This window comes from Halomonas sp. DP3Y7-2, from assembly GCF_019800795.1.
Lineage (GTDB): Bacteria > Pseudomonadota > Gammaproteobacteria > Pseudomonadales > Halomonadaceae > Halomonas > Halomonas litopenaei_A.
The window spans coordinates 57672-172712 of record NZ_JAHVKJ010000010.1; the positions used below are offsets into that span (position 1 = coordinate 57672).

The 115041-nt window shown below is 62.1% G+C and carries 101 protein-coding genes (2 of these 101 running past the window's edge); 55 read left to right on the forward strand and 46 right to left on the reverse strand.

Annotated elements, in window-relative coordinates:
• From KUV45_RS12625 to KUV45_RS12635, 3 genes are all read right to left on the reverse strand, one after another.
• Positions 1-157, reverse strand: the 5' portion of a protein-coding gene (locus KUV45_RS12625; protein ID WP_224851830.1) for a type II toxin-antitoxin system VapC family toxin. 266 nt of this gene lie to the left of the window's left edge; the window shows 157 of its 423 coding nt (coding positions 1-157); it begins with the start codon at positions 155-157; its stop codon lies off the left edge, out of view.
• A complete protein-coding gene (gene vapB, locus KUV45_RS12630) occupies positions 157-387 on the reverse strand; it encodes a type II toxin-antitoxin system VapB family antitoxin (protein ID WP_206939942.1) in 231 nt (76 codons plus the stop codon). Before vapB ends, KUV45_RS12625 begins: the two co-directional genes overlap by 1 nt.
• Positions 388-482: 95 nt before the next feature.
• Complete coding sequence (locus KUV45_RS12635) at positions 483-2789, reverse strand: cation-translocating P-type ATPase (RefSeq protein WP_222161693.1); 2307 nt, start codon at positions 2787-2789, stop codon at positions 483-485.
• A gap of 200 nt (positions 2790-2989) precedes the next feature.
• Between KUV45_RS12635 and cadR the strand changes: the two genes are divergently transcribed.
• Positions 2990-3445 (forward strand): Cd(II)/Pb(II)-responsive transcriptional regulator, encoded by a 456-nt coding sequence (gene cadR, locus KUV45_RS12640; protein ID WP_206939940.1) that lies wholly within the window; start codon positions 2990-2992, stop codon positions 3443-3445.
• 109 nt (positions 3446-3554) lie between these two features.
• Here the strand turns inward: cadR and msrA are convergent, their stop codons facing one another.
• From msrA to KUV45_RS12695, 11 genes are all read right to left on the reverse strand, one after another.
• Positions 3555-4064 (reverse strand): peptide-methionine (S)-S-oxide reductase MsrA, encoded by a 510-nt coding sequence (msrA, locus tag KUV45_RS12645; protein ID WP_206939938.1) that lies wholly within the window; start codon positions 4062-4064, stop codon positions 3555-3557.
• 2 nt (positions 4065-4066) lie between these two features.
• Positions 4067-4513 carry a peptide-methionine (R)-S-oxide reductase MsrB gene (gene msrB, locus KUV45_RS12650; protein ID WP_206939936.1) on the reverse strand — a complete coding sequence of 149 codons (447 nt, stop codon included), beginning with the start codon at positions 4511-4513 and terminating at the stop codon, positions 4067-4069.
• A 143-nt stretch (positions 4514-4656) separates the two neighbouring features.
• Positions 4657-5814, reverse strand: coding sequence for a beta-aspartyl-peptidase (gene iadA, locus KUV45_RS12655; protein ID WP_222161694.1), 1158 nt, complete (start codon positions 5812-5814; stop codon positions 4657-4659).
• Between the two features lie 110 nt (positions 5815-5924).
• On the reverse strand, positions 5925-6707 hold the full coding sequence (locus tag KUV45_RS12660; RefSeq protein WP_374107034.1) for a transporter substrate-binding domain-containing protein: 783 nt from the start codon (positions 6705-6707) through the stop codon (positions 5925-5927).
• 388 nt (positions 6708-7095) lie between these two features.
• Entirely contained in the window at positions 7096-7863 is a 768-nt protein-coding gene (locus KUV45_RS12665; RefSeq protein WP_374107035.1) for a transporter substrate-binding domain-containing protein, read from the reverse strand.
• A 196-nt stretch (positions 7864-8059) separates the two neighbouring features.
• Positions 8060-8791, reverse strand: a complete 732-nt coding sequence (locus KUV45_RS12670; RefSeq protein ID WP_222161695.1) for an ABC transporter permease — start codon at positions 8789-8791, stop codon at positions 8060-8062.
• A complete protein-coding gene (locus KUV45_RS12675) occupies positions 8791-9495 on the reverse strand; it encodes an ABC transporter permease (RefSeq protein ID WP_206939930.1) in 705 nt (234 codons plus the stop codon). Before KUV45_RS12675 ends, KUV45_RS12670 begins: the two co-directional genes overlap by 1 nt.
• An 18-nt stretch (positions 9496-9513) precedes the next feature.
• Positions 9514-10284 (reverse strand): ABC transporter ATP-binding protein, encoded by a 771-nt coding sequence (locus tag KUV45_RS12680; RefSeq protein ID WP_206939928.1) that lies wholly within the window; start codon positions 10282-10284, stop codon positions 9514-9516.
• Positions 10285-10506: 222 nt separating this feature from the next.
• Positions 10507-11499, reverse strand: a complete 993-nt coding sequence (locus tag KUV45_RS12685) for a succinylglutamate desuccinylase (RefSeq protein WP_222161696.1) — start codon at positions 11497-11499, stop codon at positions 10507-10509.
• A 697-nt stretch (positions 11500-12196) separates the two neighbouring features.
• A complete protein-coding gene (locus KUV45_RS12690) occupies positions 12197-13216 on the reverse strand; it encodes an SMP-30/gluconolactonase/LRE family protein (RefSeq protein ID WP_206939926.1) in 1020 nt (339 codons plus the stop codon).
• Positions 13217-13334: 118 nt separating this feature from the next.
• Positions 13335-13904, reverse strand: coding sequence for a lipocalin family protein (locus KUV45_RS12695; protein ID WP_222161697.1), 570 nt, complete (start codon positions 13902-13904; stop codon positions 13335-13337).
• Between the two features lie 202 nt (positions 13905-14106).
• Here KUV45_RS12695 and KUV45_RS12700 point away from each other — a divergent pair, with 202 nt between their 5' ends.
• On the forward strand, positions 14107-15039 hold the full coding sequence (locus KUV45_RS12700) for a class I SAM-dependent methyltransferase (RefSeq protein WP_222161698.1): 933 nt from the start codon (positions 14107-14109) through the stop codon (positions 15037-15039).
• Positions 15040-15068: 29 nt separating this feature from the next.
• Here KUV45_RS12700 and KUV45_RS12705 read toward each other — a convergent pair whose 3' ends face one another.
• Positions 15069-16145, reverse strand: coding sequence for a tartrate dehydrogenase (locus KUV45_RS12705; RefSeq protein WP_222161699.1), 1077 nt, complete (start codon positions 16143-16145; stop codon positions 15069-15071).
• A gap of 208 nt (positions 16146-16353) precedes the next feature.
• Between KUV45_RS12705 and KUV45_RS12710 the strand changes: the two genes are divergently transcribed.
• Positions 16354-17259, forward strand: a complete 906-nt coding sequence (locus KUV45_RS12710; RefSeq protein ID WP_222161700.1) for a LysR family transcriptional regulator — start codon at positions 16354-16356, stop codon at positions 17257-17259.
• A gap of 29 nt (positions 17260-17288) precedes the next feature.
• Here KUV45_RS12710 and KUV45_RS12715 read toward each other — a convergent pair whose 3' ends face one another.
• The gene (locus KUV45_RS12715) at positions 17289-18485 is read right to left on the reverse strand and encodes a TauD/TfdA family dioxygenase (RefSeq protein WP_224851829.1); all 1197 of its coding nucleotides are present in this window, start codon (positions 18483-18485) and stop codon (positions 17289-17291) included.
• Between the two features lie 165 nt (positions 18486-18650).
• On the opposite strand from KUV45_RS12715, the gene KUV45_RS12720 reads away from it, so the two are divergent.
• The 3 genes from KUV45_RS12720 to KUV45_RS12730 all read left to right on the forward strand — a co-directional run bounded on the left by KUV45_RS12720 (position 18651) and on the right by KUV45_RS12730 (position 22268).
• A complete protein-coding gene (locus KUV45_RS12720) occupies positions 18651-19520 on the forward strand; it encodes a LysR substrate-binding domain-containing protein (RefSeq protein WP_222161701.1) in 870 nt (289 codons plus the stop codon).
• A 206-nt stretch (positions 19521-19726) separates the two neighbouring features.
• Positions 19727-21064 carry a glycosyltransferase gene (locus KUV45_RS12725; RefSeq protein ID WP_222161702.1) on the forward strand — a complete coding sequence of 446 codons (1338 nt, stop codon included), beginning with the start codon at positions 19727-19729 and terminating at the stop codon, positions 21062-21064.
• A gap of 106 nt (positions 21065-21170) precedes the next feature.
• Positions 21171-22268, forward strand: a complete 1098-nt coding sequence (locus tag KUV45_RS12730) for a sensor domain-containing diguanylate cyclase (RefSeq protein WP_206939910.1) — start codon at positions 21171-21173, stop codon at positions 22266-22268.
• Positions 22269-22487: 219 nt separating this feature from the next.
• On the opposite strand, the gene KUV45_RS12735 is transcribed toward KUV45_RS12730, so the two are convergent.
• The 11 genes from KUV45_RS12735 to glcD all read right to left on the reverse strand — a co-directional run bounded on the left by KUV45_RS12735 (position 22488) and on the right by glcD (position 33239).
• Positions 22488-23183 (reverse strand): TVP38/TMEM64 family protein, encoded by a 696-nt coding sequence (locus KUV45_RS12735; RefSeq protein ID WP_222161703.1) that lies wholly within the window; start codon positions 23181-23183, stop codon positions 22488-22490.
• Positions 23180-24022, reverse strand: a complete 843-nt coding sequence (locus KUV45_RS12740; protein ID WP_222161704.1) for a zinc-dependent peptidase — start codon at positions 24020-24022, stop codon at positions 23180-23182. Before KUV45_RS12740 ends, KUV45_RS12735 begins: the two co-directional genes overlap by 4 nt.
• Positions 24022-25596, reverse strand: a complete 1575-nt coding sequence (locus tag KUV45_RS12745; protein WP_222161705.1) for a bifunctional GNAT family N-acetyltransferase/carbon-nitrogen hydrolase family protein — start codon at positions 25594-25596, stop codon at positions 24022-24024. Before KUV45_RS12745 ends, KUV45_RS12740 begins: the two co-directional genes overlap by 1 nt.
• A 476-nt stretch (positions 25597-26072) precedes the next feature.
• Positions 26073-26435, reverse strand: coding sequence for a hypothetical protein (locus KUV45_RS12750; protein ID WP_206939904.1), 363 nt, complete (start codon positions 26433-26435; stop codon positions 26073-26075).
• A gap of 482 nt (positions 26436-26917) precedes the next feature.
• Positions 26918-27232, reverse strand: a complete 315-nt coding sequence (locus KUV45_RS12755; protein WP_222161706.1) for a hypothetical protein — start codon at positions 27230-27232, stop codon at positions 26918-26920.
• Between the two features lie 157 nt (positions 27233-27389).
• Positions 27390-28286, reverse strand: coding sequence for a DMT family transporter (locus KUV45_RS12760; RefSeq protein ID WP_222161707.1), 897 nt, complete (start codon positions 28284-28286; stop codon positions 27390-27392).
• Positions 28287-28378: 92 nt separating this feature from the next.
• Complete coding sequence (locus tag KUV45_RS12765) at positions 28379-28780, reverse strand: heme-binding protein (RefSeq protein WP_206939898.1); 402 nt, start codon at positions 28778-28780, stop codon at positions 28379-28381.
• 56 nt (positions 28781-28836) lie between these two features.
• A complete protein-coding gene (locus tag KUV45_RS12770) occupies positions 28837-28974 on the reverse strand; it encodes a hypothetical protein (RefSeq protein WP_222161708.1) in 138 nt (45 codons plus the stop codon).
• A gap of 20 nt (positions 28975-28994) precedes the next feature.
• Positions 28995-30224 (reverse strand): glycolate oxidase subunit GlcF, encoded by a 1230-nt coding sequence (gene glcF, locus KUV45_RS12775; protein ID WP_222161709.1) that lies wholly within the window; start codon positions 30222-30224, stop codon positions 28995-28997.
• Between the two features lie 98 nt (positions 30225-30322).
• Positions 30323-31408, reverse strand: coding sequence for a glycolate oxidase subunit GlcE (gene glcE / locus KUV45_RS12780; protein ID WP_222161710.1), 1086 nt, complete (start codon positions 31406-31408; stop codon positions 30323-30325).
• A gap of 331 nt (positions 31409-31739) precedes the next feature.
• Positions 31740-33239, reverse strand: coding sequence for a glycolate oxidase subunit GlcD (glcD, locus tag KUV45_RS12785; RefSeq protein WP_222161711.1), 1500 nt, complete (start codon positions 33237-33239; stop codon positions 31740-31742).
• A gap of 212 nt (positions 33240-33451) precedes the next feature.
• On the opposite strand from glcD, the gene glcC reads away from it, so the two are divergent.
• The gene (gene glcC / locus KUV45_RS12790; RefSeq protein WP_206939891.1) at positions 33452-34225 is read left to right on the forward strand and encodes a transcriptional regulator GlcC; all 774 of its coding nucleotides are present in this window, start codon (positions 33452-33454) and stop codon (positions 34223-34225) included.
• Positions 34226-34564: 339 nt separating this feature from the next.
• On the opposite strand, the gene KUV45_RS12795 is transcribed toward glcC, so the two are convergent.
• On the reverse strand, positions 34565-35224 hold the full coding sequence (locus tag KUV45_RS12795; RefSeq protein WP_206939889.1) for a GntR family transcriptional regulator: 660 nt from the start codon (positions 35222-35224) through the stop codon (positions 34565-34567).
• Positions 35225-35417: 193 nt separating this feature from the next.
• Between KUV45_RS12795 and KUV45_RS12800 the strand changes: the two genes are divergently transcribed.
• From KUV45_RS12800 to KUV45_RS12850, 11 genes are all read left to right on the forward strand, one after another.
• Positions 35418-35894 carry a heme-binding protein gene (locus KUV45_RS12800; protein WP_222161712.1) on the forward strand — a complete coding sequence of 159 codons (477 nt, stop codon included), beginning with the start codon at positions 35418-35420 and terminating at the stop codon, positions 35892-35894.
• A gap of 39 nt (positions 35895-35933) precedes the next feature.
• Positions 35934-36164, forward strand: a complete 231-nt coding sequence (locus tag KUV45_RS12805; protein WP_222161713.1) for a hypothetical protein — start codon at positions 35934-35936, stop codon at positions 36162-36164.
• Positions 36165-36419: 255 nt separating this feature from the next.
• Complete coding sequence (locus KUV45_RS12810; protein WP_206939885.1) at positions 36420-37394, forward strand: TRAP transporter substrate-binding protein; 975 nt, start codon at positions 36420-36422, stop codon at positions 37392-37394.
• A 63-nt stretch (positions 37395-37457) separates the two neighbouring features.
• On the forward strand, positions 37458-38039 hold the full coding sequence (locus KUV45_RS12815; protein ID WP_206939883.1) for a TRAP transporter small permease: 582 nt from the start codon (positions 37458-37460) through the stop codon (positions 38037-38039).
• Positions 38036-39322 carry a TRAP transporter large permease gene (locus KUV45_RS12820; protein ID WP_206939881.1) on the forward strand — a complete coding sequence of 429 codons (1287 nt, stop codon included), beginning with the start codon at positions 38036-38038 and terminating at the stop codon, positions 39320-39322. Before KUV45_RS12815 ends, KUV45_RS12820 begins: the two co-directional genes overlap by 4 nt.
• 28 nt (positions 39323-39350) lie before the next feature.
• Positions 39351-40145, forward strand: a complete 795-nt coding sequence (locus KUV45_RS12825; RefSeq protein ID WP_222161714.1) for an enoyl-CoA hydratase/isomerase family protein — start codon at positions 39351-39353, stop codon at positions 40143-40145.
• A gap of 24 nt (positions 40146-40169) precedes the next feature.
• On the forward strand, positions 40170-41357 hold the full coding sequence (locus KUV45_RS12830; protein ID WP_222161715.1) for a CaiB/BaiF CoA-transferase family protein: 1188 nt from the start codon (positions 40170-40172) through the stop codon (positions 41355-41357).
• 178 nt (positions 41358-41535) lie between these two features.
• Positions 41536-42759 (forward strand): alanine--glyoxylate aminotransferase family protein, encoded by a 1224-nt coding sequence (locus KUV45_RS12835; protein ID WP_222161716.1) that lies wholly within the window; start codon positions 41536-41538, stop codon positions 42757-42759.
• A 65-nt stretch (positions 42760-42824) separates the two neighbouring features.
• Positions 42825-45839, forward strand: a complete 3015-nt coding sequence (locus KUV45_RS12840) for an FAD-binding and (Fe-S)-binding domain-containing protein (RefSeq protein WP_222161717.1) — start codon at positions 42825-42827, stop codon at positions 45837-45839.
• 87 nt (positions 45840-45926) lie between these two features.
• The gene (ltaE, locus tag KUV45_RS12845; RefSeq protein ID WP_206939871.1) at positions 45927-46955 is read left to right on the forward strand and encodes a low-specificity L-threonine aldolase; all 1029 of its coding nucleotides are present in this window, start codon (positions 45927-45929) and stop codon (positions 46953-46955) included.
• 88 nt (positions 46956-47043) lie between these two features.
• The gene (locus KUV45_RS12850; RefSeq protein WP_206939869.1) at positions 47044-47568 is read left to right on the forward strand and encodes a gamma carbonic anhydrase family protein; all 525 of its coding nucleotides are present in this window, start codon (positions 47044-47046) and stop codon (positions 47566-47568) included.
• Between the two features lie 155 nt (positions 47569-47723).
• On the opposite strand, the gene KUV45_RS12855 is transcribed toward KUV45_RS12850, so the two are convergent.
• Both KUV45_RS12855 and KUV45_RS12860 read right to left on the reverse strand, forming a co-directional pair.
• Positions 47724-47876: a hypothetical protein gene (locus tag KUV45_RS12855; RefSeq protein WP_206939867.1), complete on the reverse strand. Its 153-nt coding sequence runs from the start codon at positions 47874-47876 to the stop codon at positions 47724-47726.
• 500 nt (positions 47877-48376) lie between these two features.
• Positions 48377-50080 (reverse strand): L-lactate permease, encoded by a 1704-nt coding sequence (locus tag KUV45_RS12860; RefSeq protein ID WP_206939865.1) that lies wholly within the window; start codon positions 50078-50080, stop codon positions 48377-48379.
• A 356-nt stretch (positions 50081-50436) separates the two neighbouring features.
• Between KUV45_RS12860 and KUV45_RS12865 the strand changes: the two genes are divergently transcribed.
• The 3 genes from KUV45_RS12865 (at position 50437) to KUV45_RS20325 (ending at position 52271) form a co-directional block, all read left to right on the forward strand.
• Positions 50437-51150, forward strand: a complete 714-nt coding sequence (locus KUV45_RS12865; RefSeq protein WP_206939863.1) for a glutathione S-transferase N-terminal domain-containing protein — start codon at positions 50437-50439, stop codon at positions 51148-51150.
• A gap of 633 nt (positions 51151-51783) precedes the next feature.
• Positions 51784-52146, forward strand: a complete 363-nt coding sequence (locus KUV45_RS12870; protein WP_206939861.1) for a hypothetical protein — start codon at positions 51784-51786, stop codon at positions 52144-52146.
• Entirely contained in the window at positions 52143-52271 is a 129-nt protein-coding gene (locus KUV45_RS20325; protein WP_261315947.1) for a hypothetical protein, read from the forward strand. Before KUV45_RS12870 ends, KUV45_RS20325 begins: the two co-directional genes overlap by 4 nt.
• 284 nt (positions 52272-52555) lie before the next feature.
• Here KUV45_RS20325 and uraD read toward each other — a convergent pair whose 3' ends face one another.
• The gene (gene uraD, locus KUV45_RS12875; protein ID WP_222161718.1) at positions 52556-53074 is read right to left on the reverse strand and encodes a 2-oxo-4-hydroxy-4-carboxy-5-ureidoimidazoline decarboxylase; all 519 of its coding nucleotides are present in this window, start codon (positions 53072-53074) and stop codon (positions 52556-52558) included.
• Between the two features lie 291 nt (positions 53075-53365).
• Between uraD and uraH the strand changes: the two genes are divergently transcribed.
• From uraH to KUV45_RS12890, 3 genes are all read left to right on the forward strand, one after another.
• The gene (gene uraH, locus KUV45_RS12880) at positions 53366-53719 is read left to right on the forward strand and encodes a hydroxyisourate hydrolase (RefSeq protein ID WP_222162089.1); all 354 of its coding nucleotides are present in this window, start codon (positions 53366-53368) and stop codon (positions 53717-53719) included.
• A gap of 212 nt (positions 53720-53931) precedes the next feature.
• Complete coding sequence (locus KUV45_RS12885) at positions 53932-55170, forward strand: urate hydroxylase PuuD (RefSeq protein ID WP_222161719.1); 1239 nt, start codon at positions 53932-53934, stop codon at positions 55168-55170.
• Between the two features lie 103 nt (positions 55171-55273).
• Positions 55274-56008 carry a GntR family transcriptional regulator gene (locus KUV45_RS12890; RefSeq protein ID WP_206939854.1) on the forward strand — a complete coding sequence of 245 codons (735 nt, stop codon included), beginning with the start codon at positions 55274-55276 and terminating at the stop codon, positions 56006-56008.
• A 192-nt stretch (positions 56009-56200) separates the two neighbouring features.
• Here the strand turns inward: KUV45_RS12890 and KUV45_RS12895 are convergent, their stop codons facing one another.
• The 4 genes from KUV45_RS12895 to KUV45_RS12910 form a co-directional block, all read right to left on the reverse strand.
• Complete coding sequence (locus KUV45_RS12895) at positions 56201-57808, reverse strand: inorganic phosphate transporter (protein ID WP_222161720.1); 1608 nt, start codon at positions 57806-57808, stop codon at positions 56201-56203.
• Positions 57809-58061: 253 nt separating this feature from the next.
• Entirely contained in the window at positions 58062-59516 is a 1455-nt protein-coding gene (locus tag KUV45_RS12900; RefSeq protein WP_206939850.1) for an NCS1 family nucleobase:cation symporter-1, read from the reverse strand.
• 104 nt (positions 59517-59620) lie between these two features.
• On the reverse strand, positions 59621-60982 hold the full coding sequence (locus KUV45_RS12905) for an NCS1 family transporter (protein ID WP_206939848.1): 1362 nt from the start codon (positions 60980-60982) through the stop codon (positions 59621-59623).
• A gap of 91 nt (positions 60983-61073) precedes the next feature.
• Positions 61074-61826, reverse strand: coding sequence for an aspartate/glutamate racemase family protein (locus tag KUV45_RS12910; RefSeq protein WP_222161721.1), 753 nt, complete (start codon positions 61824-61826; stop codon positions 61074-61076).
• A 728-nt stretch (positions 61827-62554) separates the two neighbouring features.
• Between KUV45_RS12910 and puuE the strand changes: the two genes are divergently transcribed.
• From puuE to KUV45_RS12925, 3 genes are all read left to right on the forward strand, one after another.
• Complete coding sequence (puuE, locus tag KUV45_RS12915) at positions 62555-63496, forward strand: allantoinase PuuE (RefSeq protein ID WP_206939844.1); 942 nt, start codon at positions 62555-62557, stop codon at positions 63494-63496.
• A 62-nt stretch (positions 63497-63558) separates the two neighbouring features.
• Positions 63559-64047 carry an ureidoglycolate lyase gene (locus KUV45_RS12920; RefSeq protein WP_206939842.1) on the forward strand — a complete coding sequence of 163 codons (489 nt, stop codon included), beginning with the start codon at positions 63559-63561 and terminating at the stop codon, positions 64045-64047.
• Between the two features lie 13 nt (positions 64048-64060).
• On the forward strand, positions 64061-64903 hold the full coding sequence (locus KUV45_RS12925) for a bifunctional allantoicase/(S)-ureidoglycine aminohydrolase (RefSeq protein ID WP_206939840.1): 843 nt from the start codon (positions 64061-64063) through the stop codon (positions 64901-64903).
• A gap of 49 nt (positions 64904-64952) precedes the next feature.
• On the opposite strand, the gene KUV45_RS12930 is transcribed toward KUV45_RS12925, so the two are convergent.
• Complete coding sequence (locus tag KUV45_RS12930; protein ID WP_222161722.1) at positions 64953-67010, reverse strand: EAL domain-containing protein; 2058 nt, start codon at positions 67008-67010, stop codon at positions 64953-64955.
• A 523-nt stretch (positions 67011-67533) separates the two neighbouring features.
• Here KUV45_RS12930 and gcl point away from each other — a divergent pair.
• The 9 genes from gcl (at position 67534) to KUV45_RS12975 (ending at position 77641) form a co-directional block, all read left to right on the forward strand.
• On the forward strand, positions 67534-69309 hold the full coding sequence (gene gcl / locus KUV45_RS12935; protein WP_222161723.1) for a glyoxylate carboligase: 1776 nt from the start codon (positions 67534-67536) through the stop codon (positions 69307-69309).
• Between the two features lie 105 nt (positions 69310-69414).
• Positions 69415-70206, forward strand: coding sequence for a hydroxypyruvate isomerase (hyi, locus tag KUV45_RS12940; protein WP_222161724.1), 792 nt, complete (start codon positions 69415-69417; stop codon positions 70204-70206).
• 60 nt (positions 70207-70266) lie between these two features.
• Positions 70267-71190 (forward strand): 2-hydroxy-3-oxopropionate reductase, encoded by a 924-nt coding sequence (locus KUV45_RS12945; protein WP_308126718.1) that lies wholly within the window; start codon positions 70267-70269, stop codon positions 71188-71190.
• An 869-nt stretch (positions 71191-72059) separates the two neighbouring features.
• Positions 72060-73535 carry a pyruvate kinase gene (pyk, locus tag KUV45_RS12950; protein WP_206939830.1) on the forward strand — a complete coding sequence of 492 codons (1476 nt, stop codon included), beginning with the start codon at positions 72060-72062 and terminating at the stop codon, positions 73533-73535.
• 179 nt (positions 73536-73714) lie between these two features.
• Positions 73715-74437 (forward strand): GntR family transcriptional regulator, encoded by a 723-nt coding sequence (locus KUV45_RS12955; RefSeq protein WP_206939828.1) that lies wholly within the window; start codon positions 73715-73717, stop codon positions 74435-74437.
• Positions 74438-74477: 40 nt separating this feature from the next.
• Positions 74478-75284, forward strand: coding sequence for a molybdate ABC transporter substrate-binding protein (gene modA, locus KUV45_RS12960; protein ID WP_206939827.1), 807 nt, complete (start codon positions 74478-74480; stop codon positions 75282-75284).
• Positions 75285-75290: 6 nt separating this feature from the next.
• Positions 75291-75962 carry a molybdate ABC transporter permease subunit gene (modB, locus tag KUV45_RS12965; protein WP_222161725.1) on the forward strand — a complete coding sequence of 224 codons (672 nt, stop codon included), beginning with the start codon at positions 75291-75293 and terminating at the stop codon, positions 75960-75962.
• Positions 75959-77116: an ABC transporter ATP-binding protein gene (locus tag KUV45_RS12970; RefSeq protein ID WP_222161726.1), complete on the forward strand. Its 1158-nt coding sequence runs from the start codon at positions 75959-75961 to the stop codon at positions 77114-77116. Before modB ends, KUV45_RS12970 begins: the two co-directional genes overlap by 4 nt.
• A gap of 12 nt (positions 77117-77128) precedes the next feature.
• The gene (locus KUV45_RS12975; protein ID WP_222161727.1) at positions 77129-77641 is read left to right on the forward strand and encodes a DUF192 domain-containing protein; all 513 of its coding nucleotides are present in this window, start codon (positions 77129-77131) and stop codon (positions 77639-77641) included.
• Here KUV45_RS12975 and KUV45_RS12980 read toward each other — a convergent pair.
• Together KUV45_RS12980 and KUV45_RS12985 are read right to left on the reverse strand one after the other, a co-directional pair.
• Positions 77638-78516 (reverse strand): DMT family transporter, encoded by an 879-nt coding sequence (locus KUV45_RS12980; protein WP_222161728.1) that lies wholly within the window; start codon positions 78514-78516, stop codon positions 77638-77640. The genes KUV45_RS12975 and KUV45_RS12980 overlap by 4 nt on opposite strands.
• An 87-nt stretch (positions 78517-78603) precedes the next feature.
• Positions 78604-79362, reverse strand: a complete 759-nt coding sequence (locus tag KUV45_RS12985) for an outer membrane protein OmpK (RefSeq protein ID WP_222161729.1) — start codon at positions 79360-79362, stop codon at positions 78604-78606.
• A 360-nt stretch (positions 79363-79722) separates the two neighbouring features.
• Between KUV45_RS12985 and KUV45_RS12990 the strand changes: the two genes are divergently transcribed.
• The 3 genes from KUV45_RS12990 (at position 79723) to KUV45_RS13000 (ending at position 82628) form a co-directional block, all read left to right on the forward strand.
• The gene (locus KUV45_RS12990) at positions 79723-80754 is read left to right on the forward strand and encodes a DctP family TRAP transporter solute-binding subunit (protein ID WP_374107036.1); all 1032 of its coding nucleotides are present in this window, start codon (positions 79723-79725) and stop codon (positions 80752-80754) included.
• Between the two features lie 112 nt (positions 80755-80866).
• Positions 80867-81343 (forward strand): TRAP transporter small permease, encoded by a 477-nt coding sequence (locus KUV45_RS12995; RefSeq protein WP_206939811.1) that lies wholly within the window; start codon positions 80867-80869, stop codon positions 81341-81343.
• A complete protein-coding gene (locus KUV45_RS13000) occupies positions 81333-82628 on the forward strand; it encodes a TRAP transporter large permease (protein WP_222161730.1) in 1296 nt (431 codons plus the stop codon). Before KUV45_RS12995 ends, KUV45_RS13000 begins: the two co-directional genes overlap by 11 nt.
• A gap of 67 nt (positions 82629-82695) precedes the next feature.
• Here the strand turns inward: KUV45_RS13000 and KUV45_RS13005 are convergent, their stop codons facing one another.
• Both KUV45_RS13005 and KUV45_RS13010 read right to left on the reverse strand, forming a co-directional pair.
• Positions 82696-83223: a macro domain-containing protein gene (locus KUV45_RS13005; protein WP_206939809.1), complete on the reverse strand. Its 528-nt coding sequence runs from the start codon at positions 83221-83223 to the stop codon at positions 82696-82698.
• 96 nt (positions 83224-83319) lie between these two features.
• A complete protein-coding gene (locus KUV45_RS13010; RefSeq protein ID WP_222161731.1) occupies positions 83320-84159 on the reverse strand; it encodes a carbon-nitrogen hydrolase family protein in 840 nt (279 codons plus the stop codon).
• Positions 84160-84547: 388 nt separating this feature from the next.
• On the opposite strand from KUV45_RS13010, the gene KUV45_RS13015 reads away from it, so the two are divergent.
• The 6 genes from KUV45_RS13015 (at position 84548) to KUV45_RS13040 (ending at position 93101) form a co-directional block, all read left to right on the forward strand.
• Positions 84548-85531, forward strand: coding sequence for a TAXI family TRAP transporter solute-binding subunit (locus tag KUV45_RS13015; RefSeq protein ID WP_206939807.1), 984 nt, complete (start codon positions 84548-84550; stop codon positions 85529-85531).
• A gap of 201 nt (positions 85532-85732) precedes the next feature.
• Positions 85733-88327 carry a TRAP transporter permease gene (locus KUV45_RS13020; RefSeq protein WP_206939806.1) on the forward strand — a complete coding sequence of 865 codons (2595 nt, stop codon included), beginning with the start codon at positions 85733-85735 and terminating at the stop codon, positions 88325-88327.
• Between the two features lie 11 nt (positions 88328-88338).
• Positions 88339-88767: a universal stress protein gene (locus KUV45_RS13025; protein WP_206939805.1), complete on the forward strand. Its 429-nt coding sequence runs from the start codon at positions 88339-88341 to the stop codon at positions 88765-88767.
• Between the two features lie 348 nt (positions 88768-89115).
• Positions 89116-89934: a DUF2189 domain-containing protein gene (locus KUV45_RS13030; RefSeq protein WP_222161732.1), complete on the forward strand. Its 819-nt coding sequence runs from the start codon at positions 89116-89118 to the stop codon at positions 89932-89934.
• A 219-nt stretch (positions 89935-90153) separates the two neighbouring features.
• Positions 90154-90669: a molybdopterin-dependent oxidoreductase gene (locus KUV45_RS13035; RefSeq protein WP_222161733.1), complete on the forward strand. Its 516-nt coding sequence runs from the start codon at positions 90154-90156 to the stop codon at positions 90667-90669.
• A 251-nt stretch (positions 90670-90920) separates the two neighbouring features.
• Positions 90921-93101 (forward strand): ATP-binding protein, encoded by a 2181-nt coding sequence (locus tag KUV45_RS13040; RefSeq protein ID WP_222161734.1) that lies wholly within the window; start codon positions 90921-90923, stop codon positions 93099-93101.
• Positions 93102-93246: 145 nt separating this feature from the next.
• Here KUV45_RS13040 and cra read toward each other — a convergent pair whose 3' ends face one another.
• Positions 93247-94251, reverse strand: coding sequence for a catabolite repressor/activator (cra, locus tag KUV45_RS13045; protein WP_222161735.1), 1005 nt, complete (start codon positions 94249-94251; stop codon positions 93247-93249).
• Positions 94252-94632: 381 nt separating this feature from the next.
• Here cra and ptsP point away from each other — a divergent pair, with 381 nt between their 5' ends.
• The 6 genes from ptsP (at position 94633) to KUV45_RS13075 (ending at position 103907) form a co-directional block, all read left to right on the forward strand.
• Complete coding sequence (gene ptsP, locus KUV45_RS13050; RefSeq protein WP_222161736.1) at positions 94633-97524, forward strand: phosphoenolpyruvate--protein phosphotransferase; 2892 nt, start codon at positions 94633-94635, stop codon at positions 97522-97524.
• Positions 97521-98522 (forward strand): 1-phosphofructokinase family hexose kinase, encoded by a 1002-nt coding sequence (locus tag KUV45_RS13055; RefSeq protein ID WP_222161737.1) that lies wholly within the window; start codon positions 97521-97523, stop codon positions 98520-98522. The genes ptsP and KUV45_RS13055 overlap by 4 nt, the downstream gene beginning before the upstream one ends.
• Positions 98519-100276: a PTS fructose-like transporter subunit IIB gene (locus KUV45_RS13060; protein WP_222161738.1), complete on the forward strand. Its 1758-nt coding sequence runs from the start codon at positions 98519-98521 to the stop codon at positions 100274-100276. Before KUV45_RS13055 ends, KUV45_RS13060 begins: the two co-directional genes overlap by 4 nt.
• A gap of 356 nt (positions 100277-100632) precedes the next feature.
• On the forward strand, positions 100633-101199 hold the full coding sequence (locus tag KUV45_RS13065) for an antibiotic biosynthesis monooxygenase (RefSeq protein WP_206939784.1): 567 nt from the start codon (positions 100633-100635) through the stop codon (positions 101197-101199).
• A 112-nt stretch (positions 101200-101311) separates the two neighbouring features.
• The gene (gene nosP, locus KUV45_RS13070; protein WP_222161739.1) at positions 101312-102520 is read left to right on the forward strand and encodes a nitric oxide-sensing protein NosP; all 1209 of its coding nucleotides are present in this window, start codon (positions 101312-101314) and stop codon (positions 102518-102520) included.
• On the forward strand, positions 102504-103907 hold the full coding sequence (locus tag KUV45_RS13075; RefSeq protein WP_308126713.1) for a hybrid sensor histidine kinase/response regulator: 1404 nt from the start codon (positions 102504-102506) through the stop codon (positions 103905-103907). Before nosP ends, KUV45_RS13075 begins: the two co-directional genes overlap by 17 nt.
• 186 nt (positions 103908-104093) lie before the next feature.
• Here KUV45_RS13075 and KUV45_RS13080 read toward each other — a convergent pair whose 3' ends face one another.
• Positions 104094-104783 carry a response regulator transcription factor gene (locus KUV45_RS13080; protein ID WP_222161741.1) on the reverse strand — a complete coding sequence of 230 codons (690 nt, stop codon included), beginning with the start codon at positions 104781-104783 and terminating at the stop codon, positions 104094-104096.
• Between the two features lie 142 nt (positions 104784-104925).
• Here KUV45_RS13080 and KUV45_RS13085 point away from each other — a divergent pair, with 142 nt between their 5' ends.
• Both KUV45_RS13085 and adhP read left to right on the forward strand, forming a co-directional pair.
• A complete protein-coding gene (locus KUV45_RS13085) occupies positions 104926-106446 on the forward strand; it encodes an aldehyde dehydrogenase family protein (protein ID WP_222161742.1) in 1521 nt (506 codons plus the stop codon).
• A gap of 211 nt (positions 106447-106657) precedes the next feature.
• Positions 106658-107686, forward strand: a complete 1029-nt coding sequence (adhP, locus tag KUV45_RS13090; RefSeq protein ID WP_222161743.1) for an alcohol dehydrogenase AdhP — start codon at positions 106658-106660, stop codon at positions 107684-107686.
• A gap of 87 nt (positions 107687-107773) precedes the next feature.
• On the opposite strand, the gene KUV45_RS13095 is transcribed toward adhP, so the two are convergent.
• The 3 genes from KUV45_RS13095 to KUV45_RS13105 form a co-directional block, all read right to left on the reverse strand.
• Complete coding sequence (locus KUV45_RS13095) at positions 107774-108121, reverse strand: DOPA 4,5-dioxygenase family protein (protein ID WP_224851827.1); 348 nt, start codon at positions 108119-108121, stop codon at positions 107774-107776.
• Between the two features lie 234 nt (positions 108122-108355).
• On the reverse strand, positions 108356-110401 hold the full coding sequence (betT, locus tag KUV45_RS13100; protein ID WP_206939767.1) for a choline BCCT transporter BetT: 2046 nt from the start codon (positions 110399-110401) through the stop codon (positions 108356-108358).
• Positions 110402-111200: 799 nt separating this feature from the next.
• Entirely contained in the window at positions 111201-111824 is a 624-nt protein-coding gene (locus tag KUV45_RS13105) for a hypothetical protein (protein ID WP_222161744.1), read from the reverse strand.
• 350 nt (positions 111825-112174) lie between these two features.
• Between KUV45_RS13105 and KUV45_RS13110 the strand changes: the two genes are divergently transcribed.
• Positions 112175-112774 carry a LysE family translocator gene (locus KUV45_RS13110; RefSeq protein WP_222161745.1) on the forward strand — a complete coding sequence of 200 codons (600 nt, stop codon included), beginning with the start codon at positions 112175-112177 and terminating at the stop codon, positions 112772-112774.
• Between the two features lie 102 nt (positions 112775-112876).
• On the opposite strand, the gene KUV45_RS13115 is transcribed toward KUV45_RS13110, so the two are convergent.
• Positions 112877-113707 carry an AraC family transcriptional regulator gene (locus KUV45_RS13115; RefSeq protein WP_222161746.1) on the reverse strand — a complete coding sequence of 277 codons (831 nt, stop codon included), beginning with the start codon at positions 113705-113707 and terminating at the stop codon, positions 112877-112879.
• A gap of 341 nt (positions 113708-114048) precedes the next feature.
• Between KUV45_RS13115 and KUV45_RS13120 the strand changes: the two genes are divergently transcribed.
• Positions 114049-115041, forward strand: partial view of a DUF3360 family protein gene (locus KUV45_RS13120; RefSeq protein WP_222161747.1) — the 5' portion only. The gene runs 531 nt beyond the window's last position; only the first 993 of its 1524 coding nucleotides appear in the window; it begins with the start codon at positions 114049-114051; its stop codon lies beyond the right edge, outside the window.

Sequence of the window (115041 nt, forward strand, 5' to 3'; positions counted from 1 at the left end):
TTTTGCCGACCTGGCCGTAGCGCATTTCAGCGTAGGTGATGGCCGATACGACGATCCGGTTTCCCGATTCGACCTCTTTGCTCAAACGCTGGATAACCCTCACCGGATGTTCTCGCATAATGAACAAGCAAGTGCAGGTTTCGAGCATATAGGTCATCACAAGGGGAACCTGTTCTCGTTGTTCACGACGGAGGGGCGCTCCTGCAGGAAGTCGTCGTCTGCCTTGGGTAAATCCTTGAATGACTCCCAGGACGGGCGAGCAGGACGAAGGGTAATCACATCGCCGTCTCGGGTGATTTCCAGCTCTCTTATGCCTTCATAGGCCATGTCAGCGGGCAGTTGAACGGTCTGGCTCTTGCCATTCTTGAAAATCGACACGGTTCGCATGTCGCGCTCCTCCTTAGGCTTCGCTCTCCGCATAGCGTAGTTGCGTCGATAGGCAGATGTAGAGCATATGCCCGACTCCCTCGAGCCCACCGCGCTTATGACTCGGTCCGATACGTCAGAATCCTCAGCCCATTGCCTACCACCAGAAGGCTCGATCCCAGGTCGGCGAAGACGGCCATCCACAGGGTGGCGTTGCCGGTCAGGGCGAGGGCCAGAAACACGGCCTTGATCCCCAGCGCCAGCGCAATGTTCTGCACCAGCAGTCGCCGAGTGGTGCGGGCCAGGTCGATCAGCCTCGGCAGGCTGGCCGGGTCATCGTTCATCAACGCGATATCGGCGGTCTCGATGGCCACGTCGCTGCCCGCCGCGCCCATGGCGATGCCGACATCGGCTCGGGCCAGCGCCGGCGCATCGTTGATGCCATCGCCGACCATGCCGGTGGTGCCGCGCTTGGTCAGGGCATCGAGATGTTCGAGCTTGTCTTCCGGCAGCAACTCGCCGAAGGCCTCGTCGATGCCGGCTTCCAGGGCGATGGCATCGACCCGAGACTGAGTATCGCCGCTGAGCACGCTGACCTTGACGCCTTGGCGGTGCAGGCGCTTGATCGCCGCCTTGCTGCTTGGACGCAGGGCATCCCGTACCTTGAAGCTACCCAGCACGGTCGCGTCGCGGCCAAGCCAGACGACGCCAGCAGCATCATCCGTTGGTCCATGACTCAGCAGTACCGTGTCGTCGACGCCCATGTCGCGGGCCAGACGGCCATTGCCGAGCCATAACCGAGCAGCCATATCGGTGTCGCTTGTCGCCTCCCTGGCCACTAGACCACGACCACTGCGCTCCTCGACCTGCTCGAGAGAGACATCGGGCTGCGCGCCCAACCCCACCACCAGAGCGCGGGACACCGGATGGTTGGAGCGCTCGGCCAGGGCCACGGCCAGGCGGTGGCAGTCCTTGTCGGACGTGTCGCCGATGGCACTGGCGCTGACCAGATGTGGCTTGCCCTCGGTCAGGGTACCGGTCTTGTCCATGGCCAGGTGGGTCAGGCGGGTGGCCTGCTCCAGAAAGGCGCCTCCCTTGATCAGAATTCCCTGGCGAGCGGCGGCGCCGAGCCCGCTGACCACGGTGACCGGGGTCGAGATGACCAGGGCGCAGGGGCAGGCAATGACCAGCAGGACCAGGGCGCGATAGACGCCGTCGAGCCACGGACCGAGGCCCAGTAAAGGCCAGCCGACTGCCACGATCAGCGCCAGGACGAAGACCACCGGCGTATAGACGGCGGCGAAGCGATCGATGGTGCGCTGGGTCGGCGCACGCCGTGACTGGGCGTCCTCTACGGCGTGAATGATGCGGGCCAGGGTGGTGTCACTGGCGTCACGTGTCACGCGATAGTCGAGATCGCCGGATAGATTGATCGAGCCTGCGTAAACAGTGTCGCCTGGACCGCGTTCGCGAGGCAGGCTTTCGCCCGTGATAGGGGCTTCATCCAGGCTCGCTTCACCGCGCACGATCTCACCATCCAGCGCCAGGCGTTCACCGGCGAACACCCTGACCAAAGTCCCAGGCCTGACCTCTTCTGCCTTGATCTCGCGCCAACGATTTGCCTCGGCTGCGCTCTCGTCGCGCACTCTTGCCATGGGCGGCGCCAGGTCAAGCAAGCCTGAGATGGCCCGGCGGGCGCGCTCCAGCGAGCGCGCTTCCAGATGTTCCGCCAGGGTGAACAGCACAATCACCATGGCCGCCTCGGACCAGTGCCCAATCAGCATCGCGCCGGTGACGGCAACGCTCATCAGGGCATTGATGTTGAGGGTGCCCTGGCGTAGCGCCAGCAAGCCTTTCTTCCAGGTGGGCAGCCCCACCATGGCGATGGCGATAATGGCCAGCAGCGCCGCCAACCAGGGCACGCCCAGGCCAAGCCAGCCGGTGACCTCTGCCCCCAGAGCCAGTGCGCCGGCGACGGCCAGGCGAGCCCAGGGCAGAGAAGCGCTATCGCGGGGGGGCTCCTGCTTGGCCTGGTCAAGGAAGCGAGCCGTCATTCCCGCCTCCTGAATACGCGACGCGACCGCCCGGCGGTCCACATTTCGGTGATGGATGGTGAGCCGACGCTGCATGGTGTCAAAGGTCAGCTGCTCGACGCCTGGCAGGCTGTTCAGTGCCTTGCGCAGGACGCGCTCTTCAGTCGGACAGCACATTTCGTCAACGATCACGTCCAGGCGCTGAGTGCCTTCCGGCGTAGCCGCAGAGGTACTGTCGGTCGGTGCACTCTGGGTCGACGCACTCTGGGTCGACGAACAGTGCGCACTCGACGTTCCCCTCGGGTCGTTGCCGCAGGGCGCTTTCGTGTGCCCGACACTGCAGCAGGATGAGGGGGCGTCTGACGGTGTCTGGCGCTCAAGATCAGCCATGCCTGGAACTCCAAAGAGGATTCTGGTATCCAAGTTGACACCCTGTAGTGACTACAGAGTCAAGCATCCGAGTGAGCCACGAGATCACCTGCCGCGAGAAGACGTCCAGCATGGGCGGCGAAGGCATGACGCAAGCTTCGGTGACATGCCAAGAGCGTTGGTGACATGCCAAGAACGTCGAGAGAATGGGGAGGCAGTAGATGAAGATAGGAGAACTGGCCCGTCGTAGTGGGGTGAAGGTAGAAACGCTGCGCTACTACGAGCGCGAAGGGTTGCTGCCCGAGCCCGAGCGCAGTGACGGCAACTATCGCGTGTATCGTGATGCCCACGCCGAGCGGCTGGATTTCATTCGCCACTGCCGCGCGCTGGACATGACCCTGGACGAAATCCGCGCGCTGCTGGTCTGCCAGGATCACCCGGAGCATCCCTGTGAAGATGCCGATGCGCTGATCGAGGCACACCTGGGCCATGTGGAGCAGAGAATTGCCCAGCTGTCCCGATTGAAGGCGGAGCTCGAGGGGCTCAGGCAGCGCTGCGCGGGGCATGGCACGGCGGGAGAGTGCGGCATTCTCAACGAACTGGCGCAGCCGGTAGGGGACGTGAGTCGTGGAGGAGACGCCGGGGTTCATGTGGGCGGTGCGCATCCCCGGCGTTGAACCCCGTGAGAAACGACGACACCGCCCAGAAGGGCGGTGTCGCAGTTCGCATACCAACGGCAGGATATCGCGTGCTTAGCGCGCGATTGCCGCCTGCCTGGAGGCAACCTCAGGCCTCTTCCGTGCGCTTGGGCAGGACCCAATCCGGGCGCGGGAAGTGGCAGGTATAGCCGTTGGGAAGACGTTCCAGGTAATCCTGGTGCTCCGGCTCGGCTTCCCAGAAGTCGCCTACAGGCTCCACTTCGGTCACCACCTTGCCCGGCCACAGTCCCGAGGCGTCGACATCGGCAATGGTGTTCAGCGCCTCTGCCTTCTGGTCCTCGTCCACGTAGTAGATGGCGGACCGGTAGGACATGCCACGATCGTTACCCTGACGGTTGACCGTCGTCGGATCATGAATCTGGAAGAAGTACTCCAGCAGTCGACGATAGCTGATCACCGCCGGGTCAAACATGATCTCGATGCCCTCGGCATGGGTGCCATGGTGGCGATAGGTGGCGTTTTCCACGTCGCCACCGGTGTAGCCGACACGTGTACTTTCGACGCCTGGCAGCTTGCGGATCAGATCCTGCATACCCCAGAAGCAACCTCCTGCCAGAACTGCGCGTTGTAGTGCCATGTTCAGATCTCCTCCACTTGATCCAGGTACTCGCCGTAGCCTTCGGCTTCCATGTCATCGCGGTGGATGAACCTGAGCGACGCCGAGTTGATGCAATAACGCATGCCACCCTTGTCTCTAGGGCCGTCTGGAAAGACATGACCCAGGTGGCTGTCGCCATGGCTGGAGCGCACCTCGGTACGGATCATGCCATGGGACGAGTCCACCAGTTCATTGACGTAGGCAGGCGCAATGGGCTTGGTGAAACTTGGCCATCCGCAGCCGGACTCATACTTGTCCGACGACGCGAACAGGGGTTCGCCGGAGACAATGTCCACGTAGATGCCCGGTTCATGATGATGCAGATACTCGCCGGTGCCAGGACGCTCGGTACCGCTCTCCTGAGTGACCCGGTACTGTTCACGATTGAGACGGGCAATGGCCTCGGGTGACTTGTCGTAGGTTTTCATAGGCTCTCCTCGTGGATGGGGGAGACACGGGCTTGGCACATCGATTTGTCAGCCATCGCACGCTCACTCAACGGTCGTTGCGCTGGCCGTCCAAGCTCGTGGGACAGCCTTCAGTCTGTGATCCGCCAATAATCCTTACACGACTAACGATCTGTGTCACGTCGATGCACGCATCGACCCAGCGCCCAGACCTCGTCAATCGCCCAGGCGTCGTCAGCAAGGACCAGCAGGTCCGCATCCTGCCCCACCGCGAGGCGCCCCTTGCGGGCAAGGCCCAGGGCGTCTGCACTGTGGCTGCTGGCGAAGCCTAGTGCGTTCTCCAGCGCGATGCCGTGGTCGTTGACACATTCGCCCACGACCTCGAACAGGCTGTCGAGGCGTCCCGCCTTGAGGCCAATGAAGCGGCCATGGTCATCGAAGCGCGGCAGAGAAGCGTTGGCGTCTGACGAGAGCGTCACGCGCGAGGGCTCGACACGCGCCTTGAGCGCCCGCGCGACCGCTTCCGAGGCGGGGACTTCGCCCTCGGCGAGCAGCTCCGGGGTGGTACTGGTCGTGAGGTCGATGCGGCCGCCGTCCCGGGCGAAACGCAGCCCGTCTTCGAACAGGGTCGCGGTGCGGTTGATATGGGTGGGCATGAACTGAGCGATAGGCAGCGCCGTGGTGCGTGCCACCTCGCGCAGGATCTCGAGTCCCCCTGCGGCGTCGCCGGTGTGGATGAAAACCATGCCGGACTTGCCCGCCAGCATACCCGCAGTGCGGCTATCCGATGCCAGCCGGGCCAGCTCCTGAACGGACGGTTGGGAACCGCGGTGGTCGCTGATGGCAACCTCTCCCACACCGATGTATTCAGGAATATACAGAATGTCCTGAGCGACGGAGCCGGTCAGGGTGACCGGGGGCAGCTGGTAGGACCCGGTATAGGCGTAGCAACTCAGTCCCCCGGCGGCGAGCTCGCGCACCTTGCCGAGCAGGTTGGCCGGGGTGCGGGTCAGGGCGTCGGTCCCCAGGGCGCCGATCAGGGTGGTGACGCCGGAGCTCACGGCGTCCTCGAGACGCAGCTCCGGGGTGCGGGTGCCAAAGCCGCCCTCGCCGCCGCCGCCGGTCATATGGACCAGCGGATCCACCAGGCCAGGAATCACTCGCCGCCCCTCCAGGTCCTGGACCGAGAGACCGGGCAAGTGAATGTCCGGGCTATCCTGCGGGTCGAGTATGGCGGCGATGCGTTGGTCGGCGATCAGCAGATGCTTGAGGCCAAGCGGAGCTGGGGCATACAGCCGCGCATTCTTGAGAAGGGTCAGCATGGCGGTTCCTGCGGGTCGGTCGAGGCTGGGATGTGGCTGGCGCAACGCCAGCCAGTGTTCGGCACTCCAGGCCGGGCGGCGTTCACCGCCCGGATCTGGTAGGGGCATGGCTACAGTTTAATGTCGTAGCTGAAGTACTCGCTCATGATCTCGTCGTAGGTCCCATTGGCCTTGAGCTCTGCCAGCGCTTGATTGAAGCGCTCGGCGAGGTCGCGATCACGCTTGCGGAAGGCAACGCCGACGCCTTGTCCGAAGTAGGTGTCGGGCTCCTTGATGAAGTCGCTGATGCGCACAAAATCGCTTGCCTCGGTATCGATCTCGATCATCGCCTCGGCGATGGGGTAGTCCATGAAGGTCAGGTCAAGACGGCCGGCACGCAGGTCGGCGACCACATCGTCGGCGCTGGCATAGCGGCGTACCTCGAGCACATCGCCGTACAGGTCGGTCACATAGCGATCCTGCAGGGTAGCGCGCTGGACGCCAGCCGTGAGCCCTTCAAGGCTTGCCTTGTCGGAGATGTCGATGTCCCGGCCACGTGGCGTGATCCAGGCGCTCGGCGTGGTGTAGTAGGGCTCGGAGAACAGTACCTGGCGGCTGCGTTCCTCGGTGATCGCCATGGACGACATGATGGCGTCGAACTTGCGCGCCATCAGCGCCGGAATCATGCCGTCCCAGGGTTGCTCCACCCAGGTGCACTGGATCTCAAGGTGCGCGCAGACGGCATTGCCCAGGTCCACTTCAAAGCCGGTCAGAGTGCCATCTGCGGTCTTGTACTCGAACGGTTCGTAGGGCACGTCAACGGCCAGGCGCAGGGGGTCGTCGGCCAGGACGGGAGGGGTGGCAAGCATCAGAGCTGCCAGGGTTGAGGCAAACAGCATGGGAGAGCGTGGCATGGGGAAATCCTCAAATAACGGAAAAGTGTTGTGTGGTCGAGACACAAGCTCACCGCCCACATTAATAAGGCGGAAAGACACCGGGGGGATGTCGTACGGGAGATAGCCAGGCGCCGATGACGCCAGCGATTATTCGTCGAACCACTCGCTCAGGGCGAAGCCATCCAGCCAGGGCGACTGGGGCAGGCATAGTGGGCGAGACAGGGGGCGAGATAGGGGCATCGCGCCGTGGAGGAGCAAGGGCGAAGGCACGTCAGGTCAGCTCAGGTCCAGATCGGTAGTGGTTGACGCCGACCCCAGGGGGTCGACGTCATGCAGAGCCAGGGTGAGGTGACTCAGCAACGCACTGTGTATCCAGCAAAGTACGATTTATTCAGCAAAGTACGATTTATTCAGCAAAGTACTTGGCATGGATCTCGTCATAGGTGCCATTGCCCTTGAGGGTGGCCAGGGCGTCATTGAAGGCCTTGGCCAGGTCTTCGTCGCGCTGGCGGAAGGCGATGCCGAAGCCGTCACCGAAGTATTCCTTCGGTTCGGTGATCTGCTCACCGACCACCTTGTAGTCACCGGCATCGCTGTCCAGCAGCGTGGACTTGCCCACCGGATAGTCGAGGAAGCCGATATCCACGCGACCAGAGTCCATGTCCAGGACCAGGTCGTCGGCGGTGGCGTAGCGGCTGACATCAGCGACATCGCCGTACAGGTCGGTGACGTAGTTGTCCTGCAGGGTGCCGCGCTGCACACCGATGGTCATGCCCTCGAGGGCCTCGGCATCGGGGTTGCCCATCTCCAGGTCGGCTGGGGCAAACCAGGCTGACGGCGGAGTGAAGTAGGGGTCAGAGAACAGCACCTGCTCGCGACGCTCGTCGTTGATCGTCATGGACGACATGATGGCGTCGTATTTGCGTGCCATCAGGCCAGGAATGATGCCGTCCCATCCCTGCACCACCCACTCGCACTGGATACCGACCTCGGCACACAGGGCATTGCCCAGGTCGATGTCAAAGCCGGTCAGCTCGCCGTCAGGGGTGCGGTACTCCATGGGCTCGTAGGGAACGTCGACGCCGATGCGAATATCACGAACCTCAGCCTGGGCGGTGGAGGCAAGCACCGCCGTGCCGATGAGACTCGCGGTAAAAAGGTTGCGCAGTGTCATGTGGAGTGACCCTTATTGTTGATGAGAGATGGTTGATAGGAGGGTAATGGCAGGCGTCTCGTGGACGCATGATGCCACCTTAGCGAATCACGCCCCCGTCAGGAAGGAAAAAAAGGGGGCAGTGAAACGGTAGTTCCCAACGCTCGTTTGACGATCGTCAAGGGACGCCGGAGGGACTGGCCTCCGGCGTTGGTCTCTAGCCTGAAGCCGGCTTAAGGTGCGCCAGCAAGCGCTTCTCGAGATAGCGGAACAGGTAGAGGATAGCGAAGGTCAGGCACAGGTAGATGGCCGCGACGAACAGGAAGGCATCGAAGGGCGCATAGAAACGTGCGTAGACGAAGCGGGCGGCGCCGGTCAGGTCCATGATGGTCACCACGCTGGCAATGGCGCTGGCGTGGAGCATGAAGATGACCTCGTTGCCGTAGGCCGGAAGCGCCCGACGAAAGGCGCTGGGCAGCACGATACGACGCATCATCAGGGAGTAGCGCATGCCGTAGGCCCTGGCCGCTTCGATCTCTCCACGGGGAGTTGCCTTGATGGCGCCATGGAAGATCTCGGTGGTGTAGGCCGCCGTATTGAGGGAGAACGCCACCAGCGCCGGGAAGAACGGCTTCTCCAGCAGCACCCAGAGCCAGGTGTCCTGGATGCCCTCGACGAAGACGACGCCATAGTAGATAAGATACAGCTGCACCAGCAGCGGCGTGCCGCGGAAGACGTAGGTGTAGAAGAAGATGGGCATCTTGATCCACCGGCGCTTGGAACCGCGGCCAATGGACAGGGGGACCGCAGCAACCAGGCCAACGATCAGCGACAGGAAGACCAGTTGGACCGTTGTTGTCAGTCCTTCACCGTAGTAGGACAGGGTGTCCAGGGTGAAGATGCTGTTGTCGGCCAGCATTGTCTCCAGTGAGGCGAGCACAGATTCCATCAGTCATGGCCTCCAAAACCGACGTCATAGCGCTTTTGCAGCTTGGCGAAGAACCACTCCGAGACGCTGGCGATCAGCAGGTAGATGATCGCGACGATAATCATGAACAGGAAGGGTTCCCGGGTGGCCTTGGACGCTTCGGCGGCCACCCGAACCATGTCCGACAGGCCGATCACCGAGACCAGTGCGGTGGTCTTGAGCAATACCATCCAGTTGTTGGAAAGGCCGGGCAGGGCGTGGCGCATCATCTGGGGAAAGCGGATGCGCCTGAACACCAGCGCATGGCTCATGCCGTAGGCGCGTCCGGCCTCGATCTGGCCGCTGTCGACGGCCAGAAAGGCGCCGCGGAAGGTTTCTCCCATATAGGCGCCGAAGATCAGACCGATGGTCAGGACGCCTGCCACGAACTCGTTGACGTTGATGAAGATATCGATGTCGAAGCGGTCATACAGCCAGTCGGTGACCATATTGATGCCAATCTGGCCGCCAAAGAACAGCAGCATCATCAGCACCAGGTCGGGGACGCCGCGGATGATGGTGGTATAGAGGGTTCCCAGACGATGGGCGACCCAGTTGCGTGACATCTTTGCGCTGGCGGTAATCAGTCCCAGCACAATGGCCAGGATCAATGACAGTACTGCCAGCTCGATGGTGACCAGCGCTCCCTCGAGAAGGCGCGGCCCGTAACCGTGAAGGTCAATCATGGGTCTCTCCTGGCCGTCTCAGCGCTTGGGTGCAAGAAACTGCTTGAGTCGCTCGGAACGGGGATTGCCCAGCACCTCATCGGGAGGACCGGCTTCTTCTACCTGCCCCTGGTGCAGGTAGATCACCTGGCTGGACACGTCCCGGGCAAAGGCCATCTCGTGGGTGACCACGATCATGGTGCGGCCCTCTTCGGCCAGGTCGCGCATGACCTTGAGCACGTCGCCGACCAGCTCTGGGTCAAGCGCTGACGTCGGCTCGTCGAACAGCATCACCTCCGGGTCCATGGCCAGGGCGCGGGCGATGGCGCCGCGCTGCTGTTGGCCTCCGGAAAGCTGGGCGGGATAGTAGTCGGCGCGCTCCGCCAGGCCAACGCGCTCAAGCAGCGCCCTGGCATGCTGGATGGCTTCCTTCCTGGGCTTCTTCAGCACATGCACGGGCGCTTCGATGACGTTTTCCAGCAGGGTCATGTGGGCCCACAGGTTGAAGCTCTGGAACACCATCGACAGTTTGGCGCGCATCTGCACCACCTGGTTCCAGTCGGCGGGTTCCCGCCCGTGCTTGGTTTCCTTGAAACGGATCTGCTCGCCATGAACGATCAGTTCGCCTTCATTGGGCTGCTCGAGCAGGTTCATGCAACGCAGGAAGGTACTCTTGCCGGAGCCGGAAGCTCCGATCAGGGTAATGACGTCACCCTTGCGGGCCTCCAGGGACAGCCCCTTGAGCACTTCGGTGTTGCCGAAGCGCTTCTTGATGTTGCGCACTTCCAGCGGAATCGGTGTATCAGCCATGGATCGGGCTCCAGAGAAAAACGGCCGTGCCTGGTAAGCCGGCCGAATGGCGCGGGCTGGCGCGAAAAAACGGGGGATTCTAACAGGCTTGGGTCGGCGCAGCAGACGAAGCGAAATACAGAAGCATTATACCTTCGTCTAATCTGGAGGGGCGGGTAATCATAATGTTATCTCCAAGTTGTTGTTATCTCGATAATATCGGGGAGATCGCAGCGTACAGGGTCAGTCCATGTCGAGAGCAACAGGGGCGACCAGAAGCGCTGCACGGGCGCCGAGTTCCACCTTGGCGTTGGGAAAAACCACGCTCAGTGGTGTTGCGCCGATGCGCGTTTCACCGGCCTTGGCGTCGCGGGCGACGACCTCGCCCGGCGCGAACTCGGTGAAGTTCGGGGTGTTGTCGGCAAAGCACAGCGTGAAGTCCTCGCTTTCGCGAAAGACCTCCATTTCCACCGCGAAGCCCTGTAAATCCGCGATCTGCCCCTCTCGCGGAGACAGTCCGCTCAGCAAGGCCCACAGCAAATCACCCATGGCAGCAAGGGGCGCAAGATCATTGTGACCGAAGGGCAGTGCCTTGCCGAGTTCCAGCGTAAACGCCTGGGCCTGATGGTAGTGCTTGCTGTAGTGGGAAAAGGTCCAGCTATGCTGATGCTGCTTCAGCGCCGCCTGAATGCCAGCACCGGCCATCCATCGCCACTGCTGTGGTTCGGTAAGCGTGTCAGCGAAGGGGGCCACCACGAAGCGCGGATAATGGCTGTCGCGAATGGCGGTATGCAGGTCGTAGTGCAAGCGTGGCAGCTGGGGGTGGTCAGCAAAGAAGGTATCTACCGCTGCCATCAGTTCACGCGCACGGTCGGCCTCATCACCGGGTTGGTCCAGGCCTTGGCGGAACAGCCGATTGAGGTTGGTCTCGACGAAGCGCGTGTTGCGTCGAATGGCTTCCAGGTTGCCCAGGATCACCAGCACAGGAGCCCCCAGCTCGATGAAGCCGGCCTCAAGGCGTGCCAGGCAGTCTCCGAGCAGCTCAATGGGGGCCGTCTCATTGCCGTGGATACCGGCTGACAGCACGCAGGCGCGTGCGTGGGGAGATACGTGGTCTGGGGTAAGGCGCAACACCCCTGGCGCTTCGATGCGGTAGTGTCCGCCGTGAATCCTGCCGTCTGACGGGAGCGAGGCGGAAGCAGCGTCGAGGCTTTTCGACAGCCAATCAGAAAGCATGTCGAGCTTCCTCTGTGGTGCTACACAACATACGGGTATGGCGAGGTAGAGCAAGCAACATGGGTAGCGTTCTTTGTTGTCGTATGCGGTGGTGGTGTGTGACGCCTACCGCTGGGCGTCGCCAACTCGGCACGCTAACGCGACGCCAGTCCGGCGAACCGGCGCCGAGGAGCGCACTGCCCTCACGGTGATCACGGCATCATGTGGATCCAGTGGCGCTGGCCCGGAGCACATTCTGACGCCAGTTCCTGTGCACGTTCCGATGCAAGTTCCGGTGCAGGTTCCGATGAGAGCTGAGCCAGCTTCGGCACGCTTCACGCTAGCTGCAAGGGCGGGCGTCGATCTGGTGTAAACCCGGGGTGCGAAGATGAAAGGTCGTGTAGCGTCGCCGGTGAGCACCGGTAAAGGGTGGCTGCAAGGACGTCACGGCGTAGTGATGGCGTCTCACGGCCTTGCCGCTACATTCGCCCAGGCTCGCCGATGCCTTCGCCCCGGCTCGCCGATTCGCTTCGGCGAGCCGGGGCTAGGCTCAGGAGGTCTAGGGTTTGTACGAAAAGTCGACGAGCGAAGGTTAGACAAGGCAAAAATCGGTGAGAAAGCGCAGTTTACAGGGTGTAAATGAGCATTTTGACCGGGCTGGCGTACCAGCCGATTTTTAACGCCGTATGACCTAGCGCAGGCACTTTTCAGGCAAGCCCTAGATTCCCCGTGCACCGGTGTACAGGGTGTAGATCGACTGACTGGCAGCCATCAGCAGGCGGTTGCGTTTCTCACCCACAAAGCAGACGTTGGCGCACACCTCTGGTAGCAGAATACGGCCGATGAGGGTGCCGTCACTGGCGAAGACGCTGACACCATCGATGCCCTCTCCTCCAGACGTACCTACCCACAGGTTGCCGTCCTCGTCGCAGCACATGCCGTCGTAGCCCTCGGTCTTGCTCTCGACCAGCCGCGTTGCTTCGCCTAGCGTTTTCTGGTCGCTGTCCAGGGTGAAGCGGGTAATGGTCGCAGGTTGGTCGGGATGGTGAGAGGGGGCCGTGTCAGTGACGTATAGGGACGTGCCGTCCGGGCCCAGAGCGATGCCGTTGGGCTTGAACAGCTCGGTAGTCAGCCGTCGAGGCTCGTCCAGGCCTTCTTCCCAATAGTAGATCGCAGTGTCCAGCTCCAGCTCACGCTTTTGCCCCTCGTAGTCGGAGTGAGCGCCGTAACCCGGGTCGGTAAAGATGATCGCGCCCCCCGGAAGCGTTACCAGATCATTCGGGGCATTCAGGGGTTTGCCTTCGTAGGTGCTCGCCAGCACGCTGAGGCTGCCGTCCCACTCATAGCGTACTACCCGTGCAGGGGAGTGTTCGCAGGCCACCAGCCGACCGCGATCATCGAACGCGTTGCCGTTGGAGTGCCCCACGTGGTCACGCAGCACACTGACCTGACCACTGGCCTCGTCCCAGCGCATCTGTCGCGCTCTTGGGATATCGCTGAACACCGCGTAGCGGCCGACCGCGTTCCAGGCAGGCCCTTCCAGCCACAGCCCGCCTGTCCATTCGCGCTCCAGCGGAGCGTTGAACAGCTTGTACGATGCGAATCGGTCGTCTACCACCTGCCATGCATCGACCGGGTAACGTTGGGGGGCGGGGGCCTGAGCGAACAGCGACGGTGCAAAGCTGCTGGCGCCGATGGCTGCCGTGGCAGCAAGAAACTCTCGTCTTCCAAGTGACATTGGGGAAACCTCCATGCAGTGAAAAGGCAGCCACCATGGCCGCCCCTTCAGCGTATGAGGTAATCATGCATCTGTATGTTATACATTTTGACGAGAGCTGGAGGACCTGATCGGCGACTTACGCCCCTTGTCGATACGCGGTGCAGGCTTCGCCCTGGTCGACGTTGATCAACTCGTCAACCGGGTAGTCGAGGCGTTCGGCGCGCTCGACCAGCGATTGGTAGGTCGCCTGGTTCAGTTGAGGACTCCGCGCCAGAACCCAGAGATAGTCGCGGTCTGGTCCGGTGACCAGCGACCATTGTCCTGCGTCGTCCAGCGCCAGAATGTTGTAGCTTGAGTAGAAGGGGCCGAAGAAACTCACTTTCAGGCGGCCCACATTGTCTTCCTCAAGCAGGTAGGCCTTGCCTTCTGCCACATCCACGTTGCCCTCGGCGAGGTTGACGCCGCGGTTGATCACTCGCACGCCACCGTCGTCGCGCAGGGAGTAGTCTGCGGTCACGCAGTCCAGCCCCTCTTCAAAGCTGTGATCGAAGCGAGCGATCTCGTACCAGCGCCCCAGGTAGTCATCAAGGGCAAAGTCATTGATGGGTTGGGTACCCGAAGGCAGCCCGGTGCAGCCGGCCAGCGCCAGCATGCTGAGGGGAAACAGGGTGTTCAGAGAGCGAAGACGGCGTCCGTGCGAAGACATGGTGACTCCAGAGAAACGTTCATGATGTAAAGCTAGTGTATGTCTCTGGTATCAATGTTGTCCAAGGATGGGGCGGCTTCTGCCAATAGCCACTCCGGTGCTGATACCGGCGTGGTCAGATGGCTAGTGGGGGACAGGGAATCAGGGCGTGGCCGTGAAGGACAGTACGACAGGGAATCAGAAAACAATAGGGAGCCTGGGGATGAAGGACACGAGGTCACGTAGTGAGGCGGTATTGGCAAGAGTCGATGAGCACTATGCTGGCAAACCCGCTGGCAAACCTGCTGGCCGCCTTGATGCCGGTTTGACCGACCGGCTGAGAGATGCCTTTCAGACGGCAGGCTGCGATGTGGAGCGGCTGAGCCTGGACGAGATAGCGGGTGTCGACCAGCTTCATCTTGGCGGCCGCGCGGCGAGTCGACGGCTGAGTCGGTTGGCTCAACTGCCCCCTGGCAGCCGCGTGCTGGATATCGGCTGTGGCACCGGGGGTGCCAGTCGCCTGCTTGCCGCTGAAGGCGACTGGCAGGTGGTGGGGATTGACGTCACGGCGGAGTTTATCGATGTGGCCAGATGGCTCAGTCGTGCCACCGGGCTGTCGTCCAGGACCCGGTTCATCTGTGCCGATGCTGCCGAACTGCCGCTGCCCAGCGCAAGTGTTGACGCGGTCTGGTGTCAGCATGCGCTGCTTAACATGCCGACCCCCGATGCGGTGATCGGCGAATGGTGTCGAGTCCTTGCCGGTCAGGGCAAGCTGCTATTGCATGAGGTGGTCAGCGGTGACAACCCCTCACCGCTGGTGCTGCCGGTGCCCTGGGCAAGTCGCCGAGAGCATAGCCAGCTCGAGTCACTGGCTCAGCTTGAGCGGCGCCTGGAAAGCGCTGGCTTTGAGTGCCTGACGCTTGAGGACGTGACGGCCGATGCCCTGGCATGGCGGGGCAAGCATGCACGCCACGAACAACCGCCACAGGCTGACACGACGCAGGGGACGCCCGCAAAGACGGAGGGCAGCCGTCACACGCTGCCCGGCGCGGCGGCCATCTTCGGTGAGTCGTTTGTCGACATGGGGCGTAACCTGCTCGACAACCTTCAGCACGACCGGGTGAGGGTGGTACAGGGCGTGTGGCAGCGGGGCTGACCTGTTCGATCAGGCCTGCCCCGCCGGCCTCAGCCGTGAGCAATCCGCTCGCTGATGGCACCACCCAGTCGCTCGGTGGTACCAGTGCCACCAAGGTCCGGCGTCAGGACCGCCTTGTCGCCGTCTTCCAGTACGGCTTCGATCGCCGCGAGGATGGCGTCGCCGGCGTCCTTGTGTCCCAGGTGTTCGAGCATCATGGCTCCGGACCAGATCTGGCCGATGGGATTGGCGATGCCCTTGCCGGCGATATCCGGTGCGCTGCCGTGAACTGGCTCGAACAGGCTGGGGAAGGTGCCCTCAGGGTTGATGTTGGCAGAGGGGGCGACGCCAATGGTGCCGGTGCAGGCAGGCCCCAGGTCAGACAGGATGTCGCCGAACAGATTCGAGGCGACCACCACATCGAACCAGTCCGGGTGCATCACGAAGTTGGCGGTCAGGATGTCGATATGAAACTTGTCGACCTCGACATCGCTGTAGTGCTTGGCCATCTCGGCCACGCGACTGTCCCACCAGGGCATGGTGATGGCGATGCCGTTGGACTTGGTGGCGGACGTCAGTTTCTTGCGAGGCCGGCTCTGGGCCAGGTCAAAGGCGTACTTGAGGACTCGGTCGACGCCGTGGCGGGTCATCACGGTTTCCTGAATGACGACTTCCCGATCAGTGCCCTCGAACATGGTGCCGCCAACGCTCGAATACTCGCCCTCGGTGTTCTCGCGAACCACATAGAAGTCGATGTCCCCGGGCACGCGTCCTGCCAGAGGACTCTTGATCCCCGGTAGCAGGCGGCAGGGGCGCAGGTTGACGTACTGGTCAAACTCGCGTCGAAACTTGAGCAGCGATCCCCACAGCGAGATGTGATCGGGCACTTTGTCGGGCCAGCCGATGGCACCATAGAAGATGGCATCAAAGCCGATCAGCGTCTCACGCCAGTCGTCCGGCAGCATCTTGCCGTGCTCGAGGTAATAGTCACAGCAGGCGAAGTCAAAGGTCTGGGTGTCGAGCGCAATATCGAAACGCTTGGCGGCGGCCTCCAGGGCGCGCACGCCCTCTGGCATGACTTCGGTACCGATGCCGTCTCCGGCGATGATCGCAATGCGATGAGACATGGGGCGAGCTCCTGTCAGCGTTGATGTTGATCTGTTGTTAGTGGAGAGACTGCCAGCCGAGTGGTTGCGGGTTGAACGGCCATCTGTCGTCAGGTCGGCGGTCCTGACGTTGGCCAGGTCGCCGTCGCTGGAGCCAGTGTAGCCCTTTACGTGAATGGGATAATGGGGCTTTATGGCAATTCATTGTTGAATCTTGGTGGAGAGTGGCGTGGCGTCACTGGATGATCTTGCGTTCTTTCGCCAGCTGGCGCTGGCAGGCAACTTGACGGCTACGGCGCGGGAGCTTGGGCTGTCGCTGTCGGCGGTGAGCAAACGGCTCAAGCAGATCGAGGCACGGCTGGGGGTTGAGCTGGCCACGCGTACCACCCGCCGGTGGACCCTGACCGCCGAGGGAGAGCGGTATCTGGCCCGTGGCATGGCCCTGCTGGAAGAGCTGGCAGAGCTGGAAGAGAGCCTGGGGGAGGACCGCCGCGCCCTGGCGGGGCCGATTCGCATCAATGCCACCTTTGGCTTCGGTCGCCGCCACGTGGCTCCACTGCTATCCGATTTCTGTGCCCAGCATCCCGGGATCGAGGCGTCGCTTGAACTGTCGAACTTTCCTGCGCCGCTGGTGGAGGGGGGCGATCTGGGGATCCGTATCGGCGAGCCACCGGACTCGCGCCTGGTCGCGCGTCGGCTGGTCATCAACCGTCGAGTGCCCTGTGCCTCACCTGACTACCTGACCAGGCACGGACGGCCCGTCGCCGTCTCCGACCTTCAACGCCATGCCTGTCTGGTGCTTCGCGAGAACGATAGTGACTTTGCTCAGTGGCGCTTTGAAGATGCCCAGGGCAAGGAGGCATCGGTGAAGGTCGGTGGCCGCCTTGCCAGCAATGACGGGGAAGTCATCAAGCGACTGGCGCTAGACGGCCACGGGATCATGCTGCGCTCCTGGTGGGATGTCTGTGATGACCTGGCGGCGGGAAGACTGGTTCAGCTGCTGCCGGGGTGGCAGGGAGTCAGGGCCGACTTCTTCGCGGTCTATGCCCAGCGCCGTCACGTGCCGGCTCGACTGCGGGCGCTGGTCGACTTTCTCGCGAAGGGACTGGAAGACCGCATTGCTGTCCCGGCTTGAGCGACGGGCTGGCGCACTAGGGCGCTGGCTCAGCCCTGTCTGGCCAGCACGCGCAAGCGTGACTCCAGCATGTCGCGGTCCAGGTAGGTGCCCTGCAGGTGGCGCTCGCCGGTGCTGGGGTCGAACGCTTCGCGACCGTGGAGAACCCGGCGATTGTCAAAGGCGACCATCTGCCCTGGCTTGAGCTCAAGGGATATTCGGTGCTCCGGGGCGTTCAGCAACGCCCAGAAATGGGCGTAGGCCTCGTACCAGGGGGCGATCAACGCCTCCGGCAGGTGGAGGGTGTCACGAATCCAGTTATTGAAGCGAATCTCGCGAATGCGCCCATCCGGCGCCACGTCTATGACCGGTTCGCGCACGCCAATATCCTGCTCGTCATCCTGAAAGCGAAAGTCGATGGGCGTTGTCGCCAACAGGGTGAAGTGGGCGGGATGTTCGGCCCGCAATGCCTCAGCGACCTGAACGCCGTCGGCAAAGATCGAGCCGCCTCCTTCGGCATCGTTCTTGAGGCAGTAAAGCAGCTGTATGTCCGGCGGCTGGCGCCAGTTGGGCAGGTCCGTATGCAGCGCCAGGCCGATGGCCGTATAGGCTGCGTTGTTGGGGTTGGGCTTTGAGACTACGTCGAAACGTGCACCGAAGTTGGTCGCTCTGAGCGGTCCGATACGCTGCGCCAGTCGGCTGACTTCGTCCAGGGCCAGCGGGCCGTCATCCAGCAGCACCAGGCCATCGCGCAGCAGTGCGGTGAGCCACCGTTGTTCGCCCTCACCGCCGGCGACGAGGTCTGAGTGGCGTACACGCTCGGCAGCGAAACCATGGGGCCACGCCACCGTGTTGGGCAGCGGCGACGGGCTTGAATACCCTGGCCGGCGCTGATGCAGCCAGCCGCTGGCGAACCGGCTGATATGCTCATCCTGCCAGGACAGCTGCAGTTGCCCTTGTACGACCCGTGCACCAGACAGCCGTGGCGTTTCCTCAAGGGGCATCACCAGCCGCTCCCGGGTCTGCGGGTGTCGGCATCGCTCGCAGGCACAATGATCACGAAGCCAGATCAGCGGGTAGCTGCCCTCGTCACCGTTTTCCCAGGTCAGCCTGACGTGGGATTCGCTGGTGCTGACGGTGGCAAGCCATGGCCGGTCGGGGTAGGGGGCGAGTTCATGCATGTCGATTAGCGCGTCAGCGTGTAGGGAGACGTCAGTCGCTTGGGGCGGCACGGCATCGCTTTGCATGGAAACTCTCCTGAAGCGGCATGTTGAAGGTGAGGGAGGGGAAACATGGTGGCGGCTCGAGCCCGCGTCGACAAACGACTAATATGGGGTCTTAGGCCAAGCTCTGCTTATGGCACCTTTTTGCTTGGTGCCAAGTAAACCAACCACTACGCGGATGGATACGAGATGAGCGCTCTTCCTCCTCTCCACTGGCTGCAGGCCTTCGAGGCCTCGGCGCGCACGCTGAGCTTCACCGCAGCAGGACAGGAACTGTCGGTGACTCAGGCGGCCATCAGTCAGCGCATCAGGTTGCTGGAGGATCGTCTGGGGCAAGCCCTGTTCGTACGACACCCTCGCAGCCTGTCGTTGACCCCGGCAGGCCAAGCCTGGCTTCCGAGCGTGCAGGAAGCCTTCGCGCGCCTGGAAGAGGGAACGCTTGAGGTGTTCGGTACCACCTCGGAAGGCCAGGTCACCCTGCGCACCACGCCCGCCCTGCAGCATTATTGGTTGGCGCCTCGGCTGGCGCGTTTTCACGCCACTCATCGCGATATCTCGGTCAGGGTGGTCAGTGCCATCTGGAGCGCCGACTTTGGCGCCCAGGGGGCGGATATGGAAATCCGCTACGGCCGAGGGGACTGGGGGAATGTGGAGAGCATCAGCCTGGGCAAGGAGTCGCTGATCCCCGTATGCTCACCGTCGCTGGCCGAGCGTCTGGCCTCACCGGGGGATCTGGCTGGACAGACGCTGTTGCACGCTGCAGGATTCGCCTCAGGCTGGCCGGCGTGGCTGTCTCTGGTGGACCAGGCAGCGCTGTCGCGCCAATGCCATAGCCTGGTATGCGACAACCTCAGCATGGTCATCAGCCTTGCCGAGCAGGGCGTCGGAGTGGCATTGGTTCATCAGCGCCTGCTGACTGGTAGGCACTCCCTGGTGGCCCCTTTCGCGACGGCATTGCCCGTGGATGAAGGGTTCTGGCTGTGCCGGCCAAAACGGCAGCAGGGTCAGGCCGCACACGGTCTGTGGAAGTGGCTGCTGGCCGATCGGGAGGATGCCTAACGTTCTGTCATCACCCCTGCCTCCACCTGAGTCACCTGAGTGCTCGTATCCATGATGGCCAGGCGGGGCGAACCATACACGCGTAAACTTGTCCTCATAGGGTTTGTTGCCAGCGCCGTTGCCGTCGTTTACGCCACTCGAGTGACGACCGTTTCACGCAGGCGTTATACGCTTTTTTTACCTGCTTTCGGGAGCGAATAGCCACCGTGAATGTGCTGATGTTCACCAACACCTATGCACCCATTGTGGGCGGGGTGAGCGAATCCGTGCAGCGTCTCAAGTCCCAGCTCCAGGACGCCGGCCATGCTGTGCTGGTGGTGGCACCTCGGCTTGAGGGACAGCCGGACAACGAGCCGGATGTGGTCAGGGTGGCGGCGGTCCAGCAGTTCAATGGCAGTGACTTTTCCCTCCCCGTACCGATTCCCGGGCAATTGTTCGATGCCATCGAGTCCTTCGAGCCAGACATCGTGCATTCCCATCATCCTTTCCTGCTGGGGGATACCGCGGCTCGAGCAGCGGAAACGTACGGACTGCCTTTGGTGTTCACCCACCACACACTGTATGAACACTACACCCACTATGTGCCCGGGCATTCGCCCCGGATGCAGCGCTTCGCCATCGCCCTGGCGACCCAGTACACCTGGCTGTGTGACGAGGTCATCGCGCCGAGCGAGAGCATCAAGGCGCTGTTGGCGGAACGTGCCGGCAATCCGCAGACCACGGTGGTACCAAGCGGTGTCGATACCCGTCGGTTTGCCGGTGGCCAGCGTGACCGTTGGCGTAAGCACTTCGGTATCGGTGACGATGCGCTGGTGTTGGGACATCTTGGTCGCCTTGCCAAGGAGAAGAATCTGGCCTTCCTGGCCCGTGCTGTGTGCCTGGCGTTGACGGCCCGAACGGACGCCTTGTGGCTGGTGGTGGGTGACGGCAATGCGCGGCAGGTGGTCGAGAGCATCGCCCAGGAACAGGGGGTGTTGGATCGCGTCTGCTTTACCGGGTGCCTGCATGGTCAGGAGCTGATCGATGCCTACCATGGGATGGATGTGTTTGCCTTTGCTTCGTTTAGCGAGACGCAAGGCATGGTCGTCGCCGAGGCGATGGCGGCGGGCTTGCCGGTGGTGGCCCTGGACGCGCCAGGCGTGCGCGAGGTGGTGCGTGACGGTGCCAACGGCCGCCTGCTGCAGAGCGAGGACGAGAGTGCCTTTGCCGAGGCGCTGCTGGAGTGCGGTGAGCCCGAGTGCTGGCAGGACAGGCATCAGGCCGCGCTGACAACCGCAAAAGACTACGATGAGTCGCGCTGTGCCGAGCGTTGCCTGCGCGTCTATCGCCTGGCCATCGCCCATGGCGGCCCCTTTACACACGCAGACGACGGCGGCTGGGAGCGGGTGCGTAGCCGTCTTGGCGCTGAATGGCAGATGCTGTGCTACCGAGGACGAGTCCTGCGTCACGTGGTGCAAGACGAATGGCGGGAAGAGCGTCCTTCCTGGTGGCCTGGGCACCACCATGGTGAACCGAAGACACCGGCTCGCCGAGAAGAGTCGTAGGCGTACCCTGGCCTAAGACATGTCGAAGGCTTGCTGTCGTCAGTATGCCGTTGCGGTGCGTCGCTTGGCGGTTGTTCCCTCTCCCTAGCTGGTGCACGATAGTGTCATGACAATGCAGCAGGATGGCATGAATGCCTGGCGTGGAGGTGGCAGGGTGTCCAAGGCAAGCGAACCAGGGGAAATGACGTCTCTCGACGTCGACTTGACCATCGAATTGCCGGTGCGCTTCGTGCACGAGCTGTCTGCTGCCGAGTCGTTACAGGACGTGCTGGACACGGTGGCCAGGTGGTCGCATACCGTGTTTGGCGCCAATCGGGCGTCCATCACCCTGGCCAAGTCCGAGACCGAACTGGCATTGATTGCCATGCAGGGTAACAACGCCATTCCCGTAGACGCTCCCATGCCCATCGAAGGGACGATGGTGGGGCGGGTCTATCGCACCCGTCAGGCGGAGTACGCCGCCAGCTTCGAAGGTAGCAGCGATCTGGATTGCCAGATGCTGCGTAGTAAGGGACTAAGGTGTTGTCTCGATGTGCCGATGATCAGCAGCGGTCGCTGCATGGGCACAATGAATATTGCCCATGAGACGCCTGACGCCTTCAGCGACCTCGATCGGCAGCGCCTGCAGGCCATGGCGCACTGGGTGGCGGCCAGCATTCGTATTCATCACCAGATGGAAGAAATGGCGCTGCTGTCCGGTACCGACCCCCTGACCGGGGTATGCAATAGACGGGCCTTCGCCACCCGCTTTGGTGCACTGACCAAGCGCTGGCAGTGCCATAGCGCGGCTCTGGGAATCGCGCTCATCGATCTCGATCACTTCAAGTCCATCAACGACACTTACGGCCATGACGTGGGCGACCAGGTTCTGGTCGCCGTGGCGAAAGCGCTCACGTCCAGCTTTCGCAAGTCTGACCTGATCGCGCGAATGGGAGGCGAGGAATTTTGCGTGGTCATGGCCGATGTGGACAAGCCGGCGCTGATGGTGGCGCTGGAGCGTTTCAATCAGGCGCTGGCCAGTCTCGATGTGTCGGCCGCAGGAGCGCCGATTGCGGTCACGGCCAGTATTGGCGCCCTGTTGATCGATCAGGGGCACGAGGACCTGAGCCAGCTGGTCAGCCATGCTGACAAGGCCATGTACCGTGCCAAGACCGGCGGGCGTAACCGCATCGAGTTTGTTCACCTTAAGGAAAGTGCCACCTAGGGCTTGTACGAAAAGTGCCTGCGCTTGGTGATACGGCGTTAAAAATCGGGTCAAAATGCTCATTTACACTTCGTAAACTGCGCTTTCTCACCGATTTTTGCCTTGTCTAACCTTCGCTCGTCGACTTTTCGGACTAAGCCTCGCCCGCACCTGGGGGGCGCTCACTTCACGCCCCGCACTTCACGCCCTGCACTCGAGACGCGCTGTTCAAGAGAGGGCTTACCGCGTTATCTCGCGCCGGGAGCGTTTGCGCCGGTCCGCCCAGCGCTTGAGCGCCACCAGCACGGCAACGCCGATGGCCAGTCCCATCACGGAGTAGATCACCTCGCTGCGGCTGTCTGCCGTTACCAGCTCACCCAGCTGGCTGCCCAGCAGGGTAACGCCGGCAAGCCCAGGGGCGATCCCGATGACGGAGCCGATCAGGTAATCCCTGAAACGCAGGTGAAAGGCACCTGCCAGCATATTGGTCAGGGTGAAGGGGGCCAATGGCAGCAGATTGACGATGGTCATGGTGCGTATGCCGCGGCCGGAAAGGTAGCGCGATACGCCGTGGAGTCGCTTGCCGCCATAGCGCAGCAGTGCGTCCCGACCGAGTTGCCGGCCGACCCACCAGGTCAGGCATGACGCGGCCAAGGTGCCAATCAGGGCATAACCAAATCCCCACCAGGGCCCGAACAGCAGGCCCGTGGCCGCTACCAGCAGGCTCAGCGGGAACATCACCAGCGACAGGCCGGCGTAGACGCTGGCCACCGCCACCATCGCCCATGGGCTATCGCGCCATGCCGCGGCGCCCTGTGCCAGCGTCAACAAGGTGTCGACCGTCAGCAGGTCATGCATCGCCAGCCATTGCCAGGTCAGACCGCAGGCGAGGAGAAGCGTCAGCGCCAGAGTAGGGAGAAGCCAGCGACGGGTCATGACGAGCGAGCCTGTGAGTCGGATGACGGAGCGTCAAGGGCAGCGGTGGGTAGGTGCCATTGATGCGGCTGCTGCTTGAAGTAGCGACAGAGCAGTTCGTACAGGCCGGGATAGGCCTGCGATAGGAGGTCGGGTGCGCTGAAGAAGGTCTCGCAGCAGACCGCGAAACACTCTCCAGGGTGAGTGGCCGCGTAGTCATCGATAGGCGTCGGCTCGCCGCTGGCAACACGTTCCTGAAGGTCGTTCCAGACCGCGGAGAATTCGCGATGCCACTGCGCCGAGGCAATGGTCACAGGAAGCGGGGGGAAGCCGTCGACGTCCTGAGAATTGCCCATGTCGAGCTTATGGGCGAACTCGTGGATGACCACGTTGAAGCCCTCCAGACCACCGCTCTCCAGCAGGTCGGGCAGGGCAATGACCACAGGCCCCTGATAGAACGTCTCGCCGGCACGCTCGTCCTCGTAGACGTGCATCACGCCGGCCTCGTCCATCTCTTCGACCTGGCGACGGAAGGCGTCGGGCAACACCAGTACTTCGTGCACGTTGGCGAAGGCGTCCTGGTGCTCGTGCTCGCTCCAGCCGAGGGTCAGCAGGCAGGCCTGGGCCGCCAGGGCCAGGCGTTCCTCGCTATCCAGTGCCGCAGGGTCCAGGTCCGGGTGCAGGCTCAGACGCTTGTCGTGAAGAAAGCGCCAGGCGCGCTGCCCCAGGCGCTGGGCCGACGCCTCGGGCACCCGGGCCAGCAAGGGCAGCCGCGCTCGCGCGGCTGCCCAGGTGTCGGCGGGAAAGGGATGACGAGCATCGAAACGCGCCGCTCGCCATCGCCTGAGGCGGGACAACATCAGCTGTCGTCCTGATCCCTGGCGCCGGACTTCCAGGACCAGTCGCGCAGGCGCAGGTCGAACAGGTCCTTGCGGCGGTCCTTGAGGTTGGTCACCGAGCCCTCGGCGCGCACCACGGTCAAACGCGACAGGTCGAGATCCGAGAACATGATCATTTCGGTGTTGGGGGTGGTCTCTGCCATGACCGCATCGTGGGGAAAGGCAAAGTCCGACGGTGAGAACACCGATGACTGGGCGTACTGGATATCCAGGTTCTCGATGGACGGCACGTTGCCCACGCTGCCACACAGGACGACATAGCACTCGTTCTCGATGGCGCGAGCCTGGGCACAATGGCGCACCCGCAGGTAGCCATTCTTGGTATCGGTCCAGAACGGCACGAACAGCATGTCCATGTCTTGATCCGCGAGCAGTCGGCCCAGCTCCGGGAATTCCACGTCGTAGCAGATCAGGATGCCGATGCGCCCAGCATCGGTCTGGAACACGCAGAGGTCGTCGCCGCCCTCAATGACCCAATCACGCCGCTCTTGCGGGGTGATGTGCAGTTTTGCCTGGCGCTCTACGCTGCCGTCACGATGGCACAGGTACGCCACATTGTAGAGGCGACCCTCGGGCCCTTCCTCGATCATCGACCCTGCGATGATGTTGATGTTATAGGCGACCGCCATGCGTGACATTTCGGTCTTGAAGCGCTCGCTGAATCCGGCCAGGAAGCGAATGGCCGCCATCTGGTCCTGCTGTGCGGCGCGATCCTGCAGCCCCATCAGCGGGGCATTGAACAATTCGGGAAAGACGGCAAAGTCGCTCTGGTAGTCCGACAGCGCATCGACAAAGTACTCGACCTGCTGCAGTACCGCCTCGACCGATGCAAATTCGCGCATCTGCCACTGCACCGCGCCAACCCGAACCTGGGTGGGACGACTTTCCAGCATGCGCTCGGCCGGCTCGAACAGGATGTTGTTCCACTCGAGCAGGGTCGCATATCCCTGGGACTTCTCGTCCTCGGGCAAGTATTTGCGCAGCAGTCGCTTGACCTGGAAATCGTTGGACAGCTGAAACGACAGGATGGGGTCGTGCAGCTCCTTGCGCGATACCTTGTCGATGTACTCACTGGGAGACATCTGCTCGGCAACCCGGTGATACTCCGGGATGCGGCCCCCGGCCAGGATGGCCTTGAGGTTGAGCTGGCGACAGACTTCCTTGCGCGCTTCGTACAGGCGTCGGCCCAGGCGATAGCCGCGGTAGGCGGGGTCGATCAGTACATCGATGCCGTACATGGCATCGCCATCCTTGTCGTTCTGGATGGTCTCGCGCTTACCGATGAGATCGTCGTAGCGATGAGGGTTGGAGAACTCTTCGTAGTCCACCAGGGCGGTCAATGCAACGCCCACCAGGCGGCCATCGTCCTCGATGACGATCTGGCCGTCAGGAAATTCTGCCACCAGCTTGTCGATGGTGTTCCTGGGCCAGGCTCCGCCAATATCGTGATAGACCTTGTCCATCAGCCCCTTGAGCTGGGGATAGTCGTCGCAGGTCAGGTTGCGGAGATTCAGCTGTAGATCATCGAGGGACATGCAACGTTCCTCCGGAAATGAGTCGCTAAGGCTAACATGCCGCTTGCGGCAGGTGGAAAAGCCGGAATAGGTGGGGATCAGCGTTGGTTGACAGGAAAACGCGGTAAAAAGGTGCTGTACAAGATCGCTCACATAAGACCATCGGGATAACAGCAGCGGCACAAGAGCATCGCTGGAAAAGCATCTGTACAGCAGCCACGAGCCCTGTATCAACGACCCATGTAAGGTGTTCCGCTACACAGTGGCGGTAGTGTCAGGACTTCGAAAAACAGGTGGTCACGAGTATACCTTAGGCACGTCTGTGACGTGAGCCAGCGCCTGTCCCATCGTCAGGGTGGCAGGAGACACAACACACGCAAGACAACTAAGGCAACCGATAGCCCCAGGACATAAAAAGGCCCCGCCTAATGAGGGGCGGAGCCAGACGAGTCACTTTGCGGGCAGGTGCAGCGGCGCGCGCCGCCGTGCTAAAGGTCTCAGACCTCGTTTTCCGGCTTGTTGGCTGAGTCGACGCCGCTATCCTCGACCAGCTTGCCCTCGTCGAGAGCAGACGGGTTATCGCTGTCAGAGGCCTTGTCAGAAGGCATGTGGCTGGAATCGACGCCACCATCCTTGACGATTTCTCCACCGGGGATGGCGCCATCGGCATGGTCGGCCATGGACGGGTCATTGGCCGAATCGACTCCGCTGTTGTCCGGCGTGACCTCCTCCTGCTGCATATCACCCTGGGCGTGCGCATGGTCGTCGCCGTGGTGGTCTGCCAGTGCGGCGCCGGAGGCGAGTCCAAGCAGTCCAGCAAGGGCCAGGCGCTTGAGCAACGTGGTTGAGAAAGTGTTCATTGCAGTACCTCCAGATGTTCACTGGTCATGGTCTGTACAGGGTCAGTCGATGCCTGTGCGCTGGCTCATCAGTGAGAGCGCATACGTCTCAGTTCAGGGCAAAGAAGGTCGCTGTGGGTGGGGGCTAACAACCAAGAAACGTTAGCCGGACGAGGGCGTGGGAGGCGTGAACCCTTCCTTGGGCTCGGGTGGCATCCTTTTCACTGTCCGGCGCGAGCCGATCCTTGTGCTCAATGTGGGCATCCAAGCCCATCAGTTCCGTCTTGGAACTGTCGGCAGCCTTCCTGGCAGCCGTGCTGATCTGGCCTGGGCCCTTCCATGGGCCCGTCAATCTTCCGTGTCGCTGTCGGGCGTGAGCGAATCCGTCTGCTCGTCGTGGAGCCTCCTGCTCCTGCGGTTCCGTCCTGGAACCACTGGCGGCCTTCCTGGCCGCCGACCCGCGGCATATCCGTGCCGCTAGTGCCGTCCTTGGCAGGGCGCGTTTATTCGGTTTCGTTGGCAGAGTCGACGCCACTGTCTTCGGCCAGGTCACCGGTCGGCTGGGTCTGAGTCATGCCGTCGTCAGCACCTTCGGTGCTGTTGGCAGAGTCGACGCCACCGTCCTCGACAATCGGCTCATCAGTGTTCATGGCATCGCTGCCATGCTGGCCGCTTGCATCGTGCTGCTCGGTGACATTATTGGAAGAATCGACGCCACTTTCCTGTGCATCGCTTTCCTCATGATGGTTTGCCAGGGCCATGCTGGAAAACAACGCCATGGCGCTCATCAGTGCTGCTGCCTTGACGATATGTTTCATGGTGAACCTCTCGTCGCTGGTGGGTGCAGTGGACCGCCGGCGTCCTGTGCTCAGCGGTTGTACTAAAGCTATACAACCTGATCTGAAAATGCAAATAAGCCTGATAACTAAGTCTAAGTATTGTTCACTGTTATGGCGACAATGGCTGGCATGTTCCCTAGGCAACAGGGGGTTTTAGGCCGATGGGGCGACGCAAGGTCTGCGCCAAGAGAACCCCGGAAAGCACTAGCGCGCCACCGCTAAGGTGGTGCCACGAAAGAGTTTCACTAAGGAAGGACATGGCGATAAGGGCGCTGAACAGCGGCATCAGGTTGATGAATATGCTGGCTCTGCTGGCGCCAATTTGTCGAATGGCCAGCATCCACAGGTAGGTGGTGACGATGGACGCAGGGATGCCTGCGTACAGGATCAGTCCTATATTTTTTGAATCAATGGGGGTCATGGGTCCCATCAGGTAAAAAGGCAACAGCGCGATCACCGCGAACAGCGCCTGGCCGTAGAGCATGACCCAGGGGGAGATGGGGAGCGGCCAACGCTTGAGCATGACGCCATACAGCGCGTAGCAGATGGCGGCCACCACCATCAGGGCATCGCCTGGAGCGACCTCCAGCGCTGCCAGGGTAGCGAGGCGGCCTTGGCTCAAGAGCCAGAGCACCCCGATCAATGCCAGCAGGCCACCGATGCATCCACCCCAGGTAGGCGCCTCTCGCAGCACCAGCGCACTGAGCAGAATGGTCAGCAGCGGCACCATGGCGGCTAGAATGCCCATGTTGGTGGCACTGGTGGTGGCCGCTGCCACGTAGGCAAGGCCCTGCCAGAGTGCCATGCCAAGCAGACCGAGCAGCGCGAGCCTTGGCCAATGCTGGATGACCTGCCGTCGCTCTGACCACAGTCGTGGCCAGACAAAGGGGGTCATCACGAGTACGGCCAGCACCCAGCGTAGAAAGGCGATGCTGCTGGGAGAGATGGTGCCTACGGTCAGCTGGTTGATGGTCATGTTGCCGGACCAGATCAGCACGGCACCCAGCGGCGCGAGAAAGGGCAGAAGTGGCATGGGACCTTCCGTGTCAGCACTTCGGTGAGTCACAAGCACCACCGCCGCCAGAAGCGGCGGCGGTGGTGGATCCAGCTGTCGGGGACGGCGTGTTACGCGATGGCAGCGGCGCCAGCCTTGGCCACCTGGATGTCCTGATCGGGCTTGACCCCGGAGATGCCCACGGCACCTGCCACCTGGCCATCGATCATGACGGGGACACCGCCTGACATCAGGCCCTGCATGGGCGCCGACAGGAAGGCATTGCGGCCACCGTTGATCATGTCCTCGAAAATCTGGGTGTCCTTGCGGCCGATGGCGGCGGAGCGTGCCTTGGCCATGGCAACGTCAGCGCTGAAGGGCGCTGCACCATCGAGGCGGCGTAGGCCCAGCGGATAACCGCCGTCGTCGCTGACCACAATGGTGACGGCGAAGCCGTTGGCGTCGGCTTCCTGTTGCGCGGCATCAAGAATGGCATTGACCTGAGACTGGTCGAGGTAAGGCTTGGTCGGCATGGTGGCTCCTGTTGTTACAGTTAGTACAAAATGTGGAAAATATTTTCGTTTTCAGTCTAGGCGCTCTGGGACTGTCTGACCAGAGCCTCATCAACGATCTCGACCCAGTGGCGCACCGGGGTGCGGTTGGTGGAGGCAAGATGGGTCTGGCAACTGAAGATGTCAGCGCGGTGACGATTCGCTTTTTGGACCATGACACTCCGGGACTGAACACCTAGCCCAGCGCCTCATCGACGATTTCGACCCAGTGGCGCACCGGGGTGCGGTTGGTGGAGGCAAGATGGGTCTGGCAACCAATGTTCGCCGTGACGACCACATCCGGCTTGCCTTCCTCCAGCGCGTCCATCTTGTTGTCGCGCAACTGGCGCGACAGTTCGGGCTGGGTGATCGAGTAGGTCCCGGCGGAGCCGCAGCAAAGGTGGCCATCTCGCACCGGTGTCAGGGTGAAGCCCATCCTGGTCAGTACCGTTTCCACCGCGCCGTTGAGCTTCTGGGCATGCTGCAGGGTGCAGGGGCAATGGAAGGCCAGGCGCTGGTCGGCGCGCACGTCGAGAGTGGTCAGGTCTTCCTGTCCCAGCACCTCGACCAGGTCCTTGGCGGCCTCGCTGACCCGACGTGCCTTCTCGGCATAGTCAGGGTCGTCGGCGAGCACTTCGACATATTCCTTGACGAAGGCGCCGCAGCCGCTGGCGGTCTGGATGATGGCCTCGCAACCGGCGTCAAGGTGAGGCAGCCAGGCGTCGATATTGCGTCTGGCTCGCTCGCGTCCGGCTTCTTGGGCGTTCAGGTGAAAGTCGATGGCGCCGCAGCAGCCTGCCTCCGGTGCCGGGGTCAGCGCGATGCCTAGCCGGTCCAGCACGCGGGAAGTAGCGGCATTGGTGTTGGGCGACAGGCCCGGCTGAACGCAGCCTTCCAGGATCAGCATCTGCCGCTCATGTCGCCGGGTGGGGCGGACGCCTGCATCGACCGGACGAGGCGGCATCTTGCTCTTGAGCGCGCCCGGGACCAGTGGCTTGAAGGTCTGGCCCAGCGACAGCAGCGCCTTGAAGCGAGCAGGCTCGACCAATGCCTTGCGCAGACCGAAGCGCAACGCCTTGTCGGCGGTGGAGCGCGGCACCCGGCGTTCGATCTCGGCGCGGCCGATATCCAGAAGCTTGTGGTACTCGACGCCTGACGGACAGGTCGTCTCGCAGTTGCGGCAGGTCAGGCAACGGTCCAGGTGAAGCCGCGTCTCTTCGGTGATGCGCTGGTCGTCAGCTGGGCTCTCGAGCATCTCCTTCATCAGGTAGATACGCCCGCGAGGGCCATCGCGCTCATCGCCGAGCAATTGGTAGGTGGGGCAGGTCGCGTTGCAGAAGCCGCAGTGTACGCAGCTTCTCAGTACCCTGTCCGCCTCACGCAGGTGAGGCTTCTCGAGATCTTGTTCGGTGAAATGCGTCTGCATGTTGTTATCCGCTAGTCGTGGTCAAGGCTTGCAGCGTCACTGCAGTCTTGCGGTGAAACGGGTCGCCTGTGGCAATCGCTTGGCGCGCCAGGGGCGCATTACCAGTCCGGATACAGCCGACGCGGATTGAAGATGGCGTCGGGGTCGAGTTGGCGCTTTACCTGCTCGTGGTACTTGGCGACCACTGGGGAGAGCGGGGTAAAGGGCTCGGCAGCGCCCGGTGTGAAACAGCTGGCATGCCCTCCAGCGCGCTGGACAACGGCGCGTAGTTCATGGGCATCGACCGCGCCTTTCAGCCAGCGTTGGTTGCCGCCCCAGTCGAGCAGCAGGGTATCCGGGGCAACCCCGTCGAGCTTGAGCATGGCGCTGTTGGTCGGCAGACTGATCCGCCATAGCGGCGCGTCCGAGGCCGCAAAAAAGGGCAGTGACAGCTCCTTGAGTTCGCTCCAGAAGCCTGGCTCCAGCGTGTCGCCACCGATCATGCTGGCGGTCGCCTTCACCGAACTCTCACCGCCCTCCAGGCGCACGTGCAGGGCGCCAGCGTGCCAGGCGGCTGCACTCAGCGGCAGTGGCTTGCGGCCCCACTCTGCCAGGCGCTGCAGCGCATCTTGCTGGCTCATCTCAAGACGCAGGCTGGCGCTGGCGGTGGCCTTCGGCAGCACCTTGAGCGTCACTTCGGTAATCAGCCCCAACGTGCCCTGGGCGCCGACCATCAGGCGTGACAGGTCGTAGCCGGCCACGTTCTTCATGACTTCACCGCCGAAGCGCTGCTCACGCCCCTGGTGGTCGAGCACCCGCAGGCCCAGCACAAAATCGCGCACCGAGCCTGCCCAGGGACGGCGTGGGCCGGACAGCCCGGTGGCGATGGTGCCACCCACGGTGGCGTTGCTGCCGAAGTGAGGTGGCTCGAAGGGCAGCATCTGGCCCTGGTCGGCAAGTGCATCTTCCAGTTCGGCGATCGGGGTGCCGGCGCGCACCGAGACAATCAGTTCGACCGGATCGTAGCTGGTGATGCCGCGGTGTTCGCGGGTGGATACCGGCGTACCTTCCACGGGGCGGCCATAGAAGGACTTGGTGCCGCCACCTTCGATACGGATGGGATGAGCGCTGCTGGCCGCTGCAACGGCCTCAGACAGGGCGGGAAGGCCGTCGGCAGCAGAACAGAAAACATCGTTGTTGGACATGCGGGTACCTGCATTCCGGCAAAAGAGAAACAAACATCCGTGCAGTCGCGCTATACGGCGATGACCGGTTCACGAGAACCGAGGCAGCTCTGGATGCGGTAGCATGGCTAGAACCTGGGCAGCTCTGGATGCGGTAGCTCGTTGTTGTGCACGTGCATCGCTCTGAACCTTGATCGGGCACAGCGGGCCAGCGCCGTGACGGTCGCGTAGCTGTCATGGCTAGAACCTGGGCAGCTCTGGATGCGGTAGCTCGTTGTTGTGTACGTGCATCGCTCTGAACCTTGATCGGGCACAGCGGGCCAGCGCCGTGACGGTCGTGTAGCTGTCATGGCTAGAACCTGGGCAGCTCTGGATGCGGTAGCTCGTTGTTGTGCACGTGCATCGCTCCGAACTCGGCACAACGCGCCAGGGTCGGGATGTTCTTGCCAGGGTTGAGCAGACCGTCGGGGTCGAAGGCTGCCTTGACCGCATGGAAGGTAGAGATTTCCAGGCTGTCGAACTGGGCGCACATCTGGTTGATCTTCTCGCGGCCTACCCCATGCTCGCCGGTGATCGATCCGCCCGCTTCCACGCACAGCTCAAGAATCTTGCCGCCCAGTGCCTCGGCGGTGGCCAGCTCTCCTTCACGATTGGCGTCGAACAGAATCAGCGGATGCATATTGCCGTCGCCGGCATGAAACACGTTGGCCACCTTCAGGCCATATTGCTGCGACAGGTCGCTGATGCCCTTGAGCACTCGCGGAAGCTCACGCCTGGGGATGGTGCCATCCATGCAGTAGTAGTCCGGCGACATGCGCCCGACGGCGGGAAACGCGTTCTTGCGACCTGCCCAGAACTTGGCTCGCTCGGTTTCGTCGCGGGCCAGCTGGACATCACTGGCACCCGCCTTGGCGAGAACACCGCGCACGGTCTCGATATCGTCGTCGACGTCGGCCTCGACGCCGTCGAGCTCGCACAGCAGGATCGCCTCGGCATCCACCGGGTAGCCGGCTCGGATGAAGTCCTCGGCGGCGCGTATGGCCAGGTTGTCCATCATCTCTAGGCCGCCAGGGATGATGCCGGCAGCGATGATATCGCCCACGGCGGCACCCGCCTTTTCGACGTCGTCGAAACTGGCCATCAGCACCTTGGCGGTTTCGGGTTTCGGCAGCAGCTTGACCGTGATCTCGGTGACCACGCCGAGCATGCCCTCGGAGCCCATCATCAGCGCCAGCAGGTCGAAGCCTGGGCTGTCGAGCGCCTCGGAACCGATCGTCATGCGCTCGCCTTCGATGGTCATCACCTCGAGCTTCAGCACATTGTGTACCGTGAGGCCGTACTTGAGGCAGTGCACACCGCCCGCGTTCTCGGCGACATTGCCGCCAATGGAGCAGGCAATCTGGGAGGAGGGGTCCGGCGCGTAGTAAAGCCCAAAGGGCGAGGCCGCTTCCGAGATGGCCAGGTTGCGCACCCCCGGTTGCACACGCGCGACGCGAGCGTCGGCATCGATGTCGAGGATGCGGTTGAAGCGTGACATGACCAGCAGCACCCCTTGCTCCAGCGGCAGGGCGCCGCCGGACAGGCCTGTGCCAGCGCCGCGGGTCACCACCGGTACGCCGAGCGCGCGGCATTGCTTGAGCAGGGCCTCGACCTGGTCCAGGCGCTCGGGCAGGGCCACCAGCATGGGCAGGACGCGGTAGGCCGAAAGGCCGTCACATTCGAAGGGGCGCAGGTCTTCCTCACGGTGCAACAGGGTAAGATCAGGGGCAACGCGAGAAAGCTCCGCCAGGACTTCCTGCCTGTCGCGGCGCGGCAGGGCGCCGTCCAGGCGTTCGTCGTAGAGGATGTTCATGATGCTTGTTCGCCTCAGCTAGCACGGTCGTGCGTACTTGATGGTTATTGTCTGCACTACAATCTGCGTGCTATTGGTCCTGCTGTCCACCAGTTGGTTTGCTGGTCTGACCAGTTGTTGTAGCGCTGGCGCTTCTCTTCCGTCCATGATCAGATCGGCAAACGACTGACCGGCGGACGACACATGGGACAGAGGTGAGGGGCTACGCGGATATGTGGGACCGGGACGAGCGACTCGCACCGAGCAACACCTCGGCGGCGATCGCCGCAAAACTTGAGACGCTGATTCTGGATGGTGTCTTTCGGCCAGGGCAGTTGTTGCCCTCTGAACGCCGCCTGTGCGAGCGGCTGGGGGTTGGGCGCTCGTCGTTGCGCGAGGCGCTGGGCACGCTGCGCAGCAAGGGCGTGATCGTGACCCGGCAGGGAAGGGGGTCCGAGGTCGCCCCGCTGGTGGAAGCCCCCCACGCCAGCCCCTTGATGCACCTGTTTCGCGAGCACCCCAGAACCCTGTATGACCTGCTTGAAGTGCGAGCCTTGCTGGAAGGGGAGTCGGCCAGTCTGGCCGCCAGTCGCGGGACCGCCTCGGACAGGGTGTTGATCACCCGGCGCTACCGGGAGATGGCGGACTACGTGAGTGGGACCCAGGACATTGAAGTCGAGCGTCTGGCGCGTCTCGATCACGCCTTCCATCTGGCGATCTGTCAGGCGTCGCACAACCCAGTGCTGGCGCACACGCTGCAAAGCCTGACCGACCTGCTGCTGAGTTCAGTGTTTGCCTCGGTGAAGCACCTCTATCATCGGCCGGATGCACGAGACATGATCAATCGCCAGCACGCCCGTCTACACCGGGCGGTGGTGGAAGGCAAGCCGCAGCTGGCGCGCCGAGTGGCGCTGGAGCATCTGTCTACCATCGGTGACATGCTGCGGGAGATCGAGGCAGAGGATCAGCGCCTGGAGCGCTCGGCCATGCGGCTGGAAGAGTGGTAAGGGAAACACTGCATAAACTACTGCGCTCGACATCTCGGCTGCTGGCGGTGCTCAAGATCCTCATTTAACCGCATGTAAAGGAAACACTGCATAAATGCCTACGCCGCCGATTCGCTGCGTTACGCGCTGCTCGAACTCCTCACCTATACCCCATAGGCTCCGGGTTCTGCGCTGCGGGCGCCTGGCGCCTCATGCCGCTCGGCTGATTTATTCAGCGCTTCCTAAACTCCGGTCTTTGCGCTCCGGCAGCTACCGACCTGTCATCGCTCGAAACATTTATTTAGCGTTTCCTAAGTGCCGAGACGACGGCAGACACCTTTCCACGCCGTCCCGGAACCCCTATTCTTCGTCGATGATGCCGCTGACGGTTGCCACTTCCAGCTTGTGGCCCAGGTGGGCCCTGAGGATGTCGCCCAGGCGCTTGCCATCCCGTGCATCGATGGCTTCCAGCATGGCCTCGTGGTCGGCGACTGCCTTGGCCCAGTTGGCTTGTCCCATTTCGACGCTATAACGAATGCGTTTTACCCGCTGGCTCAAGTTGTTGTACATCTCGATAAGCACATCATTGTTCGATGCAGCCAGGATGCGCTCATGAATCTGCTGGTTGACCTCGAAGTAGGGGGCTAGCTCCCCGTTGCGATAGTGATTCAACATGCGTTGATGCAGCGCGCGAATCTGCTCGACATCCTCATCACTGAGATGTTGGCAGGCCAGTTCGCCGGACAGTCCTTCAAGGGCACCCATAACATCGTAGGTGTTCTTGACCCCCTGGCGAGTCAGCCTGACGACTCGTGAACCGCGATTGGGCAGGTTCTCGACCAACCCCTCCGACGTCAACACCTTGAGCGCTTCGCGCAGCGGGGTGCGTGATACGCCAAAACTCTCGCACAGCTCCTTTTCGGCAATCTTCTCGCCGGGAAGCAGACTGCCTTGCTCGATCAGGTCGCGTACCCGGTCGGCGACTTCCAGGTAGAGGCTGCGCGGCTGAATCTTTTCCATGTCTCGAGTCCCTGGATCAAAAGGTCGGTGAAGGGTGTCAGCAGGCGATAGCCGGTGGCGTGTGCTGGATGTCATGCAGGATACCGCAGTTGACGGCCACCGTTTTCGGTATTATGAATTCATTATTCAAAGAAAGCGAGTGCGACAGGTGCTGGCAGAGGTTCCATACAACACATGATGTGATGGAGGGATGATGGCTGGGAACGTATTTCTTGCACAGGTTCAGATTCCGCGGCAGTTGGCGCGAGGCATTCTGGATGCAGCATTCGAACATGCCCGACAACAGCAAATGCCTCCGCTGACGGCGGTGGTGCTGGATGGCGGCGGCCAGCTGGTGGTCGGTGAGCGTGAAGACGGCTGTAGTCCGCTACGCTGGGCGGTGGCCAATGGCAAGGCCTATGCCGCCCTCGGGGTCGGCGTAGCCAGCGGTGTCACCGGAGAGCGTAACGCTCAACGGCCTGCCTTTCTGGCGTCCGTGGCGGACGCGGCACAGGGACGCTTCGTGCCCGTGGCCGGCGGCGTGCTGATACTCGATGAGGAGCAGCGCATTGTCGGTGCCGTGGGCGTCAGCGGTGCATCGTCCGCTGAGGATCAGGCGGCGGCGATAGCGGGGATTCGTGCGCAAGGCTGGCAGGCAGGCCTGCAACCAGGAGACGACTCGGCGTCCTGAGCGGGCTCGTCCCGGACGACCTGTCACAGTGGAATTACGGTGAAAGAGCCGCCTTCTGTGGAAGAAGTGCGCCCCTTTCCCGTGTTCCCGTCGATTCTTGGGTTTATCTTCCTTTTCTCTCTGTATCTGTCTTTTTTCCTGTTCCCCACTCTGCTGTTTGCTTCCCGCCTTATCCGCTTGTCTTTTTATCCGCTTGTTTTGCCGGCCTCTTCGGCTTGTCTCTTCGGCATCTTCCGCTTGGCGGCCGGTGCCATGGCACCCTTGGTCTAGTCCAAGAAATCTTTAAGCAATTGATATTTATTTAATTTTTTTCGATAAAGCCGAGTTAGGCAAAGACAAAAGTATAATACCTAATTTTGAATTATGTATCCATTCTTCCAGTGGTCCATCGAGAGTTTGCCCCGACTACGCCGGTTGAAGCAGGCGTGACAGGAGCACGCCAGCTCCCGATGCGCCATCCTCCGGGGCGTTATCCCGCGCCCTCCGCCAGACCATGCAGGACAACAACAATTCGGAGTGAGGGTTATGAAACTGCTGAAGACCGTACTGGCCGCTTCCGTGCTGGCGCTAGGCGTCGGCACCGCTCAGGCCGACGAAGTGCAGATCAAGTTTGGCCATGTGGGTGGGCCAGGTTCGCTGTTCGAGAAGACCGCCAACGAATTTGCCCGACTGGCCAACGAGCGGCTGGAAGGCGAGGCCGAGGTGGTCACCTACGGCTCCAGCCAGCTGGGTTCCGACGAGCAGATGCTCAACAAGTTGAAGCTCGGCACCATCGATCTGTCGCTGCCGTCCTCGATCATGAGCAGCGTGGCGCCGGAATTCTCGCTGTTCGAGATGCCCTACCTGATTGAGGATCGGGAGCACCTCGCCCGCGTCCGCGACGAGGTGCTGCGCGATGTGCTCTACCCCGTGGCCGAAGACAAGCGCTACCGCATTATCGGCATCTGGGAGAACGGCTTCCGTCAGATCACCAACAACGTCCGCCCAATCGTGGTCCCCGAGGATCTCGATGGCATCAAGCTGCGTACCCCCAACGGTGTGTGGCGGGTCGAGATGTTCAAGAGCTACGGCGCATCGCCGGCGCCCATGGCGCTGTCCGAGGCCTTTGTTGCGCTGCAGACCGGCGCCATGGACGGTCAGGAAAACCCGCTGGTACAGATCTATTCCCAGCGCTTCCAGGAGGTCCAGGACTACCTGTCGCTGTCCAATCACGTCTATTCGCCGGCCTATGTGCTGGCCGGCGCCAGCTGGACCCGTCTGCCCGAGCATGTCCGTGAAGTGCTGATCGAGACCGCCGAAGAGGTCGAGGCCTTCGCACTGGAGCAGGGCGCCGCGCTGGACGAAAGCCTGGTCAGCACCATGGAAGAAGAAGGGATGGAGGTGAACGAGGTCGACACCGACGCCTTCGTCGAGGGCTCTCGCGGTATCTACGAGAAGTTCGCCGCCGAGGTGGAAGGGGGTGAGGAACTGTTGTCGCGGGTGGAAGCACTGCGCGAATAACGCCTGTCCACTGCGGCCTTGCCACCCTTGGTGAGGCCGCATCCACCTTCGGAGGGATGCTCTGTGCTTACCACCATTTCTGCGGCCTACCAGAAGCTTCTGGAGGTCATCGTCTTTCTCAATGTGCTGGCGCTGACCCTGGTGGTGACCATCGGGTTCGCGTCACGTCTGTTGGGTTCCCCTTTCAGCTGGTACGACGAGGTCGCCTCCATCGGACTGGCCTGGCTGACCTACTACGGCGCCGCCCTGGCCGCCCTCAAGGGCGCCCACATCGCCTGTCCCAGTGTGATCAACATGGTCTCGCCATCCATTCGCCTGCCTATCGCGCTGCTCGCCGAGGCGATCACCATCGGCTTCTTCGTGCTGCTCGGCGTTACCGGTTTTCAGGTGGTACAGATCCTCGAGGGGTCCACGCTGGTGAGCCTGCCCAGCATCTCGGTGCAGTTTACCCAGTCGGTGATCCCGATTGGTGCCGCCATGTTCATTCTCGCCCAGCTGCTCAGGCTTCCCGACGTCATCCGGGCGGCCAAGGGAGCTGGCTTCGTCGATCACGAGCTCGAAGAGGCCGGTGTGCTGGCCGATGACGTGCGCAGCGATGACCCGCCCGCCATGCCTGAAGGTCAGATGCCGAGGAGAACCCCATGATCATCGCGTCCATGTTCTTCGGCCTGATCGGGCTGATACTGATCAACGTGCCGGTGGCCATCGCCCTCGGTCTTGTCGGCGCCCTGGCCACCGTGGCCAGCTACGGCACCCTGGCCTTGCCCAACGTCGGCATGGTGATGTTCGACGGTGCCACCAAATTCCCGCTGATCGCGATTCCGCTGTTCATCCTGGCTGGCGCCATCATGAACGCCTCCAGCATCTCGCGCCGGTTGATCGATCTGGCGTCTGCCATGGTCGGCTTCATCAAGGGCGGTCTCGCCATGGTGACCATCGGCGCCTCGATCTTCTTTGCCGAGATCTCGGGCTCTGCCGTCGCCGGTGTCTCGGCGATCGGCTCGATCCTGATTCCGGCCATGCGCAAGAAGGGCTACTCCAAGGAGTTCGCCGCGGCCATCTCGTCCTCGGCGGCGAGTCTGGCGATCATCCTGCCGCCCTCGATCCCGATGATTCTCTACGCGGTCATGTCCGGCGAGTCGGTGGTCAAGATGTTTGTCGCCGGTATCTTCCCGGGCCTGCTCGGCGCCCTGGGGCTGGCGGCCATGTGCTACTACCTGGCGCGTCGTCACAACCTGCCGGCGGAGCAGAACTTCCAGGCATCGCGGCTTTGGAAGGCCTTCAAGGGCGCCATCTGGGCGCTGCTGATTCCGGTGATCATCCTCGGCGGCATCTTCGGCGGCATCGTCACCGCGACAGAAGGCGCCGCGCTGGCGGTGGTGGTGGCGATCTTCATCAGCGCGGTGATCTATCGCGAGTTCAGCCTCAAGATCTTCTACAAAGCCTGTCTCGATGCCGGTGTCCAGACGGCGGTGGTGATGCTGCTGGTGGCATCCTCGGCGGTGGTCGGTCTGTATCTCACCGAGACCCAGATTCCTCAGCAGCTGGCCAATTCCATCGCCGAGATGACCGACAACAAGTACGTGGTACTGGCGCTTCTGAACGTCATCTTCCTGGTGCTGGGGATCTTCCTGCACTCGGCGGCGGCGATCATCCTGGTGGTGCCCATCGTGCTGCCGCTGGTCACCGCGGTGGGCATCGACCCGCTGCACTTCGGCCTGATCGTGACGCTGAACCTGGCCATCGGCCAGCAGACGCCTCCGGTAGCCAGCGTGCTGATCGCTTCCTGCTCCATCGCCAAGGCCGACATCTGGGCCACCACCCGCACCAACCTGTGGTTCCTGGCGGTGCTGTTCGTGATCCTGCTGATCAACACCTACGTGCCCGCCGTGGCCCTGGCGCTGGTCAACCTGATCTACGGCGTGTGATCGCGACCACCTAAAGGAGAACAATGACATGAGCGACAACGATCAAGGCCAGGTGCACTACCACAGTGAAGACGGCGTCGCCTGGCTGACCTTCGATCGCACCGCCAGTCGCAACGCCATGACCTGGCCGATGTACGACCAGCTCGAGGCTCACTGCGAGACCATCGAGAACGATCCGGAGCTGGTCGCGGTGGTGATGCGCGGCGCCGGCGGCGAAGCCTTTGTCGCCGGCACCGACATCAAGCAGTTCGCCACCTTCGACAAAGGTGAGGATGCCATCGCCTACGAGCGTCGCATCGACCGAGTGGTCGGGCGGGTGGAGAACCTGCCGCTGCCGACGCTGGCGCTGCTGGAAGGCTTCTGTGTCGGCGGTGGCGCCGCCATCGCCCTGGCCTGTGATTTCCGCCTGGCCACGCCAACGCTCAAATTCGGCATTCCCATCGCCAGGACCCTGGGCAACTGCCTGTCGATCACCAACGTCTCGCGGCTGGTCGAGCACGCTGGTATCGCCCGGGCCAAGCAGGTCCTGATGGCGGGTGAGCTGGTACGCGCCGAGGAGGCTCTGGCCCTGGGACTGGTAGGCGAGGTCGTCGACGCCGAGGCCATCGAGACGACGGTGGTCGAGCGCGCGCAGGCGTTCAAGGAGCGCGCTCCCTTGACCGTGCGGGCGGCCAAGGAGGTGATCCAGCGGGTGATCGAGGCGCGCCGCCCGGCCTTCGACGCCAGCGACGACTGGATCTCTACCTGCTACACCAGCCGTGACTTCAAGGCCGCGGTCGACAAGTTCGTCAACAAGACACCCTTCCGCTGGCAGGGTCACTAAGGCCCTGAGGCAAGGAGACTCACAATGCTGCCACTCGATGGGATCAAGGTACTCGACGTCTCGCAGATCATGGCCGGCCCCTACTGCACCATGGTGCTGGGTGACATGGGCGCCGAGGTGATCAAGGTCGAGAAGGCCAACGGCGGCGACGACAGCCGCCAGATGGGCCCCTACGTCGAGGACGAATCGACCTGTTTTGCTCAGATCAACCGCAACAAGAAGAGCATTTCGCTCAACCTGAAAGAAGAAAAGGGCCGCGAGGTGTTCTATCGCCTTGCCAAGGAAGCCGACGTGGTGGTCGAGAACTACCGACCCGGCGTCACCCAGTCCCTGAAGATCGACTACGACAGCCTCAAGGCGATCAACCCGGGACTGATCTACTGCTCGATCTCGGGCTATGGCCAGACCGGCCCGTCGCGTCACAAGGGCGGCTTCGACCTGGTGGCCCAGGGCATGAGCGGGCTGATGTCGATGACCGGGGAGCCAGGTCGACGTCCGCTCAAGACCGGGGTCGCCGTCTACGATATCGGCGCCGGGTTGACCGCCATCTACTCGATCCTGGCGGCCTATATCCACCGTCAGCGCAGTGGTGAAGGCCAGCACCTGGACATCGCCATTGCCGAGTGTGGCCTGCCCTGGTTCACCTGGGAGGCGGGCGCCTACTTCTCCGAGGGCCGAGTGCCGCAGGCAACCGGCTGGCGGCACCGGGTGTCGGCGCCTTATCAAGCCATGCGCGTTCGCGATGGTTACATGATGCTCGGCTGCGCCAACCAGCGGACCTGGGAGCGTTTCTGCGAAGACGTCATCGGGCGCCCCGAGCTGATGGTCGACGAGCGCTTCGCGACCAACCTCGATCGCGGCGCCAACGTCGAGACACTGGAAGCCATCCTCGAGGACATTCTCGGGCAACAGGATCGCGCCTACTGGCTCGAACGCTGTGACGCCGCCGGGGTGCCGGCCGGGCCGATCAACGACTTCGACCAGGCCATGCACGACGAACACTACCTGGCCCGCGAGATGGTGCTGGAAGTCGATCATCCCACCATGGGGCGAATGAAGACCCTGGGCTTTCCCAGCAAGTTCTCGGCGACCCCGTTGGCGATTCGCCAGCCGGCGCCGCTGTTTGCCCAGCACACCGATGAGGTGCTGGGGGAGATCGGGCTGGCAGCAGACGAGATCGACGCGCTGCGCCAGCAAGGCGCCGTGCGCTGACACCGACACCTCCGCGATCGGCCGCTAGTGTCTGGCATGTCGCCGAATCGGTGGGGCGGTGTCGCCATAAAAATTGCATTCATTATTACAAGTTATTCCAAGAGGGGCGCGCTTGCTCTTGGTGCCCTCACAGCTATCCAGGTGTCGCCCAGTGCGACGCCTGGCCAGGAGGCCTTACATGCTGAATCTCGACTATCATCCCAGCGGACGTCACTTCCTCCAGATTCCCGGCCCCTCGCCGGTACCGGATCGCATCCTGCGTGCCATGAGTCTGCCGACCATCGACCATCGTGGTCCCGAATTTGGTGCGCTGGGGCGCGAATTGCTGGGCAAGGTCGGCAAGATCTTCAAGACCGATGGCCCGGTAGTGATCTACCCGGCGTCAGGCACCGGGGCCTGGGAGGCGGCTCTGGCCAACACGCTGTCACCAGGAGACCCGGTGCTGATGTTCGAGACCGGGCACTTTGCCTCGCTGTGGCAGCGCCTGGCGCGTCGCCTGGGGCTGGAGCCTGAGTTTATCGGTATGCCTGGCGCTGAGGGCTGGCGCCATGGTGTCGATGCCAACATGATCGAGGCACGCCTCAAAGAGGACACCGAGCACCGGCTCAAGGCGGTCTGCGTGGTGCACAACGAGACCTCTACCGGTGTGACCAGTGATATCGCCGCGGTGCGCCGGGCGATCGATGCCGCCGGCCACCCGGCGCTGTTGCTGGTCGATACCATCTCGGGGCTTGCCAGCGCCGACTATCGCCACGATGAGTGGGGGGTCGACGTCACGATCTCCGGCTCCCAGAAGGGACTCATGCTGCCGCCGGGCATCAGCTTCAACGCCATCTCCGACAAGGCCCTGGCCGCCAGTCGCGAATCGCGGCTGCCCAAGAGCTTCTGGGCCTGGGACGAGATCCTTGAAGCCAATCAGGGCGGCTACTGGCCCTATACCCCCAATACCAATCTGCTCTATGGCCTCAACGAGGCCATCGACATGCTGCTGGACGAGGGGCTGGATAACGTTCTGGCCCGTCATCAGCGCTGGGCAGCGGGGGTGCGCGCGGCGGTGAACGCCTGGGGACTCGAGATTCAGTGCCAGGACCCCGAGGTCTACTCGCCGGTGCTGACCGGCGTGGTGATGCCGGAGGGCGTCGACGCTGATGCCGTGCGCAAGCTGATCTACGAGCGCTTCGATCTGTCGCTCGGCACCGGGCTTGGCAAGGCCAAGGGACGCATGTTCCGTATCGGCCATCTGGGTGACTGCAATGACCTGACGCTGATGGCGACCCTGGCCGGCTGCGAGATGGGGCTGAAGCTCTCCGGGGTGAGCCTCGCCGGCAGCGGCGTCGAGGCCGCCATGGCCTACTTCTCCGAGAACCCGGCGCCACACGTGGCCCGCCTGGCTCGCGATTGAACCACCATCCGCCCGCCGGCGTGCGTTGACGCCGGTGGTCCAGCCAGGTTGCTGAGGAGAGGGTAATGAATTCGTTGACGTCTACTGTCACGCCCCGAAACGCTCGCATCCAGCCTCTGCCGAGCTTTGCCGAGCGCCTTGCGCGTGAGTTGAAGGGGGAGGTGCTGTTCGACGCCGCCAGTCGCGGTCGTTATTCCACCGACGCCTCGATCTATCAGATCACCCCGGTAGGCGTGGTCATCCCGCGTCATCAGGATGATCTCGCGCTGACCCTCGACATTGCGCGGGATGAGAGGATTCCGGTGCTGGCCCGGGGCGGGGGGACCAGTCAGTGTGGCCAGACCGTAGGCGAGGCCCTGGTGGTCGACGTCAGCCGTCACCTCAACGGTGTGGTGTCCTTCGACAAGGAGGCCCGCACTGTCGTGGTGGAGCCGGGAATTGTGCTTGATCATCTCAACGCCTGGCTCAAGCCCCATGGCCTGTGGTTTCCGGTCGATGTATCGACCAGCGCCCAGTGCACGCTGGGCGGCATGGCGGGCAACAACTCCTGCGGCTCGCGCTCGATTCATTACGGCAACATGGTGCACAACGTCCAGGCGATGGATGTGCTGCTGGCCGATGGCGAAGAAGCGCACTTCGGGCGAGTTGACGAGCTTGTCGCCGGCTCTCGGGCGGCGATGCTGGCAGAGCGCGTCGAGATGATTGCGCGGCGGGAGCGTGAGCGTATTCGCGAGCATTTCCCCAAGGTGCTCAGGCGGGTGGCGGGCTACAACCTGGACCTGTTCGACTGCCAGAACCCGCTGCCGTACGAGGCTGATGGACACGCCAATCTGGCGCACCTGCTGGTGGGCTCCGAGGGCACCCTGGGGGTGACGCGACGGCTGACCCTGAAGCTGTCACCATTGCCCCAGCACAAGGTGCTGGGCGTGGTGAACTTCCCCACCTTCTATCAGGCCATGGACCTGACCCAGCACATCGTGACCCTGTCACCGACGGCGGTGGAGCTGGTGGACCACACCATGATCTCGCTGTCGCTGGAAAACCCGGCATTTCGCCCTGTCATTGAAAAAGCCCTGATCGGCAAGCCAGAAGCCGTGTTGCTGGTGGAGTTCGCCGGTGAGGACCGGGAGCAACTGCTGAAGGACCTGGCCCGGCTGAATGAGCTGATGGCCGACCTGGGTCTGCCGGACTGTGTGGTCGACATGCCGGAGCCCAGCGCCCAGAAGGCACTGTGGGACGTGCGCAAGGCCGGGCTGAACATCATGATGAGCATGAAGGGCGACGGCAAGCCGGTGTCCTTTATCGAGGACTGTGCGGTGCCGCTGGAGCACCTGGCGGAGTACACCGACAAGCTCACCGAGGTATTCCATCGCCATGGCACCGAGGGCACCTGGTATGCCCACGCCAGTGTCGGTGCGCTGCATGTCCGTCCCATTCTCGACATGCGTCGTGACGGGGCCGAGAAGATGCGGGCCATCGCCGAGGAGGCATCGGCCCTGGTCAAGGCCTACAAGGGGGCCTACTCCGGGGAACACGGCGACGGCATCTGTCGCGGCGAATGGGTGGCCTGGCAGTTTGGCGAGACACTCAACGACGCCTTTCGTGAGGTCAAGGGACTGTTCGATCCGTCGAACCTGCTTAACCCCGGCAAGATCGTCGATACCCCGAAGATGGACGACTCTCGTCTGTTCCGGTTTCCCCCGGACTACCAGCGCATCGAGGTGACGCCGGTACTCGACTGGTCTCCGTGGAACGTTGAACGGGACCCCATGAACGGCGAGCAGACGGCACCCGGCACTGGAAGCGACCGCACGGGAGGGCTCGCCAGTGCGGTAGAGATGTGCAACAACAACGGCCATTGCCGCAAGTTTGACGCTGGCACTATGTGTCCCAGCTATCGCATCACTCGAGATGAAAAACACCTGACCCGCGGGCGTGCCAATACCCTGCGCCTGGTGCTGTCCGGCCAGCTCGGTCGCGACGGCCTGGCCAGCGATGAGGTCAAGGAAGCGCTCGACCTGTGTGTCTCGTGCAAGGGCTGCAAGCGCGACTGTCCTACCGGTGTCGACATGGCCAGGATCAAGATAGAGGCACGTGCCGCCCGGGTGGCGCAGCACGGGATCGGCCTACGCGAGCGGTTGATCGGTGACCTGCCCAGACGAGCGCCCATGCTGAAGCGCCTGGCTCCACTGGTGGCCGCCATCGAGCAGGTGTCGTGGGTTGCCAACCCGCTCAAGCGTGCTCTTGGCCTGGCGCAGGAGCGTGCCCTGCCCAGAGTGACGTCGGACTACCTGGACGACATGGTCGGACACACGGCGGACATGGCGGCGGGTGAGGGTGCCACGAGCGGCGAAGTGGTGCTGTTTGTGGATACCTTCAACAACTACATGGAAGCCGACAATGCGGTGGCGGCTCATCGGGTGCTGCAAGCAGCGGGCTACCAGGTGACGCTGGCCAGGGGGCCTGATCGCCGACCGCTGTGCTGTGGTCGAACCTATCTCGCCAGCGGCCAGGTGGAGCGCGCCAAGCAGGAAGCCAGGCGAACCTTGGAGGCGCTGGCGCCTTACGTCGAACGAGGCGTCGCCATCGTCGGGCTCGAACCATCGTGTCTGCTCACGCTGCGGGACGAGTTCCTGGGATTTGGCTTTGGTGAGGCGGCCAAGCGTCTGGCAGCCTCCAGCTATCTATTCGAGGAGTTTCTGGTGCGGGAGCAGGATGCCGGGCGCCTGAATCTGGCACTGGGGCCGTTAGCCACGCCGCGTGCGCTGCTGCATGGACACTGTCATCAGAAAGCCTTTGGCGCGCTGACGCCGGTGCAGACGGTGCTGTCGTGGATTCCCGGCCTTGAGGTCAACACCATCCAGTCATCGTGCTGTGGCATGGCCGGCAGCTTTGGCTACGAACGCGAGCATTTCGACGCCTCCATGCAGATGGCGGAGCTATCGCTGCTGCCCGCCGTGCGAGAGGACGAGGAGGCGTTGATCGTGGCTGACGGTACCAGCTGTCGTCACCAGATTCGCGATGGCGCCGCACGGGAGGCTCGCCACGTGGCCGTGGTCCTGGCCGAGGCACTGAGATGAAGCAGCGCGTGGCGGTGATGACAGTGCTCACAGCGCAGCCGGGCTGGCATACTCGAGCACACGAGCAGCCAATGCGGGGATAACGCCATGATCGATCTACGTAGTGATACCGTGACGCAGCCCACCGATGCCATGCGCGATGCCATGGCGATTGCGCCGGTGGGTGATGATGTGTGGGGGGATGACCCTAGCGTCACTGCCTTCGAGTCGGAGGTGGCCGATCGCGCCGGCTTTGCGGCTGCGGCGTTCTTCCCCTCTGGCACCCAGAGCAACCTCACCGCGATGTTGGTGCACTGCGGGCGAGGAGACGAAGTCATTGCCGGGCAGGCCTCGCACATTTACCGCGATGAGGGGGGCGGTGCCGCCGTCCTGGGAGGCATTCAGCCGCAGCCGCTGGCCCAGCAGCCTGATGGGCGTATCGCCCTGGATGACATTGCGGCGGCCATCAAGGGCGATGATATCCATCACGCGCGCACGCGCCTGATCGCCCTGGAAAATACCTTTCAAGGCCGAGTCTTGCCCCAGGACTATGTGGCGGCCGTCACCGGGCTTGCGGCGGACAGAGGTCTTGCCTGTCACCTCGATGGTGCTCGGCTGTTCAATGCCAGCGTTGCCACCGGGAAGTCGTTGGCGGAGCTGTGTTCAGGTTTTGACTCGGTATCCCTGTGCTTTTCGAAGGGCCTTGGTGCTCCGGTAGGGTCACTGCTGCTGGGAGGTGAGCGCTTCATTGACTCGGCTCGGCGTTGGCGCAAGACGCTTGGCGGCGGCATGCGCCAGTCGGGCCTGCTCGCCGCCGCCTGTCGCCATGCCCTGCATCACCATGTGGAGCGGCTGGCTGACGACCATCGCCACGCGCGCCAACTGGCGGAGTGGCTGGCGGCGGTCCCCGGTATCGGCGTTTTCGGACAAGCGACCAACATGGTGTTCATGGATGTGCCGGCCCCCCATTGCGCGGCGCTGGAAGGATATCTGGCCGAGCGAGGCATTCTTGTCGCCGTCAGGCCCCGCACGCGTCTGGTCACGCACCTCGGGATCTCTGAGTCGGACGTGCGCCGTGTGGCGACAGAAATCTCCGGCTACTTTGCCTCCCTCGCCCAGGAGTCGACAACGGAGTAGGCAGAGTTTGGAAACAGCGTCCACTATATAGTCAGGGTGGACGCTCATCGCCACCCATCCACAAGGACAACGACGTCAGGAGCGGGCCATGGCCATCTATCGTCTGGGTAACCATTCCCCTCATATCCATCGCAGCGTGTTCGTCGCCGAAAGTGCCGAGGTCATCGGCCAGGTCAAGCTGCACGAAGACGCCAGCGTGTGGTATCAGGCCGTATTGAGGGGCGATACCGAATCACTCGAGATTCAACAGGGCAGCAATATTCAGGATGGTGCCGTACTGCATGCGGATCCCGGCTATCCGCTGGTCGTGGGACCAGGCGTGACGGTGGGGCATCAGGCCATGTTGCATGGCTGCACCGTGGGAGAGGGGACGCTGATCGGCATCCAGGCGGTGGTGCTCAATGGCGCGGTGATCGGCAAGAATTGCCTGATCGGTGCGGGTGCCCTGGTCAAGGAAGGCGCCGAAATTCCCGACAACAGTCTGGTTGTAGGTGCACCGGCGAGAGTCATCCGTGAGCTCAATGACAAGGCGATTGCTGCACTGAAGGACAATGCCCAGGGCTATGTCGAGAAAGCCAGGCTGCATCGCACGCGGCTAGCCAGGATTGGCTAGCGCTTGCAGCCAGCGCCTGGACGGCGCCTCCTCAGGCCAGGTTGGCCGAGGAGGCGCCCCTTGGAGACAAACTGTCTGGCCGTGTGCCTCCAGGGCAAGTGCCTGCTGCTTTCAGCACGGGCGAACGCGTGCTGGCCAGCTTCCCGCTGTTTCGCTCAGGAGCGTCGCCTGGCGGGCCGATGGGAGCGCCGGGCCCTTGGTGGTACGGGGATCTTGGTGCGGACCAGCGCGGCATCGGTAGGGCGTGCTGCCTGGGTGATAATGATGGCAGCAATCACGGTGATCAGGGCGAACAGAAAGTAGGACATGATAAGTCTCCTTGTCAGCGTGGTGGACTCGCTGGACGGTTTCGCCCCATCGGCGAGGGTGTCCTGAGTCGTCCCTTGATGCGAGGCTGCGGCGCGGTCTCGCCTTTCTTTATTGGTCGTCATTCCCGGATGGGCCGTCATTCCCGGCGACCTTGGTGAAAGCCTTCCTCTATTATCTGTGCGGTGCTATAGAACTGGCACGGCGCTAACTACCTGCCTTGATGTCACTCTAGGTGGCCCTGAGCCTGATCGCCATATCAGCACAGTAGTATTCAAATTGTGCTGAGAGGGGCGCCCGGCTTGGCGCTATGGAGGCATCGCCTTGGGCGATAGGTAGGCAGTGGCGAGCCACCTTGCAGGCCTTCAAGAGTTCGCGGCAGCCCTTGAACGCCTGTGCAACGCCTGTTTTGACCCTTGAGACAAGTCGCCTGGCAGGGCAACCAAAAAGGGCGCCACCGGTGGTGACGCCCTCGTTGCGCGACGTGTCGAGCGTGACGGGATTACCCGGCAAGTCCCATCAATGGATCACTGATCCCGACCACTTGCATGGCCACGAGTCCGATCAGGCCTGCCGCGAGTACATAGTAGATCGTCGGCAGAATGGTCTTGCGAATCGTGATGCCTTCACGGCCCAGCAAGCCCACCGTTGCAGAAGCTGCGACCACGTTGTGGATGGCGATCATGTTACCGGCAGCAGCACCCACAGCCTGCAGCGCGACCATAAGCGCAGTGGAGACACCGAGCTGTTGGGCCACGTTGAACTGGAAGTCGGCCAGCATCAGGTTGGAGACGGTGTTGGAGCCGGCAATAAAGGCGCCAAGGGCACCGACGGCCGGTGCGAACAGCGGATAGATTCCGCCCACACCATCAGCCACGGCGGTGGCCATGGCGACGGGCATGGAGGCCAGATCCGCGCCGTTGACGCCTGAGTTGATGAGAATACGCACCATCGGAATGGTGAATACCAGCACGAAACCTGCTCCCAGCAAGGTGCGGGTGGATTCCCCGAAGGCCGCCTTGAGCTGGCTGCCGTTCATGCGATGCAGCAGGGCGGTCAACAGGACCACCATCAACAGGATGCCCCCCGGCAGGTACAGCGGCTGCAGGCTGCCGGAGATGCCAGCTTCGCCCAGAATATCGCTGAAGCCGACGCTGATGGAGGTCAGGGCCTGCTTGAACGGATCTACCGTACGCGACAGTACCAGCAGCACCGCCAGCAGTACGTAAGGGAGCCAGCCCATGAAGGTGCTCATCGGCGCTCGGCCCACGACATCATCGGCCTTGATGCTGAGCTTGCCGATCCAGTGCTTGGGCCAGCTGTCCGCGTCGGGAAAGTCCCAGTTCTCCTTAGGCATCAGGAAGCCGCGGCGAGCGGCAGGCACGACGATGGCCAGACCCACCATGGCGCCGATCATCGAAGGAAACTCCGGTCCCAGGAAGACACCCGCCAGGGCGTAGGGCACGACGAAGGCAACGCCGGCGAAGATGGCAAAAGGCGCAATGGCCAGGCCTTCCTTCCACGAACGGTTGGCGCCGAAGAAGCGCACCATCACGCTGACCATGAACAGCGGCATCAGGATGCCCACCACGGCATGGACCAGCGCCACTTCACCGGCGATCAAACGGAAGTACTCCAGCCAGGTGGCACCGCCAGCCTCCAGCGAGGCAGTGATGCCTGCCTTGTCCAGGCCTCCGGCCACGCCCACCACGATCGGGGTGCCGACAGCACCGAAGGACACCGGTGTGGACTGGATCATCATGCCGACGACGACCGCGGCAAGTGCCGGGAAGCCCAGGGCGACCATCAGTGGGGCGGCGACCGCTGCTGGAGTGCCAAAACCCGAGGCACCTTCGATAAAGCAGCCAAACAGCCAGGCCACGATGATGGCCTGGACCCTGCGGTCAGGGCTGATGCCGGAAAAACCGTTGCGGATGGCGGCAATGCCACCCGAGTGCTTCAGCGTATTGAGCAACAAGATGGCGCCAAAGATGATCCACAGGATCGCTACGGTCAGGATCAACCCCTGCAGGGTGGAAGCCATGACCCGGGTAAAGGTCATGTCCCAGGCCAGCAGAGCGATCAATGCGGTGACCACGAAGACGATAGGCATGGCGATCTTGGCAGCCATGCGCAGTCCAATCAGCAGAATGCCTGCCAGGACGAGCGGTATGAAGGCGATCAACGCTAGGGAGGTATCGGTCATGGTGTTGGGGTCTCTTGTCGTGTCCTTGTTTGTAATTGCCGTTGTATGACGTGCCGGTCGCATCTCGACCTAAGGTTCGGACAAGGCGGCACGATAAGCTGACTCACGACGTTGATCTAGCTCTGGGATATTGGTCAGACCAAAATGAGAATGCTGAGTTGTTTTTGGATTTAACGAGTTAAGCATTTATTTACAATAGTTTAGAGTCTTCAGCTCAGCCTGTTCCCGCTGTCGAACGGGCAAGATTGTTAGACTAATGGACAGCAAAATGTCGATATTCCTGCATCGCAAGCGTTGGCGACGGTGGTGGAGGATGGCACTATCAGCGGACACTTTGTTGAAATGGGGTATTTGGCATGGCACTGGTGATGTATGACCTGTGTGGCATCGATGAGGCGCTGCGCTTCTCTCCGTTTTGCTGGCGGGCCAAGCTTGCGGTAGCGCATAAGGGCCTTGAGCTGGAGACGCGCCCCTGGTGTTTCACCGAGAAGGAGGCGCTTGAGTTCTCCCATCACGACAAGGTGCCCGTGATGGTGGACGGCGATAACGTCATCACCGACAGCTTCGAGATCATGCAGTACCTTGATCGTGCCTACCCTGAGGCACCTTCCTTGCTGGGCGACTCGATGGGCCAGGCGCGAGCACGCTTTTTCAAGCATTACAGCGAACGGTCCCTGCAGCTGCCGATTCTGCGCACCATCGTGATGGATCTGATGAATGCGATTCACCCCAAGGATCGCGACTATTTTCGCAGTACCCGGGAAAAGCGCCTGGGCATGACGCTTGAGCAGTTCCATTCGCCGGCGAAGGGCTTGAGCCAGCTGGATTCCGCCCTGGAACCACTGCGGGGCCAGCTCTCTGGCAGCGATTTCGTGGATGGCGATGCCCCGGCTGGCGCCGACTACCTGCTCTTTGCGAATTTCATGTGGGCCCGCACTGTCTCGACCGCGGACCTGGTCTCCAATGCGGATCCGGTTTACGCCTGGCTGGAACGCATGCTGGACGTCAACGATGGCATGGGACGCAAGGCCGTGCGTATCACTGATATCGAGGGCGCATATCGGCCCTGAGCTCTGATGTGAAGAGCTCTGATGTGAAGAGCTCTGATGTAAAACGCGGCGGACGTAGACCTTGATACGTCTGCTGTTCGCCGCCTATCCCTTGGACCTCACGGTTTCGTTTGTACCGGTTCAGGCTCTTTTTCCCTGCCGTTTTTCCCTTCCACTGTGCAAGCCTGTCTTACTCTTCTGTTTTCTTGTGTCTTTTGTTCTGTCTCGGGTGTTTCTCTACCCCTGTAGCTTCACCGCTTTTCATCGCGATAGTAACGGAGCACGCGATGTCGTCTTTTCTTACAAAGTGTACGAATACGAGCCGCCAGCCCTCGGATAACGGATTGTCACCGGTGCGTCACTTTCCTCTTGCTATGGTCAGATGAGGCTGGCACTCGATGTGATGGTGAGTGCCGCTGCCATAGCTGACCGCCTCGGCCCCGAAGGGGGCGGATCCCGCGTATATGTCTTATATGATGTTGCGGCGCAGCATGGGGCGTTCTAGTCTTCATGTGGCGAGACTAAATTATGCTCGTTTGAAGACGCGATATATTACAGGCAGCACTTGTCTGGCTGGGCAGACGCAAGCGTGAGTCATGAGTCGCCCTGACCGATGTTCTGGCGTGCTGGCTGACTTCCTAGGGAGACACCGAAATGAGCAACAACAAGGCCATGCCGTCCATCGACAAGATGATTCCCTCCATGGACACGCTATTCACCCCCTGGCGCGAAAGCAGCCTGCTGACACTGGAGTATTCACAGAAAATGCTCGATGTACGCTTCAAGGCCATCGACTCGGCGGTCAAGGCTGGCATCGCTCAGGCGCGTACCTGGTGCGAGGTCAGCGATGCTGAGAGTCTTCGCAATGCCAGTCAGGCACAGCAGGAAACGCTGTCAGCCATTGGTGAGACCTTGAGAGTGGAAGGCGAAGAGCTGTTTACGCTGAGCAAGGAATATCAGGAAAAGTGCCAGACGGTCGCCCGCCAGGCTCTGGATGTACCCAAGGACGAGTCTTGAATAGTCGTGACAAGGCATCGGATACCGCCAGCTGCGCAGCGCTGATCGCCCCATCGGATCCGATCAAGCCCGGAGCGCTGATCAGAATGAGCGGCGTGAAGATGGCCTGGTCGGCAATGCGCTGACGACGCAGTCGCCTCCCGAGACAGCGTGCTGCTGCTTGGCAGAGCCACAGGACGACAGACGGCCCGTCGTAAGGACGACGGGCCGTTTTCTGTCTGGCTTCCCTGGCTTCAGACAGAGCGAATCTGCCCAGCTATGTTGCGGGCTATGTTGCGGGCTATGTTGCGGGCTATGTTGCGGGCTATTTTTCCGGGCCGAGCCATGCGCTGAGCGCAGGCCTGAATCGCAGGTCTTAATCAATAGAGGGCCGTATCGCCAGGCGGTGCCGGTACGGCCGCTTTTACGCCTATTGAGCTCGTGCCTCCAGCCGAAAGCGAGCGATACGGTTGATTTGAATGACGGCCTCGTGGCGCTCCTGCTCGGCGCTGTTGTCCAGTCGCTGCTCAAAGGCTGCCAGGATGGTATGACGATTGCCGCCCTTGACCGCCATGATGAAGGGAAAGCCAAAGCGTGCCTTGTAGGCATCATTGAGTCGGGTAAATCGGGCGAGTTCTTCTGGGGTGCACTGGTCCAGGCCTGCTCCCGCTTGTTCGCGGGTGGAATCGTCTGTCAGCTCGCCCGCGGCGGCAGCCTTGCCCGCCAGGTCGGGGTGAGCGCGAATGACCTGCAATTGTTCCTCGGGTGATGCCTCCAGCAGCACCTCGCCCATGAGGTGGGCTAGCTGCGCCGGGTCATCGTGCTCGGTGGCGAGCCCCCGAGCAAAGGCGCGTTCCGCCACCCAAGGTGAGTGCTCGAAGACGTCTCCGTAAGTATCGACAAAACGCTGTTGGTCCATCTGGCTGGGACGTTCGCTGAGGGTGGGCATTCGCTGGCTCCTGTGATCTGAGGATAGCGGGGTGGTTCGTCGGCTCGGCTACCGGTGATGGGCGGCTGAAGACGAGGCGGCGATCTCGCTGCGACTTCGCTCTTTCAAACTGTATACAAAAAATTGTTTGAAATGTACTCTACATTCGATCAATGATGTTTACCATGATATCGGTCTCTTCGTCTTGCCGGTTGACGTCCTGGCCTGCGCTTGCTTGATCGGTGCGGCCAACGTGACTGACCACCTGATGACGGTTTACCTAAAGACTGACCACCATAAGTGAGGATCATGATGGGACGCCTGACGACGCATGTACTGGACACAGCGCTTGGCCGCCCTGGCCAAGGAATTCGTATCGAGCTCTTCCGCCTTGAAGGAGACCGTCGCGTACATTTGGGCGATGTGATCACCAACGACGACGGACGTTGTGATCATCCGATTCTAGAGGGCAGTGACCTCATCGAAGGGGAATACGAGCTGGTATTCCACGCAGGCGACTATCTGCGCGCTCAAGGCATCGAGGCTCGCGAGCCTCGTTTCCTCGATCGTATTCCGTTGCGTTTCGGGATTGCCGATGCCGCTGAGCACTACCACGTACCGTTGCTGCTCTCGCCCTACAGCTACTCCACCTATCGGGGCAGCTGAGAACGCACTGCAGACATGCTCGCCGGGGCGAATGGCTGCGTTGCGCGCCGCTTGAACACCTCATTGGAATAGAGGCTTCGGGGACCGAGCTGCTGGCGCCGAGCGCATTGTTTTGCTCGGTTGATGTATGCAGCGCTTCGCCCAGGGGCCGCGACGTGTCTGCACTCGGGCAGCCCTCTGCTTTCCAATAATAAACAGCCGGGATTAGGACTATGTCATCTTATCTGTTGGACGTGAGCAACTTCATGCTGCGCTGGCTCCATGTCATTGCCGCCGTTGCCTGGATCGGTGAGTCCATCTATTTCGTCATGCTCGACAACTCGTTGAAGACCCCCAAGGCGGAGGAAGATCGCAGCAAGGGCGTGTTTGGCGAGATGTGGGCCGTCCACGGTGGCGGTTTCTACCACAACCAGAAGTATGCGACTGCTCCGGCGAAATTGCCGGATGATCTCCACTGGTCGTTCTGGAAGGCGTACACGACGTGGCTGTCAGGCTTTGCCCTGTTTGTCATTTTGTATATGGCGAATCCCGGCTTCTATCTGGTCAACCCCAACAGCCCATGGCAGTGGGCGGCCAACATGACGGGGTGGCAGGCCAATATCGTGGCATTGCTGTTCCTGCTGGGTGGCTGGGTGGTCTACAACGAGATGTGCAAGCGTGTCAGCCCCAATATGGAGCGGGATGGTCTCTTGAGTGTGGGGGTGGCCGTCATGATGGTGGTCGTGGCCTACCTTAGCGTGCATATCTTTGCGGGGCGCGCGGCATTTCTGCTGACCGGTGCCGTCATGGCGACGGCCATGTCTGCCAACGTCTTCTTCTGGATCATCCCTGGCCAGCGCCGCATGGTCAAAGCGATGAAGGCCGGTGAGGCACCGAACCCGCTTGACGGCAAGCGCGGCAAGCAGCGCTCGGTCCACAACACTTACTTTACGTTGCCGGTGGTGCTGTTGATGATCAGCAACCACTATTCCTTTGCCTACAGCAACGACTGGGCCTGGGTAATCATGGCTCTGCTGATCTTTGGCGGGGCATTGATTCGTCAGTATTTTGTGTTGATGCATAGTGGTCAGCACAAGCCTGGCTATCCGATCATTGGCGTGGCGCTGATCCTGCTGGCCTTCGCAGTGGGAAGTCCGTGGCTGGCAAGTGGTTCGGTGGTCTCCTCTTCCTCCTCTGACAGCTCAGTGGTGGCGTCAAGCGACGGAGGGGCGACGCCTCTGGCACGAGTGCATGCGGTCATGGAGGAGCGCTGCGTCAGTTGTCACGCGGCCCAACCTTCTCATCCCGGGTTCTCTGCTCCTCCCTTGGGTGTCGCGCTGGACACTGAGGCTCAGACCCAACAACACAAGGCACAGATTCAACAAGTGGTCGCCAGTGGCTACATGCCACTCGGGAATCTGACGCAAATGACCGACGACGAACGTACCTTGATCGCCAACTGGGGAGAGTGACACCGTGCGGGGGCAAGCGTGGAGAGCAAGCGGGTGGTGATGGTTCTTGTTGATGGCGTATGTCGTATACAATAACGACATACTGACTCTGAGGGCTATGCTGATGAATCAGCGCGTAAAAGCGTCGCCATCTGCCACGTCGTCGCCGCGCCAGGGCAAGAACGGTGATGGCGCCGAGCGACATGAAGCGATTCATCGGTCCATCAGTGATGCCATCATCGAGCACCGGCTGAAGCCGGGAGCCCGCCTGCGCGAGGATGCCCTGTCGGACGTGTTCGGTGTCAGCCGAACCGGCATCCGCAAGATCCTCCAACGTCTTGCGCTGGAGGAGCTGGTGACCCTGACGCCACGTCGCGGCGCCAGCGTGACGCGTCCTACCGCTGACGAGGCCAAGGACGTGTTCGATGCGCGCCAGATGGTGGAGTGCGGGCTGATGCCCGACATTGCGAGAAGGATTACCAGCGCTGATATCGACACGCTGCGTGAGATGGCGCGACGTGAACGCGATGCACTGCGCACTGGGCAGCAAAGCGTGGCCATCAGGCTGTCGGCGGATTTTCATACCTATCTGGCCAGGCTGTCCGGCAATCGGACACTGGCCGACTTCGTTGAGCGTCTGTGTTCTCGCAGCTCCCTGATTCTGGCGGTGTACGGTAACACCGGTCACCTGGGCTGTGAGTCCCATGACCATCAGGACCTCATCAATTTCCTGGCCGAGGGCAAGGCTGAGCGCGCCGCAGCATTTATGGGTCGGCACCTGAAAGCCATCGAAGCGTCCCTGTCCATCGTCGAAGAAGAGAACGAAGCACCCAACCTGTTCGAGATCTTTTCCCGCTGACACCGCCAAGCGACGCCCCAACATAGCTCCACAACACCCCAAAAAGCCCCGAATCATCAGCAGATGGTTCGGGGCTTTTCGTTGGTAGTGCGGGATCGACCTCTGTAGAGCGCCAACGCATCGCCTCGCGCTGGGCCTGCAACCTATTGTGTCCTGCAGCCTATCGTGGCCCGCTGGGAAAGGCCGACAGGTTTAGCCGAACAGGGTACGCAGCGTCACGAAGGCGATGGCGCTGATCAGGCCTGCTGCCGGTAGCGTGATGACCCAGGCCAGGCCGATGGGTTTCATCAGCTGCCAGTTGGTCTGATGGTTGACCAGGCCAATGCCCAGCACCGCGCCGATCAGGATGTGTGTACTGGACACCGGCAGGCCCATGATGGAAGCCAGCATCACGACGCCTGCCGCCGCCAGCTCTGCCGCAAACCCGGATGCCGGATGCATGGCGGTCAGATTGTGTCCGACGGTCTGGATCACCTCCTTGCCGATAAACCAGAGACCGACGATAAGGGCGATCCCGAAGGTGATCATGGCGATCGGAGGGATGGTCGCTTCGGCGCCAATGGCGCCAGTACGCAGTACGTCAAGGATGGCGGCGAAGGGGCCGATGGCATTGGCGATATCGTTGGAGCCATGGCTAAAGGCAAACCCCGCCGCGGTAAAGACCTGCATCCAGCTGAACATCAGGAAGGTCGAGCGGGACAGCGAGGTGCCCTTGAGCGTCTTGGCAAAGATAAACGTGGCCATCCATACCACGGCACCGATCATGCCCATGATCAGGTAGTTATTAAGCGTCGTCAGTCCCAGGTCGAGATGCTTGAAGCCCTTGAACAGCAGCATGGCCGAGATGATCATGGCTCCGCCGGCGGCGACCAGGGGCACCCAGTTCTGCAGGGCACGATGGGCATCGATATCCTCGCGCTGGCGCTCGATCCGCTTGAGCTCCTTGAAGTAGTCTGACTCGAATTCGGCACGCTCATCATCCTGGTAGTCCTGGTCATGGTAGACCTGAACGTCCCGGGTCATGGCATGGGTATAGGAAATCTTCTGGATCTCTGACAGGCGCTCGAAGGCCTCCTTATGGCGACGATCATTCTCGTATTTCTCGCGCTTGATCGCCTTCAGACGCTGCTCCGCCTCATCGTTATAGTTGAGGATGTGTTTCCTGATCATGCTGAACAGCGCATATGACATCAGTCCCCCCAGCACCGGTGACAGCACCCAGGAGATAGCGATCTGCCAGATCTTGCCCCACTGCACCAGGCCAAGGCTGTCGACCCCTGGGGTCATGGTTCCGAGCACGATGGACGAGCCCACAATGGCACCGATGATCGAATGGGTGGTGGAGACCGGATAGCCTTTCTTGCTGGCAAACAGTAGCCACAGGGCGGCGGCTACCAGTGCCGACATCATGATGAAGACGAAGTCCATCGGCGCGACCGTCATGCCCGACAGATCGACGATGCCCTTGCGGATCGTATCGGTGACCTCTCCGCCTGCGATGACCGCACCGCTGACCTCGAACACCGCCGCCACCAGCAAGGCCTGCTTGATCGACAAGGTTCCTGCGCCGACGCTGGTGCCGAAGGAATTGGCCACATCATTGCCGCCGATATTGAAGGCCATGAACACCCCGAACAGGGTGGCCAGGGTGAATACCAGCGGAAAGTGGCCCTGGGTGTAGCCGAAGCCCCAGAACAGAAAGTAGCCGACGGTAGCGAAGAGAAGTACCGCAAAGGCCAGGCTCAGCCCTGATGGGCGAAGCACCATAGGAACCGATAGCGAGGGGGAAGGGGTGGTCATTGTGCATCCTCTGAGGTGGGCATGCCTTGCTCGTGGGACGGCAGGGCGTGAGGATGACAATGGGCAGAGGCGATGACAGCGAGATGTCATCTTGGCTGCGTTGTGTGCTTTGTCGTGCAGGCTGGGGAAGGGGTTGGTCGTGCGGGTAGAGATAGTAGGCAAGAGCTTACGTCTTTGGGGAGGAGGAAGTACGTGCACAGCAGGCCCTCCCCGGGCCAGGCCGGGAAGGGCATGGTGTCATCGTCTTGGTCGCCTAGTGAGCCGGTTGCGGGACCCGGTACTGGTGCATCAGGGCAAAATACAGCACGCCCCCGAGGGCGGCGCCCATCATCCAGCCAAAACCTGCAAGTCCTTGCAGGGCAGGAACGATCACCGTCGCCAGAGAAAACACCGCGGCCAAGGCGAAGGCGGCCACGGCCCGCAGGTTCCAACCGTTGGTGTAGGTATAGGCATCGCCCTGCTTGGCGGAAAACAGTGCCTGCACATCGAGCTTGCCGCCTTTGATCAGATAGAAGTCGACAACGATGATGCCGTAGAAGGGCGCGACGATGGCGCCTAGCGCGTTGACGAAGCCCGGCACGCCAATTTGGCTGATGACCGAGACCCACAGTGCGCCGACAAAAAAGGCGACGCAGGCAGTGATCAGGCCGCCGACCTTGAAGCTGATATGCCGCGGGAATAGGTTCGCCAGGTCATAGGCAGGGGGGATGAAATTGGCCACCAGGTTGATGCCGACGGTAGCGGCGAAAAACGTGACGGCGGCCAGCAGCGTCAGGGGCAAGGCATCGACACGATCGACGATATCGGTGGGGTTGGTCAGCGCCTCGCCGAACAGTACCAGGGTGCCGGCGGTGATGATCAGCGCGATGAAGGAAAAGAAGGCCACGTTCAAGGGCAGGCCCAGCAGGTTGCCCAGCTTCATCTGGCGCTCGCTTTGTACGAAGCGGGTGAAATCCCCGAAGTTGATCACGACGGCGGCAAAGTAGGCGACCATGGTCCCGACCACGGCAGCAAAGGCAGATAGGCCTCCGCTATCCTCGCCGCTGGTCGAGAAGATGCTCCCGACGGCAGGCAGCAGCTCGCTGCCGGCTTGCCACCAGACAATCAGCATCAGCACGACCATGACCACGTAGACCAGCGGGCCTGCCCAGTTCAGGAAGTGCTTGATGCGCTCGATGCCGGACCAGAAGATGGCGATCTGGAACAGCCACACCAGCACAAACGACAGCCAGGCGACGGGTGACAGGCCAAGCACGCCTTCCCCTCCATCCGTGCCGATAAGGGCGGTAATCATCAGCGTGACGGCGGTGGAGGCAAAGTAGGTCTGCACGCCATACCAGAAAATACCGACGATGGCGCGCAGCAGAGCCGGCAGGTTGGAACCTCTAACCCCGAGGCTGGCGCGGACCATGACCGGGAAGGGGATGCCGTAGCGAACGCTCGGGGCACCGGTCAGGTTGACCAGAAACATCACGATCAAGCCGGCCAGCATGATCGCTGCCATCACCGCCCAGCCGCTGAGGTTGTAGGACAGAAACAACGAGGCTGCCAGGGTGTAGCCAAACAGGCTTTGAATATCGTTGGACCAGACATTGAAGATTTCGAAGGCTCCCCAGCTGCGCCGTGAGTGGGGGAGCGGGGCCAGGTCGTGGTTGTAGAGGCTCGGGTCGACCCTCGTGGTATCGAGGGTCAGGTCGGAATCGGCCATGGGGATCACTCTTGTTGTTGGATAGCGTCAGGCGGATGTCATGATGCGTTGCTGTCAGCCGGAAAAGGCAAGGCGAGGTCAGTCACCTCGCCGTTGCAGTACGCTTACTGGTTGAAGCGCTGGCAACCTTGCCAGTAGCGCATCAACAGCAGATAGGTGAGGCCCGCGGGAATCAGACTGGCGTACCAGGAAATGGTGGAGAAGCTGAAGGCCGCCACGACGCCTACGGCGGTGGCAATGAAGGCCGCCAGATTGACGCCACGGTAGGGGCCATTCGGATCGTAGAGCTTGTCCAGGTCCAGGGTGCGCCGGCGAATCAGGTAGTAGTCCACCACCAGTACGGCAAAGATGGGGCCGAGAAAGGCGGAATAGGTCTGTACGAACACCTGCAGGCCAGCAGCTGACTCATCCTTGACCAACTCCCAGGGGAAGGTGGCGAACGCCAATAGACCAACGACGACCGAGGCCTTGCGGTAACTCAGCTTGAAGGTGTCCATCAGCACGTAGGTTGGCGGTACCACATTGTTGAGGACATTGGTGGTCACCTGAGCGAAGGCGATGAACAGCAGGGTGGTCATCAGCAGAGGGGTGTTGTCGACGGCGTTGGCAAACACGCGTATCGGATCGGCCACGCCGGTCGCCTCGGACACCATGAAGCCAATCAGGCCCATGAACAGCGTGCAGGGCAGTATCGACATGGCGTAGAGGGTCGTCAGCAGGCCGGGACCCGAGCCTTCGACGTGCTCTCGTGAGTAATCGCTGACGTTGAGCATCATGGTCGAGTAGATGCCCAGAAACAGCATGGTAGCCCCCCAGAAGGGCAGGCCCCATGAGCCCTCCATGGTGACCAGATTGGCCGACAGCGTGTCACCGTACCGGGCCACGGTGCTGTAGAACATGTACACCAGCGACGCCAGGATGAAGGCGCTGCCCACGTTCTCAAGCCACTTGATGCCCTGAAAGCCCAGCACCGAAAGGCCGATCTGCACAAACTGGAAAGCGATGAAGAACACGATCAGGTTGTCATAGCCGAACAGGGTGGCAGACACCAGATTCAGTGCGCCGGCCCCAATCCAGCTCTGGAAGCCGTACCAGACAATCGCCGGAACGGCTCGCACCAAGCCGGGTAAGCGGGTGCCCTGAAAGCCGAAGGCGCTGCGCGCCTGGACCATGAAGGGAATGCCGTACTTGTATCCAGCGGCACCGTTCAGGGCAAGGGCGATACCGATGATAAAGCAGCCGATGGCAATCGCTACCGTGGCCTGGATCAGGTTGAGCGTGCCGACGACACTGGACCCCATGGTAAAGGTACCAATGGAGACACAGCCCCCGAACCAGGCCAGCAGGTAGGAGGTGCGCCCCATGATGCGAGTTTTCTGAGGCGCAAGAGACTCATCGCCGAGGCTTTTGGTGGCGGCCGGGGCGATGCCTTGGGGGGCGTCCGGCCGAGAGGTGGAAGTGGTCATCGAGGACCTCGCTTATTGTGGATTATTATTGACCGCAGGCAGGGCCCGGAGCGGTAAGGGCCTGGCGGGAAGCAGGTGGCTGGTGCCTATGCTATTCCTGAGTAAATGTGAGGTGTGACAGGTGCTGATAGTGGCCGACGAAGGGCTTGGGCCGGGGGAACGCCAGGTCACCGGTCTTGCTGGTAGCAAGTCCCAGCCCGACCAATGCCTCGGCCAGCTTGACCGCTGACGTCACCCCCTCAACCACCGGCAGGCCGACCTCTCGGCTGATGGTGTCGGTCAGATCTGCCATGCCGCCGCAGCCGAGAACGATGGCGCCGATGCCATCCTCCTGCTTGGCGCGGCGCCCTTCTTCGATAATCTTGGCAAGGGCGCGATCGCCGTCCTGTTCAAGATCCAGCACCGGGATATCGGCCGCACGGACACGCCGACACTGGTGGCGGAAGCCGTACTGGTCCAGCAGGTGTTCGGCGATGATCACCGTGCGTGGCAGGGTGGTGACCACCGAGAAGCGAGTGCTGATCAGGCTTGCCATATGAAAGGCCGCTTCTGCGATGCCGATGACTGGTGCCCGAGTCGCTTCGCGAGCGGCCAGCAGCCCAGGATCACCGAAGCACGCCACCACGTAGGCATCGACCTGGGTCTCACGATCCATTCTCAGGACCTCTTCGACAACCCCGACAGCGCTGATGGCCTCGTCAAAGTGACCTTCAATGGAGACAGGCCCACTGGCGGGCTGCGAGGCAGTCACGCGAGTCGCGGGGCCGGCGATGTCCGTTGCGGCGAGACGGATGGTCTCTGTCATCGCATCAGTCGTATTGGGGTTGATCAGGTGTACGTGCATGCTCGCTACCTTCTTGAACGAATCGATATCTCTTTGTACACAAAATAGTGCTACATCGAATACGTATCAAGTCGAAAGATGCCAGGTAATGCTTGGTTTTAAATTGCTTTAAAAAACAATGGTTAAGAGATTTTTTATGGTGCAGTCACCGATTGCTTCCCGTCGTTTCAGCATATTGACGACGATCTTTGTTAGCATGTGAGGACGATGCCGTTAGCAAGGTGTATACAATTGATGGCGCCGCCTGGTCGAGGGCCGCTGGGCGCAGCGTTCACACGGGGCGGCAATCTCAGGTCGCGTCGGCTGGCCCGTCGGTTCAAGCACTTAGGACAATGCCTGAGAGCGGTGCTGGAGGGCGGCTTGAAGTATGGGTCTGAAGACCGGGATGGAAGACCCGACTGGAGCCGCGTAGTTGAGGAAGAGCGAGTCCGATCTTCGACGATAGAGTGGTTGCTCGTGGCTTGAGTACAGTCTATCTTTCTTTTGTATACATAATGAGGCGCGGCCGAGAGTGCCGGGCGGCAGTGCGCCATATCGGTGACATGACGCCCCTGTGTGTTAAGCGCTAGGTCTATGCGTCAGGTCTGCGCGCCAGGTCGAAACACTGTGTCGAAGCGCTGTGCGCCTTGCGCCTTGCGCCTTGCGCCTTGCCCCAGGCCCTATGTCCGCTGGACCGATCAGTCCGAGCAAGCGCTGGATGCGCCCACTGGCTTTCAGGAGAAGACATCATGACAACAACCGCCTATCCCAGGGATCTTGTCGGCTATGGCCGCACGCCGCCCCATGCCAACTGGCCAGGCAGGGCGAAGATTGCCGTTCAGTTTGTGCTCAATTACGAAGAGGGTGGGGAGAACTGCGTATTGCACGGTGATGCGGGATCCGAGCAGTTCCTGTCTGAGATCATTGGTGCCGACAGCTACCCAGACCGTCACTTGAGCATGGAGTCGATCTACGAATATGGCTCCCGGGCAGGCGTGTGGCGGGTTCTGAGAGAGTTCGAGCGCCGCGGCATGCCGCTGACGGTGTTCGGGGTCGCCATGGCGCTTGAGCGTCACCCTGAGCTGGCGTTGGCCTTCAAGGAACTGGGCCATGAGATTGCCTGTCACGGCTATCGCTGGATTCATTATCAGCAGGTGTCCGAGAAGGTGGAGCGGGAACATATGCGCAAGGCCATCGAGATCTTCGAGCGGCTTTACGGCGAACGCCCGCTAGGCTGGTACACCGGGCGTGATAGCCCCAACACTCGTCGCTTGGTGCTGGACGAAGGTGGCTTTCTGTACGACAGCGACTATTACGGTGATGATCTGCCTTTCTGGACCTGTGAAGCGGACAGCCAGGGCCAGCAGCACCCCCATCTCGTGGTGCCCTATACTCTGGACAGCAATGATATGCGCTTTGCGGCGCCGCAAGGCTTCAACACCGCTGACCACTTTTTCACCTACCTGCGTGACGCCTTTGATGTCCTCTATGCCGAGGGTGATGAGTCACCCAAGATGCTGTCGGTCGGTCTGCACTGCCGCTTGATCGGTCGCCCCGGGCGGTTCCGCGCGTTGCAGCGCTTCCTTGACCATATCGAGGCGCATGATCGGGTGTGGGTGACGCGCCGAGTGGACATCGCACGCCACTGGGCTGAGCATTTTCCGGCGCCTTCCCCCGCGCCGATTGGCTGAAGACGTCGGATAGCGTCATGCTGCACGGGCGTTGAAGCCCGCCACGAGACCCAGGAATTCCCATGCTAGAACTGATTGCGCGGCCGCTGACGGCCGAGGCCTTTGCCCCCTTTGGCGATGTCATCGACGCACGCACGTCATCGTCTTTTCCGATCAATGCCGGGCGCACCCAGCGTCATCATGACCTGGTCGCGATCGAGACGCTGGGTGATAACGCCCGGCCAATGATCAGCCTGTTCGTCAGCCAGCCGATCGAGCTGCCGCTGACGCTGAGCTTTCTCGAGCGTCATCCGCTGGGCAGCCAGGCCTTCATGCCGCTGCACGAAGAGCGTTTCATCATTGTCGTTGCTCCCCCAGGGGATGCCATTGAAGCTGACCAGGTGCGCGCGTTCGTGACCGACGGTCGCCAGGGTGTGAACTATCGTGCAGGTACCTGGCATGCCATCCAGTCGGTGCTGGACCGGGAAGGGGAGTTTCTGGTCGTGGATCGCGGCGGGGACGGCGACAACTGTGACGAGTTCCCCCTCGACCTGCGCGTGACACTGGACTGACAAGGAAACCAAGATGAGTGACTCTCGTCCCACACGACACTACTACGCGCCTCATGGCGGCCATCCCGGGCAGAAGGTCATGACCACTGACCGAGCGATGTTTACCGAGGCCTTTGCGGTCATCCCCAAGGGGGTGTATCGCGATATCGTGACCAGCAAGCTGCCGCACTGGAACAACACTCGCCTGTGGGTGCTCTCTCGCCCCCTGTCTGGCTTTGCTGAGACGTTTTCCCAGTACATCATGGAGGTCGGGCCAGGCGGGGGCAGTGAGCGCCCCGAGTCCAATCCCCAGGCCGAAGGCGTGCTGTTCGTGGTGGAAGGCCAGCTTGAATTGACCCTCGCTGGCCAGCGGCACGTGATGACGCCTGGAGGCTATGCGTTTATCCCCCCCGGTAGTGATTGGCAGCTGCACAACTCCAGCACGGAAGCCGTGCGGTTTCACTGGATTCGCAAGGCCTATGAGGCGGTTGATGGTATCGATCTGCCGGAGCCGATCGTGACCAACGAGAACGACATCGCGCCGACGGTCATGCCTGACTGCAACGAGGTCTGGGCGACCACGCGCTTCGTTGATCCCGAGGACATGCGCCACGATATGCACGTGACGGTGGTGACCTTCCAGCCCGGAGGCGTGATCCCCTTCGATGAGACCCACGTCATGGAACACGGTCTCTACGTGCTGGAGGGTAAGGCGGTCTACCATCTCAATCAGCAGTGGGTCGAAGTGGAAGCCGGTGACTACATGTGGCTGAGGGCGTTCTGCCCACAGGCCTGTTATGCCGGTGGGCCTGGCCCCTTCCGCTACCTGCTGTACAAGGACGTCAATCGCCACATGAAGCTGCCTGTGCTGTCCTGAGGCCTGGTCCACGGATCTTCGTCGTCGGGTCTTGGTGTTGCCGCGAAGGCTAGCTTGTCGGACCTTCGCGGTGATGCTCCTCCCGCAGTAATGCCTCCATGGCGGCGGCTTCCATCGGTCGGTACAGCAGAAACCCCTGCACCAGCGGGACACCTAATGTCGCCAGAAAGGCCTGCTTGCGCTGATCGTCCACGCCTTCGCAGATGACCTGGAGGCGGAGGGTCTGGCACAGCTGGTAAATGGACGCCACGATGCTGGCCTGGCGCGGATGATGGATGTGCTCGATCAGGGTCTTGTCCAGTTTGACGAAATCGACCGTCAGTTGACTCAGATAGTTGAACGATGAGTAACCGCTGCCGAAGTCGTCCAGGGCGAACTGCACGTCCATGGATTGAAACAGGTGGATATCGGACAGTGTCTGGGGCAGGTCCGTCAGTAGCGACTGCTCCGTGATTTCGATACCCAGAGCATTGACGGGGACCTCGTTGAGCGCCGTATAGAAGCAGCGCCGGACGTTGTCGCTGGTAAAGAACAGCGGCGTCACATTGATGAACAGCCGCTTGTTGACCCCTTGTTCGTGCCATCGCAGCGCATGCTGGCAGGCTTCGCGAATCACCCAGCACTCTATGCCCTCCATCACGCCGGGATGATGGCGTAGCACGTCGAGAAACAGCGGGGCGTGGAGTCTTCCCTGGGCATCACGGTAACGCAATAGCGCCTCGACATGACGGATGCGGGACGTTGAGGCGTCAACGACAGGTTGAAAGACCAGCTCCAGTTCTCCCTCGCTCAGCCACTTCAAGGTGCGGTCGGCCTGCTTGACGCGGCTCCAACGGCTGACATTTTCTTCCATCAGCACGATATCCAGCGCGTCGTCGCCGAAGGCAGAGTCACTGGCCTTGCGCGAGGGAAAGACGGGATAGTCATCCTGACTTGAGTGCTCTCGATACACGTAGCGTCGCCATGCCACCGTATAGATGGCGACGCCACAGCCGATGCAGGTCAGTTGCAAGAGAATGGACGGCAGGTACAAGCCATCGAAGGCCAGGTAGCTGGAGATCAGGTAAGGCACCGCCCAGTGGACGCTATTGGGGTGTGGCTCCACCCAGCCTGCTGCCATGGCGGTGTAAGCGATGACGGCATTGACGGTGGGCACGGCGATGAACGCCCACGCCATGCGCAGGTTGAACACTAGGGGGATGCCGAACACCAGCGTCTCGCTGATGTTGAACAGGGTCAGCGGCGCCGATATTCGCGCCAGCGCCTTGTACTCCCGGCGTGAACTGACCACCAGCATGACCAGCATGAGGCAGAACACCGAGCCTGCCCCGCCCGGGGTGGCGTACAAGGTGAAGAACTCTGGAGACGGCAGGCCGAGCAGCGCGCTCTTGTGATGCAGGTACTCATAGACGCCGAGCATGGTGGCATAGCCATGGATCGCAAACAGCGATAGCACCTGCAGGAACATCACGAACAGGATGACCTCGACCCCATAGGGAATGCGGTCGACGAGTGCAGCATGAATGCCAGGGGCGAAGCGGTCGGAGAGGGTGACGAAGGCAAGGCGTAGAAGGATCGCCAGTAGTACGCACAGCACACCTGGCAACACATAGCGCAGGTTGAAGGTGATCAGTTGACTCATGACGACCTTGCCTGCGCTCGAGTCACTGCCGTCCCGGCCAAATAGCTTGAACATGACGTGCGTCAACAGCAGGGTCGGATAGATGGCGATGGTCGCGCCCAGACTGCGGCTTTGTGGACCGGCCTCGGTACCCAGTTGGTCCCAACCGCAAAGGATCCAGAACACCGGCAGGGAGACCAGCATGACGGCTGGGGCGCGTACCCGATGATGACTGTTGAGCGACCAGCTCAGGGACAGCAGGATGACCTCGGGAAACAGCTCTCCCAGATAGCGCGCCAGATGGCTGATGTAATAGGCCATCCCGGAATCGATACCGGCAAAATGGAAGAGGTTGGCCGCGACGGTCAGCGCGGCCATGACAATCACATAAGGCAGTATCGACAGGTAGGCATTGCGAATCGCCAGCAGCGTCCGGTGGGCTGCCAGGCTGGAAAAACGCTCATCAAGGTCGCGGAGGTCGGGCATCGTCCGGGCAACTGCCTCCGTGGGTCATGCCGCGATGCATTGGCCCAGACCGCCAGCGACGGTGAGCAGCGCGTCTGGTCTGGACCGCAGCGGCGTGATGGCTCGGGCAGGCCAGCGTCTGTCCCAGAGGGTCCCTGATGTTCCGTCAGCGGCCGGAGTAGCCTGCATAGTTTCTGTCAGTATAGCGACGTCAGCTCTACACATATGTGCCGTTGCGAGCAGGCTCCGGTTGCAATTGCACACTGCTCTATGCGTTCTGTGTTCTCCCTCTTCTCCCTCTTCTCCTTCTTCTCCCTCCCTCCGCGAGGGTCATGTAGGCCGTGATGACGTGATGTTTCTGTCCCGGCTCGCCACTCCCTCTACGGTTTTGTGCGTTCCTGAAAGGTTTTTGGAAAATAATTCCAAATACATTTGCAGCGATGGTGTCGGCCTGCTAAACATAATGGAAAGAAATTCCAAAAAAATAGAATTGTCCTTTATTGCGTCGCAACAATGTATACAATTTGATGCCTGGAGGTGTTCCATGACTCGCATGACCGCTGCGGATGCTGCTGTTCACGTATTGCTCAAGGAAGGAATCGACGTCGCTTTTGGTCTTCCTGGTGCGGCCATCAACCCGTTTTACGCCGCGATGCGGCGGGTGGGCGGCATCGATCATGTGCTGGCACGGCATGTGGAAGGTGCCTCGCATATGGCAGAGGGCTACACGCGGGCCCAGCCAGGCAATATCGGCGTCTGCATCGGCACGTCGGGCCCTGCGGGCACGGACATGATCACCGGGCTGTATTCGGCGTCTGCCGACTCGATCCCCATTCTTTGCATCACGGGTCAGGCACCTGTCGCCAAGCTGCATAAAGAGGATTTTCAGGCGGTAGATATCCAGGCCATTGCCGGTCCCGTCACCAAGTGGGCTGTCACGGTTCGGGAGGCGGCCCAGGTACCGCGGGCGTTCCAGCAGGCATTCCAGTTGATGCGTTCGTCACGCCCAGGGCCGGTCCTGATCGATCTGCCGATCGATGTGCAGCTCACCGAGATCGAATTTGATCCTGACACCTATGAACCCCTGCCGGCCTACAAGCCGAGGGCCAGTCGTGTCCAGTGTGAAAAGGCGCTGGAGATGCTCAATGCTGCCGAGCGCCCCCTGTTGGTGGCCGGGGGAGGTGTCATCAATGCTGATGCCGCGAGCGAGCTGCAGACCTTGGCCGAATTGCTGGGTATTCCGGTCATTCCGACCCTGATGGGGTGGGGAGTGCTGCCAGACGATCATCCCTTGATGGCGGGCATGGTGGGGCTGCAAACCTCCCACCGTTATGGCAATGCGACCCTGCTCGAGTCGGACTTTGTCATGGGGGTCGGCAATCGCTGGGCCAACCGGCATACCGGTAATCTCGAGACCTATACCGAGGGACGAACCTTCGTCCATATCGACATCGAGCCCACTCAGATTGGCCGTATCTTTGGCCCTGACTACGGCATCGTGTCCGACGCCAAGGCGGCCCTCGTGACCATGATCGAGATTGCCCGGGACTGGGCCAAGGAAGGCCGCCTGAAGGAGCGCAGCAGCTGGGTGGCGGCTTGTCAGCAGCGCAAGCAGACCATGCTGCGAAAGACCCATTTCGATGATGTGCCAGTCAAGCCCCAGCGGGTCTACGAGGAAATGAACAAGGTGTTCGGCCGTGACACGCGGTACGTCACTACCATCGGACTGTCGCAGATTGCTGGCGCCCAATTCTTGCACGTCTACAAGCCTCGTCACTGGATCAACTGCGGTCAGGCAGGTCCGTTGGGCTGGACGATTCCAGCAGCCTTGGGCGTATGCCGGGCAGATCCTGACGCCGAGGTGGTCGCGCTGTCTGGTGACTATGACTTCCAGTTCATGATCGAGGAGTTGGCAGTAGGTGCCCAGTTCCACCTGCCCTATGTGCATGTTCTGGTGAACAACGCCTATCTCGGATTGATTCGCCAGGCTCAGCGCGGCTTTGACATGGACTACTGCGTCCAGCTGTCGTTCGAGAACATCAACTGCGAAGAGATCAACGGCTACGGCGTCGACCACGTGACCGTGGTGGAAGGGCTGGGCTGCAAGGCGCTGCGGGTCACCACGCCTGACGAGATCGGGCCAGCCCTGGAGCGCGCCCGCCAACTGGCCCGAGAGCACCGCGTGCCGGTCGTTGTCGAGATCATCCTTGAGCGCGTCACGAATATCGCGATGGGCACAGATATTGCCGGCATCAATGAGTTCGAAGCCTTGGCCGAGAACCTCGAGGATGCGCCAAGCTCGATCGCTGCCTTGACGTGACACGCCTTCACTTGACCGGAAACCACGTGTCGACGCCGCGTCACGCCAGTTGTTGGCTGGGCGCGGGTCACAAAAGAACATCTTGACGTCCAAGAGGAGCACCACATGGCCAAGTTTGCCGCCAACCTGAGCATGCTGTTTACCGAGTTGCCTTTCCTCGATCGATTTGAGGCAGCCGCGAAGGCGGGTTTTCAAGGGGTCGAGTACCTCTTCCCCTATGACTACTCCGCCGCAGAGATCAAGCAGCGACTGCAGGCCCATGGCCTGGTGCAGGTGCTGCATAACCTACCAGCCGGCGACTGGGAGGCGGGGGAGCGCGGGATTGCCTGTCATCCGGAGCGCATCGAGGAGTTTCGCGCGGGCGTCGACACCGCGATTGAGTACGCGACGGCCCTGGGCTGCCGCCAGGTCAACTGCCTGGCGGGCATCGTGCCAGAGGGCGTCAGTCAGGCGCAGGCACAGCGGACCCTGGTCGACAATCTGCGTTATGCCGCGGGCAGGCTCGAGACAGCCGGCATTCTGCTGCTGGCCGAGCCTATCAATACTCGCGATATTCCAGGCTTCTTCCTGCATCACACGGAGCAGGCGCTGGCGCTGTTCGACGAAGTCGCCAGCGACAACCTGAAGCTGCAGTACGACATCTACCACATGCAAATCATGGAAGGGGACCTGGCACCGACCATGGAGCGTCACCTGTCGCGTATTGCTCACGTGCAGCTGGCGGACAATCCGGGGCGCCACGAGCCGGGCACAGGAGAAATCCACTATCCCTTCCTGTTCCAGCACCTTGATCACATCGGCTATCGCGGCTGGATCGGATGCGAGTACAAGCCAGCCACTACGACCCAGGAGGGGCTTGGCTGGCTCGATAGCGTCAGAGCGATTGCCACCAAGTAGGGCGTCGCGTCAGTCAGCACAGCATTGCGACATGCAGCATCGACGTTGCCGGATGTCGCGATCGCCACAGAGTTACAAGGCACCACGAGGAGCATAACAATGAGCAAGATCGGTTTTATCGGGTTGGGGATCATGGGACGCCCCATGGCAGGGCACCTGCTGGACGCGGGACACGAACTGACCACGGTCAAGCGGGGTACGCTTGCTGCCGCCTTGGCCGAGAAGGGCATGCAGGAGCTCGACAGTCCTGACGCCGTGGCCCAGGTCAGTGACGTCATCATCACCATGGTGCCCGATACCCCGGACGTCGAGGAGGTGCTGTTCGGGGAGCAGGGCGTGGTACACGGGCTCAAGCCAGGCACGCTGGTCATCGACATGAGTTCGATTGCCCCTCTGGCTACCCAGGAATTTGCCCGCAGGATTCATGAGGCCGGCGGCGAGTACGTCGATGCCCCGGTGTCCGGGGGCGAGGGAGGTGCCATCAATGCCGCCCTGACCATCATGGTGGGGGCGACCCAGGAAGGCTTCGAGAGAGCCCTGCCGCTACTTGAGATTATGGGCAAGACCATTACGCGGATTGGCGGCCACGGGGCTGGGCAGACCTGCAAGGTCGCCAACCAGATCGTGGTGGCACTGACGATCGAGGCGGTGTCCGAAGGGCTGTTGTTCGCTTCCAAGGCAGGTGCCGACGTCAGCAAGGTGCGGGAAGCACTGCTGGGCGGATTGGCGCAATCGAAGATTCTCGACGTGCATGGGCAGCGGATGATCGACCGGACATTTGACCCCGGTTTCCGCATCCGCTTGCATCAGAAAGATCTGAACCTGGCCTTGGAAGGAGCCAGAGGCCTCAACCTGGCCCTGCCAGGAACCGCCAATGCCGCCCAGCTGTTTCAATCCTGTGCTGCGCTGGGCGGATCGGAGTGGGACCATGCTGGCATCGTGCGTGCCCTGGAGGCATTGGCGAGTCACGACATTGGCCAATAGCGTCAGCCGAGGCCGTGGTATCACGGCTGACGCTTGGAAATGACAGGGGCGTGACTGCTCCCTGCCAAGCAGGTGATGGCGTTGTCGATACGTCCTGGGGCAGCGCCACGCTGACTCAAGACGTTGCCGGGGAAGCACCTGGACATCTCTACAGCATCCATGGGCCTCCTGGAGAGTTCTACCGCATTCCTGGCAAGTCGTGCACCGCTATTGCCTGCTGGGTCGCGTCTGCGACCCTTGCTCGCCGACGGGGTCCCCCTCCATTGTGTGCCTGTCGGTGGGCCTTTTTGGTGCTGCAGAGTGCCTATTCAGAGGGGCTTGCCGGCTCGCTTCACTCCAGGCAGCCTGAGGATGCCAGAGCTGAACGTGTGAGGCCTGGCGATATAGAGGAGCCACCGAGGCCTGGCTGTATAGAGGAGCCACCGATGCCTGGCTATACAGAGGAGCCACCGATGCCTGGCTGTATAGAATCGCCCTACAGAAGAGCCCCAGGTGAATGGCTGGGCCCCCTTCGTGATTTGAGACTCTCGCGCAGAGCTAGTTAGACTGTCGTGAACACGCCTTCTGACAGGGCATGCACATGGATGGTTTGCCGTTGGTCGGTGGTTTATCTGTAGTTAAATTACAGGATGGTGCCTTTGCCAGAGGGGGTAGCCCAGACGCTGAGCCGTTGCACTACCCTTTCGATCTAGCCGTCGTCAGTATTTGTTGATTTTCAACAAAGGGTTGGCGAGATGGGGTGGCCTGTCAGCGGCGGTAGTCGCTTTGACATATTCCTTGTAGTAAAATTACAGAACTCGGTCGCGCGTCACGTTCTGTGATGATCCGCCCGACCTGCTTGCGTCATTTTCGAACCCGTCGAGGACAGCATGAGCCAATTCCCGCATACCCCCGTACGTCGTACCAAGATCGTTGCCACCCTCGGGCCCGCCAGTGATCGTGAGGGGGTCCTGGAAGAGATGCTGCGAGCGGGTGTCGACGTGGTTCGCCTCAACTTTTCCCATGGCAGCGCCGACGATCACCGCCGTCGACTGACGGAAGTCAGAGCGATTGCCGACAAGCTTGGGCGCAGTGTCGCGGCACTGGGCGATCTGCAGGGGCCCAAGATTCGCATCGCCCGTTTCGCCGATGGTGCCGTCACCCTGGAAGAGGGTGCGAGCTTCGTGATCGATGTGGCGCTGGATGCTCAGTCCGGCGACGCTGCCCGGGTTGGCTGCGATTACAAGGAGCTGGCTGAGGACGTTGCTTCGGGTGATCGCCTGCTACTGGACGATGGCCGCGTCGTGCTGGATGTTCAGCGTGTCGAGGGTAGCCAGATCCACACCCAGGTTGTCGTGGGCGGCAAGTTGTCCAACAACAAGGGAATCAACAAGCAGGGCGGCGGGCTGTCGGCGCCGGCGCTTACCGACAAGGACAAGCAGGACCTCAAGACCGCCATCGATATCGGCGTGGATTACCTGGCCGTGTCGTTCCCACGGACCGCAGAGGACATGCTCGAGGCGCGTCGCCTGTTGGGTGACGCCGGCGCCGAGATCGGGCTGGTCGCCAAGCTTGAGCGTGCCGAGGCGGTGGCGAATGACGAGACCCTGGACGGCATTATCGAGGCCAGCGAGGCGGTCATGGTGGCCCGTGGTGACCTTGGGGTGGAAATCGGTGACGAAAAGCTGATCGGCACCCAGAAGCGCATCATCAAGCATGCGCGTAGCCATAACCGCGCCGTGATCACTGCGACACAGATGATGGAGTCGATGATCGAGTCGCCGTTGCCGACGCGCGCAGAGGTCTTCGACGTGGCCAACGCGGTGCTGGATGCCACCGATGCGGTCATGCTCTCCGCCGAAACGGCGGCAGGGGACTATCCGGTCGAGACGATCGAGGCCATGCACCGTGTCTGTCTTGGTGCTGAACGTGAGCGCATCGCTCAGGAATCCGGCCACCGCATCCATGAAGGCTTCGAGCGGATCGATGAAACCATCGCCCTGTCTGCCATGTATGCGGCCAACCACTTGTCCGGAGTGGCGGCGATTGCCTGCATGACGTCCACCGGCTACACGCCGTTGATCGCCTCGCGCATTCGTTCAGGTCTGCCCATCGTCGGTCTGGCGCACAACCCGATCGCCCAGCGTCGTATGGCGCTGTATCGCGGCGTCATTTCACTGCCCTTCGATACCAGTGACATGACCGCAGCGGAGCTCAATGATCGAGCCCTCGAGCGGCTGGTCAAGCATGGCGTGGCGGCTCCTGGCGACCACGTCATCCTGACCCGCGGCGACCACATGAATGCTCATGGTGGCACCAACACCCTCAAGATTCTCGACGTCAACGAGGGGCATGTCAGCAGCTGATGGCCGCTTGCTAGGTAATACTCGAGATCATTGTCGAGTCAGCATGGCGCCCGGTCCGTATGGACCGGGCGCTGTCGTCTGATCTGCCTCTTCCGGTGTATACATGACATGCCTCTTCTGTGGTGCAATAGGGGAAAACATGAGAAGGTCAAGCTTTCCGCGATAATGGGTAGGCAGCAATGAGCAACGCCTGGCAGCAAGAGGTGATGGCCGAGATCAAGTCCGGTGGACGGATCAGTGATGGCGATATCGTGCGCCAGGTGCGCCGAGCGGTGTTGACCCAACGGCTGCCTCCGGGGACCCGCCTGCCTGAGGTGACATTGGGCGACGTATTTGGTGTCAGTCGTTCGGTGGTGCGCAAGGCGTTGACGCGGTTGGCCTCAGAACACGTGGTAGATCAGCGCCCCAACCAAGTGGCCCGAGTCAGAGCGCCGGATGTGGATGAAACGCGGCAGACCTTTGCGGCGCGCCGATTGGTCGAGGGTGAGGTGGCTGCGCTGACCGCCGGCACACTGGAGGCTCCGGCGCTGGTCCAGCTTGAGGACCGTATCGACCGGGAGCGGGAGGCGTTTCTTGCCAGTGACGAACCGACGCGGATCGAACATTCCTTGGCGATTCATCACCTGCTGGCGGAGCATTCTCCCAATCGGGTGCTGGGGGCGATGCTGACAGATCTGATCCTACGGACATCGATCGTCATTGCCCTGTACAAGCGGCAGGGCGTCGGCAGCTGCTACCTGGAGGGCGATCACACGCGGCTGCTGAGCCATCTGCGTGAGGGCGATGGCGAGGCCTGCCGCCGCGATGTCGAGCTCCACCTGGATAGCCTTCAGTCGTTGCTGGATCTCGGCCCGAGAGACAGCCGCATCGATCTCAGGTCGATACTTGCCGGGGATGCCTGAGTCATCGCTTGACCCTACTGCCACGTGAGTCTTCTGCACCATGCGCGCTATCCTGACCGCCTTGTCCTTGCTGCTCTGCGCCTTCGCCCCTCCTGCGCTGGCGGAGCGGGTCAATGTCGCTGCGGCGTCATCTCTGCAATTCGTCATGCCGCGACTGGTGGAGAGGTTTGCCGAGAGGGCGGATGCCGATCCCGCAGAGCCTGTGCAGGTCGTGGTGACCTACGGCGCCTCCGGGAATCTCAAGCGCCAGATCGAGCAGGGGGCTCCCTTCTCACTATTTCTGTCGGCTGACGAACGCCGGGCGCTGGAGCTGGAGCAGTCTGGGTTCGCCGAGCAGCCAGGCCAGGTGTATGCCCATGGGCGTCTGGTCTGGCTGCAGCGCGCCGATCACCCGCTGCCGTCTGAACAGGCGCCGTTGGCGGGGGTGCGCCAGGCCATCGAGGCGCGCGAACGCGGTGACGCTGTACGGCGTATTGCGATGGCCAATCCGCGCCATGCTCCCTACGGCATGGCTGCACAGCAGGTACTCACTCGCGAGGGGTTGTGGGACGCCAGCGAGCCGCTGCGACTGATGGGAGAAAACGTCGCCCAGGCCGCCCAGTTCGCGCTCTCGGCGGAGGCTCAAGGAGGCTTCGCCGCCTACTCTCTGGTCAAGGCGCCGGCACTGGCCAAGCGTGCCAGTTGGCGCTTGATACCCGCCTCCTGGCACGCTCCCATCGTGCAGCGCATGGTGCTGCTCAAGGAAGCGGGGCCGGGTGCTACCGCGTTCTATCAGTTCCTGCAAAGTGCTGAGGCCATCTCCGTGCTTGAAGCCGAGGGGTTCGGCTCACCGGCTGATGGCAGGTGATGGCCCATGGATGCACCGGCGCTGATCGTTTCCCTCAAGTTGGCCGTGCTGACCAGTGCGGGGCTGTTGCTTCCAGCGCTCTGGCTGGGGCGGCGCCTGGCGCAGAGCCGCACTCGCTGGAAAGTACTGCCAGAGTCACTGGTCGCGTTGCCGCTGGTCATGCCTCCCACCGTGATGGGGTTCTATCTCATGCTGGCCTTCAGTGCTGATGCTCCCCTGGGCGGCGTTTGGCAGAGATTGGCCGGGACCAGCTTGAACTTCTCCTTCAGCGGTATTCTGCTAGCCTCGCTGATCGTCAATATTCCGTTTGCCGTGCAGCCCATCCAGCGCGCCTTCGAAGCGTTACCGGATCATCTGAGAGAGGCCGCCTGGTGCAGCGGTCTATCGCCATGGCGTACCTTCCTGTCTATCGAGCTGCCGCTGGTGATGCCGGGGGTGGTGTCGGCCCTGGCGCTGACCTTTGCACATACTCTCGGTGAATTCGGGGTCATCCTGATGGTGGGAGGGGCGATCGACGGGGAAACGCGTACCTTGGCTATTTCTATCTACGACCATGTGCAGGCCTTCGATGAGTCCGCCGCAGGCTGGATGTCCGCGTTGCTGTTGGCGATCTCGTTCATTACCATCGCAGTGGTCTATGGGCTGTCTGCGCGTCATCGCTGGCAGGCTGAGCGATGACGTTGGCTGAGCGTCCGGCGGGCCAGCAAGGGGAAGGGCTGGTGGTCAAGCTGTCCCAGCCCGGACCGATTCCGCTGGATGCCGAATTCCACTGCCGGCCGGGCGAGCTACTGGCCCTGGTAGGTCCCTCGGGCAGCGGCAAATCGACCCTGCTCAGAGCCATCGCCGGACTCTACGCTCCCGCCCGTGGCCGGGTCAGCTGCGGGCAGGAGACCTGGTACGCCGCGGATCAAGGCCATGACTGGTCGCCCCAGCAACGGCGAGTGGGGATGGTGTTTCAGGACTATGCCCTGTTTCCTCACCTTGATGCAGCGGACAACATTGCCACCGCCATGGGGCACCTGCCACGCAGCGAGCGCCGACGTCGAGCCGCTGACTGGCTGGAAAGGGTCAATCTCGAGGGGTTGGAGCGGCGTTTGCCGCGGCAGCTGTCCGGCGGCCAACGCCAGCGTGTGGCGCTGGCCAGGGCCTTGGCTCGGGAGCCCAAGGTGCTGCTGCTCGATGAGCCGTTTTCGGCGGTCGATCAGGTCACTCGTCGGCGCTTGCAGCGCGAGCTGGTGCAACTGCGCGAGCGGCTCAGCATTCCTATCGTGCTGGTCACCCATGATCTCAATGAAGCCAGCGCGCTGGCGGATCGCCTGTGTGTCCTCCACGCGGGACGCTCCTTGCAGCAGGGGGCGCCTGAAGCACTGTTTCGGCGGCCAGCCAGCCCAGCCGTAGCCAGGCTGCTCGATCGCCCCAATGTGTTTTCGGGGCGCGTGGTGGCGACCTCCCAAGGGCTCAGGCTCAGCTGGGGTGAGTGGTGTCTTGAAGTGGCTCAGGGGCTGGACGCCTATCCGGTGGGCAGTCACCTGACCTGGTATCTGCCGGCATCTGATATTGTGCTGCAACGAAGTGATCGTCCCTCCCGCGGCATTCGCGAAAACCTGGTGACAGCCCGGGTCGACGAGCTGCTGGTGTTGGGAGGGCAGAGCTCGGTCACCCTCAGGGTCCCTCATGAACCGCAGCCATTGCGCTTCGACATCGCGACCCATGCGGCGCGCCGCAATGGTCTGGTGAAGGGCGGCTGGGTCAGGGTGTCGCTGCTTGCCGCTGGTATCCATGTCATGCAAGCAGATATGCTGCCATCCTCACGCGATGACGATAGCCCTTGATTGGAGGCCTGCATGACTCTTTCCCGCCGTCGTTTCCTGGCGTCGCTGGCGTTGACGCCGGTGGCCCTGTCCTCCACTGGGTTGCTGTCACAGGCTCTTGCCAATGCGCCAGGTCTGGAGACGGTGACCCTGGTGATCCATGGGGCCCAGGGCCCGACCCGATTCACGGTAGAAGTGGCTGACGACGCAAAGGAGCGCAATCAGGGCTTGATGGGCAGGGAGCAGCTGGCAGACGATGCCGGCATGCTGTTCCTCTACCAGAGCCCCCAGGGCGTGCACAACGGCTTCTGGATGTATCAAACCTTGCTGCCGTTGGATATTGCCTTCATTGGTGCCGATGGCCGAATTCAGGAAGTGCGTCGCATGGCCCCCTGCGAGGGAAGCGCCTCTGGTTGCCCGACCACGCGTCCCGCCGAGCGATATCATGCGGCGCTGGAAGTTCGGGCCGGCACCTTTGACGCCTTGGGCGTTGGCCCCGGCGACTGCGTCAGCTGGCCGGGGAGTGAGGGAACCTGCCAGGGCTAGGTGGTTGACGTGCGGCTGTCCGCCCGGCGGCGCGGTGTGAAGCGGATGACGATCAGGGCGACCCCGGCCACGACCATACCGCCGCCGCCTAGCTTGAAGGGGTCGACGCTATCGTCCAGCAGCAGGATGCCCAGCACCACCGCCAGCACCGGTACCAGCAAGGTCAGTGGTACCACGCGGTTGACGGCGTGACGTCTGACCAGCCCAAACCAGATGCCGTATGCCAGGATGGATGACATCAACGCGGTGTAGAGCACCGCGCCCCATCCCTTGACCCCGGCGTCCAGCATCGCCTGCAGGTGATGGTCCTCGAACCACCAGGAGGCCAAGGCCAGCTGGGGAGTGGCAAACAGGGCAATCCAGCCAGCCATCGCCATGGGCGACACCGAAGGTCCCAGCTTGATCAGCAGCTGCGAGACGGCCCAGCCCAGTGCGCTGAGCAACAGCAACGCTGTTGGCAGCGGCGCGGGCAGGCTGGGGCCGCCCGCCAATACCGCAATCCCGCCGAAGGACAGCAGCAGGCCCACCAGACGTTTGATGCCCAGGCGTTCTTTCAGGAAGATCACGGCCAGTAGCGTGGCGAAGGGCGTGCCCATCTGTACCAGCAGGGCGCCGGTACCGGCTTCCGCTTGGGACAGGCCAATGATCAGCAGGGCAAAGTTCATTACCCCGAAGGTGACGGACAGTAGCAGCAGGAAGGGCAATTGGTGTCGTGACACCGGATGAAAGGGCACCAGCAGGGCGGCGACCAGTGCCAGTCTCAGGGTGGTCAGCAGCAGAGGAGGCATGTCGGTGACTCCAAGCTTGATGACGATGATGTTCAACGCCCAAATGACGATGACGCAGAGCCCGAGAAGAAGGTCACGTAGAGGCACTGGAAATCCTTGTTGGCAAAGCCAGCAGGATAGCAGAGCCCCCCGTCCGGCCGAAGGGGGCGATGACGGGGGAAGCCCAGCAGATGCCTAGAAGGTCCAGCGTACCAGTGCCTGCGGCAGGGATTCGTCGGTGTCCTTCAGGCCGAACTTGTTGTGCCAGTATTGGTATTCGAGACCCAGGCCGACATGCTCGGTGGCGTGCCAGATCAGCTGAGGCTGTGCCAGCACCTGGGACTCCAGATCACCTTCCTCGGAGGTGATGTCCATGAACCCTTCGAAGCTGAAGTTCTCGTGCCACAGCTGAAATGGTCGGTTCCAGGCCAGCGTCAGCTGCTCCGAACTGCCGTCGGCCTTGTCGCTGTCATCGTCGCGATACATGGCCTGTACCTTGAAGAAGCGAAAGCCCGGCACGTCGAGATCCACGCCAAGCCCCACCATATGAGTGGTCTTGCGGGTGGCGGAGTTGCGGTCCAGGTCGATCTGGCCGTTCAGGTAAACGTTGCTCACGGGGCCGAAGGACAGATCCTGTCCGAGCACCTTGCCGATGTTTCCCCTCACGTTGAATTCCGCATGGGTGCTGCCGTAGTCCTGTTCTTCCTCGGTGCCCCGGTCGTAGTTGGTGAAGTCGGCGAAGAAGAAGCTGTCGGCATAGGTCCAGCCGCTCGCATTGGCGATCGTCAGGATACCGTGGCGGCGGTTGTCGATACCGAAGCCGGCATCGGCCTGGTCCTCATAGTCCCAGCCATAGAGGGCTTCGACCTTGGTCGTGCTATAGAGAGCGGCCTGGGCCGGAAGGCTCAGCGCGGTTGCCGTCAAGGCGGCAAGGCAATAGGGCAGCTGTCGCATGAGAGTCCTCGTTGTCATTGTGGTTGTCGTCATGCATCTAATGGAAAATATTTCCGTAAACACCTAGATCAGCTTTTCCGATGGCCAGCGACAGGTCAATGAGTTTGTATACATTTTTGGCAGGAAGATGTGTGCATGTTCGAGGTGGGTGAAGGAGGTGGCTGCCTCTCCGTTTCCGCTCATGCCGGTGCGAGACCGAAGGCTTTCCTCTTGTGGTGGATTATGGTTTGCAGGCATATTGAACAGCGGTCAGGACCCATGTTGTTCGCCTATCTCCATAATCGACTCCCAGTCGGCCGAGCTGTCGCTTCTCCGCGCTTGCCGCGTGCCGCCAAGGGAGCATCAACGCAAGGACACGTCATGTCTTCTCTGTTTGGCCTTCGAGCGCCCGCTCGTTGTTCCCTCACCTTGGTTGGCGCCGCTCTGGTGCTTGGTAGTCTGGGTGTCTCGGCGGATGCCGAGGCGCGTGAGCTCAAGGTCTCCACGGTGCTATCCGATGCCTTCCCCTGGGGCCAGGCGGCGCAGAAATGGGCCGACCTGGTGGAGGAACGATCCGATGGCGAGCTGACGCTGCGGGTCTTCCCCAACTCCCAGCTGGTCAGCGGTGACCAGACCCGTGAGTTTTCCGCCATGCGCTCCGGCCTGATCGATCTGGCCGTTGGCTCGACCATCAACTGGTCGCCCCAGGTGCCTGAGCTCAACCTGTTCTCGTTGCCGTTTCTGATGCCGGATGAGCAAGCGGTCGATGCCGTGACCACCGGAGAGGCTGGCGAGCTGGTGTTCCAGGCGATCGAGTCCCGTGGTGTGGTGCCCCTGGCATGGGGGGAGAATGGCTTTCGTCAGCTGTCCAACTCTCGCGGTGTCATCGACGAACCGGGTGATCTCGAAGGCTTGAAGATCCGCGTGGTCGGATCGCCGCTGTTCCAGGACACCTTCACTGCCCTGGGCGCCAACCCGACGCAGATGAGCTGGGCGGACGCCAAGCCTGCCCTGACCACGGGGGCGGTAGACGGTCAGGAGAACCCGCTGTCGGTGTTTGATGTGGCGCGTATCGACCAGGTGGGCCAAGAGCATGTGACGCTGTGGAATTACATGAATGATCCGCTGATCTTTGCTGCCAACCAGCAAGTCTGGGGCACCCTGTCGGATGACGAAAAAGCGCTGCTGAGGGATACCGCGGTGGAGGCTGGAGCCTGGGAAGTGGCGATGACCCGGGAGCAGGAGAGCGAGCGTCTGGCGGCCATTCAGGAGCGTGGTGTCACCGTCACCGACCTGACCGACGACCAGCATCAGGCCTTCGTTACCGCGACGGAAAGCGTCTACGACAAGTGGGTGCCGAGGATTGGGGAGGACCTGGTGGACGCTGCCCGCAGCGCCATCGAGTCTCGCTGAAGCCTCCTCCGCTGTCCCTTGTCGCGCCGCTGGTGTGACAGGTGGACTGCCATGCCGGCCTATCCTGCGGGAGGGCCGGCGTTGTCCTCACCCCGACCGACGTACCGTTCCAATGAAACGTCCTGATGCTCGACTCGAGCGTATCCTCGCTACCCTGGCGATCCTGATCATTGGCGTGATTAGCCTGGTCAACGTGGTAGTGCGCTACATCACGGGAGGCTCCTTTGCGTTTACCGAGGAGTTTTCTGTCTTCTTGCTGGTGATCCTGACCTTTGCCGGCGCATCCGTGGCGTTGCGACGCCATCGCCATATTCGTATCGGGCTGCTGGAGCGCAAGCTGCCAGCAGCAGGTCAACGCGTGCTGATCCTGTTCCAGGGATGCTGCGGGGTGGTCGTGCTAGGCATGATCACCTGGTTCAGCGGAGTGATGACCTGGCAGGAGTACCAGTGGCAGTCCCTGTCTCCTGGGCTTGGTTTACCGCAGTGGTGGTACCTGATATGGCTGCCGCTATTGTCTGCCCTGATGCTGCTGCGCCAGGTTCAAGCCTGCGTCGAGCGCCTGCGAGGGGAGAGCCGCGATGACACCTGATCTTTGGATGCTGGCGGCCTTTCTGCTGCTGCTGGTGGCCGGGGTGCCGGTGGCGTTCTCGCTCGGCCTGTCTGGCGCCGTAGGCATTATCACGGGGCTATCACCGGCGATGCTGGCGACCCTGGGCACCAATACCTACAACAGCGTGGCAAAGTATCCGCTGATTGCGATTCCGCTGTTTATCCTGACCGGCCTCATCTTCGAGCGCGCCGGTGTCGCGGCTCGGCTGGTGCGCTTCGCGCAGGCCCTGGTGGGTCCACGACACGGTGGGCTGGCGGTGGTTGCGGTGGTGGTGTGCATGATCATGGGAGGCATGAGCGGCTCCGGTCCGGCGGATGCTGCCGCTGTGGCCATGGTGATGCTGCCCAGCATGACCCGAGCAGGCTATCCACGACCGTTTTCGGCGACCTTGATTGCGTCATCCGCCTCCACCGCCATTCTGATTCCGCCTTCGGTGGCCTTGATTCTCTACTCCATTGTGGTGCCTGGGGTGGATCTTCGAGCGCTGTTTGCGGCGGGGCTGTTTCCTGGCGTGCTGGCTGGCGCCTCGTTGCTGATACCGGCGCTGTGGCTGTCACGCCACTATGGCTGGGAAGACCCCTGCGACGTCGAGCGCCCGCCGATCGGCAAGAGCTTTCGGGAGGCGCTGCCCGCGCTGTTCGCGCCGGTCATCATTCTAGGAGGGCTGCGCAGTGGGTTGTTTACCCCCACCGAGGCTGCGGTGGTCGCCGTCGCCTATGGTGTCATTGTTGGCCTGGTGGTGACCCGCGAGCTGTCCCTGAAGGACCTCTGGGGGCTGATGGGTGAGGCTGCCATCGTGTCCGGCGTGGTCATGCTGATCATCGCGCTGGCGGGTATCTTCGCCTGGTCAGGCACCATGCTGGGAACCTTCCGCCACCTTGCCGAATGGGTCATCGGTCTGTCTGACAACGGTGCCTTGCTGCTGGTACTGATCATGCTTGCTGTGCTGGCGGCGGGCATGTTGCTGGATGCCATTTCGATCTATCTGATCATGATGCCGATCCTGATTCCGGTGATGCAGCACTTTGGCTGGAACCCTGTCTGGTTCGGCATTCTGCTGGCCATGAATATTGCCATCGGCCAGTTCACGCCACCCGTGGCGGTCAATTTGATGGTGACCACTGAGGTCGCCAAGGTACGACTCGAACAGACCGTCGGCTGGGCGCTGATCTTTGTCGCGGCCATGGCATCGGCATTGGCGTTGGTGGCGATTTTCCCAGAGATCGCCCTGTGGTTGCCCAGGATCCTGGGGTACAACGTCTAGCACAACGTCTAGCGCAGGGGGGCGGCAGCCAGCAGCGCCCGAGGACGTTACCGGCTGTCGTTGCCGCTCAAGGGTGATCGGTCAGAGTCTCGAGCCAACGCTGGTGGAGGTCGCGGGTGGTGTCGTCGAACAGCACGAAGCGCACCAGGTCGATGCTGTCGTAGCGGGCCAGTTCGCTGAGCACGGTAGTGATGGCAATCTCTGCGGCTTCCTCGACCGGATAGCCAAAGATGCCGGTGGACAGGGCGGGAAACGCCAGGCGGCGGATACCCTGCTCACTGGCCAGCGCAAGCGCCTGTCGATAGCAGCTGGCCAGCAGTTCGGCACTCGGTTCGTCGTGGCCGTAGACGGGGCCCAGGCAATGGATGACCCAGGGCGCAGGCAGGTTGAAGCCGGGAGTTATCACAGCCTGGCCCGGGGCGATGGGGGCCAAGGGCCTGCCTGCCTTGGCCAGCTCCGGTCCCGCCGCTCGGTGCAGCGCTCCTGCGACGCCGCCGCCGCTCTCCAGTTGGGCATTGGCGGCGTTCACGACTGCGTCGACGTCTGACTGCTGTGAAATATCGCCGGTCACGCATTCCATCAACGGGTGAGACATGGGGCCTCCTTGGCGTGGCTAGGGGGTGAGAGAGGGGGAGAAAGGGTGGCGAAGGGATTGAGAAAGGCCTCACGCAAGAGTGGCGGCTAGGGCCTTCTAGGGCAAGGGGTGGACGGGCAGGCGGTCGATATCGTCGCGGCGGTCGCGGGCCAGCGGTAGGCGCGCACGTGCCTCCATCAGCTGTTGGCGATCCAGCTCCCAGCAGACGATGCCTTCCTGGTGGCTCAATGGTTGGGCTGGGATATCGGCCGTCAACAGGGGCGGACACAGGGTGGAGTGCCCCCAGTCGTCCCCCGCACGATTGAGGCTCAGCCAGTAGCATTGATGCTCCATGGCACGGGTCGTGATGAAGCTATGCCAGCTGGCGAAGGAAAAGTCGCGAGTAAAGGCCACTGGATGGAGCATCAGGTCCACCCCCTGCTGGCGGTAACGGGCCGCCAGCTCGCCGAAGCGCAGGTCATAGCAGATCATGACGCCGACCCTCCATCCCGCTACATCGAACGTGACCAGGCGGTCTCCTGGGACAAAATGGCCCGCCTCGGCACTCGCGCCGAATTGCGCGCAATGTAACTTGTCATAGACAGCGCTGATCTCGCCGTCTGGTCCGACCACAACCTGGCTGATGTGTCGTCTCAAGCCTGCGGGAGTATCAGCAGCGCGGCGGGAGAGACCAAAGGCGATGAAGCAGCCGAGCTCGGAGGCCAGGTCTCGATGCAGCTGCACCACCGGCCCCTTGAGATCGTCGTCCAGTTGGTCGAGGTGATCAAAGGCGGCATCGCTGTATTCCTGAGACGACAGTTCCGGCAGCACGATGAGATCCGGTTGATGGTGACGGGCCGCCTGGCGCAGGTCTTGCGCGAGCCGTGTCAGGTAGCCGAGCTGTTCGTTGCGGGTCCGGGTGGTGGGGATTGCGGTCTGACAGGCCAGTAGTCGCATCGGATTCTCGTGTCAGGAAATGTCCAAGAGTACCTGCCGTGCAGGCGTGACGACAGTCATGGGTGTGGCACCTTTGTCCGCAGCGACTATGCTCACGATGAGTGCTGGTGTCTGCAAGGACGCTGATGCAAGGTGGCAGGGCAGCCGCGGCGGCTTTGCTGGATGGGCCTGTCACAGGCTGATGGTCGGGTAAGGAGGAAAGGTCGTCGTAAAATTAACGCCCACTAAACGTTAGCGGTAGCTAAACTCTCGTTTTACAATGGATATGCCTGGACCCTTCAGGTGAATTTCCCGCTAAAGTAGTGACGATTGGACGCTTTGCCGGCCCAGGAGGGGCAGGGTAGAGTTCCATGCTGTCAACGTCGACAATACCAAAAGAGGTGTGACCATGAAGCGCCATGCTTTCTCCGCCGCTGCTCTGTCCAGCGCCATTCTGGGAACTGCCATGTTCGCGTCCCCGGCCATGGCCCAGGATCAGGAACAGTTCATCACCATCGGCACCGGTGGTCAGACCGGCGTGTATTACGTCGTTGGGCAGTCCGTCTGCCGCTTCGTCAATCGCAATAGCGACGAGACGAACATTCGCTGTAACGCGCCCTCTACTGGGGGTTCTGTGGCCAACGTCAATGGCATTCGCAGCGGCGAGTTGACCATGGGTGTGGCGCAGTCTGATGTGCAGTATCAGGCCTACAACGGCACTGGCAACTTCGAAGGTGACGCCTACGAAGATCTGCGCGCCGTCTTCAAGGTGCATGGTGAGCCGCTGACGATCCTGGCCCGTGCTGATTCCGGCATCGAGAGCCTGGATGACCTGGCTGGCAAGCGCGTCAACATCGGTAATCCGGGTTCCGGTCAGCGCAACACCATGGAAGTGGTGATGGACGCCAAGGGCTGGACCGAAGACACCTTCTCCCTGGCTTCCCAGCTGGACGCGGCCGAAATGGCCTCTGCCCTGGCGGACAACAACATCGATGCCATGGCCTATGTGGTCGGCCACCCCAATGGCTCCATCCAGGAAGCCACCACCACGGTCGACGCGCGCCTGGTGCCCCTTAACGATGACGCCATCAAGGGACTGGTCGAGGAATATCCCTACTATTCCATGTCCACCATCCCGGGCGGCCTGTACAAGGGCAACGACGAGGACGTCGAAACCTTCGGTGTCGCGGCCACCTTCGTGACCAGCGCTGAAGCCGACGACGAACTGGTCTACCAGACCGTCAAGGCAGTGTTCGACAACTTCGACCGCTTCAAGCGCCTGCACCCGGCCTTCGAAACGCTGGATCCGAAGGACATGGTCTCCAATGGCCTGTCTGCCCCGCTGCACGAAGGTGCCGCTCGCTACTATCGTGAGCAGGGCTGGATCGAGTAACGGATTACCGTTACACGGATATCCGATGCATTTCTGCGCGGTCAGCCAGTGGGCGGCCGCGCAGTGCGTTGTGGACCGGCGACGAGATGAGCCAGTCACTGTCTCGTCAGCATCTGCAACGCGCCCGTTCATTCGGGCCTCAGGGGATGGTGGCCGCGGCCAACCATCATCACGATTCCTCTCCCAAGGCAGGGCACGCTTATGACTGAGGACAACAAAAGATCCACGGCGGCAGAAGTGGATCTTGAGGACATGGTCGCCTCCAGCGACTCAGGCTCGCGCAATCCGGCGGGTGGACCAGGCAAACTGCTGGTGGGGGTTGCCGCAGCGTGGTCGCTGTTTCAGCTATGGATAGCCTCGCCGCTGCCGTTCATGGCGGGCATTGGCGTCTTCAATGCCACCGAAGCGCGCTCCATACACCTGGCCTTTGCGCTGTTCCTGGCATTCATGGCGTATCCCGCCACCAAGCGCTCGCCGCGCGATCGTATTCCTTTGCAGGATTGGGTGCTGGGCATTCTTGCCGCCTGTGCCGGCGCGTACATGTTTGTGTTCTACGAGCAGCTTGCCCAGCGTCCTGGTGCACCGATTCTGCAGGACGTCATCGTCGGTGTGGCCGGTCTGGTGCTGTTGCTGGAGGCGACTCGGCGCGCGCTCGGGCCGCCACTCATGATCATTGCCTCGATCTTTATCATTTATTCACTGGCAGGCCCGTGGATGCCCGGCATTCTGGCGCATCGCGGTGTCAGTCTGTATGGCTTGGTCAATCATCAGTGGCTGACCACCCAAGGCGTGTTTGGTATCGCCCTGGGGGTGTCGACCAGCTTCGTCTTCCTGTTTGTGCTCTTTGGCGCCTTGCTGGACAAGGCTGGCGCGGGTAACTATTTCATCAAGGTCGCCTTTTCTCTGCTGGGCCACTACAAGGGCGGGCCGGCCAAGGCTGCCGTGGTGGCTTCGGGCATGACGGGGCTGATTTCCGGCTCTTCCATTGCCAACACGGTGACTACCGGCACGTTCACCATTCCGATGATGAAGCGTGTGGGCTTTTCCTCCGAGAAGGCGGGCGCGGTGGAGGTCTCCTCCTCGGTCAACGGCCAGATCATGCCGCCGGTCATGGGGGCGGCAGCCTTTCTGATGGTGGAATACGTCGGTATTTCCTACGTGGAGGTGATCAAGCACGCCTTCCTGCCTGCGCTGATTTCCTATATTGCCTTGATCTACATCGTTCACCTCGAGGCGCTCAAGGCCAATATGCAGGGCCTGGAAAGCTCCAATCCGCCGAAGCCTCTGGTGCGCAAGGTGATCGGGTTCCTCGGTGGTCTGCTGCTGATGATGGTGGTGGCGCTGGGCGTCTACTACGGCCTTGGCTGGCTGAAGCCGGTACTGGGCGATGCCACTCCCTGGGTCGTTGCGGTGGCGCTGGCCGTGGTCTATGTGGCCCTGCTCAAGCTCGCAGCGGGATATCCTGAGCTGGAGCTGGATGACCCCAACGAGCCTATCTACACCTTGCCGCAGACGCGCCCGACGGTCATGGTGGGTCTGCAGTATCTGCTGCCGGTCATCGTCCTGATCTGGTGCTTGATGGTGGAGCGTCTTTCGCCTGGGCTGTCGGCTTTCTGGGCCACGGTCTTCATGGTCTTCATCATGCTGACCCAGCGTCCGATCATGCACGCCTTCCGTGGCCGCGGCGATTTTGCCAAGGACCTGCGTGAAGGCGGCATGGACCTGTGGAACGGCCTGGTCACCGGCGCCCGTAACATGATCGGTATCGGTATTGCCACGGCGACGGCCGGCATCATTGTCGGTGCCGTGTCTCAGACCGGGGTGGGGCTGGTGCTCGCGGACGTGGTGGAAATCCTGTCCATGGGCAACCTGATGCTGATCCTGTTCTTCACTGCCGTGCTCAGCTTGATTCTGGGGATGGGGCTGCCGACGACCGCCAACTACATCGTGGTGTCGGCGCTGCTGGCACCGGTGATCGTACAGCTAGGGGAACAGAACGGGTTGCTGGTGCCGTTGATCGCCGTGCACCTGTTTGTGTTCTATTTCGGCATCATGGCGGACGTCACTCCGCCGGTGGGGCTGGCTTCCTTCGCTGCCGCGGCGGTCTCGGGAGGCGACCCCATTCGTACCGGGTTCCAGGCGTTCTACTACAGCCTGAGAACGGCCGCACTGCCGTTCTTGTTCATCTTCAACACGGATCTCCTGTTGATTGATGTAGCGCCCTTGCAGGGGGTATTGGTGTTCGTGGTGGCGACGATCGCCATGTTGATCTTTGCCGCGGCCACCCAAGGCTACATGCTGACAAGAAACCGCTGGTACGAGAGCATCCTGCTGCTGCTGGTGGCATTCAGCCTGTTCCGCCCGGGCTTCTGGATGGACATGATCCATGACCCGTACCGCAGTATTGCTCCGTCTGAATTTGTCGAGACTTACGGCAAGGTGGACGAAGACAGTACCCTGCGTATCCAGGTCAAGGGCGAAGATGCCTTCGGTGATCCTCTGACCACCTACATGACTCTGCCCGTTGTCGAGGGTGAGAGCGGAGAAGAGCGGCTGCTCAACCTCGGCCTTGAGCTATACATCGACGATGGGCGTGCCATGGTCGACATGGTGACCTACGGCAGTCAGGCATCGGATCTCGGCTTCGACTTCGATCAGGAGATCGTCGATATTCAGGCGCCGGTGGATCGCTGGCCGAAGGAGTTGATCTGGTTCCCGGCGCTGCTGCTGTTCGCCTTTGTGGTATTGGCGCAGCGCCGTCGTCGCTCGCATGATTCCACCGAGGCTACGGTCTGAGGAGGCCTGACATGTATCAGAAACTGTTGTTGCCGGTCGATCTCAACGAGCCCTCCTCCTGGGAGCGTGCCTTGCCGGTGGCGCTGTCCTTGTGTCGGAACTTTGAGGCCAGCCTGCACCTAGTGACGGTCCTGCCGGACTATCGCATGCCGCTGGTGGGCTCCTATTTCCCAAAGGATTTTGCCAAGAAGGCCCGGGAAGCGTTGCAGAAGGCTCAGAAGGAGTTCATCGACCAGCACGTGCCTGATGACGTCCAGTCTCAGGCCATCATCGTCGATGGGTCCCCATGGGAGGCCATCATCAAGGTCGGCAAGAAGATCGATGCCGACCTGATCGTGATGGCGTCGCATACCAAGCGCAAGTTCTCTGACTACGTGATAGGCCCCAATGCGGAGCATGTGGTGCACCACAGCAAGTGTTCGGTGATGATCGTTCGCTGAGACGCTGGCAGGTCCAGGTGATAGACCGCTATCCGCAGCCCCCTCCTTGTGAGGGGGCTTTTTATTGCACATCTGCCTTGATGTGGCCTCCGCGGTACGGCCTCGAAGACGAGCGAGTGAGTGCCATCGCAGGCACGTGGCTTTTTCGTAAGCTTGCGTAGGTTCAAGGCGAAGCCCCAGCCCATCAACTACAGTCAAGTGAGAGTCGACCGGCGCCTAGGAGCGCGAAACACCCCTTTGTCAGGCGCTAAGACTCCCATGACGGTTGTGCAACAACCGATGGAATCACTGGTGGCATAACGGGCCGATAGTACAAGCCCTTAGCCGTTGGTAGAGGGGGTGAAGATGATGAGTGCAGCAGCTTCACGGCGGGACAAGCTGGCAAGCGGCGCCAGGGTCAAGATCTCCATCAAGAATGTCGGTATGGGACGGCCAAGAGCATGGCTGGCTTCCGGCTTCGAGGACTTCAGGGCGGCAACGGCCGTCAGCCTGGCTTACGGCATGTTCTGGGTAGGGCTCAGTATCGCCGTCACGGCGGGCGCGTTGACCATGGGCCTGTGGCACTGGCTGTTGCCACTGGTGGCCGGGTTCATGTTTATCGGCCCGCTGGTGGCGGTGGGGTCCTACGGGATCAGTCGCGCCCTGGAAGAGGGCCGATCACCGACGCTGGGGGATGCATTTGGCGCCTGGCGCGGTCATGGCGGCCAGCTGGCGATGATGGGCGTGATGATGATGATCTTCTTTCTCGCCTGGATTCGCCTGGCCACCTTGCTGTTCGCGCTGTTCTTCGGTCTGCAGTCTCCTGATCCGGCAACCGTCTATGCCTCCTTGCTGACCACTCCCGAAGGGTTCGGCATGCTGGCCGTGGGGTTGGCGGTGGGTTGTGTACTGGCTTTTGGCGCCTTCTCGATCAGTGTGGTTGCGATTCCGACGCTGATGGATCAGGACCTGACGTTTATGGAAGGGATCGAGGCCAGCATCCGCTCGGTGGCCAGAAATTTCCGCCCGATGCTGCTGTGGGCGGCTATCCTGACCGGCTGTGTGTTGATCGGGATGGCGACCTTCTATATCGGGCTGGCCTTGATCTTGCCGGTGCTGGGGCACGCCAGCTGGCACGCCTACGAGGATCTCGTGGTGTGCGAGATGGTGGACGAGTCCGACGCCTGAGCCTGACGACAGGCGTCGGCGTAGGGCTCATCGACCGGATCTGGCGCCTGGGACTGGTGCCTGGGTCTAGCGTCTGAGAGTGATTCGCAGCGGCGAAGGGGCTTCTTTCCTGTTCAGGGCCCAGTTTTCTTGAATCAGCAAAGGCGGGGGCCGCTTGCTGGACTGACCTTTTGTACGCGATGACGTACTCTACACCTGCGTAACGTGTCAGGAGAGGTCATGCGGGTGCCAGGGTGTTTTCGCCAAGTGGTCGTGCTGTTGGGAATGTTGCTGGTAGCGGGAGTGGGGCACGCCCACTCCTTGCCTGCTCCAGAGGGGCCAGTACTGCTGAAGATGTCAGGCGACATCGATAATGCCAATGTGGGAAATCAGCTGTGGCTGGATCGTCAGATGCTCGAGCAACTCGAAGGGCGGGAGCTTACGACCGATACCCCCTGGCACCGTCAGGCGAGTCGTTTCAAGGGCCCGCTTCTGCGCAGTGTCCTCGAATTGGCGGGCGTCAGGGCTGGGCACATCCGGGTGCATGCCTTGAACGGGTTTGTGGCGGATATTCCGGTGTCCGATGCCCAGCGCTACGACGTGATACTGGCGATGTCCCAGGACGATAACGTCATGTCGGTGCGAAATTTTGGCCCGCTGTTTGTGCTCTATCCCTTCGATGACCACCCTGAGCTGCACAACGAAACCATCCAATTTCGCTCGGTGTGGCAAGTGGATGCGATCGAGGTGCCTTAAGGCCTATGCGCCGTGGTGACAAGCCTCGGGCGGGTACGTCGAACGCCATGTAATGAGGAATCGGTGGTGCAAAGTGTGGTGGGAGGTGGTTTGCAGACCTGCAAGGAGGCAGTGCCGCGCGTGCACGTCGTTGAGGTAGCCGCAGTCAGAGCAGCAGCCAGCAGAGGCATCGTCGGCTCGTGTCGTCATTCGCTGCGGTTTAGGCGTGTGCGCCCGTGGCGGGAGGAGGGCGTCTTGGGCGTCCGCGTTACATGAGGCGTTATCCGCTTCGGCTTGTCTTCAGCGCCGTGGCCGCGCTGGCCTTTTTTGCCGCCGCCATGGTGGTGATCGGGCTGGTCGCGTGGCGCCAGGACAATCTGGCCCACCGGGTGATGGAAGACGTGACCTGGCACAGCTACAAGCTGGACCGGGACACCGTGCAGCTTCGCAACCTTCTGCTGTTTGGCGAACATGGAGCGCATGGTGTCGCCGATTTCAGGCTGGAGTTTGATCTGCTCTACAGCCGTTTAAACCTGTTTCAGCATAGCGATATCAGTGAGTTGTTGGAGCAAGCGCCAGCGGCACGCCGTCAGTTGTCGTTGATCACTGACCTGATGAAAGACCTGGACGCGGAAGTGAGTGTGCTGTCAGCACTGGACAGCGATACCTTATCCCTACTTGATCAGCGACTGGTCCGCCTGAGTACGGAGACCGAGCGCTTGATCATGGCCGTCAACGGCTACCTGGCCGAGGTCAATACGGAGGAGCGTCAGCGGCTCCAGTGGTTGTATGTGCTGTTGCTGGTGATGATTCTGGGCATGACCCTGGCAGGGGGCGTCATGCTTACTGTGCTGCTCAAGGAAGCGCGGGACAACGAGGCGTCTCGCAAGGCCTTGGAGACCTTGAGCGGTGAGCTGGAGATCAGTGCACGGCGGGCCCAGTCTGCCAGCCAAGCCAAGTCGGATTTTTTGGCCACCGTCAGTCATGAAATACGCACCCCGCTCAACGGCGTCATCGGCATGAGTGAGCTGTTAAGCGACCTTGATCTGCCTGAACGCGCCGATCACTACTCTCGCACGATCCATTCCAGTGCCCGTCAGTTGATGGGCATGATCGATGACATTCTGGACTTTTCCAAGATCGAAGCCGGCCGCATGGAAGTGGACGTGCAGCCGGTGCAGCTGGACCGGCTGGTGGAAGAAACCCTCGATCTTTTCCGTCCCAAGGCCCTGACCAAACGGCTGAAATTGCTGAGCCACATGGATGACACCTTGCCGCCGTGGATTGAAGGCGACCCCGGGCGGCTGCGCCAAGTGGTGCTGAATCTGCTGGCCAACGCGATCAAGTTTACCGATCGTGGCATGGTGCGTCTTTCAGTGACGCGGCTGGACGATGAGCGGATCCAGTTTGATGTGGTGGATACCGGTCAGGGTGTGGATGCCTCGCTGCTGCCCCAGCTGTTCGAGCCGTTCAGGCAAGGTGACGCTTCGGTGGCACGGCGTTACGGGGGGACAGGGCTGGGGCTTGCCATCTCCAAACGGCTGGTGGAGTCGATGGGCGGAGAGATCGGCGTCGACAGTCGCTGGGGCAAGGGCAGCCGATTCTGGTTCAGCTTACCTCTGGTGGCCTGTGAGCAAGACGAGCGTGCCATGCCGACGGCCCCCACCGGGCGCCCGCGGGTGGCCCCGAAGCAGCTGGCCGAAGCGGATCTGCTGGTGGTCGAAGATAACCTGGTCAACCAGGAGGTGGCCATGGCGATGCTCGAACGCCTGGGTTGCGCCGCGACCCTGGCGGCCAGTGGCAAGGAAGCGCTGGCACTGTGCGGCGAGCGTCGCTTCGATCTGATTCTGATGGATATTCAGATGCCGGACCTTGATGGTCGAGAAGTGACGCGGCGCTTGCGTAGCTTTGCCGACTGGCGGCGGGACGTACCGGTCGTGGCCATGACCGCAGGTGGAGCCAGCCATGATGAGGCAGACTGCCTGGCTGCCGGTATGAATGACTACCTTAACAAGCCGCTGCTGATGGGCACCTTGCTCAGCGTTCTCAAGCGCTATCTGCAAGGAGAGGGGCATGCTGTCGAGGGAGCGAGCGCGGCGACCTCGCTGATCAACGTCAAGACACTGGATGCGTTGGACGAGGGCCTGGGCGGCGAGCGCAGAAACGCCTTGGTCAAGCTGTTCGGGCGTCAGGCGCGAGCCCGGCTGCCGGATATCGAGCGGGCCTATCGCGAGGGCGAAGATGAACCCTTGGCGCGACTTGCCCACCAGCTTCGCGGTGAAGCCGCGGGAGTCGGGGCCCAGGCCGTGGCGGAAGCCGCCCAAGCCCTGGAATTCTGGGTCAGGGAAGGGCGTCCCACGGAAGCGCGGGGTGTGATCGACAGCTTGCCCGATCTGCTGGAGCGAACCCTGGAGGCCTACGCTCAGAGCCAATACCGTTTCCCGCTGGCATGATATTGGCTCCGGCATGGCATTGGCTCTGACATGGCCCTGGCTCTGACATGGCCTTGGCTAGAGCGCGGGCGACAGTAGCGTTACGCCCCAAGGGCAAGTCATCCTTGAGGAGTGATCCGCGTATCGCGCAATGACCTGGACGCTGTCAAGAGCGGTAACTGGTGGGCAACGGCCGCCGCCAGCGCGGATGGCGCGGTACGACGGTGCGCTGGGGACTATAGCGTCCATTGACCGCTTCCAACGCCAGATCCAGGGCCTTGTGGGCGATGGTCTGGTGATCCTGGACGGCGGAATTGACCGCCAGCGGCAAAAAGTCCAGCAGCCGGTTGTCACCGAAGCTGGCCATGGCCAGGCGAGAGGGAAGCCCTCCGCGGGCGATCAACTCGTCCAGCGCACCCTCCAGCAGAATGTATGAGGCGGTAACCAGCGCATCCGGCAGTCCGTTGGCATCCATGTACTCGCCAAGCATTCTGGCGCCTTCCTCCCGGGCATACTGATGGCCGCTGGCCAGCGTGCACTCCAGCTCGCGCCCTTCGATGCCGCGGTGGAAGCCGGCGCGACGCTCGGCGGTGATCGACAGGTGGGGCACCGCGTCCAACCACAGAATGCGTTTTACCGAGGACGTCATCAACGACCGCGTCAGCTGTTCCGCTGCATTGGCGTCATCACTGACGACGCTGGCGAACTGGTCAGCCGACAGTCCTCGGTCAATGGCGATGACGGGCAGGCCCTCTGCCATCATGTCGGCGTAGAAGATTTCCGGCTGCTCCAGACAGCTTGCGACGATAAGTGCCTCGCAGCGCTGAGCCCGAAGCGCCAGGGCCAGGTCCTTCTCACTGTCCGGCTGGTCGTCGGAGCCCACAATCAGCAGCTGGTAGCCCGCGGCCCTGGCACCTCGTTCCAGATGCTTGGCGAGCCTGGCATAGCTGGAGTTCTCCAGGTCAGGAATGATCAAGCCAAGAATGCGGCTGGTCCCTCTTCGCAAGGCGGCGGCCTGGGCGTCAACACGATAGCCATGCTCGCGGACCACGGCCATGACGCGATCCACCGTGTCCTGACGAATGCGACGCTCCTTGGCCTTGCCATTCACGATGTAGCTGGCGGTGGTGCGAGAGACGCCTGCCAAGCGAGCGATTTCGGCCAGGGTCATGCGGTTTACTCCCTCTTGTGGATGCCACGGTATCGGCGTAGGTGTTGCCGGAAAGACGGCGGCGCCGGTTCATGCCTGCGCTGTCACGTACCTGCGCGAGATGCACGCAGGGGTAGTCTACCTGTTGGCGGTCGCGGTGCCCCCTGCCAAAGTCTTAACAAACCCGACTTGCCTTATGCGCTGAATCGTACCAGCATTGTGCCATGGTGAGGTGACACGATTCAGCTTTGTGACAGATCAAACGCCAGACCTGGCCGAGCAGGGACAAGGCTCGCTGGCCCAGCAACGCCATGGTCCCGGCGATCCCGCCTGTCTCGTATCACCCTAGTGACTGTTCATTACCGGTGGGGCCCGCAGGTGCCTCGCCCAGGAGAACTTCAGATGCTGACGCTGAATGCCGACGACGTCTTGCTGGACTGTCGTGCCGAGAGCTGGCGCCACGCCCTGGATACGGCCTTCGACGCGCTGAAGGCGGCCGATCTGGTAGAAGATGGCTATCGCCAGGGACTGCACGACAGGGAAGCCCAGTCGTCTACCTGGTTAGGCAACGGGATTGCGATTCCCCATGGAACTCCCGCCAGTCGCGAGGCAGTGCGGCAGACAGGGGTACAGGTATTGCAGTTTCCCGAGGGGGTCGAGTGGCACGATGGCCAGCGGGTACACGTGCTGGTGACGATCGCTGCCCAGAGCGACGAGCACCTCGATATTCTGCGTAGCCTGACCCATGTGCTGGACCAAGAGGGAGTGTCGCAGCAGCTGGCGGCGGCGACCACCGCCGCTGAGGTGGTGGCACTGCTTGGACGCAAGGTGGTGAGCGCCCGGCTCGACGCAAAGACGTTGGTGCTCAACCAGGCCGGGCAGGACATGTTTGACCTGCTGCTGGCGGGCGCGCAGCGACTCAGGCATCTCGGCCTGGTCGATGGTCGCTTTGTCGGGGACGTGCTTGAGCAAGCGCCTGCTGCCCTCGGCCATGGTCTGTGGCTGTATGCCAGCGACACCGGGGTGGCGGAGCCAGGCATGGCTGTGGTTACCCCTGCCGCTGCCATCGAGCATCAGGGTGGCCGGATCAAGGCCGTGCTGTGCCTTGCGGCCCAGGGGGAGGCGGGCCGGCCACTGGCAGACGCGGTCCTGTCCTTGGTCGACGCCCTGGCGTCGACCCCGGCACCTGAGCTGGACGAGGGTGATGCCGATGCCTGGCTGAGCCTGCTGGCTGGCGAAGGCGGTGGCGTGGCTAGCCGGCGGGTGCAGCTGCTCAACGCTCATGGGCTGCATGCGCGCCCCGCCAAGGTGCTGGTGCAGAAGGCCCGTGAAGCGGGGGTGGCAGTGCAAATACGCCTGGCCGACGGAGGTGGCCAGCCGGTCTCGGCGGCGTCCTTGACCAAGGTGATTGGCCTGGGTGCGCGTCGTGGCCAGGAACTCGTGCTGTCAGCGCGAGGCGATGGCGCTGAAATGGCCCTGGAGCAGCTGGCCGAGGCCATCACGGACGGCCTTGGCGAGCACGTTACACCGCTGACTGCCACCGCGACAGCGACACCCGCGGCGACGGCGGCAGACACGTTGGACAGTGAAGTCCCGCCAGTGCCCCAGGAGGATGAACCTGTCACCGCGGTTGCCGCCTCTCCTGGACTGGCAGTGGCGCCGCTGTACGTGCTGAAGACACCGCGCTTCGACTATCTCGAGCATGCCTCCGACCCTGCCGCGGAAAAGGCCCGTCTGGCCGATGCCATTCAGCAGGGTGCCGATCAGCTCGAGGCATTGATTCGCAGTACCGCAGGCGGCGAGGTCGCGGCAATCCTCTCGATGCACCAAGAAATGCTGGATGATCCCGAACTGGCCGAGGCCTCGCGAGAGGGGATCGATGAAGGGTTGTCCGCTGAGGCGGCCTGGTGGCAAGCGATCGACGTGGCCGCGCGGGCCCAGGAGCAGCTGGCGGATCGGTTGCTGGCCGAACGTGCCGCGGATCTGCGCGATGTTGGGCGGCGCGTGCTGGGCATTCTGTGTCAGATCGAACTACCGCAACCGCCGGATGAGCCTTACCTGCTGGTCACCGATGATATCGGCCCGTCAGATGTGGCTCGCCTGGACACCCAGCGGGTGAGGGGCATCGTCACGGCACGTGGTGGTGCGACGGCGCATAGCGCCATCCTGGCAAGAGCGCTGGGGATACCCGCGGTGGTGGGGGCTGGCGCTGGCGTGCTGCAGCTGACCAGCGGCACCGACATGCTGTTGGATGGCGACGAGGGCTGGGTCGTGGCGGCCCCGACGGCCGAGCGCCGCGAGCGCTTCGCGTCGCGCATGGAAGAGCTCGAGGCGCTCAAGGAAAAGGCGTGGGAGGCCCGTTTCAGTGAGGCGCGCACAGGCGATGGCCAGCGTATCGAGGTGATGGCCAATCTGGGTAATACCGCCCACGCGCATGACGCCGTCTCCCGCGGCGCGGAAGGCGTCGGGCTGCTGCGTACCGAGTTTCTGTTCATGGCCCACGCCTCGCTGCCCGATGTGGCCACCCAGGAACGCGAGTATCGTGAAGCGATGGACGCCCTGGACGGTCGTCCGCTGGTCGCGCGCACGCTGGACGTGGGTGGTGACAAACCCCTCTCCTATTGGCCGCTGCCCCAGGAAGATAATCCCTTCCTGGGACTTCGCGGCATTCGTCTGGCGCTCAAGCGTCCCCAGGTCTTGCGCGATCAATTTACCGCGTTGATCAAGGCCGCCGCAGGCCGTCCGCTGCGCATCATGCTGCCGATGGTCAAGGATGTGGCGGAGTTTCGCGCTGCCCGCGCCATCTTTGATGAGGTGCTGGAGACGCTGGGGGTGAGTCATGACGGGGAATCGCTCCAGCTGGGCGTCATGATCGAGGTTCCCTCCTGCGCCTTGCTGGCGCCGAGCCTGGCCCCAGAGGTCGATTTCTTTTCGATCGGGACCAATGACCTGACCCAGTACACCCTGGCGATCGACCGGGGACACCCGGAGCTGTCTGCTGACTCCGATGGCCTGCACCCGTCGGTATTGAGGCTGATTCGAATGACCGTTCAAGCCGCTCATGACCATGGCAAGTGGGTCGGTGTGTGCGGCGAGTTGGCCAGTGATCGCCAGGCGATCCCGGTGCTCGCAGGCCTGGGCATTGACGAGCTGTCGGTCAGCGCGCGCCAGGTACCCATGGTCAAGGCCAGACTGGCGAGTGTGACGATGGACAAGGCGCGCGAGCTCGCCGCCCTGTCTCTGGCACAGCCCACCGCCAGTGACGTGCGCCGCGCGCTGGAGGCCCAGCAATGAGCCGGAACCAGGACGAGGCCCACAAGGCCCCGGTGCTGACGATCTCGGCCAATCCCGCGCTGGATCTATCGGTAGGGCTGGCGCAGCTGGTGCCGGGCGCCCTGCATCGCGCTGAATCGGTGGAACTGACCGCGGCGGGCAAGGGCGTCAACATGGCGCGAGTGCTGGCCGCGCTGGGCCATCCGGTGTGTGTGACCGGCTTCCTTGGCAAGGACAACGACGCCGCCTTTGTCGACGCCTTTGCCGACATGGGGGTCGAAGACGCCTTCGTGCGGCTGCCAGGGGCTACCCGTATCAATACCAAGCTGACCGAGCAGGATGGTCGCGTCAGTGACATCAATGCGCCGGGGCTGGCGCTCGAGGAAGAGCACTGGCAACGCTTGCTCGACACCCTGGATCAGCGCCTGAGCCAGCCTCAGCTGCGGCCTGCGGCGGTCATGATTGGAGGGAGTCTGCCTCCGGGAATTGCCCCCCAGGCCCTGGGTGAGTTGATCTCTCGGGTCAAGGCCGCCGGGATCCCGGTGTGGGCAGATACCAGCGGTGAAGCTCTGCGAGTCGCGGTCAAGGCCGGCGCCGATGCGGTCAAGCCGAATGTGGAAGAGCTGGCTGAGTGGGCCGGGCGTGCGCTGCCCGGTGATGACGCCATCCACCAGGCGACCTTGGAGCTGTTCGCTGCCGGCGTCGGCGATGTGGTGGTCTCGGCCGGGGCTTCTGGAGTGACCTGGTTGGGTCAGCAGGGGCTGTGGCAGTCGCTTCCCCCTGCCGTCAAGGTCAGCAACACCGTATGTGCCGGAGACACCCTGTTCGCCGGACTGCTCCATGGGGTGCTGTGCGAGTGGTCTGCCGAGCAGGCGTTGAGATTCGCCACGGCGCTGTCCGCCGAAGCGGTGCGCCATACCGGTGTCGGATGTAGCGACGCCGGCGACTTTTCCGATCTTCTTTCCGACACCAGGGTGCGACGCCGCAATGACGTCGAAGCCCGGGGAGTAATGGCATGAATGTGATTGTGCTGACGAACTGCCCGAGTGGCAGCGTCACGAGCTATCTGGCGGCTCAGCGCCTGGAGCCTGCAGCCAAGGCCAAGGGCTGGCAGGTATCCGTCGAGATGCATTCGAACCTGGCCAAGGTCGAGGCGCTGTCCAACGACACCCTGGCCGCGGCTGAACTGGTCATCGCCGTCGGCGAGCCGCTGGCAGGGGCGCATCGTTTCAGCGGCAAGCGGCTGTATCGCGGCCAGCTGGCCGACGCGCTGGGCGATCCTGATGCCTTTCTCGACAAGGCGGCGCGTGATGCGCAGGTTTTTACACCGCTCAATGACGGCGCCGAGGGGCTGTCAGCGGGCGCTGTCGCGGAGCCGGGAAGCAGTGCGCGTATTGTGGCGGTGACCGCTTGTCCCACCGGGGTGGCGCACACCTTCATGGCGGCCGAGGCACTGGCGGAGGCCGGGCGTGCCTCGGGTCACCAGATTCGCGTCGAGACTCAAGGGTCGGTGGGTGCTCAGGACCAGCTGACGTCCGAGGAAATCGCTAGCGCCGATGTGGTCATTCTGGCCTGTGATATCGAAGTGGACCCCAGTCGTTTTGCTGGCAAGCGGATCTATCGCACCTCCACCGGCAACGCCCTGAAGAAGTCTCGTCAGACGATCGAGGCTGCCTTGCAGGAGGCGAGCCTTGAAAGTGGTGGCGAGCAGGCCAAGGCCGAGTCCGCCAAGAGTTTCAAGGAAAAGGGGGTCTACAAGCACCTGTTGACCGGTGTGTCATTCATGCTGCCCATGGTGGTGGCTGGCGGTCTGCTGATTGCATTGTCCTTTGTCTTCGGGATCGAAGCGTTCAAGGAAGAGGGCACACTACCGGCTGCGCTGATGGAGATAGGTGGTGGCACCGCCTTTGCCCTGATGGTGCCGGTGCTGGCCGGCTACATCGCCTATTCCATCGCCGATCGACCCGGCATTGCACCCGGCATGATTGGCGGCATGTTGGCCTCGAACATTGGCGCGGGGTTTATTGGCGGCATCCTTGCCGGCTTTCTGGCCGGCTACGTGGCCAAGGCGGTGACGCGCTACGTCAGGCTGCCCTCCAGCGTCGAGTCGCTCAAGCCGATCCTGATTATCCCGCTGGTCGCGAGCCTGGTAACGGGGCTGGTGATGATCTACGTGGTCGGCGAGCCGGTGGCACAGCTGCTGACAGCCCTGACCTCGTTTTTGGAAAGCATGGGATCCACCAACGCGGTGCTGCTGGGAATCCTGCTCGGCGCGATGATGTGCTTTGACCTTGGCGGACCGGTCAACAAGGCGGCGTATACCTTCGGCGTGGGTCTACTGGCCTCGGAAACCTATGCCCCCATGGCGGCCATCATGGCGGCTGGCATGGTGCCTGCGATTGGCATGGGGATTGCCACTTTTGTGGCCGGGCGAAAGTTCGCAGATGCGGAGCGTGAAGCGGGCAAGGCATCCTTTGTGCTGGGCATGTGCTTTATCAGTGAAGGCGCCATTCCCTTTGCGGCCAAGGATCCGCTGCGAGTGATTCCGGTCAGCATGCTGGGTGGAGCCATCACCGGGGCCATCTCCATGCTGGTGGGGGCCAAGTTGATGGCACCTCATGGCGGCGTCTTCGTGCTGCTGATCCCTAACGCCATCACGCCGGTGTTGTGGTACCTGCTGGCCATCGTCGCCGGATCGCTGGTGACAGGCCTTGGTTATGCGGCGATCAAACGCAGTGAGGTGTCTGCCATGCCCGTCGGCGAAAGCAGCTGATGGAAAGGTGACACGCTGCACAGGTGTGGTGCATTGATGTGACCCGAAGGGTCCTGTCGGTGCGATGGTCAGGCTCGGCCCCTTGGTGGGTCGGGCCTTTTTTCTGTAAAAGTGATTTTTTTCGAGAAGATAAACTGTCATTTGACGAAGGTGCCAAGAGAAAGATGACGCCCACCGGCGCTGTGTCATAATGGCTTGGATTTTGCTTGATAAAGCATGTACCGACGTTGCCGCTGCCGCTGACTACCCTAGCCGCCGCGGCGTGGGCCTTACCGGGCCCGTAGTAACCCCTACCCTGGGTATCTGGAGGCGTTCGGCGCTGATCGCGCGGCGACTCCGGTTGATGAGGAGATCCCATGTCAAGCAAACCTGTCACATTGATGGTGGCACGCCGCGTCGCACGAGGCCGCTACCACGACTTTACCGTCTGGCTCGACGAAGGCCGTGAACTTGCCGCGGATTTTCCTGGTTACCTTGGTTCCGGCATCCTGGCACCGCCTCCCGGGGACGACGAGTACCAGATCATCTTTCGCTTTCAGGACTCCGACACCCTGGCCCGCTGGGAGCATTCGGCCTCTCGCCGCGCTTGGCTTGAGCGTGGTGCCGGGCTGTTTGATGCTCCGCTAGAACGCCGCGCGGTGGGACTGGACAGCTGGTTTTCGTCGCCTGGACCGAGAGTCCCCCCGCGCTGGAAGCAGGCCATCGCCATCTGGCTGGCGTTTTTTCCCGTGTCGCTGATGTTCCAGTGGGGGTTGGGGGATGCGCTGGCGACACTGCCGATGGTGCCTCGTGTGCTGGCCAGCACATTGATGCTGACGCCGGTCATGGTGTTCCTCTTCATCCCCCTGTCCACGCGCCTGTTGGCGCCTTGGCTGCAGGCCCCCACGCGGCGCCTGCCGCGGTTCAAGCTACGCCGAAGCTGAGCCAGCCGAGTTCACACCAGAGCATTGAGTCGTGACCCTGGCGGCACCTACACTCAAGGGAGCGCGGTGCGACACGCCGTGCGCCCCTGTGTGCAGGAGCCGAGGACCTTCAATGGCGGATAGGAATAGGGTTCTGGACGGTGAGACGGATCGTGGGACGGATAGCGGGATATCCGCCCCGGTCGCGCGCGACCACGAGGCGCTTGGCCTGAGCGTCGCATGTAGTCGCGATCCCCGGCCTGGGGTTGCGGCGCAGGAGTTGAAGCAAGGACTCGATCACCCCGATCTTGGGTTCGTGCTGTTCTTCGTCAGTGCCGAATACCCGCTGGACGAGCTGGCCGAGGCGATCGACGCCAGGTTTGGTGAACTGCCGGTGGCCGGGTGTACCAGCGCGGGTGAGATTACGCCAACAGGCTATGCCCGCGGCTCCATCGTGGCCATCGGCTTTAATCGTCGGCACTATGGCGTCGCCACGACCCTGATCGAGGAGCTGGACGACGTCACATTGCCGGACGCGCAGCGTCGGGTCGAGGCGCTCTTGAGCAGCGCGCGACGACGCCTGCCGGGAGAGGCGTTTGCGCTGACACTGCTCGATGGTCTGTCGGCCAGTGAAGAGCAGGTGCTGGCGACGCTCGACGCCGCACTTGGCGGTATCCCGAGCTTTGGCGGCTCAGCGGGCGACGACAATCACCTGGCCCATACCCATGTGTTTACGGCAGGGCGCTTTCACAGTGGTGCTGCGGTTGTCGTGCTGATCACCACCCACCACCCCTTCGAGGTGTTTTCGTCCCACCATCTCAAGGCCCGCAGGGAGAAGCTGGTGGTGACCCGTGCCGACGCCGAGGGGCGGCGCGTGCTGGAGCTCAATGCGCTGCCCGCTGTCGATGAGTACGCGCGGTGGGTGGGAGTGCCAGCCAGCCAGCTCGATGAAGGGGTGTTCGCCCGCTTCCCGCTGGCGGTCAAGCTGGGGGATGCCTACTACGTGCGCTCCATCCAGCGTGCCAATGCCGACGGCAGTCTCAGCTTCTACTGTGCGGTGGAAACCGGCATCGTGCTGACCGCGATGGCTGCCGAGCCCATTCTCACCGCGCTGGAGCACACCCTGAGCGGACTGCGGCAGCGGCTAGGCAGCCCACAGTTGATCATCGGCTGCGACTGCTTTCTACGTCGTCTCGAGATAGAAGCCCTCGATCAGGTGGCAGAGGCCTCCCGCCAGCTGTCCGGGGCATCGGTGCTCGGCTTCAACACCTATGGCGAACAGCACCATGGCATGCACGTCAATCAGACCTTCACGGGGGTGGCGATTGGATCTGGCCGGTGAGCGACAGCCGAGTACCTTGACGACGGCGCTGGAACACGAGCTGGAGGAAGAGAACCGGCGACTGCGCAAGATCTGCCAGGCGTTGATGGAACGCGTCGAGTCGGCGGGCATGGGGTCGGCGCCCTATGGCGCCTTCGAACACGCCGTATTGCTGGCGGAGCAGGTGCGCGAACGTACCGAGACGCTGCACCGCACCCTCGATGAGCTGGCAGAGGCCAATGCGCGGCTGGAGGAGGCGCGGCGCGAGGCAGAAGCGGCCAATGCCTCCAAGACACGTTTTCTTGCGGCGGTCAGCCACGATCTGCTGCAACCCTTGAACGCAGCCAGACTGTTTGCCAGCGCTCTGGAAGAGCAGCAGCTAGGCCATGAGCCCGGTCGCCTGGTCCACCGCATCGATCGCTCCCTGGCGGATGTGGAGTTGCTGCTGGGGACGCTGGTGGATATCTCGCGGCTCGATGCGGGCGTGCTGACGCCGGATATCGCCCCCTTTTCAGTGGCGCAGCTGCTGGACGTGCTGGCGGAAGAATGCCGCCAGATGGCGGGGGCGCGGGGGCTGGCGTTGCGCTACGTCGCCAGCAGCGCCTGGGTCGCCTCGGACCTGGCCCTGCTGGCCCGCGTCATCCGTAACCTGATGTCCAATGCGGTGCGCTATACCGAGTCCGGACGCGTGTTGCTGGGCTGTCGGCGTCGGCAGATCGGTGGAGCGGCCTGTCTCGAGATTGTGGTCGGCGATACCGGACCAGGCATCGATGCAGCACGCCAGCAGGACATCTTCCTCGAGTTTCGGCGTGGTGATGCCGACGCCAAGGCGCAGGAGCGCGGCCTCGGTCTTGGGCTTGCGATTGTCGAGCGCATCGCGCGCTTGCTGGATCATCCCATTCGGCTGGTCAGCCGGCCCGGGCATGGCGCCTTGTTCTCGGTCACGGTTCCCCTTGTCGAGTCGGTGCCGACGCCGCTGGAGACGCCCGACAGACAGCGCCTGCCCGGGGAAGAGGTGCTGGCGGGCAGCCTGGTCTGGGTACTGGACAACGACCGCGCCATTCTCGACGGGATGCGGGCGCTGCTGGGCGGATGGGGCTGCGAGTCGCGGCTGGCGCTTGAAGTCAGCGAACTTGAGCAAAGCCTGGACAGTGCAGAGGCTGCGCCTGATAACCCTGCGGGACCCAGGGTGGTGATGATCGATTATCACCTGGCCGATGACGAGGAAGACGGGCTCTCCCTGGCCCAGCGTCTTGCCGCCAGCGGGCGCGGTATCGTCCCGATTCTGATCACGGCCAACCACGACGCCGCCATCAAGCGCCGCTGTCGCGAGCAGGGCATCACCTGCCTGTTGAAGCCGGTGAAACCGCTACGGCTACGCCAGGCATTGGTGCATCTCTTGAGTTGAGGCGAGCGTGGGAGCCACTGGAAGGTTCGTGTCGCGACGGTAGGGAGGTGGTGTGTCGGTAGCACTTTATTTGGTTGAGTGAAGTGACGCAGCTGACTTGGCGCACGGTGTGCTGCCCTTCCCTACGTCTTCTTCCGGACCCTGGTCACGGCTGTCTGAAAACCTGGCTGCGTCGTAGTCGCCGCCTCAGCGGGTCCGTCGGTTTGCCAGGCAGGTCAAGAGGGTGGACTCGTCGGCGGCCAGGATGGCCTGCACCCGACTACTGACCCCGAGCTTCTTGAGAATGGCTGAAACGTGGGTCTTGACGGTGGTCTCGGCGATCTCGAGCTCCCGTGCGATGACCTTGTTGGAGGCTCCGCGGATGACCAGTGAGAGCACCTCAAGCTGCTTTATCGTCAGCTGGTTCAACACGTCCACGGGAGTGGCCGTGCTCTGCGCGGGGGCGGGAGAGGGCCTGACGGCAGACAGCTCAGCTGGCCGACGCATGATGTCCGCAGGCAGATAGATCTGCCCGTCAAGAATCTGCTTGATCGCCGCCAGCAGGTCCGGGCGAGGTGTGGATTTGGGCAGGTATCCAACCGCGCCTAGATCCAGCGCCCCCAGCACCGTGGCTCTGTCACTCTCGGCCGATAGCACGGCCACTGCCACGCTGGGGAACGCACGCCTGAGGGTATCGAGGCCATCGAGCCCCGAGGCATCGGGCAGGTTCAGGTCCAACAGCACCAGGTCGACATTGTCATCGGCATCCAACCCCTGGGCCAGAGCGGCGAAACAGTCCGCCTCGCGCAGCGAGGCACCGGGCAGTCCTGCCTGGATCACCGCGGTGATGGCGTCGCGAAACAGAGGGTGATCGTCAGCCACCATCAGGCTGTACATGTCGGGCTCTCCGCGTTCTTCACGATGAGCCTCCTACCGAAGGAGGAGGCGCTCTCCTGCCAGGGCAGTATGTCGCATGCCGGGTCCGTGACCAAGACTGGAATGGCGTACAACGACAACATCCTGACAAAGGAGACACGCCATGATCTATCAAAACCCCGGACAGCCCGGCGCCGTCGTCAGCTTCGACGAGCAATACGGCAACTACATCGGCGGTGAATTCGTCGCTCCGGTGAAGGGGCAGTACTTCGACAATGTCAGCCCGGTCAACGGCCAGGTGTTCTGCCAGATCCCACGCTCAACGGCGGAGGACATCGACAAGGCGCTGGATGCCGCCCATGCCGCAGCGCCGGCCTGGGGGCGCACCTCTGCCACGGAGCGCTCGAACATCCTGCTCAAGATGGCGGATCGCATCGAGGCCAACCTGGAAGCCTTGGCGGTGGCAGAGTGCTGGGACAACGGCAAGGCGGTTCGCGAAACCCTGAACGCCGACATCCCTCTGGCGGTCGACCATTTTCGTTACTTCGCCGGCTGTATTCGCGCTCAGGAAGGCACTGCTGCCGATATCGACGCACACACCGTGGCCTACCACTTCCATGAGCCGCTAGGGGTGGTCGGCCAGATCATCCCCTGGAACTTTCCACTACTGATGGCCACCTGGAAACTGGCCCCGGCGCTGGCGGCAGGCAACTGCGTAGTGCTCAAGCCGGCAGAGCAGACCCCCGCTTCCATTCTGAAGCTGATGGAAATCATTGGGGATCTGTTGCCTGCCGGGGTGGTCAATGTGGTCAATGGCTTTGGTGCCGAAGCCGGTGAGGCCCTGGCGACCAGCAAGCGGATCGCCAAGATTGCCTTTACCGGATCGACGCCGGTGGGGTCGCATATTCTCAAGTGCGCCGCCGACAACATCATCCCCTCGACGGTGGAACTGGGTGGCAAGTCGCCCAACATCTATTTTGCCGACATCATGAATGCCGAGCCGGAATTCATCGACAAGGCGGCCGAGGGCCTGGTGCTGGCGTTTTTCAACCAGGGTGAGGTGTGTACCTGTCCGTCGCGGGCGCTGATTCAGGAAAGCATGTATGAACCCTTCATGGCCAAGGTGATGGAGCGGGTCGCCACGATCAAGCGTGGCAACCCGCTGGACACCGATGTTCAGGTGGGTGCCCAGGCCTCCAAGGAGCAGTTCGACAAGATCATGTCCTATATGGACATCGCCCGTGAGGAGGGAGCCGAGTTTCTGACCGGGGGCAACCAGGCCAAGGTCGATCCGGCCCTGGATACCGGGTACTACATCGAGCCGACGCTGCTCAAGGGCAACAACCAGATGAGGGTGTTCCAGGAAGAGATTTTCGGCCCGGTGGTGGCTGTGACCACCTTCAAGGACGAGGAAGAAGCCCTGGCCATCGCCAACGATACCGAGTTTGGCCTTGGTGCTGGCGTGTGGAGCCGGGACATCAACGTGGCCTTCCGCATGGGTCGCGGGATTCAGGCCGGCCGTGTGTGGACCAACTGCTATCACCAATATCCCGCCCACGCCGCCTTCGGCGGCTACAAGAAATCCGGTGTCGGTCGCGAGACCCACAAGATGGTGCTCGAGCATTACCAGCAGACCAAGAACCTGCTGGTGAGCTACGACACGAATCCGCTGGGTTTTTTCTGATCCAATGATACTTGGCCAGTGGCAGCGCCGCTGGCCAAGTGGAGAGTCCGAGTGATCGCGCCGAACCTGGCGCATGTTACCGGCGCCTGTTGGGCGCCCATCGCCTGGTCGTCAATGTCGTGTGCGTGGTGATGAGTATGATGTATCGCGGGTCCTCGACATGGGCGTACCAAGGTCTTCTCATGCCTGAAACAAGGCAAGGAGTCATGCCATGCAACGCACTATGGAAGCCGCCGTCGTTCGTCAGTTTGGTCAACCCCTGAGCATCGAGGAAGTCGAGGTGCCGCGTCCTGCCAGAGGCGAGGTGCTGGTCAAGATTGCGGCATCGGGTGTGTGTCACACTGACTTGCACGCGGCTCACGGCGACTGGCCGGTCAAGCCCAATCCTCCTTTCATTCCGGGCCATGAAGGTGTCGGCCAGGTGGCAGCGGTCGGCGAAGGGGTCACCCATATCAAGGAGGGTGATCGCGTCGGTATTCCCTGGCTGTACACCGCCTGTGGGCACTGCGAACACTGCCTGGGGGGATGGGAAACGCTGTGCGAGTCGCAGCAGAACACCGGGTATTCGGTAAACGGCGGGTTCGCCGAGTACGCGATCGCCGATGCTGGCTTCGTCGGTCATCTGCCGGACAGTGTGGGCTTTGTCGAGATTGCTCCCGTGCTGTGTGCAGGGGTGACGGTGTACAAGGGGCTGAAGATGACTGATACCCGCCCGGGGCAATGGGTGGTGGTGTCGGGGATTGGCGGACTGGGCCATATGGCGGTGCAGTATGCCAAGGCCATGGGGCTGAATGTGGCAGCCGTTGATGTCGCGGATGACAAGTTGGAGCTGGCCAAAAAGCTGGGTGCCACGGTGACCGTCAACGCCCTCAAGGAAGACCCTGTGGCAGCGCTCAAGCGCGATATCGGCGGTGCCCACGGGGCCTTGGTCACGGCGGTGTCGCCGAAGGCCTTCGAACAGGCCCAGGGCATGGTTCGGCGCGGCGGTACCATTGCCTTGAACGGCCTGCCGCCAGGGGACTTCCCGCTGCCGATCTTCGATACCGTGCTGAATGGCATTACCGTGCGTGGTTCCATCGTCGGCACCCGTCAGGACCTGCAGGAAGCACTGGATTTCGCCGGTGAAGGCAAGGTCAAGGCCACCGTTTCCACCGATCGCCTGGCCAATATCAACGACATCTTCGGGCGCATGCTGGATGGCAAGATCGAGGGGAGGGTGGTGCTCGATATGCAGGGCTGACGATCCCTTCCTTTACAGAAGGGTGGTCCCGTAAGGGGGAGCGGTGGAGCCCAGGTTTCCAAGGCCCAGGTGCTTGCGTTCTGCCGCTCAGTCGCGGTGAAACACGTCGAGGTTCAACGTTTGGCTCTGGCCCAGCCAGATGACCCCCTGAGTGTGGTCAAACAGGTCATCGCCGGTACCCAGGTGCACAAAAATGTCCATGTCGCCCCGGTGGATGGCGAGCCAGGGCACAATGGCACCGAAGTCTTCAGCGGCGAAGGAGAGCTGGCAGCTCCAGCGTGGGTGTGGGCCCACCGGTTGTTGATGAAAGCGCCCGACCTTCACGGCAAAGCGTGCCTGGCAGGCGTCTGCCAACGTCTGCGCCTGGGCAAGCCCGCAAGCATCGTCGTAGTAGAGGTGGGCATGGTAGTAGCGAATCTGATCGACATCGGGCATCGGTAGGCTCCTTGGTAGTCCTTGTAGCATCGCGCCAATGGAGGGATGGAGCAACGGTGGTGGGCTGGCTTGCAGCTTCACGACCGCACCAGCACCACTTCTCGCCAGTCTCAGTCCTGGTCAGCCACACAGCACTCTCACTGCACCACTTTTATCAACGCACAAGAAAGCGGCGGCCCCTGGGGCCGCCGCAGTTGATTCTGATGTTGCAGGGATATCTGAATGCCAAGGTGTTCAGGGATCTTGAGTTGCCCCTTCCGGTGGCTCGCCGATGAAGCCAGGCATGGCCGGTGTCGGCGTGCCCTGGCGGGCAATGGCCAGGAACTGCAGATGACGCTCGTATTCGCCGAGCACGTCGTCGATGACCTGGCCGCGGGTGTAGCCGTTGAGGTTCTGCCCCAGGCCGCCTTCCGCCAGATGGACGTCCAGACGCAGGTAGTAGTCGTCATCGGCGGGCAGGAAGCTCGGCGTACGCATGCGGTGTGGTCTGACCTGATAGACGAAGCTCTGCATCTCATCGAAGTCCACCTGCAGGGTCAGGCGCGGCAACGGCTCGCCGTCGATCTGCTCCTCACTCAGGGTGGCGGTCTGGCCACGGCGCTCGAGCTCTTCCACAAACTGGGCGAGGCCGGGACGCAAGGCGTGCTTGATGGTGGACTCCGCGCCGGCGCGATTGGAGGTGTCCAGCGCGCGATCCAGGCGCTCCTTCCAGTTGCCTCCTTCACCGCTGGCCGCTACCAGCTTGCGCGCGTCGGCCTTTTCCTTCTCCGTGCGCAGCGCACGAGTCAGCCCGACCATGATCGCAAACATCACCAGCGAGAAGGGCAGGGCTGTGATCACTACCGCACTTTGCAGAGCGTCCAGACCACCGGCCATCAGCAGGGCAATGGTAATCAGACCAATGATGGCAGACCAGAAGATGCGCAGGCGAATCGGTGCATCATGGTTCACGTCACGCAGGATCGAGGTGAAGTTGGCCAGGACCAGAGCCCCGGAGTCAGCGGAGGTCACGAAGAACACCACACCCAGCAGTGTCACCACCGAGGCGGTAATGCTGATATAGGGATACTGCTCCAGGAAGGTATAGATGGTGGTCTGCGGCGTGGCCAGAGCCTGCTCGCCCAGCACCGTCAGCCCGTCATTGGCGACCATGTCGATCCCGGAGTTACCGAAGATGGACATCCACGCCATCATGAAGCCCAGTGGAATCAGCAGGGCACCCATGGCGAACTGGCGAATGGTGCGCCCACGCGAGATACGAGCGAGGAACAGGCCAACAAAGGGCGTCCAGGCAATCCACCAGCCCCAGAAGAAGATGGTCCACCAGCCCTTCCACTGCTGTGCGTCGCTGCCGGCGAACGCATAGGTGTCGAAACTCTTGCCGACAAAGCCACCCAGATAGTCCCCGACGTTAAGCACCAGGGCATTCAGCAGATGAAGCGTATCGCCCTGGAACAACACGAACAGCAGCAGGGCAGCAGCCAGCAGCATGTTGAACTCGGACAGGCGACGGATGCCTTTCTCTACGCCGGTCACCACGGAGATGGTCGCCAGTATGACCACCAGTACGATCAGCACGACTTGCGTCGAAAGGCTCTCAGGCACGCCGAACATGAACGTCAGGCCGTAATTGAGCTGGATGACGCCGATGCCCAGGCTGGTGGCGATACCGAACACCGTGGAAATGACCGCGGTGATGTCCACGGCATTGCCGATCGGGCCGTAGATGCGCTTGCCCAGCAGCGGATAGAGCGCGCTCCGGATGGCCAGCGGTAGGCGGTGACGATAGCTGAAGTAGGCCAGAGCCATGCCCATCAGGACGTACATGCCCCACCCGGTCAGGCCCCAGTGCAGGAAGGTCTGGGGGACGGCCTGGCGCAGCGCAGCGGCACTTTCCGGTGCCATGTCCGGAGGGGTCAGGTAGTGCGACAGCGGCTCTGCCACGCAGAAGAACAGCAGGTCGATGCCAATGCCTGCAGCGAACAGCATGGACGCCCAGGAGAGTAGCGAGAACTCTGGGCGGGAGTGATCCGGGCCTAGCCGAATGTTGCCGACGCGGGACAGGCTGATCACCAGCACGAATACCAGATAGGCCACGGCGGCCAGCATGTAGTACCAGCCAAAGGTATCGTTGACCCAGGCGAGCCCTGCATCGAACAAGGCGCCTGCCTGCTCGGTCAAGGTCATGGTGAAGATGAGAAAGACCACGATGCCTGCCACGGCGCCATGAAAGACGACGGGGTTGAGACGATCGCGGGAGGCGTTTTCATGTTGTGACATGCACGTGCTCCCTAGAGGATGAAATGAGACTGAGCCGATCCGGCAACTTGCTGACCGAGGCCCTGCTGTGCCGGTCTCCGTAGCGCCGTCCTGGCATCTCCCAGCGGGCATTCCTTGCTGCTACGCCATTTCGTTAATTGGATGAGCAATTAACGAAATGGTGGTGACGGAGTGTCGCGATCAATGCCGTCTGGCCGAAGGCTCATTGTGCTGCTGCCGATAGGGCAGGTCGCCAGCACAGCGAGTGTTCGCGAGACAGTAAGCGCGACCCCAGCGGCGGCTCTTGGATGGGGTCGCTGACGATCCTATCCAGCCGTTGGAGGCTCACATTTTATTGATTGAACGTTCAATAAAATACAGAGTCCCGATGCATCTTTCAAGGTCGTCACCAAAAGACCGTGGAGAAAGCGTTGGGCATGGCGCGCAGGAACCGGGTCAGAGAACGGGGACGAAGGGTGGGGCCAAGGAGCGGGCCCGAAGAACGGGGCCAGAGAACGGGACTAAGTAGCGGGGCCAAGGAATGGGAAAGAAAAACGAAGACGAGAAGCGCGGCCGAGAAATCCACGCCACGAGGGGGCGATACCCATGAAAAAGCCCCATACCGGGCGGCATGGGGCTTACGTGGGGCTGCCGGAAAGCGATTCCAGCGCCTAGGGAAACATGGCATCAATGATGACGCTCAAGAGGCTACGGTGACTGCAGCGACACGATCCTGGTGACCGTCAGTCATTTCGAGGCCGCCTGCTGCGGTGGTGTCATCAGCTGCAACAGGCTGCCAGTGTTTCCTTGTGGGCGGGGATCAGGCCTCGGGAGCGTGGCGCTTGCCATGCTCGTGAGGATGACGTTCGCCGTGGCCGCGAGGACCTTGATCATGGCCCGACATCAGGGCGTGCTTGAGCTCTCGCATCTGCTGCTCGTCAAGGATGTTGGCCATCTGGTCCCTGGAGGACGTCATCAGCTCGCGCCATGCATCGTGTCGCTGTTCGTCACTCTCGAAGTCCTGGGCCTTGAGAGCCTCGGCACCTTCCTTGAAGGACTCACGGGCAGCGTTGAAGGCCTCGCGGTCTTCAGCGGACAGCTCCCACTTGTCGACCAGCGCATTGACGCGCTCTTCGCGCAGTTCATGACGGGCGCGCTCCAGCGCGGCCATGCCATCTTCCCCGAGGATCTCCTGGCGCTGTTCGCGGAAATCGGCGTTCAGTTCCTCGATGGCCTCGTGATGCTCGATACCTGCCTGCTTGAGTGCTTCGCGGGTGTCGGCGTCGATGCCGGCACGCTCATACAGCTCCGCGCGCATATCAGGGCCAGCGTGACGTGGTCCTTCGTGGCGATCCGGAGCCGCGCTAGCGCTCATCGCGATCGGCAGCAGGGCAGCGGAGATGGCGGCAGACAGCAGGGCCTTGCGAGCAAACGTGGTGTTCATGTGTGACTCCTTCAGCGTTGATGACCCTTTATCAAGGGTGATGTTGTCCGGGCGATGCCCTTGTTGACGTGATTCATCTTGGCGGGGGCTCGTGCAACTGACATGCAGCCAATGTGCAGAGAAGCGGCAAGCGCAGCCGACGTTATGCAACACGCTGTTCCAGTCAGAGCCGCCGTGGCAGGCGGAAGGCTCCAAGGCGGTGGACGTGGCTGGTGGTGAGACGAGGCGGGTGGCGAGACAGGGAACAAGACTGGGTCAGGCGGCTGGCGGGACAGTGGGTGAAATTTTCTTCAATACCCGCACCAGCAGAAGCCTCAGGCTGAGGCTTTCCCCTGGGTGTGGAGTACGACATGACGTTTTCTGCTGATGAACTGTTGGCGATATTGGGATTTGCCTTGGTGGCGTCGCTTTCGCCGGGTCCCGTGAACCTGCTGATACTGACCGCCGGGATCGGCCACGGTGGCGCCCGAGCGATGCGCCTTGCGGTAGGCTCATGTGCTGGCTTCACGCTCTTGCTAGGCGTATTGGCGGCCGGACTTGGCAGCGTCTGGCAGGCGCTGCCGGTATTGCAGTGGGTGTTGAAGGCGGCGGGCGGAGGGTTCGTGGCGTGGCTGTCCTGGAAACTGCTGCAGGACCGCGGCGACTGGGGAGCAGAGGCCCATGGCACGGCGCCAGGGTTGATGACGGCGGCACTGATGCAGTGGCTCAATCCCAAGGCGTGGATCGCCTCCATGGCGGGGCTCGGGATCTTTACTGCGGGGCGAGGAGGGCTGGATATGGCCGTGTTTACCCTGACGTGGGGGACGGTCTGCTTTGCCAGTGCCTGCGTATGGGCATGGTGCGGGTCGCACGCGGGGCAGTGGCTGGCCGATGCGAGGCGTCGCCAGCTGCTGCAGCGCGGCTTGGCGGTGACACTGATGTGCAGTGGCGTATTGATGCTTCTGCCTTGATTGGGGGGCCCCTCTATCATCCGCTGGCGTTGCCCGCCCTTGGCCATCAACACGCCCAGAGCCGCCCCGAGGGCCGCAACAATCCGGCGGGAGATAAGCCTACTATGCGTGGCGGGGGAGGGAACCCTCGGCGTAGTGCCCCGGTGTGGTCGCCAGCAGTTTCTTGAAGGTTCGCTGCAGATGCGCCTGGTCGGCGAAGCCGCAATCGCTGGCGACTTGCGCAATCGGCTGGCCCTGGCGCAGCCGATCGCGAGCTTCGCGCACTCGCAGATCGATCAGGGCCGCATGGGGCGTGGTGGCATAGTGGCGTCGAAAGCCTGCGATCAGGCTGGTGGTGCGACAGCCCGCCTCCTGGCACAGGTCGGCGAGGCTCAGGTCATGTTGCCAGTCATCGTTCAGACGCTGCCAGGCACGGGCCAGGGCGTCGGGCGGAGCATTGCTCAGAGGCTCGGCTCGTGCCATCTGCTTGGCCAGCTCAGTCACCAGCAAGGCCAAGGCGGCGTCCCGTTCCAGCCGGTCGGCATCGGCGGAGGCAAGGGTGTCAGTCAGGACCATGATGGAGCGGTGCAGCACGGGATCGCGACTGATCTGCCGAATCAGAGGCGGCAGGTCGTCCGTCGTTACGTCCAACTGGACGGCCAGCCAGGCGCTGTCGAGATAGACCATATCGTAGCCCCAGTCAGCGTCGCTCAGGGCATTGCAGGCATGCATGGCGCCGGGCTCTATCATCACCACGTCGCCTTGGGTGACTTCAAGGGAGCGGTGGCGATGGCGGAACTGGGAGTGTCCTTGAACGATGGCACCCAGTGACAGGGTGTCATGGCTGTGGGCGGCGTGACTGAGGCGATGCCCCCCTCTCACCCGCCTGGCCTCGAGCTGGGGCAGGTCATGGGCGCGCAGATAGCGGGACAGGGTGGCCGGAATAGTGCGCATGACGGATCTCGATGACGGGCTCTCTATCAAGAAGGGCTCTCTGGTTAACAAGGACGTCTCGTTGATGAGCCGCAAGGGAGAGCAACGATAGCTACTGTTATCCATCTTCCCGCGGCAGGCAAGTGCCGTGGAGCCTGAGCTGGGTCAAGGGATGCGCCCTGAGCACAGCTTGGCCGCCAGGGGCGGGGAAAAGGCTGACGGCGATCAACGAGTATCGCCACTTAGATGGATAAGGTGACTTACCTTTTTTGCTGAAACGATCCATTGGCTGACAAAGCCGTCGGACACGACGCTGCGTGGCAAGAGCAGTGGGTCGATTTCCTCTGACAAGTGAGATCACCATGACGGACACTGCCACGTCCCGGGCGCAATCGCCCGAGGCGCTCAGCTATCGTGAGCTGCATCGGCATGCCAGCGAGTTTTCCAGCCGCTCCGACTATCTGGAGCACGAACTCAAGATTATGCGTCCCAGGCGCTTCAGCCTTAACTTGATCGGACGTGACTTCAATTTCGAGATCGAGGATCTGGTGCCGGCGATCGCAGGCACCATCGGTATCATCGCGATGTACTCGGCGGTGATGATGTCCTGGGCCGATGGGCTGTCGGCCGCCTGGCCAGGTGTCCAGCTGGGCAAGGATTTCGCCATCGCCGTGTCACGGCTCGAGATGCTGCTCCCGGTGCTGCTGTTCTGCGTGCTGGGTTCGGGGATCTTCAATCCCCGTGCCAATCTGGCCGGCAACCATGGACCGATGATTCCGCTGATCGGCAGCATGGCGTTGGCCGGCGCGCATCCCCTGGCGCTGGCGCTTTGGATCGGCGCCTTTGGTCTGGGGCTGTCGTGGATCAAGGGCGGGTCGCGGCTGGTCAACCTGACGTCTCAAGGGACCGCTGGGGGGCTGCTGATCTTCCTCGGGTTTTCCGGGGCCATCGGCCAGATCAGCAATCTTAAATCTTGGGGCCTGGGCCTCTCCGGCGACATGGGGTACGTCGCCCTGATCGTGCTGGCGGTGAACATTGTGCTGTATGCGGTGCTGGCTCGCCTGGGCAAGCGCTGGCTGGCCATCCCTGCCTGTGCGGTCACTGGACTGCTGGTGGCGCTCGCCCTGGGCGCAGGTGGTGACCTTGAGTTGACCACCGAAGTAGGCCTTCCGCCCTTGAGCCCAAGCTACTGGTGGGGCAGCACCGAACAAGGTTGGATGATGGGGCTGCCCAATGTGCAGCACTTTATCGCCTCACTGCCGTTTGCCATTCTGGCGGTGGCCATGTGGTCCCCCGACTTTCTCGGCCATCGCATCTTTCAGGAGATGAACTATCCCAAGGGGGCCGACAGGGTG

Excerpts from the sequence above, each read along its gene's own strand:
- KUV45_RS12680 (WP_206939928.1), bottom strand. The coding sequence starts at position 10,284 with ATGGCTGATACACCGATTCCGCTGGAAGTGCGCAACATCAAGAAGCGC.
- KUV45_RS12735 (WP_222161703.1), bottom strand. The coding sequence starts at position 23,183 with ATGACCCGTCGCTGGCTTCTCCCTACTCTGGCGCTGACGCTTCTCCTC.
- KUV45_RS12760 (WP_222161707.1), bottom strand. The coding sequence starts at position 28,286 with ATGCCACTTCTGCCCTTTCTCGCGCCGCTGGGTGCCGTGCTGATCTGG.
- KUV45_RS12810 (WP_206939885.1), top strand. The coding sequence starts at position 36,420 with ATGAAACTGCTGAAGACCGTACTGGCCGCTTCCGTGCTGGCGCTAGGC.
- modB (WP_222161725.1), top strand. The coding sequence starts at position 75,291 with ATGGATGCACCGGCGCTGATCGTTTCCCTCAAGTTGGCCGTGCTGACC.
- KUV45_RS12755 (WP_222161706.1), bottom strand. The coding sequence starts at position 27,232 with ATGAAACATATCGTCAAGGCAGCAGCACTGATGAGCGCCATGGCGTTG.
- KUV45_RS12745 (WP_222161705.1), bottom strand. The coding sequence starts at position 25,596 with ATGTCCCTCGATGATCTACAGCTGAATCTCCGCAACCTGACCTGCGAC.
- KUV45_RS12895 (WP_222161720.1), bottom strand. The coding sequence starts at position 57,808 with ATGACCACCCCTTCCCCCTCGCTATCGGTTCCTATGGTGCTTCGCCCA.
- KUV45_RS12700 (WP_222161698.1), top strand. The coding sequence starts at position 14,107 with ATGAAGGACACGAGGTCACGTAGTGAGGCGGTATTGGCAAGAGTCGAT.
- KUV45_RS12970 (WP_222161726.1), top strand. The coding sequence starts at position 75,959 with ATGACGTTGGCTGAGCGTCCGGCGGGCCAGCAAGGGGAAGGGCTGGTG.
- uraH (WP_222162089.1), top strand. The coding sequence starts at position 53,366 with ATGGGACGCCTGACGACGCATGTACTGGACACAGCGCTTGGCCGCCCT.
- KUV45_RS12770 (WP_222161708.1), bottom strand. The coding sequence starts at position 28,974 with ATGGTCCAAAAAGCGAATCGTCACCGCGCTGACATCTTCAGTTGCCAG.
- modA (WP_206939827.1), top strand. The coding sequence starts at position 74,478 with ATGCGCGCTATCCTGACCGCCTTGTCCTTGCTGCTCTGCGCCTTCGCC.
- KUV45_RS13030 (WP_222161732.1), top strand. The coding sequence starts at position 89,116 with ATGAGTGCAGCAGCTTCACGGCGGGACAAGCTGGCAAGCGGCGCCAGG.
- KUV45_RS12840 (WP_222161717.1), top strand. The coding sequence starts at position 42,825 with ATGAATTCGTTGACGTCTACTGTCACGCCCCGAAACGCTCGCATCCAG.
- KUV45_RS13060 (WP_222161738.1), top strand. The coding sequence starts at position 98,519 with ATGAATGTGATTGTGCTGACGAACTGCCCGAGTGGCAGCGTCACGAGC.
- KUV45_RS12990 (WP_374107036.1), top strand. The coding sequence starts at position 79,723 with ATGTCTTCTCTGTTTGGCCTTCGAGCGCCCGCTCGTTGTTCCCTCACC.
- nosP (WP_222161739.1), top strand. The coding sequence starts at position 101,312 with ATGGCGGATAGGAATAGGGTTCTGGACGGTGAGACGGATCGTGGGACG.
- uraD (WP_222161718.1), bottom strand. The coding sequence starts at position 53,074 with ATGCCCACCCTCAGCGAACGTCCCAGCCAGATGGACCAACAGCGTTTT.
- KUV45_RS12825 (WP_222161714.1), top strand. The coding sequence starts at position 39,351 with ATGAGCGACAACGATCAAGGCCAGGTGCACTACCACAGTGAAGACGGC.
- KUV45_RS12695 (WP_222161697.1), bottom strand. The coding sequence starts at position 13,904 with ATGTCTTCGCACGGACGCCGTCTTCGCTCTCTGAACACCCTGTTTCCC.
- KUV45_RS13055 (WP_222161737.1), top strand. The coding sequence starts at position 97,521 with ATGAGCCGGAACCAGGACGAGGCCCACAAGGCCCCGGTGCTGACGATC.
- KUV45_RS12750 (WP_206939904.1), bottom strand. The coding sequence starts at position 26,435 with ATGAACACTTTCTCAACCACGTTGCTCAAGCGCCTGGCCCTTGCTGGA.
- cra (WP_222161735.1), bottom strand. The coding sequence starts at position 94,251 with ATGACCCTGGCCGAAATCGCTCGCTTGGCAGGCGTCTCTCGCACCACC.
- KUV45_RS13035 (WP_222161733.1), top strand. The coding sequence starts at position 90,154 with ATGCGGGTGCCAGGGTGTTTTCGCCAAGTGGTCGTGCTGTTGGGAATG.
- KUV45_RS12765 (WP_206939898.1), bottom strand. The coding sequence starts at position 28,780 with ATGCCGACCAAGCCTTACCTCGACCAGTCTCAGGTCAATGCCATTCTT.
- KUV45_RS12975 (WP_222161727.1), top strand. The coding sequence starts at position 77,129 with ATGACTCTTTCCCGCCGTCGTTTCCTGGCGTCGCTGGCGTTGACGCCG.
- vapB (WP_206939942.1), bottom strand. The coding sequence starts at position 387 with ATGCGAACCGTGTCGATTTTCAAGAATGGCAAGAGCCAGACCGTTCAA.
- KUV45_RS12800 (WP_222161712.1), top strand. The coding sequence starts at position 35,418 with ATGGCTGGGAACGTATTTCTTGCACAGGTTCAGATTCCGCGGCAGTTG.
- KUV45_RS13015 (WP_206939807.1), top strand. The coding sequence starts at position 84,548 with ATGAAGCGCCATGCTTTCTCCGCCGCTGCTCTGTCCAGCGCCATTCTG.
- adhP (WP_222161743.1), top strand. The coding sequence starts at position 106,658 with ATGCAACGCACTATGGAAGCCGCCGTCGTTCGTCAGTTTGGTCAACCC.
- KUV45_RS13005 (WP_206939809.1), bottom strand. The coding sequence starts at position 83,223 with ATGTCTCACCCGTTGATGGAATGCGTGACCGGCGATATTTCACAGCAG.
- cadR (WP_206939940.1), top strand. The coding sequence starts at position 2,990 with ATGAAGATAGGAGAACTGGCCCGTCGTAGTGGGGTGAAGGTAGAAACG.
- iadA (WP_222161694.1), bottom strand. The coding sequence starts at position 5,814 with ATGCTGACCCTTCTCAAGAATGCGCGGCTGTATGCCCCAGCTCCGCTT.
- glcE (WP_222161710.1), bottom strand. The coding sequence starts at position 31,408 with ATGTCCAACAACGATGTTTTCTGTTCTGCTGCCGACGGCCTTCCCGCC.
- KUV45_RS12835 (WP_222161716.1), top strand. The coding sequence starts at position 41,536 with ATGCTGAATCTCGACTATCATCCCAGCGGACGTCACTTCCTCCAGATT.
- KUV45_RS12635 (WP_222161693.1), bottom strand. The coding sequence starts at position 2,789 with ATGGCTGATCTTGAGCGCCAGACACCGTCAGACGCCCCCTCATCCTGC.
- KUV45_RS13115 (WP_222161746.1), bottom strand. The coding sequence starts at position 113,707 with ATGCGCACTATTCCGGCCACCCTGTCCCGCTATCTGCGCGCCCATGAC.
- KUV45_RS12740 (WP_222161704.1), bottom strand. The coding sequence starts at position 24,022 with ATGTTGTCCCGCCTCAGGCGATGGCGAGCGGCGCGTTTCGATGCTCGT.
- KUV45_RS13025 (WP_206939805.1), top strand. The coding sequence starts at position 88,339 with ATGTATCAGAAACTGTTGTTGCCGGTCGATCTCAACGAGCCCTCCTCC.
- KUV45_RS12660 (WP_374107034.1), bottom strand. The coding sequence starts at position 6,707 with ATGCCACGCTCTCCCATGCTGTTTGCCTCAACCCTGGCAGCTCTGATG.
- KUV45_RS12920 (WP_206939842.1), top strand. The coding sequence starts at position 63,559 with ATGCTAGAACTGATTGCGCGGCCGCTGACGGCCGAGGCCTTTGCCCCC.
- KUV45_RS13065 (WP_206939784.1), top strand. The coding sequence starts at position 100,633 with ATGTCAAGCAAACCTGTCACATTGATGGTGGCACGCCGCGTCGCACGA.
- KUV45_RS12715 (WP_224851829.1), bottom strand. The coding sequence starts at position 18,485 with ATGCAAAGCGATGCCGTGCCGCCCCAAGCGACTGACGTCTCCCTACAC.
- KUV45_RS12925 (WP_206939840.1), top strand. The coding sequence starts at position 64,061 with ATGAGTGACTCTCGTCCCACACGACACTACTACGCGCCTCATGGCGGC.
- KUV45_RS12730 (WP_206939910.1), top strand. The coding sequence starts at position 21,171 with ATGACAATGCAGCAGGATGGCATGAATGCCTGGCGTGGAGGTGGCAGG.
- KUV45_RS12995 (WP_206939811.1), top strand. The coding sequence starts at position 80,867 with ATGAAACGTCCTGATGCTCGACTCGAGCGTATCCTCGCTACCCTGGCG.
- glcF (WP_222161709.1), bottom strand. The coding sequence starts at position 30,224 with ATGCAGACGCATTTCACCGAACAAGATCTCGAGAAGCCTCACCTGCGT.
- KUV45_RS12930 (WP_222161722.1), bottom strand. The coding sequence starts at position 67,010 with ATGCCCGACCTCCGCGACCTTGATGAGCGTTTTTCCAGCCTGGCAGCC.
- KUV45_RS13085 (WP_222161742.1), top strand. The coding sequence starts at position 104,926 with ATGATCTATCAAAACCCCGGACAGCCCGGCGCCGTCGTCAGCTTCGAC.
- KUV45_RS12860 (WP_206939865.1), bottom strand. The coding sequence starts at position 50,080 with ATGACCGATACCTCCCTAGCGTTGATCGCCTTCATACCGCTCGTCCTG.
- KUV45_RS12855 (WP_206939867.1), bottom strand. The coding sequence starts at position 47,876 with ATGTCCTACTTTCTGTTCGCCCTGATCACCGTGATTGCTGCCATCATT.
- KUV45_RS12955 (WP_206939828.1), top strand. The coding sequence starts at position 73,715 with ATGAGCAACGCCTGGCAGCAAGAGGTGATGGCCGAGATCAAGTCCGGT.
- hyi (WP_222161724.1), top strand. The coding sequence starts at position 69,415 with ATGGCCAAGTTTGCCGCCAACCTGAGCATGCTGTTTACCGAGTTGCCT.
- KUV45_RS12705 (WP_222161699.1), bottom strand. The coding sequence starts at position 16,145 with ATGTCTCATCGCATTGCGATCATCGCCGGAGACGGCATCGGTACCGAA.
- KUV45_RS12900 (WP_206939850.1), bottom strand. The coding sequence starts at position 59,516 with ATGGCCGATTCCGACCTGACCCTCGATACCACGAGGGTCGACCCGAGC.
- KUV45_RS12720 (WP_222161701.1), top strand. The coding sequence starts at position 18,651 with ATGAGCGCTCTTCCTCCTCTCCACTGGCTGCAGGCCTTCGAGGCCTCG.
- KUV45_RS13105 (WP_222161744.1), bottom strand. The coding sequence starts at position 111,824 with ATGAACACCACGTTTGCTCGCAAGGCCCTGCTGTCTGCCGCCATCTCC.
- puuE (WP_206939844.1), top strand. The coding sequence starts at position 62,555 with ATGACAACAACCGCCTATCCCAGGGATCTTGTCGGCTATGGCCGCACG.
- pyk (WP_206939830.1), top strand. The coding sequence starts at position 72,060 with ATGAGCCAATTCCCGCATACCCCCGTACGTCGTACCAAGATCGTTGCC.
- KUV45_RS12910 (WP_222161721.1), bottom strand. The coding sequence starts at position 61,826 with ATGCACGTACACCTGATCAACCCCAATACGACTGATGCGATGACAGAG.
- KUV45_RS12865 (WP_206939863.1), top strand. The coding sequence starts at position 50,437 with ATGGCACTGGTGATGTATGACCTGTGTGGCATCGATGAGGCGCTGCGC.
- KUV45_RS12850 (WP_206939869.1), top strand. The coding sequence starts at position 47,044 with ATGGCCATCTATCGTCTGGGTAACCATTCCCCTCATATCCATCGCAGC.
- glcD (WP_222161711.1), bottom strand. The coding sequence starts at position 33,239 with ATGAACATCCTCTACGACGAACGCCTGGACGGCGCCCTGCCGCGCCGC.
- KUV45_RS13110 (WP_222161745.1), top strand. The coding sequence starts at position 112,175 with ATGACGTTTTCTGCTGATGAACTGTTGGCGATATTGGGATTTGCCTTG.
- msrB (WP_206939936.1), bottom strand. The coding sequence starts at position 4,513 with ATGAAAACCTACGACAAGTCACCCGAGGCCATTGCCCGTCTCAATCGT.
- betT (WP_206939767.1), bottom strand. The coding sequence starts at position 110,401 with ATGTCACAACATGAAAACGCCTCCCGCGATCGTCTCAACCCCGTCGTC.
- KUV45_RS13000 (WP_222161730.1), top strand. The coding sequence starts at position 81,333 with ATGACACCTGATCTTTGGATGCTGGCGGCCTTTCTGCTGCTGCTGGTG.
- KUV45_RS12820 (WP_206939881.1), top strand. The coding sequence starts at position 38,036 with ATGATCATCGCGTCCATGTTCTTCGGCCTGATCGGGCTGATACTGATC.
- KUV45_RS12685 (WP_222161696.1), bottom strand. The coding sequence starts at position 11,499 with ATGCTTTCTGATTGGCTGTCGAAAAGCCTCGACGCTGCTTCCGCCTCG.
- ltaE (WP_206939871.1), top strand. The coding sequence starts at position 45,927 with ATGATCGATCTACGTAGTGATACCGTGACGCAGCCCACCGATGCCATG.
- KUV45_RS12795 (WP_206939889.1), bottom strand. The coding sequence starts at position 35,224 with ATGGAAAAGATTCAGCCGCGCAGCCTCTACCTGGAAGTCGCCGACCGG.
- KUV45_RS12665 (WP_374107035.1), bottom strand. The coding sequence starts at position 7,863 with ATGACACTGCGCAACCTTTTTACCGCGAGTCTCATCGGCACGGCGGTG.
- KUV45_RS13080 (WP_222161741.1), bottom strand. The coding sequence starts at position 104,783 with ATGTACAGCCTGATGGTGGCTGACGATCACCCTCTGTTTCGCGACGCC.
- KUV45_RS12675 (WP_206939930.1), bottom strand. The coding sequence starts at position 9,495 with ATGATTGACCTTCACGGTTACGGGCCGCGCCTTCTCGAGGGAGCGCTG.
- KUV45_RS12905 (WP_206939848.1), bottom strand. The coding sequence starts at position 60,982 with ATGACCACTTCCACCTCTCGGCCGGACGCCCCCCAAGGCATCGCCCCG.
- msrA (WP_206939938.1), bottom strand. The coding sequence starts at position 4,064 with ATGGCACTACAACGCGCAGTTCTGGCAGGAGGTTGCTTCTGGGGTATG.
- KUV45_RS12885 (WP_222161719.1), top strand. The coding sequence starts at position 53,932 with ATGTCATCTTATCTGTTGGACGTGAGCAACTTCATGCTGCGCTGGCTC.
- KUV45_RS13095 (WP_224851827.1), bottom strand. The coding sequence starts at position 108,121 with ATGCCCGATGTCGATCAGATTCGCTACTACCATGCCCACCTCTACTAC.
- glcC (WP_206939891.1), top strand. The coding sequence starts at position 33,452 with ATGTGGGACCGGGACGAGCGACTCGCACCGAGCAACACCTCGGCGGCG.
- KUV45_RS12890 (WP_206939854.1), top strand. The coding sequence starts at position 55,274 with ATGAATCAGCGCGTAAAAGCGTCGCCATCTGCCACGTCGTCGCCGCGC.
- gcl (WP_222161723.1), top strand. The coding sequence starts at position 67,534 with ATGACTCGCATGACCGCTGCGGATGCTGCTGTTCACGTATTGCTCAAG.
- KUV45_RS13010 (WP_222161731.1), bottom strand. The coding sequence starts at position 84,159 with ATGCGACTACTGGCCTGTCAGACCGCAATCCCCACCACCCGGACCCGC.
- KUV45_RS12870 (WP_206939861.1), top strand. The coding sequence starts at position 51,784 with ATGAGCAACAACAAGGCCATGCCGTCCATCGACAAGATGATTCCCTCC.
- ptsP (WP_222161736.1), top strand. The coding sequence starts at position 94,633 with ATGCTGACGCTGAATGCCGACGACGTCTTGCTGGACTGTCGTGCCGAG.
- KUV45_RS12690 (WP_206939926.1), bottom strand. The coding sequence starts at position 13,216 with ATGTCACTTGGAAGACGAGAGTTTCTTGCTGCCACGGCAGCCATCGGC.
- KUV45_RS13040 (WP_222161734.1), top strand. The coding sequence starts at position 90,921 with ATGAGGCGTTATCCGCTTCGGCTTGTCTTCAGCGCCGTGGCCGCGCTG.
- KUV45_RS13020 (WP_206939806.1), top strand. The coding sequence starts at position 85,733 with ATGACTGAGGACAACAAAAGATCCACGGCGGCAGAAGTGGATCTTGAG.
- KUV45_RS12830 (WP_222161715.1), top strand. The coding sequence starts at position 40,170 with ATGCTGCCACTCGATGGGATCAAGGTACTCGACGTCTCGCAGATCATG.
- KUV45_RS12985 (WP_222161729.1), bottom strand. The coding sequence starts at position 79,362 with ATGCGACAGCTGCCCTATTGCCTTGCCGCCTTGACGGCAACCGCGCTG.
- KUV45_RS12670 (WP_222161695.1), bottom strand. The coding sequence starts at position 8,791 with ATGGAATCTGTGCTCGCCTCACTGGAGACAATGCTGGCCGACAACAGC.